Origin of the sequence: Levilactobacillus yonginensis (assembly GCF_003946265.1) — a bacterium.
Taxonomy (GTDB): domain Bacteria; phylum Bacillota; class Bacilli; order Lactobacillales; family Lactobacillaceae; genus Levilactobacillus; species Levilactobacillus yonginensis.
Genome location: NZ_RHNO01000008.1, coordinates 1 through 95,133, shown reverse-complemented (window position 1 = coordinate 95,133; position 95,133 = coordinate 1). Strand labels below are relative to the sequence as shown.

General features: G+C 48.4%; 98 protein-coding genes, 8 tRNA genes and 1 riboswitch. Of the genes, 95 read left to right on the top strand and 11 right to left on the bottom strand.

Annotated features, from left to right (window positions below; translation table 11 throughout):
- Positions 1 to 271: 271 nt before the first annotated feature.
- The gene (locus EKM87_RS06085) at positions 272 to 484 is read right to left on the bottom strand and encodes a hypothetical protein (protein WP_164506441.1); all 213 of its coding nucleotides are present in this window, start codon (positions 482 to 484) and stop codon (positions 272 to 274) included.
- Positions 485 to 644: 160 nt separating this feature from the next.
- Between EKM87_RS06085 and EKM87_RS06080 the strand changes: the two genes are divergently transcribed.
- From EKM87_RS06080 to EKM87_RS06040, 9 genes are all read left to right on the top strand, one after another.
- The gene (locus EKM87_RS06080; protein WP_125682888.1) at positions 645 to 962 is read left to right on the top strand and encodes a glycine cleavage system H protein (lipoate-binding); all 318 of its coding nucleotides are present in this window, start codon (positions 645 to 647) and stop codon (positions 960 to 962) included.
- A gap of 15 nt (positions 963 to 977) precedes the next feature.
- Positions 978 to 1,865: an RluA family pseudouridine synthase gene (locus EKM87_RS06075; RefSeq protein ID WP_125682886.1), complete on the top strand. Its 888-nt coding sequence runs from the start codon at positions 978 to 980 to the stop codon at positions 1,863 to 1,865.
- Between the two features lie 5 nt (positions 1,866 to 1,870).
- Positions 1,871 to 2,641: a DUF1003 domain-containing protein gene (locus tag EKM87_RS06070; protein WP_125682884.1), complete on the top strand. Its 771-nt coding sequence runs from the start codon at positions 1,871 to 1,873 to the stop codon at positions 2,639 to 2,641.
- A gap of 196 nt (positions 2,642 to 2,837) precedes the next feature.
- A complete protein-coding gene (locus tag EKM87_RS06065; protein WP_164506443.1) occupies positions 2,838 to 3,374 on the top strand; it encodes a GNAT family N-acetyltransferase in 537 nt (178 codons plus the stop codon).
- Between the two features lie 112 nt (positions 3,375 to 3,486).
- Entirely contained in the window at positions 3,487 to 3,939 is a 453-nt protein-coding gene (locus EKM87_RS06060) for a MarR family winged helix-turn-helix transcriptional regulator (protein WP_125682880.1), read from the top strand.
- A complete protein-coding gene (locus tag EKM87_RS06055) occupies positions 3,908 to 4,471 on the top strand; it encodes a GNAT family N-acetyltransferase (protein WP_225428404.1) in 564 nt (187 codons plus the stop codon). Before EKM87_RS06060 ends, EKM87_RS06055 begins: the two co-directional genes overlap by 32 nt.
- An 84-nt stretch (positions 4,472 to 4,555) precedes the next feature.
- On the top strand, positions 4,556 to 4,963 hold the full coding sequence (locus tag EKM87_RS06050) for a hypothetical protein (RefSeq protein ID WP_125682876.1): 408 nt from the start codon (positions 4,556 to 4,558) through the stop codon (positions 4,961 to 4,963).
- Positions 4,964 to 4,994: 31 nt separating this feature from the next.
- Complete coding sequence (locus EKM87_RS06045) at positions 4,995 to 6,191, top strand: MFS transporter (RefSeq protein ID WP_125682874.1); 1,197 nt, start codon at positions 4,995 to 4,997, stop codon at positions 6,189 to 6,191.
- Between the two features lie 203 nt (positions 6,192 to 6,394).
- Entirely contained in the window at positions 6,395 to 7,675 is a 1,281-nt protein-coding gene (locus tag EKM87_RS06040) for a uracil-xanthine permease family protein (RefSeq protein WP_125682872.1), read from the top strand.
- A gap of 657 nt (positions 7,676 to 8,332) precedes the next feature.
- Here EKM87_RS06040 and EKM87_RS06035 read toward each other — a convergent pair.
- Together EKM87_RS06035 and EKM87_RS06030 are read right to left on the bottom strand one after the other, a co-directional pair.
- Complete coding sequence (locus EKM87_RS06035; protein ID WP_125682870.1) at positions 8,333 to 8,668, bottom strand: AzlD domain-containing protein; 336 nt, start codon at positions 8,666 to 8,668, stop codon at positions 8,333 to 8,335.
- A complete protein-coding gene (locus EKM87_RS06030; RefSeq protein ID WP_125682868.1) occupies positions 8,659 to 9,363 on the bottom strand; it encodes an AzlC family ABC transporter permease in 705 nt (234 codons plus the stop codon). The genes EKM87_RS06035 and EKM87_RS06030 overlap by 10 nt, the downstream gene beginning before the upstream one ends.
- A gap of 187 nt (positions 9,364 to 9,550) precedes the next feature.
- Between EKM87_RS06030 and EKM87_RS06025 the strand changes: the two genes are divergently transcribed.
- On the top strand, positions 9,551 to 9,790 hold the full coding sequence (locus EKM87_RS06025; protein ID WP_125682865.1) for a MerR family transcriptional regulator: 240 nt from the start codon (positions 9,551 to 9,553) through the stop codon (positions 9,788 to 9,790).
- Positions 9,791 to 9,932: 142 nt separating this feature from the next.
- Here the strand turns inward: EKM87_RS06025 and EKM87_RS06020 are convergent, their stop codons facing one another.
- Positions 9,933 to 10,655 (bottom strand): DUF4811 domain-containing protein, encoded by a 723-nt coding sequence (locus tag EKM87_RS06020; RefSeq protein WP_125682863.1) that lies wholly within the window; start codon positions 10,653 to 10,655, stop codon positions 9,933 to 9,935.
- On the bottom strand, positions 10,655 to 12,166 hold the full coding sequence (locus EKM87_RS06015; protein ID WP_125682861.1) for an MDR family MFS transporter: 1,512 nt from the start codon (positions 12,164 to 12,166) through the stop codon (positions 10,655 to 10,657). Before EKM87_RS06015 ends, EKM87_RS06020 begins: the two co-directional genes overlap by 1 nt.
- 223 nt (positions 12,167 to 12,389) lie before the next feature.
- Between EKM87_RS06015 and EKM87_RS06010 the strand changes: the two genes are divergently transcribed.
- The 5 genes from EKM87_RS06010 to EKM87_RS05990 all read left to right on the top strand — a co-directional run bounded on the left by EKM87_RS06010 (position 12,390) and on the right by EKM87_RS05990 (position 16,989).
- A complete protein-coding gene (locus EKM87_RS06010) occupies positions 12,390 to 12,830 on the top strand; it encodes a MerR family transcriptional regulator (protein WP_125682859.1) in 441 nt (146 codons plus the stop codon).
- A 588-nt stretch (positions 12,831 to 13,418) separates the two neighbouring features.
- Positions 13,419 to 13,982, top strand: a complete 564-nt coding sequence (locus EKM87_RS06005; RefSeq protein ID WP_125682857.1) for a GNAT family N-acetyltransferase — start codon at positions 13,419 to 13,421, stop codon at positions 13,980 to 13,982.
- Between the two features lie 545 nt (positions 13,983 to 14,527).
- On the top strand, positions 14,528 to 15,427 hold the full coding sequence (locus EKM87_RS06000) for a cation diffusion facilitator family transporter (RefSeq protein WP_125682855.1): 900 nt from the start codon (positions 14,528 to 14,530) through the stop codon (positions 15,425 to 15,427).
- Positions 15,428 to 15,494: 67 nt separating this feature from the next.
- Positions 15,495 to 16,142 carry a metal-dependent transcriptional regulator gene (locus tag EKM87_RS05995; protein ID WP_125682853.1) on the top strand — a complete coding sequence of 216 codons (648 nt, stop codon included), beginning with the start codon at positions 15,495 to 15,497 and terminating at the stop codon, positions 16,140 to 16,142.
- Between the two features lie 178 nt (positions 16,143 to 16,320).
- Positions 16,321 to 16,989: a phosphatase PAP2 family protein gene (locus EKM87_RS05990; RefSeq protein WP_125682851.1), complete on the top strand. Its 669-nt coding sequence runs from the start codon at positions 16,321 to 16,323 to the stop codon at positions 16,987 to 16,989.
- 602 nt (positions 16,990 to 17,591) lie between these two features.
- On the opposite strand, the gene EKM87_RS05985 is transcribed toward EKM87_RS05990, so the two are convergent.
- Positions 17,592 to 18,386, bottom strand: coding sequence for an alpha/beta hydrolase (locus tag EKM87_RS05985; RefSeq protein ID WP_125682850.1), 795 nt, complete (start codon positions 18,384 to 18,386; stop codon positions 17,592 to 17,594).
- 112 nt (positions 18,387 to 18,498) lie between these two features.
- On the opposite strand from EKM87_RS05985, the gene EKM87_RS05980 reads away from it, so the two are divergent.
- The 17 genes from EKM87_RS05980 to rpoC all read left to right on the top strand — a co-directional run bounded on the left by EKM87_RS05980 (position 18,499) and on the right by rpoC (position 36,825).
- Positions 18,499 to 19,032: a GNAT family N-acetyltransferase gene (locus tag EKM87_RS05980; RefSeq protein ID WP_125682848.1), complete on the top strand. Its 534-nt coding sequence runs from the start codon at positions 18,499 to 18,501 to the stop codon at positions 19,030 to 19,032.
- A gap of 60 nt (positions 19,033 to 19,092) precedes the next feature.
- Positions 19,093 to 19,274, top strand: a riboswitch (Lysine riboswitch).
- Between the two features lie 119 nt (positions 19,275 to 19,393).
- Positions 19,394 to 20,905, top strand: a complete 1,512-nt coding sequence (locus EKM87_RS05975; protein WP_191988565.1) for an amino acid permease — start codon at positions 19,394 to 19,396, stop codon at positions 20,903 to 20,905.
- A 233-nt stretch (positions 20,906 to 21,138) separates the two neighbouring features.
- Positions 21,139 to 21,771 carry a deoxynucleoside kinase gene (locus EKM87_RS05970; RefSeq protein ID WP_125682846.1) on the top strand — a complete coding sequence of 211 codons (633 nt, stop codon included), beginning with the start codon at positions 21,139 to 21,141 and terminating at the stop codon, positions 21,769 to 21,771.
- 285 nt (positions 21,772 to 22,056) lie between these two features.
- Complete coding sequence (gene serS / locus EKM87_RS05965; protein WP_125682844.1) at positions 22,057 to 23,328, top strand: serine--tRNA ligase; 1,272 nt, start codon at positions 22,057 to 22,059, stop codon at positions 23,326 to 23,328.
- A 1,025-nt stretch (positions 23,329 to 24,353) separates the two neighbouring features.
- Positions 24,354 to 24,426: transfer RNA gene (locus EKM87_RS05960), tRNA-Val, on the top strand.
- 39 nt (positions 24,427 to 24,465) lie between these two features.
- Positions 24,466 to 24,547: transfer RNA gene (locus EKM87_RS05955), tRNA-Leu, on the top strand.
- Positions 24,548 to 24,584: 37 nt separating this feature from the next.
- Positions 24,585 to 24,657: transfer RNA gene (locus EKM87_RS05950), tRNA-Thr, on the top strand.
- Between the two features lie 25 nt (positions 24,658 to 24,682).
- A tRNA-Gly gene (locus tag EKM87_RS05945) sits at positions 24,683 to 24,754 on the top strand.
- Between the two features lie 11 nt (positions 24,755 to 24,765).
- Positions 24,766 to 24,851, top strand: a tRNA-Leu gene (locus EKM87_RS05940).
- Between the two features lie 20 nt (positions 24,852 to 24,871).
- Positions 24,872 to 24,945 (top strand) — tRNA-Arg (locus EKM87_RS05935).
- 38 nt (positions 24,946 to 24,983) lie between these two features.
- Positions 24,984 to 25,057 (top strand) — tRNA-Pro (locus tag EKM87_RS05930).
- Between the two features lie 29 nt (positions 25,058 to 25,086).
- Positions 25,087 to 25,160 (top strand) — tRNA-Pro (locus EKM87_RS05925).
- 201 nt (positions 25,161 to 25,361) lie between these two features.
- Positions 25,362 to 25,829: a CtsR family transcriptional regulator gene (locus tag EKM87_RS05920; RefSeq protein ID WP_125682842.1), complete on the top strand. Its 468-nt coding sequence runs from the start codon at positions 25,362 to 25,364 to the stop codon at positions 25,827 to 25,829.
- A 17-nt stretch (positions 25,830 to 25,846) separates the two neighbouring features.
- Positions 25,847 to 28,345 (top strand): ATP-dependent Clp protease ATP-binding subunit, encoded by a 2,499-nt coding sequence (locus EKM87_RS05915; RefSeq protein ID WP_125682841.1) that lies wholly within the window; start codon positions 25,847 to 25,849, stop codon positions 28,343 to 28,345.
- Positions 28,346 to 28,697: 352 nt separating this feature from the next.
- Complete coding sequence (locus tag EKM87_RS05910; RefSeq protein WP_125682839.1) at positions 28,698 to 29,303, top strand: TetR/AcrR family transcriptional regulator; 606 nt, start codon at positions 28,698 to 28,700, stop codon at positions 29,301 to 29,303.
- A gap of 238 nt (positions 29,304 to 29,541) precedes the next feature.
- Positions 29,542 to 33,156: a DNA-directed RNA polymerase subunit beta gene (gene rpoB / locus EKM87_RS05905; protein WP_125682837.1), complete on the top strand. Its 3,615-nt coding sequence runs from the start codon at positions 29,542 to 29,544 to the stop codon at positions 33,154 to 33,156.
- A 21-nt stretch (positions 33,157 to 33,177) separates the two neighbouring features.
- Complete coding sequence (gene rpoC, locus EKM87_RS05900; RefSeq protein WP_125682835.1) at positions 33,178 to 36,825, top strand: DNA-directed RNA polymerase subunit beta'; 3,648 nt, start codon at positions 33,178 to 33,180, stop codon at positions 36,823 to 36,825.
- 81 nt (positions 36,826 to 36,906) lie between these two features.
- Here rpoC and EKM87_RS05895 read toward each other — a convergent pair whose 3' ends face one another.
- Positions 36,907 to 37,551: a prepilin peptidase gene (locus tag EKM87_RS05895; protein WP_125682833.1), complete on the bottom strand. Its 645-nt coding sequence runs from the start codon at positions 37,549 to 37,551 to the stop codon at positions 36,907 to 36,909.
- 278 nt (positions 37,552 to 37,829) lie between these two features.
- On the opposite strand from EKM87_RS05895, the gene rpsL reads away from it, so the two are divergent.
- The 42 genes from rpsL to EKM87_RS05685 all read left to right on the top strand — a co-directional run bounded on the left by rpsL (position 37,830) and on the right by EKM87_RS05685 (position 65,191).
- On the top strand, positions 37,830 to 38,243 hold the full coding sequence (gene rpsL / locus EKM87_RS05890; RefSeq protein WP_125682831.1) for a 30S ribosomal protein S12: 414 nt from the start codon (positions 37,830 to 37,832) through the stop codon (positions 38,241 to 38,243).
- Positions 38,244 to 38,321: 78 nt separating this feature from the next.
- Positions 38,322 to 38,792: a 30S ribosomal protein S7 gene (gene rpsG / locus EKM87_RS05885; protein ID WP_125682830.1), complete on the top strand. Its 471-nt coding sequence runs from the start codon at positions 38,322 to 38,324 to the stop codon at positions 38,790 to 38,792.
- Between the two features lie 189 nt (positions 38,793 to 38,981).
- Complete coding sequence (fusA, locus tag EKM87_RS05880) at positions 38,982 to 41,081, top strand: elongation factor G (RefSeq protein WP_125682827.1); 2,100 nt, start codon at positions 38,982 to 38,984, stop codon at positions 41,079 to 41,081.
- 157 nt (positions 41,082 to 41,238) lie between these two features.
- A complete protein-coding gene (locus tag EKM87_RS05875; RefSeq protein ID WP_125682825.1) occupies positions 41,239 to 42,570 on the top strand; it encodes an MATE family efflux transporter in 1,332 nt (443 codons plus the stop codon).
- Between the two features lie 526 nt (positions 42,571 to 43,096).
- Complete coding sequence (gene rpsJ / locus EKM87_RS05870) at positions 43,097 to 43,405, top strand: 30S ribosomal protein S10 (RefSeq protein ID WP_057879268.1); 309 nt, start codon at positions 43,097 to 43,099, stop codon at positions 43,403 to 43,405.
- Positions 43,406 to 43,449: 44 nt separating this feature from the next.
- Positions 43,450 to 44,100 carry a 50S ribosomal protein L3 gene (gene rplC / locus EKM87_RS05865; RefSeq protein WP_125682823.1) on the top strand — a complete coding sequence of 217 codons (651 nt, stop codon included), beginning with the start codon at positions 43,450 to 43,452 and terminating at the stop codon, positions 44,098 to 44,100.
- A gap of 21 nt (positions 44,101 to 44,121) precedes the next feature.
- Complete coding sequence (gene rplD, locus EKM87_RS05860) at positions 44,122 to 44,745, top strand: 50S ribosomal protein L4 (protein WP_125682821.1); 624 nt, start codon at positions 44,122 to 44,124, stop codon at positions 44,743 to 44,745.
- The gene (gene rplW / locus EKM87_RS05855; protein ID WP_125682818.1) at positions 44,745 to 45,032 is read left to right on the top strand and encodes a 50S ribosomal protein L23; all 288 of its coding nucleotides are present in this window, start codon (positions 44,745 to 44,747) and stop codon (positions 45,030 to 45,032) included. The genes rplD and rplW overlap by 1 nt, the downstream gene beginning before the upstream one ends.
- A 26-nt stretch (positions 45,033 to 45,058) precedes the next feature.
- Positions 45,059 to 45,907 (top strand): 50S ribosomal protein L2, encoded by an 849-nt coding sequence (rplB, locus tag EKM87_RS05850; protein WP_125682816.1) that lies wholly within the window; start codon positions 45,059 to 45,061, stop codon positions 45,905 to 45,907.
- 78 nt (positions 45,908 to 45,985) lie between these two features.
- Positions 45,986 to 46,261 (top strand): 30S ribosomal protein S19, encoded by a 276-nt coding sequence (rpsS, locus tag EKM87_RS05845; protein ID WP_125682814.1) that lies wholly within the window; start codon positions 45,986 to 45,988, stop codon positions 46,259 to 46,261.
- A gap of 16 nt (positions 46,262 to 46,277) precedes the next feature.
- On the top strand, positions 46,278 to 46,634 hold the full coding sequence (gene rplV, locus EKM87_RS05840) for a 50S ribosomal protein L22 (protein WP_125682812.1): 357 nt from the start codon (positions 46,278 to 46,280) through the stop codon (positions 46,632 to 46,634).
- 3 nt (positions 46,635 to 46,637) lie between these two features.
- Entirely contained in the window at positions 46,638 to 47,297 is a 660-nt protein-coding gene (gene rpsC / locus EKM87_RS05835) for a 30S ribosomal protein S3 (RefSeq protein WP_125682810.1), read from the top strand.
- Positions 47,298 to 47,299: 2 nt separating this feature from the next.
- Complete coding sequence (gene rplP, locus EKM87_RS05830) at positions 47,300 to 47,734, top strand: 50S ribosomal protein L16 (RefSeq protein ID WP_125682808.1); 435 nt, start codon at positions 47,300 to 47,302, stop codon at positions 47,732 to 47,734.
- Positions 47,724 to 47,918, top strand: a complete 195-nt coding sequence (gene rpmC, locus EKM87_RS05825; protein WP_020090139.1) for a 50S ribosomal protein L29 — start codon at positions 47,724 to 47,726, stop codon at positions 47,916 to 47,918. Before rplP ends, rpmC begins: the two co-directional genes overlap by 11 nt.
- Before the next feature lie 28 nt (positions 47,919 to 47,946).
- Positions 47,947 to 48,213, top strand: coding sequence for a 30S ribosomal protein S17 (gene rpsQ, locus EKM87_RS05820; protein WP_048735510.1), 267 nt, complete (start codon positions 47,947 to 47,949; stop codon positions 48,211 to 48,213).
- A gap of 50 nt (positions 48,214 to 48,263) precedes the next feature.
- On the top strand, positions 48,264 to 48,632 hold the full coding sequence (rplN, locus tag EKM87_RS05815) for a 50S ribosomal protein L14 (RefSeq protein ID WP_125682806.1): 369 nt from the start codon (positions 48,264 to 48,266) through the stop codon (positions 48,630 to 48,632).
- Positions 48,633 to 48,668: 36 nt separating this feature from the next.
- Positions 48,669 to 48,980 (top strand): 50S ribosomal protein L24, encoded by a 312-nt coding sequence (gene rplX, locus EKM87_RS05810; protein ID WP_057734519.1) that lies wholly within the window; start codon positions 48,669 to 48,671, stop codon positions 48,978 to 48,980.
- A gap of 25 nt (positions 48,981 to 49,005) precedes the next feature.
- The gene (gene rplE, locus EKM87_RS05805) at positions 49,006 to 49,548 is read left to right on the top strand and encodes a 50S ribosomal protein L5 (protein ID WP_125682804.1); all 543 of its coding nucleotides are present in this window, start codon (positions 49,006 to 49,008) and stop codon (positions 49,546 to 49,548) included.
- Between the two features lie 20 nt (positions 49,549 to 49,568).
- A complete protein-coding gene (locus EKM87_RS05800) occupies positions 49,569 to 49,754 on the top strand; it encodes a type Z 30S ribosomal protein S14 (protein WP_082153261.1) in 186 nt (61 codons plus the stop codon).
- Between the two features lie 34 nt (positions 49,755 to 49,788).
- The gene (gene rpsH / locus EKM87_RS05795; RefSeq protein WP_011668485.1) at positions 49,789 to 50,187 is read left to right on the top strand and encodes a 30S ribosomal protein S8; all 399 of its coding nucleotides are present in this window, start codon (positions 49,789 to 49,791) and stop codon (positions 50,185 to 50,187) included.
- A gap of 30 nt (positions 50,188 to 50,217) precedes the next feature.
- Positions 50,218 to 50,754 carry a 50S ribosomal protein L6 gene (gene rplF / locus EKM87_RS05790; RefSeq protein ID WP_125682802.1) on the top strand — a complete coding sequence of 179 codons (537 nt, stop codon included), beginning with the start codon at positions 50,218 to 50,220 and terminating at the stop codon, positions 50,752 to 50,754.
- A 32-nt stretch (positions 50,755 to 50,786) separates the two neighbouring features.
- Positions 50,787 to 51,152: a 50S ribosomal protein L18 gene (rplR, locus tag EKM87_RS05785; RefSeq protein WP_318530966.1), complete on the top strand. Its 366-nt coding sequence runs from the start codon at positions 50,787 to 50,789 to the stop codon at positions 51,150 to 51,152.
- Between the two features lie 22 nt (positions 51,153 to 51,174).
- Positions 51,175 to 51,678: a 30S ribosomal protein S5 gene (rpsE, locus tag EKM87_RS05780; protein ID WP_125682798.1), complete on the top strand. Its 504-nt coding sequence runs from the start codon at positions 51,175 to 51,177 to the stop codon at positions 51,676 to 51,678.
- Between the two features lie 14 nt (positions 51,679 to 51,692).
- Entirely contained in the window at positions 51,693 to 51,875 is a 183-nt protein-coding gene (rpmD, locus tag EKM87_RS05775) for a 50S ribosomal protein L30 (protein ID WP_125682796.1), read from the top strand.
- A 35-nt stretch (positions 51,876 to 51,910) separates the two neighbouring features.
- Positions 51,911 to 52,345 carry a 50S ribosomal protein L15 gene (rplO, locus tag EKM87_RS05770; RefSeq protein ID WP_125682794.1) on the top strand — a complete coding sequence of 145 codons (435 nt, stop codon included), beginning with the start codon at positions 51,911 to 51,913 and terminating at the stop codon, positions 52,343 to 52,345.
- On the top strand, positions 52,345 to 53,655 hold the full coding sequence (gene secY / locus EKM87_RS05765; protein WP_125682792.1) for a preprotein translocase subunit SecY: 1,311 nt from the start codon (positions 52,345 to 52,347) through the stop codon (positions 53,653 to 53,655). Before rplO ends, secY begins: the two co-directional genes overlap by 1 nt.
- A gap of 90 nt (positions 53,656 to 53,745) precedes the next feature.
- A complete protein-coding gene (locus EKM87_RS05760; protein WP_318530967.1) occupies positions 53,746 to 54,396 on the top strand; it encodes an adenylate kinase in 651 nt (216 codons plus the stop codon).
- Positions 54,397 to 54,559: 163 nt separating this feature from the next.
- Complete coding sequence (gene infA, locus EKM87_RS05755; RefSeq protein ID WP_011668477.1) at positions 54,560 to 54,778, top strand: translation initiation factor IF-1; 219 nt, start codon at positions 54,560 to 54,562, stop codon at positions 54,776 to 54,778.
- Positions 54,779 to 54,806: 28 nt separating this feature from the next.
- Positions 54,807 to 54,926: a 50S ribosomal protein L36 gene (gene rpmJ, locus EKM87_RS05750; RefSeq protein ID WP_008855781.1), complete on the top strand. Its 120-nt coding sequence runs from the start codon at positions 54,807 to 54,809 to the stop codon at positions 54,924 to 54,926.
- A gap of 25 nt (positions 54,927 to 54,951) precedes the next feature.
- The gene (rpsM, locus tag EKM87_RS05745; RefSeq protein ID WP_125682788.1) at positions 54,952 to 55,317 is read left to right on the top strand and encodes a 30S ribosomal protein S13; all 366 of its coding nucleotides are present in this window, start codon (positions 54,952 to 54,954) and stop codon (positions 55,315 to 55,317) included.
- A gap of 17 nt (positions 55,318 to 55,334) precedes the next feature.
- Positions 55,335 to 55,724 carry a 30S ribosomal protein S11 gene (gene rpsK / locus EKM87_RS05740; protein ID WP_125682786.1) on the top strand — a complete coding sequence of 130 codons (390 nt, stop codon included), beginning with the start codon at positions 55,335 to 55,337 and terminating at the stop codon, positions 55,722 to 55,724.
- 87 nt (positions 55,725 to 55,811) lie between these two features.
- Positions 55,812 to 56,762, top strand: a complete 951-nt coding sequence (locus tag EKM87_RS05735) for a DNA-directed RNA polymerase subunit alpha (protein WP_125682784.1) — start codon at positions 55,812 to 55,814, stop codon at positions 56,760 to 56,762.
- Positions 56,763 to 56,792: 30 nt separating this feature from the next.
- Positions 56,793 to 57,176, top strand: coding sequence for a 50S ribosomal protein L17 (rplQ, locus tag EKM87_RS05730; protein ID WP_125682782.1), 384 nt, complete (start codon positions 56,793 to 56,795; stop codon positions 57,174 to 57,176).
- Between the two features lie 414 nt (positions 57,177 to 57,590).
- Positions 57,591 to 58,430 carry an energy-coupling factor ABC transporter ATP-binding protein gene (locus EKM87_RS05725; protein WP_125682894.1) on the top strand — a complete coding sequence of 280 codons (840 nt, stop codon included), beginning with the start codon at positions 57,591 to 57,593 and terminating at the stop codon, positions 58,428 to 58,430.
- Positions 58,406 to 59,278: an energy-coupling factor ABC transporter ATP-binding protein gene (locus EKM87_RS05720; RefSeq protein WP_125682780.1), complete on the top strand. Its 873-nt coding sequence runs from the start codon at positions 58,406 to 58,408 to the stop codon at positions 59,276 to 59,278. The genes EKM87_RS05725 and EKM87_RS05720 overlap by 25 nt, the downstream gene beginning before the upstream one ends.
- On the top strand, positions 59,271 to 60,071 hold the full coding sequence (locus EKM87_RS05715) for an energy-coupling factor transporter transmembrane component T family protein (RefSeq protein ID WP_125682778.1): 801 nt from the start codon (positions 59,271 to 59,273) through the stop codon (positions 60,069 to 60,071). Before EKM87_RS05720 ends, EKM87_RS05715 begins: the two co-directional genes overlap by 8 nt.
- A gap of 9 nt (positions 60,072 to 60,080) precedes the next feature.
- On the top strand, positions 60,081 to 60,878 hold the full coding sequence (truA, locus tag EKM87_RS05710; protein ID WP_125682776.1) for a tRNA pseudouridine(38-40) synthase TruA: 798 nt from the start codon (positions 60,081 to 60,083) through the stop codon (positions 60,876 to 60,878).
- 138 nt (positions 60,879 to 61,016) lie between these two features.
- Positions 61,017 to 61,460: a 50S ribosomal protein L13 gene (gene rplM, locus EKM87_RS05705; RefSeq protein WP_125682774.1), complete on the top strand. Its 444-nt coding sequence runs from the start codon at positions 61,017 to 61,019 to the stop codon at positions 61,458 to 61,460.
- Between the two features lie 13 nt (positions 61,461 to 61,473).
- Positions 61,474 to 61,866, top strand: coding sequence for a 30S ribosomal protein S9 (gene rpsI, locus EKM87_RS05700; protein WP_125682772.1), 393 nt, complete (start codon positions 61,474 to 61,476; stop codon positions 61,864 to 61,866).
- Positions 61,867 to 62,342: 476 nt separating this feature from the next.
- Entirely contained in the window at positions 62,343 to 62,984 is a 642-nt protein-coding gene (locus EKM87_RS05695; RefSeq protein ID WP_125682769.1) for a hypothetical protein, read from the top strand.
- A gap of 178 nt (positions 62,985 to 63,162) precedes the next feature.
- Entirely contained in the window at positions 63,163 to 64,515 is a 1,353-nt protein-coding gene (locus tag EKM87_RS05690; protein ID WP_125682767.1) for a TrkH family potassium uptake protein, read from the top strand.
- A gap of 13 nt (positions 64,516 to 64,528) precedes the next feature.
- Entirely contained in the window at positions 64,529 to 65,191 is a 663-nt protein-coding gene (locus tag EKM87_RS05685; protein WP_125682765.1) for a potassium channel family protein, read from the top strand.
- A gap of 195 nt (positions 65,192 to 65,386) precedes the next feature.
- Here the strand turns inward: EKM87_RS05685 and asnA are convergent, their stop codons facing one another.
- Together asnA and EKM87_RS05675 are read right to left on the bottom strand one after the other, a co-directional pair.
- Positions 65,387 to 66,394 (bottom strand): aspartate--ammonia ligase, encoded by a 1,008-nt coding sequence (asnA, locus tag EKM87_RS05680; RefSeq protein WP_125682763.1) that lies wholly within the window; start codon positions 66,392 to 66,394, stop codon positions 65,387 to 65,389.
- A gap of 444 nt (positions 66,395 to 66,838) precedes the next feature.
- On the bottom strand, positions 66,839 to 67,159 hold the full coding sequence (locus EKM87_RS05675; protein WP_125682761.1) for a DsrE family protein: 321 nt from the start codon (positions 67,157 to 67,159) through the stop codon (positions 66,839 to 66,841).
- A gap of 227 nt (positions 67,160 to 67,386) precedes the next feature.
- Here EKM87_RS05675 and EKM87_RS05670 point away from each other — a divergent pair, with 227 nt between their 5' ends.
- The 14 genes from EKM87_RS05670 (at position 67,387) to EKM87_RS05605 (ending at position 81,432) form a co-directional block, all read left to right on the top strand.
- Positions 67,387 to 68,799: an APC family permease gene (locus tag EKM87_RS05670; RefSeq protein WP_125682759.1), complete on the top strand. Its 1,413-nt coding sequence runs from the start codon at positions 67,387 to 67,389 to the stop codon at positions 68,797 to 68,799.
- Between the two features lie 51 nt (positions 68,800 to 68,850).
- Positions 68,851 to 69,873, top strand: a complete 1,023-nt coding sequence (locus EKM87_RS05665) for a lipoate--protein ligase (protein WP_125682757.1) — start codon at positions 68,851 to 68,853, stop codon at positions 69,871 to 69,873.
- Positions 69,874 to 70,077: 204 nt separating this feature from the next.
- Positions 70,078 to 71,145 carry an LCP family protein gene (locus EKM87_RS05660; RefSeq protein ID WP_164506440.1) on the top strand — a complete coding sequence of 356 codons (1,068 nt, stop codon included), beginning with the start codon at positions 70,078 to 70,080 and terminating at the stop codon, positions 71,143 to 71,145.
- A 360-nt stretch (positions 71,146 to 71,505) separates the two neighbouring features.
- The gene (gene rfbB / locus EKM87_RS05655) at positions 71,506 to 72,549 is read left to right on the top strand and encodes a dTDP-glucose 4,6-dehydratase (protein ID WP_125682753.1); all 1,044 of its coding nucleotides are present in this window, start codon (positions 71,506 to 71,508) and stop codon (positions 72,547 to 72,549) included.
- A 263-nt stretch (positions 72,550 to 72,812) separates the two neighbouring features.
- Positions 72,813 to 73,580, top strand: a complete 768-nt coding sequence (locus tag EKM87_RS05650) for a YveK family protein (protein ID WP_125682751.1) — start codon at positions 72,813 to 72,815, stop codon at positions 73,578 to 73,580.
- Positions 73,581 to 73,590: 10 nt separating this feature from the next.
- Positions 73,591 to 74,325, top strand: a complete 735-nt coding sequence (locus EKM87_RS05645; RefSeq protein WP_125682749.1) for a CpsD/CapB family tyrosine-protein kinase — start codon at positions 73,591 to 73,593, stop codon at positions 74,323 to 74,325.
- A complete protein-coding gene (locus EKM87_RS05640) occupies positions 74,326 to 75,060 on the top strand; it encodes a tyrosine-protein phosphatase (RefSeq protein WP_125682747.1) in 735 nt (244 codons plus the stop codon).
- A 39-nt stretch (positions 75,061 to 75,099) separates the two neighbouring features.
- A complete protein-coding gene (locus EKM87_RS05635; protein WP_125682745.1) occupies positions 75,100 to 75,768 on the top strand; it encodes a sugar transferase in 669 nt (222 codons plus the stop codon).
- A gap of 23 nt (positions 75,769 to 75,791) precedes the next feature.
- On the top strand, positions 75,792 to 76,241 hold the full coding sequence (gene pssD, locus EKM87_RS05630; protein ID WP_125682743.1) for a PssD/Cps14F family polysaccharide biosynthesis glycosyltransferase: 450 nt from the start codon (positions 75,792 to 75,794) through the stop codon (positions 76,239 to 76,241).
- A complete protein-coding gene (locus EKM87_RS05625; protein ID WP_125682741.1) occupies positions 76,241 to 76,732 on the top strand; it encodes a glycosyltransferase in 492 nt (163 codons plus the stop codon). Before pssD ends, EKM87_RS05625 begins: the two co-directional genes overlap by 1 nt.
- Entirely contained in the window at positions 76,729 to 77,481 is a 753-nt protein-coding gene (locus EKM87_RS05620) for a glycosyltransferase family 32 protein (RefSeq protein WP_125682739.1), read from the top strand. The genes EKM87_RS05625 and EKM87_RS05620 overlap by 4 nt, the downstream gene beginning before the upstream one ends.
- Positions 77,478 to 78,932, top strand: coding sequence for a hypothetical protein (locus tag EKM87_RS05615; RefSeq protein ID WP_125682737.1), 1,455 nt, complete (start codon positions 77,478 to 77,480; stop codon positions 78,930 to 78,932). The genes EKM87_RS05620 and EKM87_RS05615 overlap by 4 nt, the downstream gene beginning before the upstream one ends.
- On the top strand, positions 78,929 to 79,930 hold the full coding sequence (locus EKM87_RS05610; protein ID WP_164506439.1) for a glycosyltransferase family 2 protein: 1,002 nt from the start codon (positions 78,929 to 78,931) through the stop codon (positions 79,928 to 79,930). Before EKM87_RS05615 ends, EKM87_RS05610 begins: the two co-directional genes overlap by 4 nt.
- Positions 79,931 to 79,980: 50 nt before the next feature.
- Positions 79,981 to 81,432: a lipopolysaccharide biosynthesis protein gene (locus EKM87_RS05605; RefSeq protein WP_225428403.1), complete on the top strand. Its 1,452-nt coding sequence runs from the start codon at positions 79,981 to 79,983 to the stop codon at positions 81,430 to 81,432.
- Positions 81,433 to 82,062: 630 nt separating this feature from the next.
- On the opposite strand, the gene EKM87_RS05600 is transcribed toward EKM87_RS05605, so the two are convergent.
- The gene (locus tag EKM87_RS05600) at positions 82,063 to 83,013 is read right to left on the bottom strand and encodes an NAD(P)-dependent oxidoreductase (RefSeq protein WP_125682732.1); all 951 of its coding nucleotides are present in this window, start codon (positions 83,011 to 83,013) and stop codon (positions 82,063 to 82,065) included.
- Positions 83,014 to 83,300: 287 nt separating this feature from the next.
- Here EKM87_RS05600 and EKM87_RS05595 point away from each other — a divergent pair, with 287 nt between their 5' ends.
- The 4 genes from EKM87_RS05595 to cydC all read left to right on the top strand — a co-directional run bounded on the left by EKM87_RS05595 (position 83,301) and on the right by cydC (position 89,506).
- Positions 83,301 to 84,755 (top strand): cytochrome ubiquinol oxidase subunit I, encoded by a 1,455-nt coding sequence (locus EKM87_RS05595; protein ID WP_125682730.1) that lies wholly within the window; start codon positions 83,301 to 83,303, stop codon positions 84,753 to 84,755.
- The gene (cydB, locus tag EKM87_RS05590) at positions 84,748 to 85,758 is read left to right on the top strand and encodes a cytochrome d ubiquinol oxidase subunit II (protein ID WP_125682728.1); all 1,011 of its coding nucleotides are present in this window, start codon (positions 84,748 to 84,750) and stop codon (positions 85,756 to 85,758) included. Before EKM87_RS05595 ends, cydB begins: the two co-directional genes overlap by 8 nt.
- A 281-nt stretch (positions 85,759 to 86,039) precedes the next feature.
- A complete protein-coding gene (cydD, locus tag EKM87_RS05585; protein ID WP_125682726.1) occupies positions 86,040 to 87,773 on the top strand; it encodes a thiol reductant ABC exporter subunit CydD in 1,734 nt (577 codons plus the stop codon).
- On the top strand, positions 87,770 to 89,506 hold the full coding sequence (cydC, locus tag EKM87_RS05580) for a thiol reductant ABC exporter subunit CydC (RefSeq protein WP_125682723.1): 1,737 nt from the start codon (positions 87,770 to 87,772) through the stop codon (positions 89,504 to 89,506). Before cydD ends, cydC begins: the two co-directional genes overlap by 4 nt.
- 1,450 nt (positions 89,507 to 90,956) lie before the next feature.
- Here the strand turns inward: cydC and EKM87_RS05575 are convergent.
- A complete protein-coding gene (locus EKM87_RS05575; protein ID WP_125682721.1) occupies positions 90,957 to 91,934 on the bottom strand; it encodes a polyprenyl synthetase family protein in 978 nt (325 codons plus the stop codon).
- 105 nt (positions 91,935 to 92,039) lie between these two features.
- Between EKM87_RS05575 and EKM87_RS05570 the strand changes: the two genes are divergently transcribed.
- From EKM87_RS05570 to EKM87_RS05560, 3 genes are all read left to right on the top strand, one after another.
- Positions 92,040 to 92,948: a 1,4-dihydroxy-2-naphthoate polyprenyltransferase gene (locus tag EKM87_RS05570; RefSeq protein ID WP_125682719.1), complete on the top strand. Its 909-nt coding sequence runs from the start codon at positions 92,040 to 92,042 to the stop codon at positions 92,946 to 92,948.
- Between the two features lie 89 nt (positions 92,949 to 93,037).
- Positions 93,038 to 93,613, top strand: a complete 576-nt coding sequence (locus EKM87_RS05565) for a xanthine phosphoribosyltransferase (protein ID WP_125682717.1) — start codon at positions 93,038 to 93,040, stop codon at positions 93,611 to 93,613.
- A gap of 106 nt (positions 93,614 to 93,719) precedes the next feature.
- The gene (locus tag EKM87_RS05560) at positions 93,720 to 94,871 is read left to right on the top strand and encodes an ATP-grasp domain-containing protein (protein ID WP_191988564.1); all 1,152 of its coding nucleotides are present in this window, start codon (positions 93,720 to 93,722) and stop codon (positions 94,869 to 94,871) included.
- The last annotated feature ends 262 nt before the right edge of the window (positions 94,872 to 95,133 follow it).

Below are 95,133 nucleotides of genomic sequence, written 5' to 3'. Positions count from 1 at the left end.
GGGACATATTGTCATTCTCACTTTCAATTGGTTTTGGTCGACTATGTTGATGTGGGGCAGTGTGCCCCTTTTATTATACAAAAAAATGGTGTCGATAGATTTCTCTATCAACACCAAATATCATAGAACCATTTTTTAGGATAATTAACAATCCAATAGTAATGATATAGCCAAATTAATTTCAACTTACTGTGTGTAACCTGTAGGTTGTTAAGGACTTAGATAAGTGCACACCAGTTGGAGCCGTGAGGCCACAGTGGATGGGCTAAGGCTAGAGTAAACAGCCCATCGCACCCCAGTTAGCTATTCCCAGCCAGCCGCCCATCCCCAGTAGGCCAACGGCGATAAGCGCAAAGATACCCAGTAGGAATACTGTATCCTTGTCATGCCCCATTTTCGGAACTAATTTTGCCACAATAAAAATCAACAGTGCCAGACCACTAATAAAAATTAGTGTCCCAGTTAATAAACTGCCACCCATCATCATACATCTCCCCCTTTATAGGTTTCATTATACCGACTTTTCTCGAGAAAGGGTGAAATGGCTCCCGTGTTTTTGGGGCCTATGGTAAAATATAAGGTAATTGTAAGAGAATGTGCTAGATGTTGTAAGGACGACTAGACTGCCAGAAGGGGTGACAGAGATGATTGATCGGATTGAAGCAAGTGCGGATGCTTTGTGGGTGACACCACAGGACGAGGGTGTCTTACGGTTAGGGTTTGCGGACGATGGCCGCGAGATGTTAGGGCCCGTGACGAAAATTTCTTGGTTAGCAACGACTGGGCCCCTTAAGCTGGGGACGCCGTTCATGGTGGTGACTGGTGAGACGGATGAGCTCACATTACGGTCACCCTTTGCCGGTAAGATTTTACAGATCAACTCGGAGTTAGCCGACCATCCAGAACGGCTGAACAACCGCAACGATGATTTAGACTGGATGCTTGATTTAGCTGATGATTAGAGAGGGAGCGTCCGCATGGAATTGACGTGGCAGGTCACACAACCAGTGACAAGTTTGAAACGGTTTTTAAATGACCAGGGTGTGAGTCACCGGGTCTTTAGTGATCTCAAACAATCGGGGACGATTCGGGTCAACGGTCAAGTGGTAGACCCCACCGTGACGCTGAACGTTGGTGATACGGTGGCGGTTAGCTTGCCCGCAGAAGCGGCTGACGATGCCGTGGCGACGAGTCACGAGGCCATCAACGTGGTGTTTGAAAATCGTGATTGGCTAGTTGTGGACAAACCGGCCGGCCTCAACGTTGTTCCCGGACCCGCCAACCGGACAGATACCTTGGTCAATCGAATCAAGGGGTACTGGCTGGATGAACATGCGGAGAACCAGGTGCCACATATTGTGACGCGGTTAGACCGCTTTACCAGTGGTCTCGTATGGGTCGCTCGGCACCGACTAGCCAATAGTTTAGCCAGTCAGTTGCAGGCGGCTCATCAGGTAGACAAACGTTACCTGGCCGTTGTCACTGGTCAACTAGCTGATGACCATGGCCTGATCGATGCGCCGTTAGCCTCGGATCCTGCCGGCTACAACCAAATGGTTTCGCCCGACGGCAAGCCCGCACGGACGGAGTATTGGGTGCAGGAACGTTTTAAGAACGCTACTTTAGTCAAGGTTCAGCTCCACACGGGACGGACTCACCAGATTCGGGCGCATTTTACCCACTTAGGCCACCCGCTAGTGGGGGATGAGTTGTATGGTGGGCCCCAGTTAGGTCAAATGACCAGACAGGCCTTACACGCGCAGTCGTTGGCTTTTACAGATCCGTTCACGCATGAACCACGGTCGTTTGTGAGTGACCCACCAGCTGACTGGCAGCAATTGATGCAATCGTTAACCAAGGAGTGAGGGACATGGCCGAGAATCAACTTAAATGTTTGGTGGACGGTGCGCCCGTCTCACTGGAAACGAGTCTGCAACTCAGCGAGCTCGAGGTGGGCTTGCGGAACCGCATCAAGCGGGACTATCCGCAGGGGAAGGTCACGGATTATATCTGTGGGCATCACCTGTTGAAGTATCGGTTGGAACACGTTGATGCCATGATCAACGCCGACTTAAAGCAGACCAAAAAAATCAATCACAAACTGACCAAAGCGCTGCAGAGCGATGATTACGACATTATTGATGTCAATGACTCCTTGAAAGAGAGTCTGACCTTTGGCCAAAAGGTGTCGGACGACGTGGCCCGGTTTGGCGGGTCGTGGGGCTTTATTTTCGTCTTCATGTTCGTTCTGATTGGGTGGATGATCGTCAATGGGCTCCACTTATTTGGGGTCAACTTTGACAACTACCCCTTTATTCTGTTAAATTTAGTGCTGAGCTGTGTTGCGGCGATTCAGGCACCCATCATTATGATGAGCCAGAACCGTTCCGCCGACCGGGACCGGATGATGGCCGAAAACGACTACCATGTTAACTTGAAGTCCGAACACGAACTGCGGTTACTTCACGCTAAGGTCGATCACTTAGCGCAGAACCAGGTCCCCCATACGATGGAGATCGAACGGTTTCAGTTAGAAATTTTAGGTGAAATTCGTCAAGAACTAGCCGAATTGCGGGAGGCGAAGGCCGCCGCTTCGACAGAACGAAGGGAGTCTCACCATGAGAACGTGGATAACCGCTAGTGCTCTGTTTATTGTTGGCCTAGTCTTTGGCCAACGGGTAGCAGGACGCGTGACCCATTAATTAAATAGGTCAGTTAGCAAATCCTTTGACAAAAGTGCAATCCTCCGGTAGTCTAGTGAATGAACTAGAAATGGAGGATTTTTTTTGATAATTCGTGAAGCTCGACCGACGGATGCGCCTCAGATAGCACCGTTGATGAACTTGATTTACGACGAGATGGAACTGACCGACCTCGAGGATGTACCTGGCCCCGACTTATTGAAGGTCATCACGGCGGCTTACCGCACGCGGACTTACCTGTCCGGCGCGGCAACCACGGTGGTGGCCGAGGCCAATGGCCATGTCGTTGGGGTAGCATTTGGCTACCCTGGCGAAAATGAAGACATCGTGGAAGATGTGATTACGCAGTTGACGGCTGACAGTGCCGCGTTCGACGGTCCGCTGGAAGCGGACTCCGAGACGGCACCCGGTGAATGGTACCTGGATTCACTGGCTGTTTCTCCTGATCACCAGGGTATGGGGATTGGTCGCAAGTTATTGCGGGCCTTACCAATCTACGCCCAACGCGATCGCCAATCCGTCATCGGGTTGAACGTTGACTTTGAAAATCCTGGCGCCATGAAATTGTATGAGCGGATGGGGTATGAAGTGACCGGAACCCAGATGATCGGTGATCATGACTACTACCACATGCAACTTGAGATTGGGAAACCAATCAGCATCGCAAATTAAAGACTATTGAGGAGCCGACCCGTCAAGTGGGTCGGCTTTTTTGAACTTAATTTTATGTTGTAAATACAACAAAAGTACGTTAAAATAGTGGCTATCGAAAGGGGCGAGTCCAGTGCCAGAAATTTTAAGAACGGTGGGGAGCATTGCCCGCGCGTTAGATTCAATCGCCAATCGTGAGTTTCAACAAGTTTCCCTCACGAAGGGGCAGTACCTGTACTTGGCCCGGGTGGCCGAACATCCTGGTATCATTCAGGAACGGGTGGCGGAACTGCTAAAGGTTGACCGGACCACGGCAGCCCGGGCAATCGCCAAATTGACCAAGCTGGGCCTGTTAGAGAAACGGGCGGACCCACAGAATAAAAAAATCAGAAGGCTCTACGTGACGGCCAGTGGCGCCGATATTTATCCGCTAGTCAAACGGGAGAACGATTACTCTAATGCGCACGCGTTACGGGGATTCACGTCTGACGAAGCCAGTCAATTGGCTGACTTGTTGGCAAGAGTCGACGCTAACGTGGCGCAGGATTGGTACGATGTCAAAAGTGGTAAGCAACGGGAATATTAAGGAGAACAAGCAGATGACAGGGAAAATCAAACAATGTACAGTAGCCGACTTGAAGCAGCTTCAAGCCATTAGCCGAACGACGTTTACGGATACGTACGGCGCAGTGAATACGCCGGCCGACCTCGAGGAATACTTAGAAGAAGCGTACAACGATGACCAGCTGTTAGCCGAACTGCGGCAACCGACCACGCAATTCGATTTCATTTACGTCGAGAACGCGTTAGCGGGGTATCTGAAGCTGAACTGGGGACCAACCCAATCCGAGCATTACGGGGATGACCTGCTAGAGATCGAACGAATCTATATTCTACCAGCCTTCAAACGTCAGGGACTGGGTCAACAATTTTATCAACACGCCATTGCGACAGCTCAGAAGTTAGGAAAGCAGGCCGTCTGGTTGGGTGTGTGGGAACATAATCCGGCAGCTCAGAAGTTTTATCAGCAAATGGGATTTGAACAGATTGGCGATCATCGCTTTCAATTGGGATCAGATCCGCAACGTGATTTAATTCTGCGAAAAACGCTGGTATAATATTACCCATGCTGATTGTGTCTGGGTCCCAGCCGACCAAGGGCACACCGAATGATTCAAACAACTCAAGGAGGCGTTTAACCGATGAAAGATAATTTACAAATGGGCGACGATGAATTTGCGAAGATGATGTTGGTCCTCAAACAACCCATTACCCAGGCGAACCACAAGGACTACAAGTTCCTGGACGGCACCGAGACTGGTGAAATGCAGGAGATTGCGCCCAACATCTGGGCTATGCCCGCGTACATGCAGGAAGATGACGACTTCACCATGTTCTTCCTGACGACACAGATTGAATCAGGCGAGACCGTCATGGCATTCGCAACTGGCGAGACCGACGGCGGCAACTTCCGGTTGAGCCAACCGCTGGTGACGGGTGCTGGATTGAACGTATTGAACGAGCAACAACCTAACCGCGCCAAGCGCGTCTTAAAATTCCTGAATGACATTTCTAAAGCTGATGAAGGTAGCTGGCGAATGGTCGACTAACAGACAATGACGAAGGGATGGAGGTGGTCGGATGCAACGACCGACAAAAGCCTTTAATCTGCCACTGCTGCTGGCACCCTTCATTTCCCGTTTGGGTGATGCCCTATACTTATTTGGGCTAAATTGGTTCGTGGTCAAGGCCACGGGCAACGCCTCACTACTAGGAATCATTCAAGCCACCGGTGGAGTGGTCCTGTTCTTCGGGGATCTCCTGTGTGGGGTTGTCGTGGATAACTTTAACCGTAAGCACATTGTGGTCAGCGCGGAACTGTTGAGTGTGCTAGGTTGTCTGTTTTGTGCATGGTGGCTGAATCCCCAACACATCACGGCGGCGCCCCTGATCACGCTGACCATTTTGCTGGACATTGGGTTGGCATTTAGTCTCCCAGCAGCCAAGGCCATGATTCCGGAGCTGATTACCCTGGAGGGTCGGCAACGGTTCAATGCTGTCAGTAACACGCTGATCGACCTGGCGGATATTTGTTCGCCGCTGTTGGGTGGGCTCTTGTTGGCCCTCCATTGGTTAGACTTGCGGGGCTTTCTGTTGCTAAACGCGACGTCGTTTCTATTATCGTTTGGCTTGTACTTAAGTATTCACTATCGCAATCCGGCGGGGGAAGCCTCGCAACTGGGCGTTAAAGATAGTCTACTCACAGGGTGGCGCTACGTGTGGCAGCGGCCGGGGCTGGTCGAGACCATCGTGTTGGGTGGACTGATCAACGTGCTGTTTGCGGCCATGCGATTGGTGCTGCCATATAACGTTAACCACCTGTACGGCGGGGATTCTGCGCGGTACAGTTATTTGCTGGTGATTTTGGCGGTCGGTGGCATCTTAGGTGGTCTACGGCTGACGCTAAATCGTAATGAACCCCATCGCCGCCAAAACTATCACGATTTGATTTTGGCGGCCGTGGCCATCTTGGTGGCCGGACTCTGGGCTAATTACTGGGTCTTACTAGTGGTGAGCGGTATCTTTGGCTTTTGCTATTCGTGCTTTGAAATCCGGGCAATTACCATTACCCAGAATCTAACGGAACCTGATTTTTTGGGCCGGATGTTTGGTATTCTATTCCTGGCTATCGATGCGTTTCAGCCGGTCGGCAGCTTCGTCTTTGGGTTTGTCACAGACTGGTTGGCCAACCTAACGCTGGTCATTATCGGTGGCTGCTTACTGCTAGGTTTGTGGATTATCAATCAGTGGTATCAACGGCTTATCCGGCAGGACTGATTAGGGAAATAAGAGTTGACACTGCCGCTATGGACTCCGTATAATGAGTGAAATATGTTCCTTGAAAGTTGTCCCGTGAGGCAACTAAGGGTGCAACGCTTCCGGACTAGGGAACTAGACTAGGCTGGGCTAAGGGTGGACGCGCACGGTTCCTTACGGGGACTGGCGCGTTTTTTTCTATCTTAGAAGTGGAGGCCTGCTACATGAAAGAACCAGCACGTTACCGCAACCCGGATGCTTTAATTGACATCTGGGAGCGGCCCAGTTGGGGTCAATGGTTTGGATTGTCGCTTCAGCACTTATTTTCGATGTTTGGGTCCACGGTTTTAGTCCCCATTCTGGTGGGGTTAAATCCCGGCATTGCGCTGTTTAGTTCCGGGGTCGGGACGTTGATGTATATTTTGATTACCCGCGGCAAGATTCCCGCCTACATGGGCTCAAGTTTTTCATTTATCGTGCCAATGGTAGCTCTGATGAAGACGACCGGGTACCCGGGCATCGCGCAAGGAACACTGGCAGTGGGGGCGGTCTACCTCATCGTAGCCTTGATTGTGGCACTGGTGGGGTCGGATTGGATCAATAAGGCCTTGCCACCGATTGTAGTGGGGCCAATGGTGATGGTCATTGGGCTGTCACTGGCTGGCAGTGCCGCTCAGAAGGCGACGGTCGACAGTGCCGGAACCTATCACTGGCAGTTCTTTGCGGTAGCAATGGCAACGTTGCTCTTAACGGTCGGATTTAATCTCTATCTGCGGGGCTTCCTATCACTGATTCCCATTCTGCTGGGAATTGTAAGTGGTTATTTGATTGCGGCCATGACGGGATTGGTCAACTTTAAGCCAGTCATGGAGGCTGCTTGGTTTCAGCTCCCCAACTTTGAGGTGCCGATTCTGAGTTATCCGTTGCACTTTTACTGGGGCGCGGTGGTCAGCCTGGCACCAATCGCTTTCGTGACGATGACTGAACACATTGGCCACATCACCGTATTGAACGAGTTGACGCACCGGAACTTCTTTGAGGACCCGGGCTTGCATCACACGTTGGCCGGGGATGGTCTGGCTTCCATCATCGCTAGTTTTGTGGGTGGTCCACCGGTTACGTCCTACGGAGAAAACGTGGGAGTCTTGGCCATCACATGGGTCCATAGTGTCTACGTCTTGATTGGTGCAGCCGTCTTTGCCATTATCTTCAGTTTTGTGGGCAAACTAAGTGCCTTGATTGAGAGTATTCCTAACCCGGTCATTGGTGGTATTAGCTTCCTACTGTTTGGGGTGATTGCGTCCAGTGGGATGCGAATCTTAATTGAGAAGCACGTTGATTTCAACCAGAAACGCAACCTGATGATTGCCTCAGCAATTCTAGTAATTGGTATCGGAAACGCGTATCTCAAAGTGGGCCAGTATGAGTTTTCTGGGTTAGCAGTTGCGGCGGTGCTGGGCATCGTGTTGAACCTGGTTCTCCCGCACGATGATAAGGTGCAATAATTTTAGGCAAATTAATAGGGCTTCAGTGGTGTATGTTCCTTCCGCTGAAGCCCTATTTTATTTAGTCTGGTAATATCCGCCTCCGGTAGCCAGAGATGGCGCCTGCTGTGGGGAACGACTGCGGCCTGTGAAGCGGTCCGCAGTCTCGACTTGAAACCTCGGCAGGTCACCGAGTTTCCAAGCTCGTCCCACGCAGTAAGTTGGCACCATCCCTGGCTACCTACGGCTACATGGGTAAACTGACATGCAACTGAACGTTGGGAATAGGTTGCTAATCTGAGCTGGCTAAGCCGTGTTGCGGTGTCTAGCAACACAATCCAAGCAATACTAGATTTACAGCTAACCTTGTTGGTAGTAGTGTACCAGGCTATTTATCAGGTTGCCAATGTACCGCTACTAATAGATTATGTATTAGCCGACTAGCTTAGTGAGGGTGGTTCATCACCAAACCACCAACCTTAGCCGGAGGAGGCCAGGAGCTGCGCAGTGTCGATGTTCTTAGCGGTTTACCGCTTAGAACATGGGACGTGTTGAGAAACTTGCGGGGTAGGCAAGGTTCTCAACCGCCCTGAAGACTCGGGGTTATCGAGGCTTCAGGGTTGCCCCACAGCGCAGCTCCTGGCGGCCGCAGGCGGCCAATGTAAAACAATGTAAAACCTACCCCCCAATAGAGAAGTAGCGAAGCACAGCCATAGCCATGATCCCGATGACCACCACCATAAGCAGGCTTTTAGTCAGCACGCCAGCTAAGGTCGCTGGGATGGCCGCTAAGCAGTTGGCAACGTTGAGCGTGGCCCAGTGTCCCGGATTGGCGACGAACAGGCTCTGACAGCACAGGGCGGTCATAATCGTGATGGGGACGAAGGTGAGAAAGTCGATCAGCCAGGATGGCATCGTCATCTGTTTGACGAAGACGAAGGGCAGTGCCCGGGAGAGAACGGTAATCGCGCCACATCCTAAAATAACCCAAAGTTCTGTTAGACTTATCGCCATTTCTTCATCCCCATTCCAAATAGACAGCCAGCCACGGTAGCGGCCAGTAGTGCAAAGTTTTGACTCATAACGCCGATTGCCAGGTAGTAGACCAAGGCAACGAATGCCATGACGTAGAGTTGTAGCGAGATTCCCAGGTGCCGGTCACTGATCAATTGGAGATAGACCAGTCCAATAAACATGGCGGTGAGAGCAAAGTCGAATCCAAAGCGAGTTGGATCGGCAATCAGACCACCCAGCATCGCACCGATAACGGTTGCCACACCCCAGACCAGGTAAGCGACAAGGTTGGCGCCGGATTGCCAGGCGAAGCTGAGTTTGCCCTTGGTCTTATTTTGCTTGTTCATGGCGAGGGCGAACGTTTCGTCCGTGACTAGCGACCCAATCAAGAGGTTCTTGAACAGGGACTCGTGGCGGAAGTATTGGGCCAGACTGGTGCTCATCAGAATCATGCGTGAGTTGACCAAAAAAGTGGAAATGAAGATTCCAGAAAGGGGGTCGTGGAGCAGGAGCATGCTAGTAATGATAAATTGCGCTGAACCCGCGTAAACAATAAACGACATCCCCGCAACGACTAAGAGGCTTAAATGGCTGGTATGGGCAACGATACCGAAGGCCAGACCAACGCCAATATACCCGAAGACGGTGGGGAGGACGTCTCGAACGCCGGATTTAAAGGTAAGTGAAGGATTCACGGACGGACTTCCTTTCTGGTTGATAAAATTATTTTTAACTACCAGTTTAGCCCTGTGACGGCTTGCCGTAAACTAGTATTTTCCTTGTAATTTTGGTAAATGAAAATTCTGGGCAGAAAAGGTTGCAATTAGGTAAAGACGGTTGTATGATACTCTCATTGATAACGAAGAAAGCGAGGGTATGGCGATGAAGATGAACTTAACTGAACTGGCTGCATCAGCTGGTGTTGACGCAAGCCGCATTGAAGAATATGCGAAGAACGGGTTGTTAGGCGAGAATCATTCAACTACGGAATTCGACGATTCGGATTTGTACTGGATCGACATGATTCAATGTTTTCAGGACAACGGAACGTCTTTAGACGACTTATCCGGATTACTGCCACGTTGCCGTAAAGGGCAAACAGCGTTAACCCAGGTGAACTAGTTTAGGTAACGAAACGGTAAAATGCACCATCGAGCAGCTCGGCGAGAATCCTCGCTAGCTGCTTTTTTTGTACATTGTGCGCACACAAAAAGGCCCATAACACATCTCACTGGGTGTGTTATGGACCTTTAAATTTAGTCGGTTACTTTTTAACCTGGGCAATCAATTGCTTCATTGCTTGGGCTTGGTAAGCGGCCAAGGCTTGCTTGGTCACTTGTTTTTGTTGGGCAGCAGACATGGTTGGATTCTTCATCATCGCAGCCATGACTTGCTTCTTAACGTAAGCCGTTGCAGCAGTCTTTTGTTGGGCCTTGAAACTCTTAGAGCTGGCCAACTTTTGTAATTGCTTGGCTTGGGTGGTGCTCAACACCGTCCAGCTCTTGTTGAGGTAGATGGTGTTGGTTTCCTTCAAGTAAGTGTGACCGTTACCGGACAGACCGAACCAGAATTTAGCGGCAGTACTCTTGTATTCCCAGTAAACCTTCTTGGTCACGATGCGGTTGGCACCAGACGTCCGTTTAACCACATTTTTCGTGGTAATCTTAGCCTTGGTGTGACTGGTCTTCTTGGTGTTGGCACTGGTCTTGTAAACGTAGACCCGGTGCTTGTCGGCAGTCCCCACTGATTGGTAGATCATCATGGGCATCTGCTTGGAAGGGGAGGCGGAGTAGATCTTCTGCGTAGAAGTCTCCGTGACCTTTTGCATGCCAAGGTGGTCGTGGTCGTTTTTAACCATGAAGAAAATACTCGTCAACAGGGCAATTACAGCAATGGCCGTCAACGTATTGCTTACCACGCGGTTGTGGATATAAACGTAGAAGGCAAAGGACAAAATGGCGGCAATAATGACAGAAATGATAATCATTAGGCGGCACCTCCTTCAGCAGCGACTTTATTTTCCTTAGCCACTGGTGAATCAACGTCAGCCATGTGTGTTGAGCGGTTACGGCCCTTCAAGAAGAAGGCGATGACCAGGGCAACCACACAGAAACCAACGGCAATCCAGAAGGCAGCGTGATACCCAGACAGAGTGGCATTGATGGCACCATCAGCGTAGCTCAGTGGGTTACTCTTTAAGACGTGCTTAGCAGGCATTTGGCCCTTGGTCACGTTAGTCAAGACACTGATTAAGATGGCAGTCCCCACTGAACTGGCAACTTGCCGTTGGGTGTTGTTAACGGCAGTCCCATGAGAAATCATGTTCAATGGTAAAGCGTTCATTCCGGCAGTGGTTGCTGGCATCATGACCATGGCAATCCCAAACATCCGGATAGCGTAAAGTAAGACAATGTAGATGGTAGCAGTATCTTTAGTGATCCAGACGAATGGTAAGGTCCCGATGGTCAGTAAGAACATCCCCATCGTGGCCAGACGCTTGGCACCAAACCGGTCAAATGCACGACCGGTAATTGGACTCATGATCCCCATCATTAGGGCACCGGCCAACAGTGTTAATCCGGAGTGGAAAGCGGACATGCCCTTGACCATTTGTAGGTAAAGGGGGATGACCATTTCAACCCCAACCATGGCCATGTTGACCACGGAACTCAGGATAGCAGAGACGGTGAACTCGCGTGATTTGTAAACCCGGAAGTTCAAGAATGGATCCTTCATGGTTAATTGACGCCAGATGAACAGGCCCACGAAGATAAAGCCAATAGCTAATGTAGAGAGGACAATCGCACTGCCCCAACCGTCGTCACCAACGGAAGAGAAACCGTAGAGCATGCTTCCGAAACCAATGGTTGAAAGAACGACGGATAACAGGTCCAAAGGTTCCTTGTGAGTTTCCAGCACACTGTGCATCACCCAGAAACTAGCCAGAATGACGACAGCGACAACGGGAATGATCATTCCGAAGAGGTCACGCCAAGTCCAGTTGTCAATGACCCACCCAGACAGGGTCGGCCCAATCGCTGGGGCCAGACCGATAACGATTCCGGCTAGTCCCATGGCAGTTCCCCGTTTGTTAGCAGGGAAGATGGTCAGCATCATGGTTTGCAGTAAAGGCATGGAAACACCCACACCTAAGGCCTGAATCAACCGCCCAGCTAAGAGCATTGGGAAGTTAACGGCGGACCAGCAAAGAATGGTCCCGATTAAGAAAGTCGACATGGCACTGATGTACAGCCACTTCGTACTGATGGTCGTCAGTAACCAAGCACTGATTGGGATCATGATCCCGTTAACCAGTAAGAATCCAGTAGTCAACCATTGTACGGTGGAGGTCGAAACATCAAAGGCCTTCATCAAGGTAGGGTAAGCGGTACTTAAAATCGTTTGGTTCAGTACCGTACAGAACGTCCCCACTAATAGGAGAACAACGAGCAAGGTCCGGTTGTAGGCCTTCCCGTTGGTATCAACAGCAGTTCCCAATTTATATTCCTTCTTTATCCATAAAATTAATTCTGGAATAACTATACGCAGATTAAACGTTTTTGTCAACTAGCTTGACAAAGTTTTGAGAATATCTATACTGAATAGAGAAAATGATACAACTGACTGAGAAGTACTCATAAAATTCACAAGCGCTTTCATGGTGATTAAACGGGAATTGTTCCTAAATTAAAATCCGTGAGAAAGGGTGGGAAATCTTAACATGATGGAAGATTCAAAAAATTTATTGAAAAAAGTGACCGTTGAAAAATTAAGCTTTGGCATTGGGGACGTGGCGGCAGCGACTGGCGTCTCACAGAGCCAGCTCCGGTATTGGGAGAGTAAAGGCTATATTCAAAGTGAAGTCATCAACGGCAGCAAGAATCGTAAGTTTACCTATAAGACGCTGATCAACGTCCAACAAATCAAAACGTCGTTAGATGACGGGTTTACACTGGCCGGTGCTGCAAAGCAGATGCAAAAACGGGCAGATTACTTTGACACGTTACGGTCATTCTTTGAATCCCGGTTTGAGGGGATGACGGTCACGGACGAGCTCACTGAAATCAACTTGGGCTTGTTTGATCCGGAACCCGGCAAGGACCTCGTTGCTCGGCGGGTGGAAAATAAATGGCAATTTAAGCTGATAGATCACACGAAATAGGCCGCTTCCATTGTTTATCCCGCTTAACAATGGTAGTCTGAAGTAGCGGGAGGACTTTTCGTGCCCGGCAGAAAAAACTTTCGATACCAATCGATCTTCTGGCTGGATTGGTGGTCAATCATGTTGTTGACGTGTTGTGAAACCAGGCGAATAACCATTAGTAATAGCGCGTTTATCTTGCGCATGGACTACGTTGGCACATGCTAACGTAAGCAATCGTGAAACTAAAACGACGTGTTTTTTTGGAAAATTGAACACTTTTTGATTTTTCTCTCGCCCGGCACCGCTCCCGTGGCACCTACCAAGTTTAGAAAGTTCTTGGTGGGTGCTTTTTTTGTCCAAAAATTTGCTGGTGAACGAGCAATAAATATCTTAATTTTTGTGAAAATTGAGATGAAAGCGCTCGAAAAATGAATAATTCATTAGAAGTTAAAAGGTGCACAATCCTTGATATTACTTGCTTTCATGGCAATCGAGAAAAAATGTTAGCAAATTTGGTAGTCTTTGGTTGTATTCTTGCGTCAGCGTGTTAAGATTACAAAATCGTCAAAAACAAAAAACACGAAAATTAAAAGGATGGTGTTATACATGCTGTTACGACAAGCTACTATGGCCGACTTACCACAAATTGAATCTATTATCCGTGATGGGCGAGAGTTACTCGCTGCCCAATCCGTAGACCAATGGCAAGGGACGTACCCAAGTACTTCGATCATCGTCGACGACATTCACCAAGGGTGGACCGTCGTCTTAGAGGAAGACAACGAAATTTTGGGGACTGCTGCCGTCATTCCGGGGGAAGATGCTAACTATGAACGGATCGAGGGTCAATGGTTAACTGACCAAGCGCCTTACTTAGCGATCCACCGCGTAGCAGTATCAAGCCACCATCGCGGTCGCGGTTTGGCCGGCGAACTGTTCCAACGGATCTTCGCTCAGATCGACAAGGCTGAAAATGTTGAAAGCATTCGGATCGACACGCACCCAGACAACAAGGGGATGCAACACGTGATCAAGAAGAATGGGTTCACTGAAACTGGCATGATCGACCTGATCAACCAAGACCTTGACGGTGTGAAGGACTATGCCTACGAACGGGTAACTGCCCACATCAACCCAGCTCATTTGGTTGAAATCAAGGCTACTAAATAATTTAAATCTACTATATATAAGGGTTGGTTTCGCTTTCATGCGATCCAGCCCTTTTTCTTTTGGGTCGATGGGTAAATGGTGAGTTGGCGCCCAAGCGGTCAGACAACTACGCCTGTGGGGACCGGGCCAAGCCATAGGGCGGTCTTGGCCCTCGTCGTCAAGCCTTGAAACCCACAAGTCTTGACGGCGTCCTAGTCTAGTAAATCCGAATAGGTCACTCGGACTTACTAGACCTTCACAGGCTTCGTTGTCTGATCACTTGGGCTGGATTTACCGTTAAAGACAATGGGGAGGCAGCATGTCACTTGTAATATGGGGAAAGTGGTCGTATCTCTGACCAATCGCAGATAATGTGAATCACAGATAGAAATGTGGGCTGGATTACTGATAGATAACTGAACGTTTTACCAGTTACTAATTGATCTTTTGCAATTTCTTTGCAGAAATCCCCACAACATTTTTTCTGGATGCCCCTAACCGGCTTTTCATTCATGCCAAACTCTGCGATAATGGAGGCTAGTTAAGCTAATGGGGGGGCGTTTACGTTGGAGAAGAGTGGGCTCACGGGGAGCCGGTTTCTGTTGGTAACAATTTTGAACGTTGTGATCACCGTGTTCGAGCTATTAGGGGGAATCCTGTCGGGCAGCCTTTCACTGTTGTCTGACGCGTTTCATAATCTTGGAGACGCTCTGTCGGTGGTCTTGAGTTACATTGCCCATCGGATTGGCGGTCGGCAACAGACACGTAGCAATACATTTGGGTATCGGCGAGCCGAAATTTTGGCGGCCTTATTGAACGCGGGTATCCTCATCGTAATTTCGGTCGTGTTGGCGATTGAAGCGGTCCGCCGGTTGATGCACCCCGAACCAGTCAAAGGTGACATCATGTTGGTGGTAGCGGTCGTTAGTTTCTTAGCCAACTTGCTTTCGACGGTTTTATTGAACCACGGGGCCAAGCACAATCTAAATATTCGGGCGACCTACCTACACTTGCTCAGTGACGCGTTGGCGTCCGTCGGTGTGATCATCGGGGCCGTGCTGATTACCGTTTGGCAGATTTACTGGGTTGACCCGGTGATTACGATTCTGGTGGCTGGCTATATCAGTTATGAGTCGTGGCCCATCATTAAGCAGACATTTGATATTCTGATGGAGGCGTCACCGGCGCTGGACTACGAGGGGATTTCACAAGATCTCACGGCGTTGCCTGAGGTTGAGGGCGTGCACCACTTGCACGCTTGGCAGATTGACGAGAATAACGTAGTGGTCTCCGTGCACGTGAACATGGACGACTTACCATTGAGTCAGGTCGAGCCCATTTATCGGCAGATTGAAGCCGTTCTGTGTCGGAAATATGGGGTGAACCACGTGACGATTCAAGCTGAATGCCACCGGGGTGAGAACGAGTCGCTGTTTTATCAGCAAAATGATTGGCGGCATGACTAATTAAGCTTGCACTTTGCTGAGTTTCGCGGTATAAAGGAATCACAATTCTAGATGAGGTGAACAATAAATGACTCCTATGAAGGAGGATTATTTAAAAATTATTTTTGAGCTGGGTGGGAAACAGAAAAAGGTTTCCAACAAGCAGATTGCTATCAGCTTAAATATTGCAGCGGGCTCAGTAACCGAAATGGTCAATAAGATGGCCGCTGAGGGGCTGGCAGAACACACGCCGTATGCCGGTATTTCTCTGACTAATCGTGGAATTCGGTTGGCTGAAGACTTGGTTCGCAAGCACCGGATTTGGGAAGACTTCTTAGTTGAAAAACTAGATTACGAACTACCCGATGTACACGATGAAGCCGAAGTCTTGGAGCATGTGACGAGTCCCAAGTTGGTCAATGCACTGGATGATATGCTCGGCCATCCTACTCACTGTCCCCATGGTGGCGTGATTCCTGACCGTTTTGGCCACTATCACGAGGATAGCCACACGGTGTTGAACGACGCCGAAGATGGGTCTGTGGTAACGGTCGATCGGTTTATTGACAACCATGATCTGTTAACCTACCTAGGTGATTTGAAGCTCGATATCGGGGATCAACTACGGATTTTGAAGCACGATCCGTTTGAGGGGCCAGTGACCGTTCAGAATTTAACGGACGATGCACAACTGATTGTGAGTTACAAAGCCTCACACTATATCTTTGTTAAGTAATTGATCTGGCGAATCATTTCCGGGTGCTATGCGCGGAGTGGTTCGCTTTTATTGTGCCCCCCGACCTTTTAGGAAAACCTTAATGTCTTGAGATTTCCTAGAAATTTATTGGTGGGGTGGTATACTCATTTCTAGGGGATTTTCCCAGAATCGGGTATGACGAAAGGAAACTATTATCATGATGCTATTTAATCGTGATCGGGACCGACCATGGAAGTTTACGCTTGCCACGCTATTGTTCCTGATTATTGCTTTCTACATAAAAACGCAAAATGCTTACGTTGATTTCTTGGATTCGTCAATCGTTGACGTTATTCAAAAAAATCAGCCGGGCTGGAAGACACTCCTGTACCGAGGGGTGACCAGTTTGGCGGAACCCAAGTTAGCCATCATCTGGGTATTGATTTTGGCCTTCTTCCTGTGGGGCTTTAAGTTCAAGGTACCAGCGCTGTGGTGTTTAGCCACCTTAGCGGGTGGGGATGTCCTGGCGACCATCGTCAAGGACGTTGTCAAACGAGCTCGTCCTAGCGCCCATCTGGCCATTGATGACGGGTTCAGTTTCCCCAGTGGTCACGTCTTCGGGACCTTCCTAATCGTTGCCATGATTTGGATCATCTTGATTCCAATGATTATGACAGTTTGGAAGGCTTGGCTGGTCCGCATCATCCTGATTATCTGGCTGGCACTGGTGATGATTTCACGGGTCTATCTCAACGCGCATTTCCCAACTGATACGTTTGGTGCCCTGTTACTGGGTTACCTGTGGCTGCAGTGTGCTGAAGGGTTATATATTCGTTTCGCGCCGGTCATGCAGAAATGGCCGTTCTTGAAGCGCTCCGAAATTTAATTTAGGCAAAATTAAAACGTCGGTACCGGCTCCGTTGAGGAGTGGTACCGACGTTTTTGTAATTTAACTAGAGGTTGAAAGCACTGACACACTCACTGTGCCTGATACAACAAGGATTAAGTATTGGAGTTTAGTCAGATATAGTGGGAAGTTACCGCCTTACCGTTCGCCAAATCTGGACTGGAACGCTGTGGGCAGGACGGGGCAAGCCCAAGGGCGGTCTTGCCCCTCGCTTGAAGCCGCAAAGCACGTCTTCAAGTCGCCATTTTCAAGAAAAACACTTGAAAATCCCACGGCTGAGTCCAAATTTGGCTCACTCTCGGCTACCTAGTGGCGCACCAATAATATTGCGTAAGTACTGTCATTCAGGCGTTTAAACTAGTTTAGTTTCCAAGAACCTGTTTAACCGGAGGGGGTCAGAGGTGGAGCCAGCTGTGTCGACGGTGTTAGCCGATTCTCGGCTTACAGCGTGGGACGTGTTTGGAGACTGGTGATTTTTCCAGGCTTCAAACCGAGCCGAAGGACCGCTTTTCAGGCCGGAGGCGTTCCCCACAGCGGGCGGAATCTCTGACCGCCGCAGGTGGAGAAAGAAACGCCAAAGCTTAAGGAAGTTCAGTCAGCCATTCGGTGGCTAAATCCAGCCAATGGGCTACGTGTGGCAGGTCCGTTCCCGGTTTCCAAGCCGTGACTGAATTAGCCAAGGCCAAGCCGTGAGGTCCCTGATGGAAGACGTGTAATTCAGTATCTACACCTGCGGCAATTGCCGCCTGGACGTAGGCGAGGGCGTTTTGAACGGGGACTAGTGGGTCGGCGGCCGTCACCCAGACGAAGGTCGGAACATTGTTGGCAGTTACGTGTTGGTCGGCTGCAATACTTTGGGGATCGTCCGTCCAGTTAGCCAAAGTAGCGTCATCAGTTGGAAAACCAGCGGCCGGGGTGATTACGGGGTAGCCTAAAATAACGGCCCGTGGTTTGATCTGTTCTGGCGTCGTTCCCGCCAACTGGTTGAAAGTCGCGTCGTGCCATAAATTATTAAATAATGCGGTGATGTGGCCACCGACTGAAAAGCCAGCTATAATCAAATTGTTCGCTTGGATTTGCCAAGCAGTTGAATTTTGCCGAATCAGTGCTAAACTCTGGGCTAACTCAACCACAGGTGCTGGTAGCAGGGGCCGCTTTTCACCGACGAATGAATAGCGGAGGAAGAAGGCCTGATAGCCGCGAGCAAACCACGCCATGGCTAAGTCTTCTGCCTGTTGCTCTGGAATATGGGTGTATGAGCCACCGGGGACGATGATGACAGCGGGGTAGGTTAATGCGGTGTCTTCGGGCTGCCGCAAGTAACCCTGCAGGTAAGCGGCGGAATCGCTAGCAAGTGACTGGGTAATGATTTTCAAATGTGAACCCTCCCAAAATAAAATCGTACGAGTCGGACAACAGTGCCTGACTCGTGAAACTATAGGGACATTGTACCGCAATTAAGAAATCCATTGAAGGAAGTGGTCTGTTATGACAGCAGTGTTTAGAACAACCAGATTGATTCTGCGGCCGTTAGTCGAGAGTGACCTGGCAGCGTACCAACGGCTGGTTACCCAACCAGAAATTGCCAAGCCAGCCGGGGCAGCGGCTCATCCTAGTACGATGGAGGTGGCGCAGTGGTTACAGGCCGACCGGCGCAACCCCTATTCACGGGCCATTGTGGCGAAAGAAAGTAACCAGTTGATTGGTGTGATTGTGTTCTATGACCGGGTCACGGCGGAAGGCCACCCAGACCCCTTGGCAGTTGATCTCGGCTATTTACTTGATCCAGCTTACTGGGGAACTGGGCTAATGACGGAGGCGCTACAGGCGTTACTATCAGGCCTGCCAGGTGGTATTCAGGTTTGGGCAACTAGTCTGGTGGAGAATCAACGGTCCCGCCGAGTATTAGAAAAAGTAGGTTTCCAAACTTTGGACGAACATTTCATGGCCATTTCTGGCATGAGCCTAACACCGGTACCACAGGCTTTGTACCGGTTGGTGACCACGGAATCAACAAATTAATTGACTCTAATCGCAATTTAATCTTGCAATGTTCAGGGTGGATGAGTATACTACAAAGTATCGAATAGAAGAGGCGCGACCAACAAGAGTCGCTTTCCTGAGATGGGTCACATCGCAGAGGGAAAGTTAAAGGGGCGGTCGCCGAAACTTGTAAGTGAGGACATAGCTTGCAGGTTGGGTCCTGGTTTAACAGATCAGGGACTGTCGCAGCCAAATATGGGTTGCGGGGCGCTTTCAACGATATTGACTTGGAATAATGAACTTTCCAATCTCTTTCGCTAAGCTTTTATGCGGAAGGGATTTTTTCGTTCACTGGGTCGTTTCGAGGAAGTCCTTCTATAAAAAGAAGGAGGAAACATTTATGGAACAAAGCATGACAAACGCAACAACTAGTGAGGCCTCAGATCAGGTTAAGCGGGGCCTCAAGACGCGTCACGTTTCAATGATTGCGTTAGGTGGTTGTATCGGTACAGGATTATTCGTCGCAAGTGGGTCGGCAATTTCGACTGCCGGGCCTGGTGGTGCGTTAGTTGCGTACGTTGCCATGGGATTGATGGTGTACTTCTTGATGACTAGTTTAGGGGAAATGGCCACGAACATGCCAATTTCAGGTTCGTTCGCCGCATACTCCGCTAAGTATGTTGATCCAGCCTTAGGGTTCGCCATGGGGTGGAACTACTGGTTCAACTGGGCCATCACCGTTGCCGTTGATATTTCGACCGCCGCTCTGGTTATGAAGTTCTGGTTACCAGGCGTACCAGGCTGGATCTGGAGTGCGATTGCGTTAGTTCTGGTCTTTACGATCAATGCCTTTTCCGTTCAAGCCTTTGGTGAAACGGAATTCTGGATGTCATTGATCAAGGTTATCACCATCTTCATCTTCTTAGCCGTTGGGATCTTAACCATCTTTGGTATCATGGGTGGTCACGCCACTGGCTTGGAAAACTTCACCTACAAGAAGGCGCCATTCGTTGGTGGCTTCCCAGCAATTCTGAGTGTGTTCGTGGTTGCCGGATTCTCATTCCAAGGTACTGAATTAGTTGGTATCACGGCCGGTGAATCTGAAGACCCTGCACACAGTGTTCCTAAGGCAATCAATTCTGTTTTCTGGCGGATCATTTTATTCTATATTCTAGCTATCTTTGTTATCGCCGCTGTCTTACCATACACGAGTCATGATTTGTTAGGTTCTTCCGCAACGGATATCGCCATCAGTCCATTCACGTTGGTCTTCAAGCGTGCCGGTTTAGCCGCCGCTGCCAGTGTCATGAACGCGGTTATCTTGACCGCCGTTATCTCTGCTGCCAACTCAGGGATGTATGCTTCCACTCGGATGTTATACTCTCTGTCTAAGGAAGGTTACGCCCCAAGTTTCTTCGAACGGACGGGTCACAACGGGATTCCTTACCCTGCATTGTTTGCAACCACGTTCATCGCTGCTTTGACGTTTATCAGCAGTATTGCCGGTCCTCAAATCTACATGTGGTTAGTTGCTGCTAGTGGGTTGACCGGGTTCATCGCTTGGTTCGGGATTGCTTTGTCACACTACCGGTTCCGTCGGGCCTTCATCAAGCAAGGTCACCAATTGAACGAATTGGGCTACCATGCAAAGTGGTTCCCAGTGGGTCCTATCTTAGCGTTGGTACTCTGTGTCGCCGTTATCGTGGGACAAGATCCACAATCCTTCTTCACTGGTAACTGGGAACAAGTTCTGGTTACTTACATCAGTGTGCCATTAGTCTTAGTTCTCTACATTGGGTACAAGATCAAGAAGCACACGAAGTTGATTCCATTGAGTGAAGTTGACGTTTCCCCAGTTCACAAGGACGGAACGTTGAAGGAAGTTAAGACTGAAGCTGCAGCCAACGATTAATTTGAAATTGTGTGGGCAATTGAAATTAAATAAATAATGAAACGGCGACTAGTCCGGGCAAAACCTAACTAGTCGCCGTTTCTTGTCGGTAAATTAGCCACTTTGGTGAAATCGACACGGGTAAATTTACCACGACATATTGTCTTTTATACTTGAGGTTGGTACAATATGTGGTGTTGAAATTTTGGCCGGGAAAAAAGCCCGGTGCGCCAGTCATTAAAGGAGAGAATTGCATGCTTGTACTATCGGGAACTATCGGAGCCGGCAAAACGAGTTTGACCACGTTGCTAGCCGAACATTTAAACAAACCAGCATTTTATGAATCAGTGGATGACAACAAGATCTTGCCGTTGTTCTACCAGAACCCCCAAAAGTATGCATTCTTATTGCAAATCTACTTTTTAAACAAGCGTTTGGACAGTATTAAGGCTGCCAACGCTGATGATGAGAGTGTCTTGGATCGCTCAATCTTTGAGGATTCCTTACTCTTTCATTTGAACGCTGATTTAGGTCGGGCCACCTCGACAGAAGTTGATATTTACGACTCCTTACTGGCCAACATGATGCAAGAATTACCAGACGCAACACACAAGAAGAACCCGGACCTCTTGATCCACATCAACATCTCGTTTGAAACGATGTTGGAACGGATCGAGAAACGGGGTCGTTCTTACGAACAAGTTGCCAATGATCCTAGTTTGTACGAATACTATCAACAACTTGATCAGCGTTACGTGAACTGGTACAACAGTTATGACAAGTCACCAAAGATGCAAATTGACGGTGACCAACTGGACTTCGTCGAAGACGCTGCGGCCCGTAAAGAGGTTCTTCGTTTGATCGACGAAAAGATTGCGTCGCTTTAATCATTGCTTCTGAGATTAAAATACGTTATGATGTGATTAATCAAAAACACGTGGTGCCTATCAAGTAGACGGCCAGAGAAGCGGGGAAAGCTGCAAACCGCAACGTCGAAAATTCCAGCACTAACTAAAGTGGGCGGGTAATTCCGCACGGTGCAGACCGTTATCATGTTCAAGGGTATGACTGGGAGACCAGCCATGAACTTGGGTGGTACCGCGAAGGTCTTCGTCCCATGTGACGGAGGCCTTTTTTGTGTACTATCCGCGAAATTGAGAGGAGCTAATCAAATGTTAGATTTAAAGTTGATTCGTACGGAACCAGATTTTATTAAGGAAAAGTTAGCCACCCGTGGCGTTGATCCTGCTGAGATCGACGACTTACTGGCCTTAGACGAAAAGCGTCGTTCGCTCATTGTTAAGAGTGAAACCATGAAGGCCCAACGGAACACGGTTTCTGATGAGATTTCTCAATTGAAGCGTAACAAGCAAGACGCTGATGACAAGATTACTGAAATGCGCCAGGTTAGTGCCGACATTAAGGAAATCGACAACGACTTGGATGACTTAAAGACGCAAGTTCACGATGCCGCAGCTCACTTGCCAAACATTCCTGACGACAACGTTCCCGTTGGCTTGACGGAAGACGGTAGTGTTGAACTCCGTCAATGGGGCGAAAAGCCTAACATGGACTTCACTGCTAAGGCCCACTATGAAATCGGGGAAGACCTCGGTATCTTGGACTTTGAAGCTGGGGCTAAGGTTTCTGGTAGCCGTTACCTGTACTACTTGGGCTTAGGTGCTCGCCTGGAACGGGCCGTCTACAACTTCTTCCTGGATCAAAACACGGAAGCCGGCTTCAAAGAAGTCTTACCACCATACATCGTGAATGATGACTCCATGTATGGGACTGGTCAATTCCCTAAGTTCAAGGAAGACGTTTACCAGTTACGTGACGAAGAAATGACGCTGATTCCAACGGCCGAAGTACCATTGGTCAACTACTACCGTGATGAAGTCATTCCAGAAGAGGACTTACCAGTCTGGTTCACTGCCTTAACCCCTGCCTTCCGTTCTGAAGCTGGGAGTGCTGGTCGTGATACTCGGGGATTGATCCGGTTACACCAATTCAACAAGGTTGAAATGGTGAAGTTCTGCAAGCCAGAAAATTCTTGGGATGAACTGGAACACTTGACGAAGCACGCCGAAGACCTGTTACAGAAGTTAGGCTTGGCCTACCACGTGATTACGTTGACAACCAGCGATATGAGTTTCACGGCTGCTAAGACCAATGACCTGGAAGTCTGGTTCCCAGAACAAAACACGTACCGGGAAATTTCTAGCTGTTCTAACACGACGGACTTCCAAGCACGGCGGGCACACATCCAATACCGTGATGACAATGGTAAGTTACAATACGTCCACGCCTTGAATGGTTCCGGATTGGCCGTTGGCCGGACGGTCGCTGCTATCTTGGAAAATTACCAAAACGCTGATGGTTCCGTAACGGTGCCAGAAGTACTGGTTCCTTACATGGGCGGCGTTACTAAGATTACGAAGTAGCTGATCCAGTATTAACTAATATAAGTCCGATGACGGGGCTGATGACCACTTTGTGGGTCATTGGCCTCGTTTTTGTGTACGGGAGCTTATATGGGCAGTTAAGGCCGGCTGTTTATCAATGTGATGGCGCCGCCCGCCGCCCAAGTGGTCAGATACTGCGCCCGTGAGGCCCGGACCAAGCCAAAGAGTGGTCTTGGTCCTCGCCTTTAAGCCTTGAAACCCACAAGTCTTAAAGGTCGGCCTAGTCCTGTATGCCCGAGAATACCGCTCGGACTAACAGGACTTTCACGGGCTTCGTGTCTGACCACTTGGAGTGGAGTTGGTGCGAACCGTGTATCTTGCGAGTGAGTAGCAGATTAGTAGACAATATTTAGGCTGACAGTGTGGCTGGATACTCTTACTAACGAAAACCGGTGAAATTTTGTCACCCATGTTTTGCGGAAAGGCGAGAGATTGTCCATGGAAGTGAAAACATGGTTGTATCGTCAGCGTAGGTCAGTGGCTCAACCTAACGTGGTGAGCGACATAAAACGACTCCCACTGCGGTCATTGACCAACCGTACAAGTAAACATTTAAACATTGGGCTAATTCAAAGCCTGAGTAACAGATTATTGATAACTATGCAGTTGCGTGAGAAAAATTCATTCCTTCATCGGGGATGGGGAGCAGTTCAACAGGTGAGCTGACAGGTTGGGGCGAATCATAAAGAGACGCGTCTAAAGTTAAGGATTAGGGCTGTTAATGGCGGTCAGTCAGTCTTGCAGCGAGACTTTTTTCGGTTGAGAACCGCCTATTACAGAGGATTTCTATGCTTTAGGCAAACTTTTTTCAAAAAAATGTAAAAAGGGGGTAGCTTTTTTTTCGTGGGTAGGATACAATATTATTTGTTGTTACGAGAGTAGTTATTCAGTTCGCGAATATTTATTCAAAATATTTCAAAAATCTGGTTGACAACTTATCGCTGGCATGGTAAATTATAATAGTTGTTTCGAACGAGCGTATCAACGTTCGCTTAAGACATTATGGAGGATTAGCTCAGTTGGGAGAGCGTCTGCCTTACAAGCAGAGGGTCACAGGTTCGAGCCCTGTATCCTCCATTGGGACCCATCGTCCCTGGCGTTAGTTCGTCAACCATTGCAGGTGTGGCGGAACTGGCAGACGCGCTAGATTTAGGTTCTAGTGTCTTATGACGTGGGGGTTCGAGTCCCTTCACCTGCATAACCGAATATTGCAAAATATATTCACCATATATTTTGCCGACTTAGCTCAGTTGGCAGAGCATCTCACTAGTAATGAGGAGGTCGGAGGTTCGAATCCTCTAGTCGGCATGGCACCAAATTTAATAGCCAATTTGCGGAAGTAGTTCAGTGGTAGAACATCACCTTGCCATGGTGGGGGTCGCGGGTTCGAATCCCGTCTTCCGCTTTTGCCCTTTTGCCGGGGTGGCGGAATTGGCAGACGCACAGGACTTAAAATCCTGCGGTCAGTGATGACCGTACCGGTTCGATCCCGGTCCTCGGCATTTAATTTAATAATAATTATGCACCCATAGCGCAACTGGATAGAGTGTCTGACTACGAATCAGAAGGTTGTAGGTTCGACTCCTACTGGGTGCATTTTTGTCGCTTATGAATAACCCCATAAGCATTTTTTTCGGGAAGTAGCTCAGCTTGGTAGAGCACCTGGTTTGGGACCAGGGGGTCGCAGGTTCGAATCCTGTCTTCCCGATTTACTGACTCATTGTCAGCGGGCTATTTCGGGAAGTAGCTCAGCTTGGTAGAGCACCACGTTCGGGACGTGGGGGTCGCAAGTTCAAATCTTGTCTTCCCGATTTTTTTATCCCGATGAACTTAAATTAAACCGTAGGCAGTCGCCTTCCTTACTAATCGTTTGGAAGTCGGCTGTCTTTTTGGTATGATAGTTTACCAGGACTTATTCAGAAAGGACGGTCTAATCCGTTGCAATTTATCTGAAAGTTCGTATAATATTAGTCAACATTAGTCAAGACGACTGCACTGAAGGGGGGACGATAATGGAGAATCAAAATATTTCAGATATTATTGAGTCTTACCTTAAGCAGATTTTGGCTGAGTCCCAGCAGGTAGAGATCCGCAGAGCAGAAATCGCTGATCAGTTCAACGTTGTTCCGTCACAGATCAACTACGTGATTAAGACCCGTTTTACAATTCAGGACGGCTATGTCGTTCAAAGTAAGCGTGGTGGCGGTGGTTATATTCGAATCGAAAAGGTTAAATTACTAGATAATTTAGACTTCATCGATTCGTTGGTGTCCGCAGTTGGCGATCACATCACCCGTCACGATGGGTTAGCGGTCGTTCGTAGCCTGTTTGAGGCCGGCGCAATCAACCGGCGGGAAACGAATATTATTCTGGCAGCCATCGATAAGGATGCCGTCAGTACCGGAGACCGCGAGTTGGATCAACGCGTGCGGGCCCAGATTCTGATTTCGATTTTGAATCATTTGCGCTATGAGAGCTAAGAAAGTGAGGAGTTGCAATGGACAACCTATTTACACCGAGTGCTAAAAGCGTCTTAGTCTTAGCACAGGAACAAGCCAAGTATTTTAAGCATCAAGCGGTGGGGACGGAACATTTACTGCTTGCCCTCACGATTGAGAAGAACGGAATCGCGAACAAAGTCTTGCAACAATTTTCAGTGACTGACGATGACGTCAGAGAAGAAATTGAACGGTTCACGGGTTATGGCACGCTGGCTAACATGGATAAGGACAGTTACTTACCATATTCACCAAAGGCCAAAGCAATGCTTGCCCTGGCTGGTGATGAGGCCAAACGTTTGGGTGCGACCAAGATTGGGACGGAACATCTCCTATTGGCACTCTTGAGCGATGAAACCATCTTATCATCCCGAATCTTAAAGAACTTAAATGTTGAACTCGCCGATGCCCGGAAGGTCGTTCTACGTAAGCTGGGTATTTCTGATACGCCTAAGCGGCGGAGCGAAGCCCGTGCGCGTAGAGGGGCTCCACAAGGTGGTACACCAACGTTGGACTCCTTGGCGCGTAATTTAACCGACTCAGCTAAAGAAGGCCGTATGGACCCTACAGTGGGCCGCGACAAGGAAGTCAAACGGGTTATTCAGATTCTCAGCCGCCGGACCAAGAACAACCCTGTTTTAATTGGGGAACCTGGTGTTGGTAAAACGGCGATTGCGGAAGGCTTAGCCCAACGGATTGTCGCTGGTGATGTGCCGGAAGATATGCAGAACAAACGATTGATGATGCTTGATATGGGCTCATTAGTTGCCGGCACTAAGTATCGTGGCGAATTTGAAGACCGGCTGAAGAAGGTTATCGAAGAAATTTACAACGATGGCCAAGTTATTCTCTTTATTGATGAATTACACACGTTGATTGGCGCCGGTGGTGCTGAAGGGGCGATTGATGCCTCCAACATCTTGAAGCCTGCATTAGCTCGAGGCGAACTCCAAACCATTGGGGCAACGACGTTGGATGAGTACCAAAAGTACATTGAATCCGATGCCGCACTGGAACGCCGGTTTGCGACAGTTCAAGTCAATGAACCAACCGCACCAGAAGCCTTACAGATCTTGAAAGGCTTACGGTCCCGTTACGAAGATCACCATCACGTTAACATCACTGATGAAGCGGTAGAACAAGCTGTTAAGTTGTCTAGCCGTTACATCAGCGACCGGTTCTTACCTGATAAGGCCATTGACTTGATGGATGAGGCTTCTGCCAAGGTCCGCATCGACCAGATGGACAAGCCAACTGCTGCTTCAAAGCAGAACCAAGAAATCAAGGATTTAGCTGACGAAAAGGAAAAGGCGATTGAAAGCCAAGACTTCGAACGAGCAGCCAACTTACGGACGGAAGAAATGAAGCTACGTGAGAAGATTCAAGCCCGTGAAGCTAAGGAAGCTGCTTCTAAGAAAGAAGACGACCGCCATTACACGCTGAACGTGACCGGTGAAGATATCGCTGACGTGGTTGCTGAGTGGACTGGTGTTCCCGTTACGCAGCTGAAGCAGACTGATGCTGATCGCTTAGTCAACTTGGAAAAGATTTTACACCAACGGGTCATTGGTCAAAAGGAAGCCGTTTCAGCGGTTTCTCGAGCAATTCGGCGGGCCCGTTCCGGGTTGAAAGATCCGAACCGGCCAATTGGGTCGTTCATGTTCCTGGGACCAACTGGTGTTGGGAAGACTGAATTAGCTAAGGCGTTGGCTGAAGCTATGTTTGGTTCTGAAAACAACATGATTCGGGTCGACATGAGTGAATACATGGAGAAGTACTCAACCAGTCGTTTGATTGGGTCAGCTCCAGGCTACGTCGGCTACGATGAAGGTGGGCAGTTGACCGAAAAAGTTCGGCAAAAGCCATACTCCGTTGTTCTGTTTGATGAAGTGGAAAAAGCCCATCCGGATGTCTTCAACATTTTATTGCAGGTGTTGGATGATGGTTACCTGACCGACTCCAAGGGTCGTAAGGTCGACTTCCGGAACACGATTCTTATCATGACGTCTAACTTAGGAGCGACTAAGTTACGTGATGAAAAGACCGTTGGGTTTGGTAAAGAAGACATGGCCAACAATTACAGTGCGATGGCTTCAACCATTAAGGAAACGCTGAAGCAATCCTTCCGGCCAGAATTCTTAAACCGAATCGATGAAACAGTTATCTTCCACTCGTTACAACGTCCAGAATTACACGAAATTGTGAAGCTCATGGCCAAGCACATTGTTGACCGGGTTGCTGATCAAAACATTAAGCTGAAGATCACGCCAGCAGCCATTGATGTGGTTGCTAAGGCTGGGTTCGATCCTGAGTACGGGGCACGGCCAATTCGTCGGGCACTGCAGACACAGGTCGAAGACAAGTTGAGTGAATCTCTACTAAATGGTGAAGTTAAGACTGGCGACCAAGTCACCGTCGGGGCAACTCGTGGTGAAATTACCATTAACGTCAAGACTGCAACGGAAAAGGCTAAGCCCGATGCCGTAGCAAATCACTAATTAAGATTACATGAGAATGGGGGATGCCTGCGGGTGTCGCCCATTTTTTGTGGGGTAAAATGCCTACATTGGCAATACTTTTAAAAGGGAATTGTGTAATGACTCGACTGCTCAGATGATTAGCGGAGTGCTGAATCAACTTAAAGGGGAGATGTTCAGTTGAATCAAGGACTTCTAATATAATGAAACAATTGACTAGTTTTTAAACGCATTGTCATTAGGGATTTACTGAGAGCAGACGCCCTAAAGTTACAGGCCGTCATTTACCACAAGGGACTGACACTTGGCCTAGCTGGTGATAAGCGAATTGTGGTACACTGACAGCATAAGAGAACAGGAAAGGATGGGGGTCATGAAGAGAGAGGAGCAACTAACGCACACGCATGCGGCCATTTTAAAAGCTGCACGTGGCCAATTCTTATCTCAAGGATATTCTGCCACTTCAACACGGGATATTGCCCATGAGGTTGGCATTACGCAACCAGCACTTTACCATCATTTCAGTGATAAGGAAGTTATTTTCCTTGAGGTCATTAAAAGTGTGGGGCAGGAAGTTCAAACGGGCCTTAACCAGGCTAACGATCAATTAGCTGCGGAGACGTCTCCTGACCCAGTTGAATCGTTAGCCACTATTACAGAGGTCCTGACGGAGGTTCATCCGCGTGACGTCTTTACTGTGATCCACAGTAGTTTCCACTATTTGAAGCCAGAAAATCAACGTCAGTTGGGCATGATTTTCATGCAGGACTATTTAGCACCATTGGAACGGTTCTTTAGTTTAGGCGTTATCAACCTACAGCCACACCTGTCGGCTAAAGACGCGGCATCGTTCTATTTAACTAGTCTGAGTCCCTTATTTAATTCGTTTCACCACGTGGGGCCGGCCGACGCTTCACAGCATGAGCAGACCGTTGCCCTGATTCGACTGATTCTATTTGGCGTTGCCGTCAAAAAGTGAGTCGTCCATATTGACATTGGACAGTAAATTTAGTACTATATCATTTGTATGCAACTGTGAACTGAAATTGGATGCGCCGATATATTGTCCGGTAGCGTCCGTTATAAGAAGCCAAAAGCAAACTTTGGGTTTGTTTTTGGATTTTTTTTGCCAAAAAACCGGAGAAAAACGCATTTGTAATCAAAATGTAATATTCCGGTTTGGCCAGTTTACAGAATAAATAGGAGAGGTGAACAACTTGGCAGGACACTTAGTGAAATACGGGAAACACCGTACGCGCCGTAGCTATTCGCGAATCAAGGAAGTTCTTGATTTACCTAACTTGATTGAAATTCAAACCAATTCCTACAACTGGTTCCTCGACGAAGGTTTACGCGATATGTTCGACGACATCATGCCAATCGAAGATTTTCAAGGAAACCTTTCGTTAGAGTTTGTTGATTATCAATTACTGGAACCCAAATATACCGTGGATGAAGCGCGGGAACACGATGCCAACTTTTCGGCACCATTACACGTTACTTTACGCTTAACCAACCACGAAACGGGTGAAATTAAGTCGCAGGATGTCTTCTTTGGTGACTTCCCTCTGATGACGGCCCAAGGGACCTTCATTATCAACGGGGCAGAACGGGTTATTGTTTCCCAATTAGTCCGCTCACCAGGAGTTTACTTCAATGAAGATACTGATAAAAACGGTCGGACCGTCTTCGGTGCTACTGTAATCCCTAACCGGGGTGCTTGGCTCGAATTTGAAACCGACGCTAAAAACGTTTCTTACGTTCGGATTGACCGGACACGGAAGATTCCAATGACCGAATTAGTTCGGGCATTAGGTTTCGGTTCCGACGATGAAATCTTGGATATCTTAGGTGACAACGAAAGCTTAATGCAGACGTTGGAAAAGGATATTCACAAGAACACCGACGATTCCCGTGTCGAAGAGTCCTTAAAGGACATCTACGAACGCCTACGTCCAGGTGAACCTAAGACGGCTGACTCTTCACGGAGCTTGCTGACTGCACGGTTCTTTGACCCTAAGCGTTACGACATGGCTCCCGTTGGTCGTTACAAGACCAACAAGAAGCTGAGCTTAAAGACCCGTTTACTGGGCCTGACCTTGGCTGAAACGTTGGCTGACCCTGATACCGGTGAAATCATCGCGCAAAAGGGAACGGTCGTTGACAAGGACGTTATGAAGACCTTGGCACCATACTTGGATCAAGACGATTTCAAGATGGTAACTTTCCAACCTTCAGACGAAGCCGTTGTCACTGAACCACTTAAATTACAAATCATCAAGGTGGAATCACCAGATGACCCAGAACAAGAAGTGCCCGTTATTGGGAATGGTAACATCGATATCAAGCTGAAGCACATTCGTCCAGCTGATATCATTGCTTCCATGAACTACTTCTTTGACCTACAAATTGGGATTGGGAACACCGATGATATTGACCACTTGGGTAACCGGCGGATTCGTTCCGTGGGTGAACTCCTGCAAAACCAATTCCGGATCGGGTTATCTCGGATGGAACGGGTTGTACGTGAACGGATGTCAATTCAGGATGCTGCGACGGTAACGCCACAACAACTGATCAACATTCGGCCAGTGGTTGCTTCCATTAAGGAATTCTTCGGTTCTTCACAACTTTCTCAATTCATGGACCAGACTAACCCATTGGGTGAATTAACTCATAAGCGTCGTCTGTCTGCCCTTGGACCTGGTGGTTTAACGCGTGACCGTGCCGGATATGAAGTCCGGGATGTTCACTACACCCACTACGGTCGGATGTGCCCAATTGAAACGCCTGAAGGTCCTAACATTGGTTTGATCAACAGTCTTTCCAGTTATGCCCGGGTTAACAGATATGGGTTCATCGAAACACCATATCGTCGTGTTTCATGGGATACGCATAAGGTTACCGATAAGATCGATTACCTGACTGCCGATGAAGAAGATAACTACGTTGTGGCACAAGCCAACACGCCGTTAAACGATGACGGTTCATTCGCTACGGAGACCATCATGGCCCGTGACGAAGATAACAACATCGAAACTTCTGCCGACAAGATTGACTACATGGACGTTTCGCCTAAGCAAGTTGTTGCCGTGGCCACTGCATGTATTCCTTTCTTGGAAAACGATGACTCCAACCGTGCCTTGATGGGTGCCAACATGCAACGGCAAGCTGTGCCATTGCTTGACCCTCATGCACCACTGGTTGGGACTGGTATTGAATATAAAGCTGCGCATGACTCCGGGGTTGCTTTAATTAGTCAACACGAAGGAACTGTTGAATACGTCGATGCACGTGAAATTCGTGTTCGTCGTGCCGACGATGCGCTTGACACTTACAAGTTAATGAAGTTCCGCCGTTCTAACGGTGGTAAGAACTACAACCAACGTCCAATCGTTAAGGTTGGCGACCACGTCGACAACGACGAAGTCTTGGCTGATGGTCCTTCAATGGAAAATGGTGAATTAGCCTTAGGGCAAAACCCATTAGTTGCCTTCATGACTTGGCAAGGGTACAACTTCGAAGATGCCATCGGGATCAATGAACGATTGGTTCGCGATGACGTTTACACGTCGATTCATATTGAAGAATACGAATCAGAAGCACGTGACACGAAGCTTGGACCTGAGGAAATGACTCGTGAAATCCCTAACGTTGGGGAAGATGCCCTGAAGAACTTGGACGAAGACGGAATTATCCGGATTGGTGCCGAAGTTCAAGACGGTGACATCTTAGTTGGTAAGGTTACGCCTAAGGGTGTTACTGAATTATCAGCTGAAGAACGTTTACTCCATGCTATCTTTGGTGAAAAGGCCCGTGAAGTACGGGATACTTCTCTGAAGGTTCCACATGGTGGTGGCGGGATCATCCAGGATGTTAAGATCTTCACGCGTGAAAACGGTGATGAACTTTCTCCAGGTGTGAACATGATGGTTCGGGTCTACATCGCGCAAAAGCGGAAGATCCAAGTTGGTGACAAGATGTCCGGTCGTCATGGTAACAAAGGGACTGTGTCCGTTGTTATCCCTGAAGAGGACATGCCATACATGCCAGATGGTACCCCAATCGACATTATGTTGAGTCCAATGGGTGTGCCTTCCCGGATGAACATCGGGCAAGTGCTCGAATTGCATTTAGGGATGGCTGCTCGTAAATTAGGTATTCACGTTGCTACGCCTGTCTTTGATGGTGCCCAAGATACTGATATCGCGGACGTTGTTAAGGAAGCTGGGATGGCTGCTGATGCTAAGACTGTCTTATACGATGGTCGGACTGGTGAACCGTTCGATAAGCGGGTTGCCGTCGGTGTCATGAACTACCTGAAATTGGCCCACATGGTCGATGACAAGATGCACGCCCGTTCTATCGGACCTTACTCACTGGTTACGCAACAACCACTTGGTGGTAAAGCGCAATTTGGTGGCCAACGGTTTGGTGAAATGGAAGTCTGGGCTTTGGAAGCTTACGGTGCCGCTTATACGTTACAAGAAATCTTAACGTACAAGTCTGATGACGTGGTTGGACGGGTTAAGACCTACGAAGCCATTGTTAAGGGCGACCCAATTCCAAAACCAGGTGTGCCTGAATCCTTCCGGGTTTTAGTTAAGGAATTACAATCCTTAGGTCTGGATATGAAGGTCTTAAACGGGAACAACGAAGAAATCGAACTCCGTGATATGGATGACGATGACGATGATGTTGTGAACGTCGATGCCTTAAGCAAGTACGCGCAACAACAGGAAGAACAACGCAAAGCCGCTGCTCAGACTGATGACGCTAAAGCTACGCCAGCCGCACCAAAAAATGAAAGTCAACCGAACACACAAGACTAATTAATAAGGGAGGTCGCTTCTTTGGTCGATGTCAATAAGTTCGAAAGCATGCAGATCGGGCTGGCTTCACCTGATAAGATCCGTAGCTGGTCTTACGGGGAAGTTAAAAAGCCTGAAACCATCAACTACCGGACGTTAAAGCCTGAAAAAGACGGGCTGTTCGACGAGCGGATTTTCGGTCCTACTAAGGACTGGGAATGTGCCTGTGGGAAATACAAACGGATTCGCTACAAGGGTGTCGTTTGTGACCGTTGTGGGGTTGAAGTTACCCGTTCTAAGGTACGTCGGGAACGGATGGGCCATATCGAATTGGCTGCTCCAGTAACTCACATCTGGTACTTCAAGGGTATCCCAAGTCGGATGGGCTTAGTCCTCGATATGAGTCCCCGGGCGTTGGAAGAAATTATCTACTTTGCTTCCTACGTTGTTTTAGACCCAGGCGACACTGCGCTCGAAAAGAAGCAATTACTTTCCGAACGTGACTACCGTGACAAGCTGATTGAATACGGTAGTGGCGCCTTCAAGGCTGAAATGGGTGCCGAAGCCATTAAGAAATTGTTGATGGCAGTAGACCTGGATAAAGAAGTTAAGGAATTAAAGGAAGAATTGAAGGAAGCTACTGGCCAAAAGCGGACGCGTGCCGTTCGTCGTTTGGACATCTTGGAAGCCTTCGTGACATCTGGTAACCGTCCTGAATGGATGGTAATGGATGCTATTCCGGTAATCCCACCTGATTTACGGCCAATGGTACAACTTGAAGGTGGACGTTTTGCAACGTCTGACCTGAACGACTTGTACCGGCGGGTTATCAACCGGAACAGCCGGTTGAAGCGTTTATTGGACTTGAACGCACCTGGTATCATCGTTCAAAACGAAAAGCGGATGCTTCAAGAAGCCGTTGACGCCTTGATCGATAACGGTCGTCGTGGCCGTCCAGTTGCTGGTCCTGGTAACCGTCCACTGAAGTCTCTTTCACACATGTTGAAAGGGAAGCAAGGACGGTTCCGTCAAAACTTGTTAGGGAAGCGGGTTGACTACTCTGGTCGTTCCGTTATTGACGTTGGTCCTTCCCTCAAGTTCAACCAAATGGGCTTACCAGTTCCAATGGCTTTGGAATTATTCCGGCCATTCATCATGAAGGAACTGGTTGCGCGTGGCTTGGCTTCTAACATTAAGAACGCCAAGCGCCAAATTGATCGTGAAGATGACGATGTCTTTAACGTTTTGGAAGACGTCATCAAGGAACACCCTGTTCTGTTGAACCGGGCCCCTACGCTTCACCGTTTGGGTATTCAAGCGTTTGAACCCGTTCTGGTTAGTGGTAAAGCTATGCGTCTTCACCCATTGGCCTGTGAAGCTTACAACGCCGATTTCGATGGGGACCAAATGGCCATCCACGTTCCGTTATCTGACGAAGCACAAGCTGAAGCACGTTTGCTGATGCTGGCTGCTCACCATATTTTGGCACCTGCCAGTGGTAAGCCAGTTGTTGCGCCTTCTCAAGATATGGTTATCGGGAACTACTACCTGACGATGGAAGAAGCTGCTCGTGAAGGTGAAGGCATGATCTTTACCGACTTAGACGAAGCAGTTCTGGCTTACCGGAATGGTTTAGTTCACTGGCACACTCGGGTCGGGGTTCAAGTCTCCGGCATGACAGACAAGCCATTTACCGATGAACAACGGAGCAAAATCATGATGACGACCGTTGGGAAGCTGATTTTTAACAACATCCTGCCTAAGTCATTCCCATACCTGAACGAACCAACTAGTACGAACTTGAACGGTTACGTTCCAGACAAGTACTTCTTGGAACCAGGTGAGGACATTCATGATTACCTGCAAAATGCTGAATTAGTTGGCCCATTCAAGAAGGGCTTCTTGTCCGACATTATCGCGGCCGTTTACCAACAATACAAGGTTACTGAAACCTCTAAGTTGTTGGACCGGATCAAGGATTTGGGTTACGACGAATCCACGAAGTCTGGGTTAACGGTTGGGATGGTCGATGTTACCGACTTGAAGGAAAAGCCTGAAATTATCGATGCTGCCCACAAACAGGTTGCAACGGTAACGAAGCAATTCCGTCGTGGGTTGATTACCGACCACGAACGTTACGAACGGGTCATTGGTATCTGGAACGATGCCAAGGATGACATTCAAAACGCTTTGATTCACAGTTTCGAGCAACAGAACCCTATCTTTATGATGAGTGATTCTGGTGCCCGGGGGAACATTTCTAACTTTACGCAACTTGCTGGTATGCGTGGACTGATGGCCGCTCCTAGTGGTGACATCATGGAGCTGCCTATCACGTCTAACTTCCGTGAAGGCCTGTCAGTGATGGAAATGTTCATTTCGACCCATGGGGCTCGTAAAGGGATGACCGATACGGCCTTGAAGACTGCCAACTCAGGTTACCTGACTCGGCGGTTGGTCGATGTTGCGCAAGACGTTATCATTCGGGAAAAGGATTGTGGGACTGACCGTGGTTTGAAGATTCGTGCCATCACTGATGGTAACGAAATGATCGAACCATTGTACGACCGGATCTTAGGGCGTTATACCCAAAAGACCGTCACTGACCCAGAAACTGGCGATGTGATCGTTCCTAAGAACCAAATGATCGTTGAAGACACCGCTCAAAAGATCGTTGATGCTGGTGTTGAAGAAGTTACCATTCGTTCTGCCTTTACTTGCAACACTGAACATGGGGTTTGTGAGCATTGTTACGGCCGTAACATGGCTACTGGTGACGAAGTTGAAGTTGGTGAAGCTGTCGGGACTGTTGCCGCACAATCAATCGGTGAACCGGGTACCCAGCTGACCATGCGTAACTTCCATACCGGTGGTGTTGCCGGGAACGAAGATATTACCCAAGGGCTTCCTCGTGTTCAAGAATTATTTGAATCTCGGAACCCTAAAGGTAAAGCTGAAATTACTGAAGTTACTGGGTCGGTTGAATCAATCGAAGAAAACCCAGCTGAACGGACGAAGGAAATCACGATTAAGGGTGAGGCCGATACGCGGACTTACACGTTACCAATCACTGCCCGTATGCGGGTCAGCGAAGGTGACTTCATCCACCGTGGTTCTGCATTGAACTATGGGTCTGTTGATCCTAAGGAAATGCTCCGGGTTCGTGATGTCTTATCAACTGAAACTTACATCTTAGGTGAAGTACAACGGGTTTACCGGATGCAAGGTGTTGCTATCAGTGATAAGCACGTTGAAATCATGGTTCGTCAGATGTTGCGTAAAGTTCGGATCATGGATCCGGGTGATACCGACGTTCTGCCTGGTACCTTGATGGATATTCAAGACTTCCGTCGTGCTAACTACCAGACTCTGATCGATGGTGGCATTGCCGCTACCGCACGCCCAGTTATCTTGGGGATTACCAAGGCTGCCTTGGAAACGAACAGTTTCTTGTCAGCCGCATCCTTCCAGGAAACGACGCGTGTCTTGACCGATGCTGCTATTCGGGGCAAGAACGATCCACTGGTTGGTTTGAAGGAAAACGTTATTATTGGGAAGATTATTCCTGCCGGGACTGGGATGCCAGATTACCGTCAGATCAAGCCCAAGGAAGTTGGCGGTACGTCAACCGAAGGCGTCTACTCTATCAGCGACTTAGAAAAACAAATGCAAGAAGACTCACAGGCTTAGTGACAGCTAGGTTGTCTGAGTTACGGGATCTGCCAGAGATGGTGGATCCTTTTTTTGTGTTATTTTAGAGCTGAGAGGTAGCTAAGGCCATAGCCAGCAGGCAAGCGCACTCATCGTGAGATAGGGTAAGAAAGCTAAGCTGGTATGAGTACGAACAAGCAGTAGCGCTAATCCACAGGCTATTAGTAACCAGTGAGCCGTTGATAAGCTCCCGAAGATTACCCAGTAGCCAAGCATCATTTCCAAGTCGCCATCACCGATCCAGGGGTGAGACCAGTGGGGCCACAACCAACGAATCAGGCCAAATAGGCTAGTGGCCAATAAGATGATCGACCAAGGCTGACTAATTAAGCTAATCCCAAGGGCGGCCCAACTCAGCCAGCCGGGAAAGGTTTGAGTTTGTGCGTCACATAGAGCGGCAAATGCCCAAAGACCCAACCATAGAAGGGGGAGGGTCAATGTAGGTGTCCAGGTCGTTAGTGAAATTGCCGCAGTTCCTTCTATGAGTAGGGTGGTTGGTGAGATGGCCGCTTGGCAGTACCCACAACGACCGCGTAACAGCAGGTAGCTCAAAATGGGCACCATTTGCCAAGGGACTAAGCGAGTAGAACAAGTTGCACAGTGTGATGGCGGGAAGAGTGGGGATTCACCAGTCACGTATCGGTCGGCCATGGCCCCGAGAAAAGACCCCAGACAGGCACCATAAATAAACAGGATAAACGTCATTTTCAATCACCTCATAGACTAACTACGTCAAGAAACCCTAAATGTTTGTGGGAAATTGCCGTTGGGCTTGTTGACATGCTATTTGTGGCATGGTATTCTATTAAAGGTGCTTTTCGCAGACAGGTCTCGGGTATTCACTACCAGACATGCTGACTGACGGCGGGGAGGACACTTCAATTGAACCCCCGTCTGGGTGGCTTTTTTCTTTCAAGAAAAATGAACCACCTGGATGTGTGGACTTAAACTCTAGATGACTATAGGAAAGGAGGACTATTTAGATGCCTACTATCAACCAATTGGTGCGTAAAGGTCGTAAATCTAAAAGTTCTAAATCAGATGCCCCAGCTTTAAACTACGGGTATAACAGTTTCAAAAAAGCTCAAGTTAAGAATCCAGCTCCACAAAAGCGTGGGGTTGCTACTCGTGTCGGTACCATGACACCAAAGAAGCCTAACTCAGCTTTACGGAAATATGCACGTGTGCGGTTGTCAAACTTAATTGAAGTGACTGCTTACATCCCTGGTATTGGCCACAACCTTCAAGAACATAGTGTTGTGCTTATCCGGGGCGGCCGGGTTAAGGATTTACCTGGGGTTCGTTACCATGTTATCCGTGGTGCGCTCGATACTGCCGGGGTTACTGACCGTCGTCAAGGTCGTTCCAAGTACGGGACTAAGAAGCCTAAGGGCTAGACCGAGACTAAAAAGTAGGGGCGTTTGCACGGATTCCGTCAAACACCCCGTAACAGCATTTCAAGGAGGATATTAACAATGCCTAGAAAAGGAAACGTACAAAAGCGTGAAGTCCTTCCTGATCCAATTTACAATTCAAAGTTGGTCACTCGTCTGATCAACCACACGATGATGGATGGGAAACGTGGTACTTCAACTAAAATCATTTATGGTGCATTTGACATCATTAAGAACGAAACTGGTAACGATCCAGTGGAAGTCTTCGAAGAAGCAATGAAGAACGTAATGCCAGTCTTGGAAGTTAAGGCTCGGCGTGTTGGTGGGTCAAACTACCAAGTTCCAATCGAAGTTCGTCCTGACCGTCGGACTACTTTAGGTTTGCGTTGGATCGTGCAGTACTCTCGCCTTCGTGGCGAACACACTATGGTTGACCGGCTTGCCCGCGAAATCATGGATGCTGCCAACAACACAGGTGCTGCTGTTAAGAAGCGTGAAGATACGCACCGGATGGCTGATGCTAACCGTGCCTTCGCTCATTACCGCTGGTAAAAGCAGTTATCATGCTGCATTGCCAGCAGCGTGATACAATGTTAGAGCAGAGTGTCTTTGGATGCTCCCGTCTCTGACTTAAGGGAGCAATCCTTTAATTGAGAGGTGGCGACTAAAATCAATTTTTGATGTTAGTGGCCACCTTTTGGCACAATCTACGATCAAGTTGAGAGGAGTTACACATTAATCATGGCTAATACTCGTGAATTTCCGCTTGAAAAGACGCGTAACATCGGTATCATGGCTCACATCGATGCCGGTAAGACGACGACTACTGAGCGTATCCTGTATTATACTGGTAAAATCCATAAGATTGGTGAAACCCATGATGGGGCTTCACAAATGGACTGGATGGAACAAGAACAAGAACGGGGTATTACGATCACTTCTGCCGCTACCACGGCCGAATGGAAGCAACACCGGATCAACATCATCGACACCCCAGGACACGTTGACTTCACTGTTGAAGTTGAACGTTCCCTGCGTGTGCTTGATGGTGCCGTTACCGTCTTAGACGGTCAAGCCGGTGTTGAACCTCAAACCGAAACTGTTTGGCGTCAAGCCTCAGACTTCGATGTTCCCCGTATCGTTTTCGTTAACAAAATGGATAAGCTGGGTGCCGACTTCGACTTCTCAGTAAACTCCATCCACGAACGTCTCCAAGCTAATGCTGTTGCATTGCAAATGGCTATTGGTGCCGAAGATGATTTCGCCGGTGTTGTTGACTTAATCGAAATGAAGGCATACGTCTACGACAAGGATGAACTGGGTTCCTCATGGGACACTGTTGATATTCCTGCAGACATGCTGGAAGAAGCTAAGAAGCGTCATGAAGGCATCATCGAAAGCGTCGCTGACGTTGATGATGAAATCATGGAAAAGTACCTTGAAGGGGAAGAAATCTCCAAAGAGGAACTGAAGGCTGCTATCCGTCGTGCCACTTTACGTTTGGACATGTTCCCTGTCTTTGCTGGTTCTGCCTTCAAAGATAAGGGTGTTCAAATGTTGATGGACGCCGTTGTTGACTACTTACCATCCCCATTGGATGTTAAGCCATACAACGCCACTGTTCCTGACACTGACGAAGCCGTTACTTTACGTGCTAACGATGATGATCCATTTGCTGCCTTGGCTTTCAAGGTTGCTACCGACCCATTCGTTGGTCGTTTAACTTACATCCGGGTTTACTCCGGTACTCTGGAATCTGGTTCTTACGTACTTAACGCTACGAAGGACAAGCGTGAACGTGTTGGTCGTTTGCTGCAAATGCATTCAAATCACCGTCAAGAAATTCCAGAAGTCTTCTCCGGTGATATCGCCGGGGCCATTGGTTTGAAGAACACCACTACTGGTGACTCTTTGACTGATCCTGATCACCCATTACATTTGGAATCAATGAACTTCCCAGATCCAGTTATCCAGGTTGCCGTTGAACCAAAGACGAAGGCTGACCAAGATAAGATGAACAACGCCTTACAAAAGCTTTCTGAAGAAGACCCAACTTTCAAGGCTGAAACTAACCCTGAAACTGGTGAAACTCTGATTGCCGGAATGGGTGAACTTCACTTGGACATCATCATTGACCGGATGAAGCGTGAATTTAAGGTTGAAGCAAACATTGGTGCTCCTCAAGTTGCCTACCGTGAAGCATTCACGAAGCCAACTAAGGTCCAAGGTAAGTTTGTTCGTCAATCTGGTGGTAAAGGTCAATATGGTGACGTTTGGATTGAATTTACCCCTAACGAACGTGGTAAGGGCTACGAATTCGAAGACGCTATCGTTGGTGGGGTTGTTCCTCGTGAATTTATCCCTTCAGTTGACCAAGGTCTGCAAGAAGCCATGGCAAACGGTGTATTAGCCGGTTACCCATTGGTCGATGTTAAGGCTAAGTTATACGATGGTAGCTACCATGAAGTCGATTCTAGTGAAGCAGCCTTCAAGGTTGCCGCATCATTGGCTTTACGTAAGGCTGTCCACTCTGCTGGTCCCGTTATTCTTGAACCAATCATGAAGGTTGATATCTTGGTTCCTGAAGAATACATGGGTGATATCATGGGCCAAGTTACCGCACGTCGTGGTAAGGTCGATGGTATGGAAGCACGTGGTAACGCACAAATGATTCACTCTTACGTTCCGTTATCCGAAATGTTCGGTTACGCTACGACGTTACGTTCTGCATCACAAGGTCGTGGTACCTTCACCATGACGTTTGATCACTACGAACCAACGCCTAAGAGTGTTCAAGCTGACATTATCAAGAAGAACGGCGGTACTCCAGTCGAAGACTAGAGTTGTCATTCTTTAAAAATTGAAACGTCTCGCTACTTCGGTAGTGGGGCGTTTTTTTTTGACCATTTTAGCTGAATTTCTTCTGACTAAGCTTGAGAGGAACGCGTATAATGATTCATGCAGTTATTTTTACGAGTTGAAAGTTGGATGATAAGTGATGGAAGAGTTATTTGAACGGACCTCAATTCCCCATGCATATTTCAAGCTGGCGCTGCCAGTCGTCTTGAGCATGGTGGCAAGTATGATTTATAATCTGGCAGACACGTATTTTGTGTCACAAACCCAGAATACAAGTTTGGTTGCTGGGGTGGCACTGTGTACGCCGTTATTTTCGTTCTTGATTGCCATTGGTGATATCTTTGGTTTAGGCGGAAGCTCTCTGATTTCCCGGTTGTTGGGGGAGAAAGCTTATCAAGTCGGGAGTCGTGTCAGCAGTTTTTGTCTGTATGGAGCCGTTGTGGTGGGATTAGGCACAACAGTTGTGTTATTGGCAGCAACCCGTCCAGTGTTAAACCTGTTAGGGGCGACGCCGGCAACGTACGCGTATGCGAAACAGTTTTATCAGATTATGGCAGTTGGCGCAATGCCCATCATCGTGTCGATCGTGCCGGGAAATCTGATTCGGACTGAGGGGTTTGCGACACAATCAATGGTCGGCACCATGGTGGGGACGGTGCTCACCATTATCTTAGACCCAATTCTTATCTTTCCAATGGGTATGGGGGCCGCCGGTGCAGCGCTAGCCACCGTGATTGGGTATAGCTTATCAGCTGGACTCCTCGTTTTCCTGACAAAGCATTACTGTCATGTTATCTCGGTAGATGTTCGTCTCAGCCGACTTAATCGTGATCTGGTTAAGCAGGTGTTGTTTATCGGCATACCCGGATCGATTACGAACTTGATGCAGGCCTTTGGGACAGCAGTGCTGAATCGTTATCTGATAGCTTATGGACCGACTCGAGTTGCCGCAATGGGAATTGTGCTAAAGGTGTACATGATTGTTATGTTAGTCATGGTTGGCTTTGCTTTTGGCGCACAACCCCTGATTGGGTATACGTTTGGTGCAAAGAATATGCAGCGGTTTAGGAAGATTTTGCGCTTCGACCTGTTGGTAGAGGTGGGCTACGCACTGATCCTCGCAGCAGTGTTGATGATCTTTGCCCCGCAAATCATTGGGCTTTTCCTCCATGACGCCGCCGTTATCACTGCAGGTACGTATATGCTGCGGGCTTTCCTGGCGACCACACCATTTGTGGGGGCCGTGTTAGTCTATACGACGGTCTTCCAGAGTACAGGGAAGGCAGGGGGCGCTTTAATCATGTCGATTGCTCGGCAAGGCGTGGTCTTTTACGTGATGATTGTCGCTGGTGCGGCATTGTTAGGGTATCACGGGATTATCTGGGCACAACCAGCTGCAGACGTCTTGACCTGTGGCTTAGGGTGGTTATTAGCTCGAGGAATTTTTAAGCAAGCTAAATCAGCCCGATAAGCTTGATATAACAGGGATTGAGAGTGAAAATGTTGTGATTAGATAGAGAGAATCTACCATTATATTGATGATTCTCTCTATTTTCTTTTGTATCTGGCGGCTAGACGTGCTAAGATAGACAACGGCTTGCGAGAGCTAATCGTCATGGGTGGTTAATTTGGGAATAGTTGTCCAGTAGGGCAGAACACTTCCATTTTGATCTAAATACGGGATTAGCTTAGCATTATCAGACAATTTAAAATAATTTTCACTGAATTTCATGTCTTGATCGAGGTCAATTCGGTCAGCGATTTCACAAAAAGATTCGAGAAATTCAGCGAAAACCCTTGCCAGACGGCGTTTTATTTAGTATGATAGTCAAGTGCTGTATTTCCCCGGGACATTTTTGTGCCCTGGGGGTAGCGGTTCAAAAGCTTAAGCGATGATGTGGGAGATTGCGACACACCCGGCCGCTTTGCCATGAGGGTGTGGCGGGAATTTCCACGGAGTTAGTCTTATTTTTAAAATAGACGAAGGAGGGAACACAATGGCAAAACAAAAAATTCGGATTCGGTTGAAGGCATACGAACATCGCATCCTTGACCAATCAGCGGAAAAGATTGTTGAAACAGCAAAGAGAACTGGTGCCGGCATCTCAGGTCCAATCCCATTGCCAACTGAACGGACAATCTACACCGTATTACGTTCACCACATAAGTTTAAGGACTCACGTGAACAATTCGAAATGCGGACGCATAAGCGTTTGATTGATATCGTTAACCCAACGCCAAAGACGGTCGACTCATTAATGAAGCTTGACCTGCCTAGCGGTGTTGACATCGAAATCAAGTTATAATTTTCAAGGTACTAAACTAATACAATATAATCGGAGGTGTACTCATGACCACTAAAGGAATCTTAGGGAAAAAGGTCGGGATGACGCAAGTCTTCACTGATGCTGGCGAATTAATCCCCGTTACTGTTGTCGAAGCAACGCCAAACGTTGTGTTACAAGTTAAGACGATGGAAAACGACGGTTACGAAGCCATTCAACTTGGTTACCAAGACAAGCGTGAAGTACTCAGCAACAAGCCCGAACAAGGTCATGTAGCAAAAGCAAACACGACTCCTAAGCGCTTCATTCGTGAATTCAGAGATGTTGAGCTGGGAGATTACAAGGTAGCAGACGAAGTTAAAGTTGATACCTTCCAAGCAGGAGACATCGTGGATGTCACAGGTGTCACTAAAGGTCATGGATACCAAGGTAACATTCATAAAGATGGTCAAAGCCGTGGCCCTATGGCCCATGGTTCTCGTTACCACCGTCGTCCAGGTTCTCTGGGTGCTATCATTAACCGGGTATTCCCTGGTATGAAGCTTCCAGGCCGGATGGGTAACAAGACTGTTACTATCCAAAACCTCGTGATCGTTAAGGCTGACGTTGATAACAACGTTCTGTTGATCAAGGGTAACGTGCCTGGTGCTAACAAGTCACTCGTTTCCGTTAAGAGTGCTGTTCGCCCACCACGTCCTAAGCAATCTGAAAAATAAATAGGAAGGGAGGATAATTAAATGACAAGCGTAGCATTATACAAGCAAGATGGTAGCCAAAACGGCAACGTTGATTTGAACGCTGATATCTTCGGTATCGAACCTAACGAAAACGTCGTATTTGACACAATCCTGATGCAACGAGCTTCCTTACGCCAAGGAACCCACGCCGTTAAAAACCGGAGTGCCGTTCGTGGTGGTGGTAAGAAGCCATGGCGTCAAAAGGGTACTGGTCGTGCCCGTCAAGGTTCCATCCGTTCACCACAATGGGTCGGTGGTGGTGTGGTCTTTGGACCAACCCCTCGCTCATACAGTTACCGCCTTCCTAAGAAGGTTGGCCGTTTAGCACTTAAGTCAGTTCTTTCTCAAAAGGTTCTTGACGAAAGCTTATACGTTCTTGACGCATTAGCATTCGACGCACCTAAGACGAAAGAATTCGCCGCAGTGCTGGCTGGTTTGAACGTCACGACTAAGACGTTGGTTGTCCTTGAAGACGACAACGTTACTGCTGCTTTAGCAGCCCGCAACTTATCCAATGTTAAGGTAATTCCAGCCAAGAGCTTGAATGTCCTCGACATTGCCGGTGCGGACAAGTTAGTGATTACCCAACCAGCTCTTTCTCAAGTAGAGGAGGTGCTCGCATAATGGAATCACGTGACATTATTTTACGCCCAGTTGTTACCGAAGCAACGATGGCAACTATGGACGACAAGCGTTACACCTTTGACGTTGACGTACGAGCAACCAAGACACAAGTCAAGCATGCTATTGAAGACATCTTTGACGTTAAAGTTGTTAAGGTCAACATCATGAACTTAAAAGGTAAGTTAAAGCGTCAAGGTCGTTACGAAGGCTACACTAAGAAACGTCGTAAGGCTATTGTCAGCTTATCTGCCGACTCAAAAGAAATTAAATTATTCAACGAAGAATAAAATTTCAAATATAGGAGGGAAATAACGTGGCGATTAAGAAATACAAACCAACAAGCAATGGTCGTCGTAACATGACGAGCTTGGTTTACAAAGACGTCATCACTAAGACGACTCCTGAAAAGTCATTGCTTGATTCACAAAGCCATTCTGCTGGGCGTAACAACGCTGGTAAAATGACTGTCCGTCATCGTGGCGGTGGTAACAAGCGCCAATACCGGATCATCGACTTCAAGCGGATTAAGGATGATGTTACAGCTACTGTTAAGGCTATTGAATATGACCCTAACCGTACTGCCAACATTGCATTGTTAGTTTACGCTGATGGTGTTAAGTCATACATCATTGCACCTAAGGGCTTAAAGGTTGGTATGCAAGTACAATCTGGTCCAGATGCTGATATCAAAGTCGGTAACGCATTACCATTGAAGGACATTCCTTTCGGGACTGTTATTCACAACATCGAATTGAAGCCTGGTAAGGGTGGCCAATTGGTCCGTTCTGCTGGTACTTCAGCTCAATTGTTAGGTAAAGCTAACGACGACAAGTACGTGTTAGTTCGTCTTTCATCTGGTGAAGTTCGGATGATCTTGAACGTTAACCGTGCAACTATCGGTGCCGTAGGTAACGAAGAACATGAACTGATCAACGTTGGTAAAGCCGGCCGTAACCGTTGGGCTGGTCAACGTCCTCACGTTCGTGGTTCAGTTATGAACCCTAACGATCACCCACATGGTGGTGGTGAAGGTAAGGCTCCTGTTGGTTTACCATCTCCTCTTTCTCCATGGGGTAAGAAGACCGTTGGTAAGAAGACGCGTTCGAAGAAGAACAAGACTGAGAAGTTCATTGTTCGTCATCGTAAAGGTTCTAAGATGTAATAATCCGGTTTACCGGATGTCAAGAGACCTGGTTGTCATCGGCTTAACCGATGCGCCACAAGTAGAGGAGGTTTCATAATGGGTCGTAGTTTGAAAAAAGGACCTTTCGCCGATGCGCACTTATTAAAGAAGATTGATGCGCAAAAGGATTCACAAAAGAAGGCCGTCATCAAGACCTGGTCCCGTCGGTCTACTATTTTCCCAAGCTTTGTAGGTTACACTATCGCTGTTTATGATGGACGGAAGCATGTACCAGTTTACGTTCAAGAAGACATGGTAGGCCACAAACTTGGCGAATTCGTACCAACCCGGACATTCCGTGGTCATGGTGGCGACGACAAGAAAACTCGTTGATAAGGAGGATTAACTAATGGCTGAACAAGTTACATCAGCGCAAGCGACTGCTAAGACGGTTCGGATTGCTGCTCGCAAAGTCCGCCTTGTCATCGATCTTATCCGCGGCAAGAGCGTCGCTGAAGCAATCGCTATTTTAAAGTTCACACCGCGTGGAGCATCACCCGTTGTGGAAAAAGTTTTAAACTCAGCAATTGCTAACGCAGAAAACAATTTTGACTTAGATCGTCAAGATCTAATCGTTAGCGAAGCCTTTGTGAACGAAGGACCAACCCTTAAGCGGTTCCGTCCTCGTGCCAAAGGTTCTGCTTCACCAATTAACAAGCGTACGAGTCACATTACGGTTGTTGTATCTGAAAAAAAGGAGGGATAACGCGTGGGTCAAAAAGTAAATCCAACTGGATTACGGGTCGGTATCATTCGCGACTGGGAAGCAAAGTGGTATGCTGAAAAGGATTTCGCTGCTTACCTGAAGGAAGACCTTCAAATCCGTAAGTTTATTGAAAAGCGTCTTGTAGACGCATCTGTATCAACTGTTGAGATTGAACGGGCTGCAAACCGCGTCAACATCTCAATTCACACTGCCAAGCCAGGTATGGTTATTGGTAAGGGTGGTTCCGAAGTCGAAAATCTCCGTAAGGAATTGAACGACTTAACTGGCAAACGTGTCCACATCAACATCGTGGAAATCAAGAAGCCAGATTTGGACGCCAAGTTGGTCGGCGAAAACATTGCTCGTCAATTGGAAGGCCGTGTTGCTTTCCGTCGGGCTATGCGTGGTACGATGCAACGGACTATGCGTTCTGGCGCCAAGGGTGTTAAGACGCAAGTCGCTGGTCGTTTAAACGGTGCTGATATGTCCCGTGTCGAAAGCTATGCTGAAGGTACGGTTCCTCTGCACACGTTACGTGCTGACATTGATTATGCATGGGTTGAAGCTCACACGACTTACGGTTCTTTAGGTGTTAAGACCTGGATCTACCGTGGTGAGATTTTGCCAGAAAAAAAGCAAACTAACGGACAAGGAGGGAAATAAACATGCTGGTACCTAAGCGAGTAAAGTTCCGTCGTGTCCACCGTGGTAAGCTTCGTGGCGAAGCCAAGGGTGGCAAGAGCGTTGCTTTTGGTGACTACGGTTTGCAATCGTTGGATTCCAAGTGGATCTCCAACCGTCAAATCGAAGCTGCGCGTGTTGCAATTACACGTTACATGAAGCGTGGTGGGAAAGTTTGGATCAAGATTTTCCCTCACAAATCCTACACCGCTAAAGGTGTTGGGGTCCGGATGGGTAATGGTAAAGGTACGCCTGATGGCTGGGTAGCCCCAGTTAAGCGCGGTAAGGTATTGTTTGAAGTGGGTGGCGTCTCTGAAGAAGTCGCTCGCGAAGCCTTACGTTTGGCTGCCATGAAGCTTCCCGTTCGTACCAAGGTTTTATCACGAGAGGAAGTAGGTGGCGAATCTAATGAAGACTAAAGAAATCAACGAATTAACCACTGCTGAAATGCTCGATAAAGAAAAGAGCTACAAGGACGAATTATTCAACCTGCGTTTCCAATTAGCTACTGGTCAATTGGAAAACACCGCACGGTTGAAGCAGGTTCGTAAGAACATTGCGCGGATTAAAACCGCTCTTCGCCAACAAGAACTGAACAAGTAGAATACGATAAGAAGGAGGTCACTAATACATGAGTGATGCACGTAATAACCGCAAGGTTTACCGTGGTCGTGTCGTTTCCGACAAAATGGAAAAGACGATCACTGTCGTTGTTGAAACGACAAAGACGGATGCAAGATATGGCAAGCGCGTCAAGTACTCTAAGAAGTACAAGGCACATGATGAAAACAACGAAGCCCACACAGGCGACATCGTTGAAATCATGGAAACTCGTCCATTGTCTGCTACCAAGCGGTTCCGCTTAGTCGACATTGTTGAAAAAGCAGTAATCATTTAGGTGTCGTTTTTATCGTATTCTGAACTAGAACTGAAGGGAGGACACTAGCTGTGATCCAACAAGAAAGCCGTTTAAAGGTTGCCGACAATTCTGGCGCCCGGGAAATTCTGACCATTAAGGTTCTGGGTGGCTCCAAGCGTCGCTACGCCGGAATTGGTGATGTTATTGTCGCTACTATCAAACAAGCAACACCAGGTGGCGTTGTCAAAAAGGGTGATGTTGTTAAGGCTGTTGTCGTACGTACGAAGTCTCGTGTACGTCGTAACGACGGTTCATACATCAGCTTTGATGAAAATGCCGCAGTGCTGATCAAAGACGACAAGAGTCCACAAGGAACTCGTATCTTCGGGCCAGTTGCACGTGAATTACGTGACAATGACTTCATGAAGATTGTCTCATTAGCACCTGAAGTACTGTAATTAAGAATTGTGTTAAACAAGGAGGTGCCCACAGGAATGCTTATTAAAACTGGTGACAAGGTCCGCGTGATCGCTGGCAAAGACAAAGGCAAAGAAGGAACTGTTTCTAAAGTCCTGAACGCCAAGAACCGCGTGATCGTCAAAGGCGTCAATATGATTAAGAAGCACCAAAAAGCTTCTCAAACTAATCCCCAAGGCGGAATTATTGATATTGAAGCACCAATTCACGCATCCAACGTAATGCTCATCGATCCTTCGAACAACGAACCAACCCGGCTTGGCGTTCGAGTAGAAGATGGTCACAAAGTCCGGTTCGCTAAGAAGTCCGGCGAAACCATCGACAAATAATCACTGAAAGGAGGAACATAATTTCATGTCAGCTCGTTTAAAAGAAAAGTACGTAAATGAAATTACCCCATCATTGGTGGAAAAGTTCAGCTACAGTTCTGTTATGCAAACGCCGAAGATCGACAAGATCGTTTTGAACATGGGTGTTGGTGATGCTGTTTCCAACGCTAAGAACCTGGACGAAGCCGTTGAAGAATTGGGTTTGATTTCTGGTCAAAAGCCATTGGTTACTAAGGCCAAGAAGTCAATCGCCACCTTCCGTCTTCGTGAAGGTATGTCAATCGGTGCAAAGGTTACCCTCCGCGGTGACCGGATGTACGAATTCCTGGACAAATTGATCAACGTGTCATTGCCACGTGTTCGTGACTTCCATGGTGTTAGCTCTCGTGCCTTTGATGGCCGTGGGAACTACACTCTGGGTGTTAAGGAACAATTGATTTTCCCAGAAATTAACTTTGATAACGTTAACCGTGTTCGTGGTTTGGACATCGTTATCGTTACGACGGCAAACACTGATGAAGAGTCACGTGAATTACTGACTCAATTCGGCATGCCGTTTGCACACTAATAAAAGGAGGTTCACACAAATTGGCTAAGAAATCTCAAATTGCTAAGAACAAGCGTCCTGCGAAGTTCTCTACTCAGAATTATACTCGTTGCGAACGTTGTGGACGTCCACACTCTGTTTATCAAAAGTTCCATCTTTGCCGTATTTGCATGCGGGAATTGGCTCACAAGGGTCAAATTCCTGGCATGAAGAAGGCTAGTTGGTAAAACGGAATTTTAAACAAAGGGAGGGTAAACGTTAATGTCCATGACTGATCCTATTGCAGACTTCTTGACGCGTATTCGTAACGCCAACATGGTTCGTCACGAATCACTCGAAGTACCTGCATCTAAAATTAAACGCGACATCGCTGAAATCCTGAAGCGCGAAGGTTTCATCCGCAATGTTGAATACATCGATGATGACAAGCAAGGCATCATCCGCGTATTCCTCAAGTACGGTAAAGACAACCAACGTGTCATCAGTGGTTTAAAGCGTATTTCCAAGCCAGGTTTACGTTCATACGTTAAAGCTGACGCTGTGCCAAAGGTATTAAACGGTTTAGGTATCGCTATTATCTCCACCTCAGAAGGGGTCGTTACAGATAAAGAAGCGCGTGCTAAGAAAATCGGTGGCGAAGTTCTCGCCTACGTTTGGTAAAACTTTTAAAAAGATAGGAGGTGCCTTTCAGTGAGTCGTATTGGTTATAAAACTGTCAACGTCCCAGCCGGCGTTGAAGTAAAACGCGATGGTGATCAAGTGACTGTCAAGGGTCCAAAGGGTGAATTAACTCGGACTTTCTCAGACATCATCACCATGAAAATTAGTGACGGTGCGGTTGATTTCGACCGTCCAGATGATAACAACAAGACGCGTGCCCTTCATGGTACTCAGCGTGCTAACTTAAACAACATGGTTGAAGGTGTTGTTAGTGGTTTCGCTAAGACTTTGAAGCTGGTCGGTGTTGGTTACCGTGTTCAAGCTAAGGGTAAGACTTTAGTATTGAGCGTTGGTTACTCCAACCCTGTTGAGATGGCTATTCCTGAATCCTTGGACATCAAGGTTCCAGATAACACCACCATCAACATCGCCGGCATTAGCAAGCAAGAAGTCGGTGACTTCGCTGCTGAAGTTCGTGCCGTTCGTTCACCAGAACCTTACAAAGGTAAGGGTATCCGTTACGAAAACGAATACGTTCGGATTCGTGAAGGTAAGACTGGTAAGTAAAGCAGCTTAAACGCTGATAATTCTACAAAGAGGTGACTATTTTGATTACGAAACCAGATAAGAACAAGACACGTCAAAAGCGTCATATGCGTGTCCGCAACAAAATTTCTGGAACTGCAGAACGCCCACGCTTAAACGTTTTCCGCTCTAACAAAAACATCTACGCTCAAGTCATTGATGACGTAGCGGGTGTCACGCTTGTTAGTGCCTCGACGTTAGATAGTGATGCAAATGGCGACAACAAGACCGACCAAGCTAAGGCTGTTGGTGAATTAGTTGCTAAGCGCGCTGTCGAAAAGAAAATTAGCAATGTTGTGTTTGATCGTGGCGGTTACTTATACCACGGCCGTGTTCAAGCATTGGCAGAAGCTGCTCGCGAAAACGGGCTTAAATTTTAACAGTAAGGAGGAATAACCACACATGGCAAAATTTATTGATCCCGACAAGTTAGAACTTGAAGATAACGTTGTTGCTATCAACCGGATCACCAAAGTTGTTAAAGGTGGCCGTCGTCTTCGGTTCGCTGCACTTGTAATTGTCGGCGACAAGAAGGGTCACGTTGGCTTCGGTACTGGTAAAGCTCAAGAAGTTCCAGAAGCTATCCGTAAGGCCGTTGAAGCTGCTCGTAAGAACTTGATCGAAGTACCTATCGTGGGAACTACCATTCCTCACGAAGTCCTTGGTTCATTTGGTGGGGGTAAGATCATGCTCAAGCCCGCTGCTGAAGGTTCTGGGGTTACTGCTGGTGGCTCAGTTCGTTCCGTCATGGAATTAGCTGGTGTTGCTGACGTTACTTCAAAGCGTTTAGGTTCTAACACGCCAGTCAACGCAGTTCGGGCCACATTTGATGGCTTGGCTCAGTTGAAGCGTGCTGAAGAAGTTGCCGCTCTCCGTGGTGTCTCTCTTCAACACTTAGCTGAATAAGGAGGGGTATTAAAATGGCTCAATTAAAAGTTACTTTAATTCATAGTGTTGCTCACCGCCTCCCTAAACAGCGTAAGATTGTGGAAGCTATGGGCTTACACCGAGTAAACAGCACCGTTATCCAACCAGATAACGAAGCTACTCGTGGTGCGCTTTTCCAAATCGCACATTTAATTAAGGTTGAAGAAGTTAAATAGTTTTCATATCATTAAATAAGGAGGTGCGCAATAGCATGAAGTTGAATGAATTAAAACCTGCTGAAGGCTCACGGAAGGTTCGTAACCGGGTTGGCCGTGGTGATTCATCTGGTAATGGTAAGACTGCCGGTCGTGGCCAAAAAGGTCAAAAGGCTCGTAGCAAGACTCGTTTGGGTTTTGAAGGTGGCCAAATGCCATTGTACCGTCGAATCCCAAAGCGTGGGTTTACCAACATTAACCGCAAGGAATTTGCTGTCGTAAACTTATCTGCTTTGAACGTCTTCGACGATGGTGCTGAAGTTACTCCAGCTGCCTTGGTTGAAGCTGGCATCGTTAAAAACGAAAAAGCCGGTGTCAAAGTTTTGGGTAACGGCGAGTTGTCAAAGAAGTTGACGGTTAAAGCCGCTAAGTTCTCTAAGTCAGCTGCCGAAGCTATCGAAGCTGCTGGTGGTAAAACTGAGGTGATTTAATGCTATCAAGCTTGAAAAACGCCTTTAAGATTAAAGACATTCGTAAAAAGATATTCTTTACTCTATTGGTTTTGATTGTCTTTCGGTTGGGTACTTATATTACCGTCCCCGGCATTAACGCAAAGGCACTTCAAAGCGTTGCGTCTTCTGGATTGGTTAGTATTTTAGATACCTTCAGTGGTGGTGGGTTGCAAAACTATTCCATCTTCGCGATGGGGGTTTCACCTTACATCACTGCACAAATCGTTATTCAATTGTTACAAATGGACATCGTTCCGCGCTTCGTTGAATGGAGCAAGCAAGGGGACGTTGGTCGGCGGAAGTTAAACCAAGCGACTCGGTACTTAGCGATTGCCTTGGCATTCGTTCAGTCTATCGGTATCACCGCTGGTTTTAGTGCCTTAAGTTCACTGAAATTAGTTGAAAATCCAAGCGTTACGACTTATCTGGCCATCGGGTTAATCCTGACTGGTGGGACCATGTTGACGACTTGGATGGGTGATATGATTACCGATCGTGGTTTAGGAAACGGGATTTCAATGATTATCTTCGCGGGTATCATTGCTCGGACGCCTAATTCTGTCTATCAACTTTTCCAAACTTACTTCATTGACGCTGACAAAGGGACCTTATGGAAGAGTGTCTTGTTCATTATTGGGTTGATCGTCTTAGTTCTGATTATTGTGACCTTTACTACTTGGGTTCAACAAGCGGAACGGCGGGTACCTATTCAATACACTCGGCGGGTATCCGGTTCGCCAGATAGCAGCTACCTCCCATTAAAGGTCAACGTTGCCGGGGTTATCCCCGTCATCTTCGCGAGTTCGTTTATTGCGACACCACAGACTATTCTGATGGCGTTCCAAAACACGCACTCTCAAGATGCTTGGTACCAAACTTTAACAGACGTCTTTAATATGCAAACGCCGGATGGTGCCGTATTGTACACTGTTCTGATCGTTGTGTTCACGTTCTTCTATGCGTTCGTTCAAGTCAACCCAGAAAAGTTAGCTGAGAACCTGCAAAAGCAGGGGAGCTACATTCCTGGTGTTTGGCCTGGTCACGAAACACAATCTTATGTTTCCAGTCTGTTGATGCGTCTTAGCACTGTTGGGGCGCTCTTCCTTGGATTCATTTCTTTGATTCCGTTAGTTGCCCAGAACCTGTGGAACTTAGATGAGTCAATTGGTTTAGGTGGTACCAGCCTCTTAATCGTGGTTGGGGTTGCTATTGAAACCATGCGGCAAATCGACGGATTAATGATGAAGCGCGAATACGTTGGCTTTATCCAAGGTCCAGAACCAGCTTAATGAGTTTCCAGCGGGTGTGTTGATCTTTTAGCACACCTGCTTGTGTTTTTCGGGTAAATTTCGAGTTAAAGGAGAACGAACATGACAGCAATGAATTTGATCCTCATGGGTTTACCAGGTGCCGGTAAAGGTACGCAAGCCGAAAAGATTATCAAGGAGTTCAATTTGCCGCATATTTCCACGGGAGACATCTTCCGTGATGCGATGAAGAACGAAACTGAAATGGGATTGGCAGCGAAGAAGTTCATCGACAAGGGTGAACTTGTGCCGGACGAAGTCACGAACGGCATCGTTCGCGACCGGTTAGCTCAGGATGATACCAAAAACGGGTTCATGTTGGATGGGTTTCCCCGTTCTATTGTTCAAGCCGAAGCGTTAAACACGTTTGGTCCTGAACTTGATCGGACCATCAACGCCGTGATTAATATTCACGTTGAACCAGATGTTTTGGTTGAACGCCTTTCCGGTCGTTACATTTGCCGCAACTGTGGCGCAACTTACCACAAGCTGTACAAGCAGCCTAAGGTTGAGGGTACGTGTGACGTCTGTGGTAGTCATGACTTCTATCAACGCGAAGACGACAAGCCTGAAACGGTGAAGAATCGTTTGGCAGTGAATTTGAAAGCAAATACACCGCTGGTTGATTACTACACCAAGAAGAACTTGTTGTTTACCGTTGATGGTGACCGTGACATCGATGATGTTTACGTCGACATCGAAAAGATCCTGAAGAACCTCTAGGAAGTAGCTTAGTTCTTGCTTAACTGGAAGAATTATGGTAAGCTTATTCAGGTTTAGCCTGTAAATGGCGCGCTGACGCGATTCACAGGTGCTAGGTAGGGGCAACTCGTTGTCCTTGCCGCTTTTACGTGTATTTACACGCAATTAAAAGGGAGGTACTTTCGTGGCGAAAAGCGATGTCATCGAAGTCGAAGGTAAAGTTACCGAAACATTACCAAATGCGATGTTTCGGGTCGAATTAGAAAACGGTCATGAGATTCTCGCTCACGTTTCCGGTAAGATTCGGATGCATTACATCCGGATTCTGCCTGGTGACCGAGTAACTGTTGAAATGTCACCGTATGACTTGTCTAAAGGCCGGATTACTTATCGCTTTAAGTAACGGTTAGACAGATGTAGGAGGGATATTCATGAAAGTAAGACCATCAGTTAAGCCAATGTGCGAACACTGCAAGGTTATCAAGCGTAAAGGCCGAGTAATGATCATTTGCTCAGCTAACCCTAAGCACAAACAACGCCAGGGTAAGTAATTCAATTTATAGGAGGTGCACTTAAATGCCACGTATTGCTGGAGTGGATTTACCACGTGATAAGCGAATCGCTTACGGTTTGACTTACATTTTTGGAATCGGGATCAACACCGCACACAAGATTGTTGCGGATGCTGGTGTCGCAGAAGACGTTCGGGTTCGCGATATGACGCCTGATCAAGAAGACAAGATTCGTGCCGAAGTAGACAAGTACAAAGTTGAAGGTGACTTACGTCGTGAAGTTAGCTTGAACATCAAGAACTTGCAAGAAATGGGTTCTTACCGCGGTATGCGTCACCGTCGTGGACTGCCTGTTCGCGGCCAACACACCAAAAACAATGCCCGCACTCGGAAGGGTAAAGCCGTTTCCGTTGCCGGTAAGAAGAAGTAAGGGAGGTTTATCACTTTATGGCTACTAGAAGAACTAGTCGCAAGCGTCGGGTCAAGAAGAATATTGAAGCCGGTGTTGCACACATTCACGCTACGTTTAACAACACATTAGTTATGATCACAGACGTTCAAGGGAACGCTATTGCTTGGTCATCAGCTGGTGCCTTAGGTTTCAAGGGTAGTCGGAAGTCAACGCCATTTGCTGCACAAATGGCCGCTGAAGCCGCTGCTAAAGCATCACAAGAACATGGTGTTAAGTCCGTTGAAGTTGCTGTCAAGGGTCCTGGTTCAGGACGTGAAGCTGCTATTCGGGCAATTCAAGCTGCTGGTATCGAAGTTACGGCTATTCGTGACGTTACGCCAGTGCCTCATAATGGTACTCGTCCTCCAAAGCGCCGTCGGGTTTAACGTGAGCGTTTCATTAATGAGGGCAACCTTCATGATGGGATTGACTTATAGGAGCTCAACGCGGTTTGAAAGGGGTAAACGATAAGAATGATTGAATTTGAAAAGCCTAACATTCATAAAATTGACGAAAGCAGTAACTACGGCAAGTTTGTTGTCGAACCGTTGGAACGTGGTTACGGAACAACGCTTGGTAACTCTCTGCGTCGGATTCTGCTTTCATCATTACCTGGTGCAGCTGTTACCAGCATTCAAATCGACGGGGTTCTGCATGAATTCTCTACTGTCGAAGGGGTCGTTGAAGACGTCACGCAAATCATCTTAAATGTTAAGAAGATTGCATTGAAGTTGAACGGTTCTGATGATCAGGAAGAAACCATGGAGATCAACGTTAAGGGACCTGCCCAAATCACCGCTGGTGATATTGTGGCTGGTGCCGACGTTGACGTTTTGAACCCAGATCTGTACATTGCAACGGTTGCCGATGGTGCAACGTTCCATATGCGGATGACGGCTGACAAGGGCCGGGGTTATGTTTCTGCTGACGAGAACAAGACTCGCAACACGGACATGCCTATCGGTGTCTTAGCTGTGGATTCTATTTACACCCCAATCGAACGGGTTAACTACCAAGTAGAGAATGCACGGGTTGGCCAACGGGCTGACTATGATAAATTGACCCTGGATGTTTGGACAAACGGTTCAATTAATCCAAGCGAAGCCATTGCTCTGGCTGCAAAGATCTTGACCGAACATCTGGCTATGTTTGTCGACCTGACTGACGAAGCTAAGAATGCGGAAATCATGGTTGAAAAGGAAGAAACTCACAAGGAAAAGATGCTTGAGATGACCATCGAAGAGCTCGACTTGTCCGTTCGTTCTTACAACTGCTTGAAGCGTGCTGGTATCAACACGGTCCAAGAATTGAACAACAAGACTGAAGCAGACATGATGAAGGTTCGTAACTTGGGTCGCAAGTCCCTTGAAGAAGTTAAGGCTAAGTTAGCTGACTTAGGTTTGTCACTTCGGAAGGAAGACTAATTTTAGACACTCAAAGGAGGGTTTCTGGTTATGAGTTACCGTAAATTACAACGGACTAGTTCTCAACGTCGTGCCTTGTTACGCGATTTGACCACTAGTTTAATCTTGAACGGCCGCATCGAAACGACTGAAGCACGTGCTAAGGAAGTTCGCAAGACGGCTGACCAAATGATTACCTTGGGTAAGCAAGGCGACTTACACGCACGTCGCCAAGCCGCTGCTTTCATCCGCAACGTGGTTGCTGATGTTAAGGAAGATGGCGACGATGTCGTTGTTACCAGCGCATTGCAAAAGGTATTTAGCGATTTAGCACCTAAGTATGCTGATCGTAAGGGTGGTTACACGCGTATCATGAAGACGATGCCTCGTCGTGGTGATGGCGCTGCTATGGCTATCTTGGAATTCGTTGACTAATTAGTTTTGAATTCAGGGAGTTTGTCACTTCCCTAAACGTGGCAATTAGGTTTCAAATTAATCACTAGGACCATGTGGTATAGAGCGTTATGATGATGGGTTTTCCCCGAGTCTAGCTTGAATGGGGGCAAACGCCTCAGCGCCGCTGGTTTGTTAGTGATTTTTTTTGTACATATTTTTATATAAGCGTCGTTTGCAATGGCTAGTAGCGATGGGACCGCACATTTGCCGGGTGCTGGGCACAATTGGATTGGTTGGCAGTTGTGGGTAGTTCGGTGACCGCATAACAACTAGTAGTCGGAAGTCGTTGGCCAGAAATGCGGGGGATTCCGGTGAATATTGGTGAACCACTACGTTATCTCATCAACATTTGGTATAATTACTGGTGACTTTTACATGGGAGAATTAAAAACGCTGATGGAAAATATCATTGAAGTTAAACATCTTTCATACCGTTACGGCAAGGAGCAACGACCGGCATTAAACGATGTCAGTTTTGACGTTCACCGTGGCGAGTGGTTGGCCATTGTTGGCCATAACGGGAGTGGAAAATCCACGCTAGCTAAGTCTTTGGATGGGCTATTGCCATTTACCGAGGGAACAGTTACCGTTGATGGCCTGGAACTCTCGCCAGAGACCGTCTGGCAGGTTCGCGAAAAAATTGGCATGATCTTTCAGAACCCCGACAACCAGTTTGTTGGGGCAACTGTGGAGGATGATGTTGCTTTTGGTTTGGAGAATCGGCAGGTTACTCGTGAGGACATGATTCCACGGGTCAAAGCGGCTATCGAAGAAGTCGGCATGCATGATTTTGCGCAGCGTGAACCAAGTTCGTTATCTGGTGGTCAGAAACAGCGGGTGGCGTTGGCCGGCATTGTGGCGATTACCCCCAGCATCTTAATTTTGGATGAAGCCACCAGTATGTTGGACCCCTTAGGACGGCATGAAATGCTTGAGTTGGTCAGTAAGCTGCGGCGAGATCAGAAGCTAACCGTTATCTCAATCACGCACGACATTGATGAGGCAGCAAATGCTGACCGAATTTTGGTGATTGATGATGGGCAGTTGGTTCAAGAAGCCTCACCAGCAGAAATATTTGCGTTGGGTGAAAAGCTGGTGGACTTAGGACTGGATTTACCTTTCACTGCCAAGCTCAAGGCGGCACTGAAAAAACGGGGCATTGAGCCTCCCACAAATTATCAAACGATGGCGGAAATGGAGGAATGGTTGTGGCAATCTCTTTCGAACACGTAACCTTTACGTACCAAGCTGGTACGCCCATGGCGCAGACGGCTTTGGAAGACGTTTCCTTCAATCTGCCTGACCACGGCTATTTAGCCATCATCGGTCACACGGGGAGTGGTAAATCAACGCTCGTTCAACAAATCAACGCGTTGTTGAAACCGACATCCGGCACAATTAAGATTGATGATTTTACCATCACGCCGGATACGACCAATGCGGACTTGAAACCGCTGCGGCAACACGTGGGTATGGTTTTCCAGTTTCCAGAGAGCCAATTGTTTGAGGAAACGATTCGCAAGGACATTGCGTTTGGGCCACAAAACTTTGGTATGTCCCCTGAGGATGCCAACGAACTGGCTGATCAAATGCTGACTACGGTTGGCTTAGATACCAGTTATGCTGAACGATCACCGTTCGAATTATCCGGCGGTCAGATGCGGCGAGTCGCCATTGCAGGTGTGCTTGCTATGCGGCCAAAAGTTTTGATTCTGGACGAACCCACGGCGGGTCTGGATCCGCAGGGGCGTCAGGAAATGATGGACTTATTTGAACAACTCCATAGGGAACAGGGATTGACGATTGTTTTGGTCACCCATCAAATGGAGGATGTGGCTGAGTATGCTGAACAAGTTGCGATTATGCGTGAGGGGCGGTTGGTCAAGTTTGGCGATGTTCAGGAGGCCTTTGGTGACCCTGACTGGCTGTTAGCCAACCAACTAGACGTTCCTCGGGCAGCACAGTTTGCGCAGCAATTAGCAAAACGGGGATTCCAGTGGCAGCCTTTACCGTTGACCGCTGATCAGCTAGCAGAGCAGATTGCAGAGCAGTGGCGGAAACGGGGGACGGACCATGTCTAATTTTATTTTTGGTCGGTACTTACCGTTGAATTCTGTGGTGCACCGGTTAGATCCGCGGGCCAAGCTCATGTTGAGCTTCTTCTACATCGTGCTGGTATTTATGGCCAACAATCTGGTAACCTACGGGATTTTGATTGTGTTCACGCTAGCTGCAATTTTTGCCTCGAAGATTAGCCTGGGCTTCTTCTTAAAGGGGATTCGCCCCTTACTTTGGTTGATTGTCTTCACGGTGGTCTTACAGCTGCTCTTTAGTCCAGCTGGTGGGCACGTGTACTTTCACTGGGCGTTCATCAACATTACCCAGTACGGCGTCGTGAACTCCGGATACATCTTTATTCGGTTCTTACTGATCATCATGATGTCGACCCTGTTGACGCTGTCGACCCAACCGTTAGACATTGCCACCGGACTGTCATCGCTGATGAAACCACTGCGGTGGGTCCACGTTCCCGTGGATACGTTGGCCATGATGCTGTCGATTGCGTTACGGTTCGTGCCAACCTTGATGGATGAAGCCACCAAGATCATGAACGCGCAACGCGCTCGTGGGGTCGACTTCGGTGAAGGGGGTCTGTTCAAACAGGCCAAATCACTGATTCCTCTGATGGTACCGCTATTCATGAGTGCCTTTAACCGAGCTGAGGACCTCTCAACGGCCATGGAAGCGCGGGGGTACCAGGACAGTGAGCACCGGAGTCAGTACCGGATTCTCACCTGGCAAAAACGAGATACGGTGACCTGGATCATATTTATAATTGGATTTGCGGCGATTCTTGCTTTTCGTCGTTGGTAGGAGGACCTGATGCAACGTTACAAAGTGACTTTAATGTATGACGGCACGAACTTTGCCGGCTTTCAACGGCAACCGAATAAACGGACCGTGGAAAGCACCCTGACAGCTGTCGTTAATAAGATGGCTAAGCAGCCGCAACCTGCGATTGTGGTCTACGGTTCTGGCCGGACCGACGCAGGCGTCCATGCGCTGGCCCAGGTGGTCCATTTTGACTTTCCCTTCCTGATTCCCGCGGAGAACATGCGCAAGGGCTTAAACAGCATGTTACCGATGGATATGGAGGTCCTGAAGGTCGAGGAGGTCGCCGATACGTTCCACGCGCGGTATGATGTCTCCGGCAAGCGCTATCAGTACCGAATGGATATGGGCGAATTTCGAAATCCGTTTAAACGCAATTATACGGGCCACTGGAAGTTTCCAGTTGATTTGAATAAGATTAATCAGGCCTGTGCCGACTTGGTCGGAGAACACGATTTTACCAGCTTTGTGGCGTCTGGCGCGCAGACACGGACCTTCGTCCGAACGATCTACGAAGCCAGCTGTCATGTTGATGAAGCCAATCATGAATTGGTTTTTGATTTTTATGGAAACGGGTTTATGTATAATCAAGTGCGAATTATGGTGGGGGTCTTGGTAGAAATCGGTTCTGGGACTCGACCAGTGCATGACATTCCCAGACTGTACGAAGTCAAGGACCGTAAGCAGGCGCGGCGAACAGTGCCGGCGGCTGGCTTATATCTGAAACACGTGTATTATATGGGTGAGGATCCGGAACACCCGACAAAATTACCGCAACATCAGCGTTAATTTTCGTTAGGGGGACAAACAATCATTGACTTTATGAGTAAAACTTTGTATCATGGTTGTTGGTATTGTTTGCCCCACGATAAGCCCCGGAAAGTTTACTTGGTGTCAGACAAACACAGATTTATGGAGGAATTTAACGTGCGTACAACTTATATGGCAAAACCTAACGACGTGGACCGCAAATGGTACATCGTCGACGCAACCGATGTTAGTTTAGGTCGGCTTGCTTCAGTCGTTGCTTCTGTATTACGTGGTAAGAACAAGCCAACTTTCACGCCTAACGTGGATACTGGTGATAACGTAATCGTCATCAACGCTGCAAATGTCGCCTTAACTGGCCGTAAAGCAACCGGTAAGATTTACTACCACCATACTGGTTTCGCTGGTGGTTTGAAGTCACGGACTGCTGGTAACTTCCGGGATGAAAACCCAGAAAAATTGATCGAAACTTCTGTTCAAGGTATGCTTCCTAAGAACTCCTTAGGTCACCAAATGGCATTGAAGCTTCATGTGTATGCTGGTGCAGACCACAAGCACGAAGCACAAAAGCCAGAAGTATTAGACATTACTAACCTAATCTAAGGAGGAAACCAAATTGGCACAAGTTCAATATCGCGGCACTGGCCGTCGTAAAAACTCCTCTGCTCGTGTACGTTTAGTACCCGGCTCAGGTAAGATCGTTATGAACAAAAAGGCAATCGAAGACTACATTCCATTTGCAAGTATTCGTGAAGTTGTCTTACAACCATTCAACGTTACGGAAACGCTTGGTAACTATGATGCATTAGTTACTGTGCGCGGTGGCGGTTTCTCCGGTCAAGCCGGTGCAACTCGTCATGGGATCGCTCGGGCATTGCTCGAAGTTGACCCAGACTTCCGTGGTCCGCTGAAGCGTGCGGGTCTCTTGACTCGTGACGCCCGGATGAAGGAACGTAAGAAGCCAGGTCTGAAGAAGGCACGTAAGGCTTCACAATTCTCCAAGCGTTAATATTTCGATATTATCAATTGGGAAAGCTCTCGCCGTTTACGGTGGGGGCTTTTTTGTTGTGGTGTTTCGATTGGTCACACAGCGTTAGTAATGAACGACTTTAGAAAAGTGGCCACTTTCCGATTAATTAAATGAAAATGAATTGACTCATAACGAGATTGTGTTAATATTTTATTAGAGATTGATTAAATATTAATGAGGCGTCGAAGGGAAGAGTAGTGATTACCGCCAGTCAAGTGAGCCGTGTTTAGTGTAAAACGGCCTGGTGAGCGTCATGAAGATGAGCCTGGAGTCTTTCTAGTGGTTCGTGTCAGGGGCTATTAGAACGGTTGTAACCGATATATTACTAGTGTTATTAAATGACATGAAACGAAGGGTAGTCTTTTTGATTACCAAAATTGGGTGGTACCACGATACGTCGTCCCAGAATCTACAGTTTGTAGGTTCTGGGACTTTTTTTGTTGGGAGGAAATAGAATGAATTTATTTATTGTTGGTGCAGGTAATACAGGATTAGCGTTAGCGGGACTGGCACAAGCACAGGGTGACTGCGTCCGGGTATTGACGAATGACGCCGGGCAGTCAATTTTTTATCGGCAACACGCGTTGATCATCACGGGGATTTTTGAGAGTCATTTCAAAATTCAGATTGGCACCGACTATCAGGTTTTAAGTGACTGGGCGGACTTGATTGTGGTGACAGCCGATGCTCAGCCGGATGTCCTAGAGCAGCTACGGGTAACGGTGACGCCAGGGCAGTCCATTTTGTTGCTGAACTGGGCCGGTGTTGATGGCTTGGATTTAAAAGCATTAGGAACGGGCCTCATTAGGGAACATCTCTTGACGGTTGGCCAGGTGCCATCACTACCGCTGAGTGTTGCCGTGTTGGCCCCAGGACAATTGGCCATTGGTTTGAAGCAGACAACGGTTCGTTACCGGCGCGTGGGGGTGAGTCCGACCAGTTACGTGTTTCTAACCACCATGTTCAAGGAAGTTCACGAACGGGTCGCCACACTGACGGTTTCAGCGACTCAGAATTCTAGCTGGCTAACGCGGTGGCGTGGGTGGTGTCATCGAAAGGCCAAATCGAATTTCAGCAGCATTCTAACGCGAAAGTGAGTGACTTTGGCCGCTAACCGCAAAATTTCCGGGCCGGTTTCGGGTCACTCGGACTTGTACGTCGGTCACCCATTATCAAAAAAATCGTGTTTTCCAGTTTTTCCCGCAACCAGGTGTTGTTTTCCCGCAACCAATGTCTTAAGCTGAATGAGAAGTACATAATGGGACTGGGAATTATATGGATAAAATTAAGAACTCAAAGCTATTTGATACACTTTCTAAAAAAATGGTCTGGGGATTCATTCTCCTGATTACGGTGGGGACGATTCTCCTGAGCCTGCCAATCGCAACTCGGGGAATGCACGGCTCCACCTTCATTGATACCGTCTTCACGGCGACCAGCGCAACTTGCATTACAGGGCTCACGGTAGTCAACACGGCCACGCATTGGTCGTTTTTTGGTCAAGTCGTTATTTTGGCGTTGTCCGAAGTCGGGGCGTTAGGCTACATGACCTTTGCGGTGTTGCTATTCAACATCATTCGGCGCCATCTCAACCTTTCAACGCAACTAATGGTTAAGGAATCATTGAACCTGGAAAACCTAAGTGATACCAAGAGCGTTATGCGCTATGTAATTGGCCTCTCAGCGCTCTTTCAGATTGGGGGCGCCATTCTATTAGGCGCCGACTTTATCCCCCGTTTTGGTTGGAAACGGGGCTTGTACGTGTCCGTCTATCATTCAGTCATGTCGTTTTGTAACGCAGGCTTTGATGTGTTTGGTAACAGCCTTCGAGGATTTCAGGATGATTCGTACTTGTTGATTGTGACGATTATTTTGATTATTGCCGGGGGCTTGGGTTTTCTGGTTTGGCGGGACCTCTTACTGTTCCATGAACGGAAACGCCTGACCTTGAATTCTAAATTGACGTTGGTGACGACCAGCACGTTGTTTGTGGTCGGTTTCTTACTCCTCTTGATTACAGAGCGAGACCTATCACTGATGCCGGCCCATACCTCCTGGTTTAATCGCACCGTCAATACGCTCTTCCTGAGTGTTACGCCACGGACTGCTGGGTTGATCACATTGCCAACGCATCAACTTCAATCTGGGAGTGTGTTTATCTTAATGATTCTGATGTTTGTCGGTGGGACGCCTGGTTCGACCGCTGGGGGGATCAAGACCACCACGTTTGGGGTCTTAATGCTACAAAGTATTGCTCAAATCCGGGGTAAAAAAGATGTTGAATTCAGTCACCGCCGCTTTAGTCAAACCAACATCAGTCGCGCGCTATTACTGGTCTTTCTGGCCAGTATCGTGATTGTTGTGGCGACGTTGATTCTGACCCAGACGGAACGAATTCCCAAGGGGTTCGGCCTGGAATACATTGTCTTTGAAGTGTTGTCGGCATTTGGCACGGTGGGGCTGAGTCTTGGCTTGACGCCGCACTTAACGGTTATCGGCAAGCTAGTCATCATGCTGCTGATGTTCATCGGGCGGGTCGGTATTTTCACGTCGCTGTACTCACTTTCAAAACGGCAGACTAAGGTCAACCAGATTCGTTATCCAGAAGAAAATGTCTTAATAGGTTAAGGAGTTTTTATAAATGAAGAAGAATTTTGCTGTTCTGGGACTTGGCCGCTTTGGTCAAAGCGTGGTTGAAACGCTGGCTGAGACTCACCAGGACGTTCTCGCGGTCGACGTTCAAGAGACACCCGTCAATCAGATGATGGACGTGGCTACGCAAACGTTGATTGCGGATACCCGGGATGAGGAAGTCCTGCGGGGACTCAACATCGATACTTTTGACTACGTCATTGTTGGTATCGGGAATAACATGGAAGCCAGCATCTTGACGACCATGCTGGCCAAAGAGTTGGGTGCCAAGAAGGTCATTGCGAAGGCCGAGACGGCTGATCAGGGCCGGGTCCTGCAACGGGTCGGGGCGGACCAGGTCGTCTTTCCTGAGCGGGACATGGGGCACAGCATCGTCCGTAAACTGTTGTCCAACCACATTCTGAACTTCATTGATCTCAGCGACGAGTATACGCTAGCCGAAATCGTGATTACTGATCCCAATTTTGTGAACCAGAATTTGATTCAGCTAAATCTGCGGGAACGGTTTGATCTGACGGTCATTGCCATTCAACACGGCCGTAAAATCAACATCTCACCCAACCCGACGGATGCTGTTCAGTTGCATGACGTGCTGACGGTAGTCGGGCCAATTGAAAACGTTGAGAAGTTGGACGAGACTCTGAAGAAGTGATTGTTAGTTGGTGATTTTCTCAGTCCAAAGCGTCCCCACAGCAGGCAGAATCTCTAGCCTTCGGAGCGTGTCGCTCGCATATTTAGTCGTAAAAAAGCAGGTTCTCCACCTGATGGGGGTGAGAACCTGCTTTTGGCTATTCGAAAATTTGAAATGAGTTATTTTATTTATTTAGTAAAGAGCCCCGCAAGAGCTTTACAGTAAATGAATGTTGGCAGCTTCACACTTGTCGATCATTTCTTGTGGCCAGATAGCTGCTTGGACTTCGCCAACGTGCGCCTTACCCAGTAACAGCATGCACAACCGTGATTGACCGATCCCACCACCAATGGTGAATGGAATGTCTTCGCTCATGACCATCTTGTGGTAAGGGTAGATCAAACGGTCTTCGGCGTGGGCAATCTTTAATTGCTTCATCATCCGGTCAGCGTCGACCCGGACACCCATGCTGGAGATTTCAATGGCCTTGTTCAGGGGTTCGTACCAGAACAAGATATCACCGTTTAATTCCCAGTCGTCGTAGTCAGGGGCCCGGCCATCGTGGCGCTTGCCACTCTTAAGGGCGCCACCGATCTTCATCAGAAAGACACAGCCCAGTTTCTTGGTAATGGCGTCTTCACGTTCCTTAGGCGTCATGTCAGGGTACGTGTCTTCGAGTTCTTGCGTCGTGACGAAGTGGATTTCATCTGGCAAGTGGTGAACGGCTTGAGGGAACTTGTACCAAACTTCGTGTTCCATATGCTTGATGACCTTGAAGATAGTCCGAACGGTGGACTTCAAAGTTTCTTCGTTCCGTTCATCTTTGGCAATGACTTTTTCCCAGTCCCATTGGTCCACGTAAGCGGAGTGGTAGTTATCCAGGTCTTCGTCCTTACGAATGGCGTTCATGTTGGTGTAGAGGCCTTCGTGCATCCCGAAACCGTAACGTTTCAGGGCCAATCGTTTCCATTTAGCCAAGGAGTGAACGATTTCAATCGTATCGTCACCCATGTCCTTCATCGTGAAGGAGACGGGCTTTTCGACCCCACTCAGGTTGTCATTCAAGCCGGAAGCCTTGTTGACGAACATTGGTGCAGAGAGCCGGGAAAGGTTCAATTGGGCACCAAATTCATCTTGGAACGTTTCACGGATGTAGCGAATGGCGGCCTGGGTTTCCTTAACGGATAGCTTAGGATCATAATCCTTAGGTACGATTAATTGCATAGTGATTTCTCCTTCGTGGTTTAAATTTAGATAAAAGAAAAAGTCCTTCCATCCCTTATATCAAGGGACGAAAAGACTTTTCGCGGTACCACCCAAGTTGTTTATCATCAAAAATAAACCAGCTCAATTAGAGTACAAACATACTCTACCGATGGTAACGTACCGGTTAACGGCTAGACCTACTATGCCCCGGGGCAGTTCAGGTAGCAACTAAGAAAGTGTTTTTCAGAAAACGCGAACGCTGATTGGGTTTGCACTAATTCCCAACTCACTGGCAGGCTGCGTTAACTTACTCCTCTTTCCTCCGTTATTTATCTTATGGCATTAATCCTAGCACGATTTTAGCGTTTGTAAACAAAAAATTAAAATCTGACTAGAATTAAATGGCGAAAATCCTTAGAAAAGTGCGGACCCGTCACGGTTTTCACGAGGTCAAAAATTTTTTTAAAAAGTGACAACTTTATCCGCCCACTCGATTAAATCGACACTGCCGGGCATGCTAACGAGGGGGTAGGGGGCTTGGTTGGCGAATCGATGAATTCGGGGGCCTGTTTCACAAATAAATAGGGCACCACCGGCAGTGTCAAATGCCGACAACTCGCCGCTAACGTCGTAGCGGGCGTTGCCAATGGTTGCAATCTCGACTGCCGCTCCCATCAATAATAGGTGGGTGGCGTGGCCCTTTCTTAGGGCCGCTACACTGAATTTTAGGGCATTCCAGACTTGTTCGGGATCATTTGTTTCCACAATCACACCCAATTGCATGCAGCTTCCTCCTCGGAACGTTTCGTTCATCGTAGCATAAACCTGTCAGATTCAGGTTGGAAATGCTTACGTCAAGATGTCAGGTTCATTGACCCAACTTTTTGCTTGATAAGCCTGTTATTATACGTTTTCATAACAATTTTCTATTGACATTTGGGCCAGAAAAAATTAAACTATTATAATTGGTTTAATCAAATTCTCATTTAAAAATAAAAGGAGGAGTCGGCTTGGCACGACCTCATCAACTCTTTATTAAGAAACAGGTGCAAACGGATCTCTATAAGAAAACTGGGTTGGAAAAGACGTTAACGGCGTTTTCTCTAACAACTATGGGTATCGGCGCAATTGTCGGTGCCGGAATTTTCATCACTCCGGGCTTAATTGCCGCTAACTACGCCGGCCCTGGCGTGATGTTGTCGTATCTAATTGCTGTGGTCGTCTGCGCGATGGCTGCCCTGTGTTATTCAGAGTTTTCGTCAACGATTCCGCTGGCGGGGAGTGCTTACACTTACGTCTATGCCGTCTTTGGTGAATTTACCGCCTGGATTTTGGGGTGGGCGTTGATTTCCGAATATCTCTTCGCTGTTTCATCAGTAGCGGTGAGTTGGTCCTCGTACTTTCAAAACTTACTAGCGGGCTTTGGGTTCAAGCTGCCCGCCTTCTTCCGTGCAGCGGCTGGCACTGCTGGCGTGAAGGGTGGGGGCATCGACCTGGTTGCCTTAGTGATCACTATGTTGGTTGCCTGGCTCCTGTCTAAAGGGATTCGCGAGTCCGCTAAAATCAACAACATCATGGTTATCGTCAAAATTTTAGTCATCTTGCTATTTATTGGGATTGCCGTCTTCTACGTTAAGCCAGCGAACTATAACCCGTTTCTGCCATTTGGTACGGCGGGTATCTTTAAGGGGGCCGCGGTGGCCTTCTACGCTTACATTGGGTTTGATGCTGTTTCGACGGCCAGCGAAGAGGTCAAGAATCCCAAACGGAATATGCCAATTGGGATTATCTCATCCCTGTTAGTGGCCGCTGTTCTGTATATCGGCTTGTCAGCCGTTCTGGTCGGTGTGGTCCATTACACCAAGCTGAGTGTGGCAGATCCTGTGGCCCTAGCATTGAGTCTCATTCACCAAAACTGGGCGTCCGGGGTGGTTTCATTTGGGGCCATCGTGGGGATGACGACCGTATTGATCGTCATGTCTTACGGAGGAACCCGGTTGTTATTTGCAATTAGTCGGGATGGCTTGTTGCCGGCAAGACTGAAGAAGTTGAATCCAAAGACCCACGTGCCTGTGGCGAACACCTGGATCTTTGGGGTCTTGGCCAGCTTATTTGCAGCGGTCATTCCCATTGATAAGATTGCTGAGCTAGTGAACATTGGGACGCTATCAGCCTTTGCCATGGTGTCACTCGGAATCGTCTTCCTACGTCATGACGAACGCTTTAAGAATTTAGATACCTCGTTTAAAGTGCCGTGGTATCCCTTCTTACCAATTGCCTCGTTTTTAGCTTGTCTCTACCTCATGACACAGTTACAGGCCTTTACCTGGCTCGCATTTGCCGTCTGGGTCGTCCTGGGACTAATCGTCTACATGAGCTACGGTTACCATCACAGCGTGGTGCGCCAGCAAGTTAAGGGATAACGCTTTCATTTCGTGCTAAAATGGTCCTAGATTACCGAGAGGGATGACTGGATGCGTTACCTAGCAAGTTCAAGCTTAGATATTCGCCAAAATTTAGCAATTGAAACATATTTGATGGAGCACGCCGATCTGTCGGAGCCTATCCTGTACTTTTACATTAACTCACCGTGCATCATCGTCGGCCGCTACCAAAACGTATTGGCTGAAATCAATCAGCAGTACGTCCAAGACCACAACATTATCTTGACGCGGCGGACGTCTGGTGGGGGTGCCGTGTACGATGACCTCGGTAACGTGAGTTTCAGCTTTATTACCAAGGACGACGGGGATGCTGTGGGCAATTTCAAACGCTTCACGGACCCGGTGATCAAAGCACTCCATCAGATGGGGGCGACCGGTGCTGCCATGACGGGACGTAACGATCTGACCATCGCTGGCAAGAAGTTCTCTGGTAACGCCATGCACGTCGAAAACGGGCGGATGTTCTCACACGGGACGTTGATGTATGATGTGGATCAGACGCAGATTGCCAAATCCTTGCAGGTACCAGCCGACAAGTTAGCTTCTAAAGGCGTCAAATCAGTTAAGAGTCGGGTGACGAACCTGAAACCGTATTTCGATGAAGCTTATCAGCATCTGACGATTGAAGAATTTCGGGATACCTTGGCCAAAGAGATCTTATCGGTCTCGGATCTTAAGGACGCCAAGACTTACCAGTTAACAGCGGCTGATCAGGCGGGTATCAAGCAACAGGCTGACCAGTATTTCAACAATTGGGATTGGATCTACTGCAATGATCCGGCCTATTCTCTAACGCGTCGTCAGCATTTTACCGCGGGAACGGTTGAATTTGACCTGGATGTGGCTGGTGGTAAGATTCAAGCCATTCAGATTCACGGCGACTTCTTTGGCCAATTACCAATTGACGAGGTCACTACTAAGTTGACTGGGGTGACCTACACACCAGCGGCCGTTGCAGCTGTCTTTGAGACATTAGATGTGCCAAGTTACTTTGGTAAAATTACGAAAAATGAATTGGTTGACCTGCTGACTAAGCAGCCGACCACTGAATAGGGCGAGACTGGCCCATAGAACTTGATTAGTCGAAGCGTTGCTGCAGAGACGGCAACGCTTTGTTTTTTATTAAGGTTGCCTGGCAATCAGGAAACGTTAAGGAATTACCCCTATAATGGACAAGTTGATTCATATGATTAATTTTTAGAACGACCACCTGGCAGTCTGCGGGTGGGTGAAAGGGTGGCTAACCAAACCATGGAAATGGAAAAACGACAACGACCAAGAAGAAAGCGACATCCAGTCCGGAACACAATTCTGGTGCTGATTCTGGCACTACTAGTGGGAGGCGTGGCGTACGGTTATCAGAAGTATCAAAGTATTAAGAAGTCCGTTGATACCACGTACCAAGCATCCGGTGCTAAGAAGCTCCGGAATGTGAACGCTGTGCTGAAACAGAAGAAACCAATTTCGATTCTGCTAATGGGAACCGACACGGGGGCCCTTGGTCGGACTTTCCAGGGACGAACCGACAGTATGATGGTCGTGACGATCAATCCGGAAACGGAGAAGACGACCATCACCAGTATTCCGCGGGATACGGCGGTTTCAATCCCTGGATATGAGGATTACGGCACGGTTAAAATCAATGCAGCGTACGCCTATGGCAAGTCTAAGACGGCCATCACGACCGTCCAAGATATGTTAAACATCCCGATTGACTTCTACGCCATCATCAACATGGGGGGGATGGAAAAGATCATCGACGAGGTCGGCGGTGTGGACCTGACGCCAACGTTGAGCTTTAGTTATGGCGGGTACACCTTTAAGAAGGGTGTGAAGACGCACATGAATGGGAAACGGGCGTTGGCCTACTCCCGGATGCGAGATGACGATCCGAAAGGCGACTATGGTCGGCAGACGCGGCAACGAAAGGTCATCATGGCCCTGTTGAACAAGTCTGGTTCGGTCACGTCGCTATTGAACGAAAGCTTTATCAGCTCACTGACCAAGCAGACCCAGACTGACCTGACGTTTAACGACTTGACGGCGCTGGCTACGAACTATCGCAGCGCCACGAAGAGCATCAAGACGACCCACTTGCAGGGGACTAGTGAGACGCTTAATAGTCAGAGCATGGAAGTGGCCTCAAAGACCGAGCTGCAACGGGTCACAAACTATATTCGAACCGGCTTGGGCTTGGCTCACAAGTCAACGGGGACTATTGCTCAGGTTGATGCCTCGACCGGCGAAGCTGGTACGAGTGACGCGACGAGCAGTACGGGAACCACTGATAACGGCAACAATGGTGGCCCTGGTGGTGGCTATTAATAGTCGTCGCACTGCGGCGGTCAGAGATTCCGCCTGCTGTGGGGAACGCCTCCGTTTAAACGGGTGCTTGGAAGCTAAGCTAGTTTAAATACCTGGATGATAGCACTTACGCGATTTCCCACTATGTCTGACTAAACATCAATACCCAATCCTGGTTGTATCAGGCATAGTGGGTGTTTCAGTACTTTCAACCTTTGGGAATGAATTGATTGTGATAAGTAAGAGCGCTGCAGACTGAGGTCTGGGCGCTTTTTCTATAGGTATCATATTGGGTGGGTGATCCCTGATGAGTTGATTCCACCTGCTAATTCGTTGTAGTGTAAGGTATCAGTAGTGAGCATTGAAGGGAGTTATTGCCAAATGAAAAACATCTTAGTTACGGGGGGCGCTGGCTTTATTGGCGCCAACTTTGTCCGTTACGTGGTGGCCAATCACCCGACAGTTCACGTAACGGTGTTGGATAAATTAACGTACGCCGGGAATCGGGCCAATCTGGCTGGGTTGCCGGCTGACCGGGTGCGATTGGTAGTCGGCGATATTGCCGACGCGCGGTTGGTCAATGACCTGGTTCAGCAGGTCAACGCCGTTGTTCACTACGCGGCCGAGAGTCATAACGATCGTTCGTTACGTGATCCAGCGCCGTTTATTCAAACCAATATCGTTGGCACCTATACATTACTACAGGCCTGTGTTCGCTACGGCGTCCGGTTTCATCACATCTCCAGCGATGAGGTTTACGGTGACCTGCCACTCAGAGATGCTGGGACGAACGACTCAGCGGCGAAGTTTACCCCCGAGTCGCGGTACAATCCCAGCAGTCCCTATTCCGCTAGCAAGGCGAGTTCCGACATGCTGGTGCACGCTTGGGTCCGCTCGTTTGGGCTACGGGCGACTATTTCGAATTGTTCTAACAACTATGGGCCTTACCAACACATTGAAAAATTCATTCCCCGCCAGATTACGAATATTCTCAGTGGGCGGCGGCCCAAGTTATATGGGACGGGGCAAAACGTACGCGACTGGATTCACGTGGATGATCACTCGCGAGCGGTCTGGCTAATTTTGACACAGGGAAAGATTGGAGAAACTTACTTGATTGGGGCTAACGGTGAGCGCTCTAATTTAGGCGTTTTGCAGGCAATCTTAACGGCGATGGGCCAACCAGACAATGCGTTCGATTACGTGCAGGACCGTCCGGGACATGACCGGCGGTACGCCATTGATGCCACTAAACTCCAGACTGAATTGGGGTGGCAGTCGCAGATGACAGACTTTTCAGTGGGCCTGCAGCAGACCATTGCTTGGTATCGCACACATGAAAGTTGGTGGCAGGGAGAAAAAGCGAAAGTTGAGGCCGCTTATCAGGCTGCCCAACTGACTGAATCGGCTATTGATAACGAATAAAGCGAGAGCGAGGCGGTGGTCTCGCTTTTTTTTGTTATTAATTTGATAGTCAATTATAACCATCTGTTAGTAGCGTTATACGTAAATGGATTGGCTCAAATTCCTTTTAATAGTTAAAACGAAAAAACGCAATAGGATTGACTTGATTGTGAAAAATGGTTTATAGTGTGGTAACAAATATAAAAGTTGTTGTAAAAGCTAGCGCGCGTTTGAACAAGTGGTGGTCGCTCACGTCAGTCACAAGGACCTACACGGAGGAGAGTATGGAGTCAGAACAAACAATTAACTTGGCACAAGTTGCCAACATTCTACGGAAGCACGTCAGATTGATCAGTCTAACCACACTATTAGTCACAATCCTAGCCGTGGTGGCGACCTTTTGGCTCATGACACCCAAGTACCAAGCCACGACCAATATTCTCGTAAATCGTCGAGCAACAGCGACGGAACAGGGCGGTCAATTACAACAGGTGCAGGCCGATGTCCAAATGATCAGCACGTACAAGGACATCATCACCAGCCCAACGGTTTTGGAACCAGTCAGCCGGGAGATTCGTGACTTACCTGGCCATCCAAAGGGTTTGAAGCAGGCGTTGCAGATTGAAAATGAACCTAATTCACAAGTGTTTTCGGTAACAGCAACGGCGACCAATCCGCAAACCGCCTCGGTAATTGCCAACAAAACAGCCCAGTCATTCAAGGATAAAATCGGTAAAATTATGCGCATTGATAATGTGTCCATTGTTTCACCAGCAACCGCTAGTGGTGGGGCCGTCAGTCCTAAGAAGGCGATTAACATTCTACTAGGCGTGGTGGCGGGTCTCTTGATGGGGATGAGTTTAGCTTTCATTCGAGAAGCAACGGATAGAACGGTGACATCGGAAAAATTCTTGACCGAGGACCTGGGCATAACCAGTCTTGGAATTCTTAGCGAGATTCCGCAGGAACAAGCACAGAGGCGCCGGACAACTGAGTCAACAGTGACTGGTCAGACTAACACTCAGGCACAACGCATTCAAAGAAGGGTTTAGGTGGAAGAGTATGCGACGGTTCAGGCACAAGACATTAAGTGATGCCAGTCATAAAAATGGCGTTGGGTTGATTACCGCTACAGCACCGGGACATCAGATTGCTGAGCAGTTTCGCACGGTGCGAACGAACATTCAATTTTCCTCAGTGAACCACCCAGTTAAGTCGATTCTGTTTACTTCCTCCGCGCCCTCAGAAGGCAAGTCGACCGTGAGTAATAATTTGGCCGTTACGTGGGCTAGTCAGGGGGCACGGGTGGTCCTGGTGGACGCAGATTTACGACGGCCCACGGTTCATCAGACTTTTGACGTAGCCAATCGTTTGGGCATGACGAATTTCTTATCCGGTGTGGCAACCCTGGCAGAGGTGGTGCAGGCAACGACAATCACCAATTTGTCGGTGGTGACCAGTGGACCTATGCCGCCCAATCCAGCGGAATTGCTGGGAAGTTCGCGGTTAAAGCAACTGTTACAAGAGTTACAGGCCAGTTATGACTTGATAATTGTGGATGCGCCCCCAGTCAATACAGTGACGGATAGTCAGCTATTGGCGGCAGAGGTGGACGGGACCATCTTGGTGGTGCCGCAAGGAATTGCAACCAAGACTGGTGTACGACGGGCTCAACAATTGTTGCAGGCCGTGCACGCCAATGTTTTGGGGGCAGTGATGAATCGGGTCACGGATTTGAAATCGGATGGGTATTACGGCCAAGTGTACCAGGGTTATTATGGCCGAACGGATAATTAGATGGGATTAATTGATGTGCATATCCACCTTTTACCAGCAATAGATGATGGGCCGCAAAACCACGAACTAGCGTTGCAACTAGCTGAAATGGTCGTTGCTCAAGGCATCACTCACGCCGTGTTGACACCGCATCATTTACAGGCTGATTACGACAATCCTAAATGGAGAGTCCAGGAGCACGTGGTTGCCTTTCAGTCGGCGTTGCAGTTGGCGGGGATTCCACTGACGGTGTTCCCGGGGCAGGAGGTTCACATGACCGGGGACCTGTTAAACCATTTGGCCGCCGATGACCTGTTATTTTTAGACGCGGTGGGGACTTACTTGCTGCTGGAACTGCCAGCCACGCACGTGCCCCTGTATACGGAAGACCTGTTATTTCAGCTGACATTGCGGGGAATCATCCCCGTCTTAGCTCACCCAGAACGACATCCGGTGCTGCAACGGGAACCGGAGCGCTTAGAGAGATTGATGCGATTAGGATGTCTACTCCAGGTGACGGCGGGAAGTTATCTGGGGATGTTCGGTCGAGCTGCCCAGAAATTAGCCAGTCACTTGTTGGTGAGTGTACCGGGAGTTCTGCTAGCTTCCGATGCCCATGACGACTTACGGCGCCCCTGCGTCATGGCGGCGGCCTTTCAGCAATTAGAAGTTGCAGTAGGGTCAGACCGTTGTCGAGAAATTAATGATAATGCCGTCGCCGTAGTCAACGGGGAATCCCTACTAACGGGCGGCTAAACACTTTTGCCACTCAGAAGAAAGGGTTAGGGACATTTAATGGATTATCGTGACACAAACTATCAGAGTAGCTTGCTTGACCAGGCCAGACAACGTCGCCGGTATTTATACCGAACGAGTAAACGGGTATTTGATATGATGATGAGTCTCTTGGGATTGTTGCTATTGATGCCGGTATTCATCGTGGTTGCCCTCTTGATCAAGTTGGAAGACCCACGGGGACCCGTGTTTTATTCACAAACTAGGGTGGGCGTGAATCAACGGCCCTTTCGGATGTTTAAGTTCCGCTCAATGGTGGCCGATGCTGATCATCAGCTCAATCAGTTGCTACAACGAAGTGACGTGGCCGGGGCCATGTTCAAAATGAAGCAAGATCCCCGAATCACCAAAATCGGTCGGATTATTCGTAAATACAGCGTGGATGAATTGCCGCAACTGTTGAACGTTTTGTTGGGTCAGATGAGTCTAGTTGGTCCGCGGCCGCCATTGCCACGGGAGGTGGCTACCTACACGTCTCACGATTTACAGCGGTTGACGGTAAAGCCTGGGTGTACGGGATTGTGGCAAGCAACGGTTCGTAATGAGGTGAGCTTTGCCGAAATGGTGTTGTTGGATCTGCAGTATATTGCGCGCCGGAGCTTTCTGCTGGACCTGTATGTGTTGCTTTTAACAATTCGTGTCTTTGTGAAGCCAAACGGGGCGTACTAGTCGTTAAGAAAGGGGATGACCGAATGAAGGTATGCTTGGTTGGGTCAAGTGGTGGTCACTTGGCTCATTTGCGGTTACTCCGAGAATTCTGGGCGGACGAGCAGCGGTTCTGGGTCACCTTTGACAAGCCGGATGTACGGAGTCTGCTCAAGGGTGAGCGTCGAATCAATTGTTTTTTTCCGACGAATCGCAACTTGAAAAACCTAGTTAAGAATACGTGGTTAGCGTTCAAGGTCTTACGGCGGGAACGTCCCGACGTGGTTATCTCGTCGGGCGCCGCAGTGGCCGTGCCATTTTTCTACGTCAGCAAGCTCTTGCGTATCAAGACGGTCTACATTGAAGTCTTTGACCGAATCGATGCGCCCACTCTGACGGGCAAGCTCGTTTACCCAGTCACGGACCTCTTCGTGGTTCAGTGGCCAGAAATGCGGAAGGTGTACCCCAAGGCAGTGAATCTCGGGAGGATTTTCTAATGATCTTTGTGACAGTAGGCACCCATGAACAGCCCTTTAACCGTCTGTTAGTGGCTATGGAGGATCTGGTTGTGCGGGGCATCATTAAAGACCGGGTCGTGATTCAGTCGGGGTATGCGACCGCGGTAGCGCCCCACTGTGAGGTGACCAATTTTTTGAGTAATCAGGGCATGCAGCAAGCGATGCAGTCGGCAGATACCATTGTTTGTCACGGGGGACCGGCCACCTTTATGCAGTCCCTGGCGTTGGGCAAACGAACTATTGTGGTGCCCCGTCAAGCGGTATTTCGGGAGCATGTGAACGATCACCAGTTGACGTTTGCCCGGCAGGTGGCGCAACAGGGGTATCCGTTGACCGTAGTTGACGACGTGGCCGAGTTGGCGACAATCTTTACGACTGCCCGTGACGTGCCGCACCAGTTGCCTTCGCACACGCACCAATTTAACCAGCAGTTGACGGTGGCAATTCGGCAGATGGGAGTGTCGTCATGATTCCTAAAGTAATCCATTACTGCTGGTTTGGTGGTCAATCCCTTCCCGACAGTGTGACCCGTTGCTTAGCGTCCTGGCAGCGTGTCTGTCCGGATTATCACCTTAAACGCTGGGATGAATCAAACTGGGATGTGACGCAAATCCCTTACGTGCGGCAGGCGTACGCACAAAAGAAGTTTGCCTTTGTCGCCGACGTTGCCCGCCTAGACGTGATTGCCCGGCACGGTGGTATTTATTTAGACACGGACGTGGAACTTCTCCAGCCGTTGGATACGTTTTTAACATACGATGCTTTCTTTGGCATGGAGGAGGCGGGCCGGGTGAATACTGGAGTCGGGTTTGGGGCAATCAGTCAGCAAGCCACGGTACGGGACCTATTGGCCCAGTATCAACAGCGTAATTTCATGTGTAACGATCGGCCGGATCTAACCACCTGCGTCACGATTGCGGCGCCGTTATTCAAGGGATGGGGTGTGCAACGAAATCGGCAAATTCAACTTTTACAGGATAAGCGCGTCGTCATCTTACCGCCAACTTATTTTTGTCCGGAGGATCTCGCCTCTGGTAAGTTACGACTTACGGCGCAAAGCGTCGCCATTCACCATTACGCGGCCACCTGGAAGCCTGCCACCTCGCTAACCGTTACTCGGTGGAAAATCAGGAGCCGTCGTATCATTGATGCCGTTGGCGGGGAAGGGAGTTATGCACGACTGAAGAGCTGGTACAGCGCGGTAAGGAGCAAGATTTGAAGACAACTATTTCCCAATCGCCGGGGCTACCGGTTAAATATATCGTGGCGTTGTTGACGACTTTTACGGCAACTTTTTTGGCGGCCACAACCGGTGGCTTTCCGGTCGCTTGGTTAGTTGCCGTCGTTGCTGGGTGGTCCCTCAATCAGCTACGGCAACAGCGCGAGCTGATTTTGCTGGCCATCGTAGTGTTACTGGTTTTTCAAAATTTCTTGATTGGCGTGGGTGCCCACCTAGCGGGAAATGATCAGGGGTTAACATTTTTGACACAGGTACCACTGCTTTTCACGGCGGGGCTCTTCGTTGGTGGTCCACTCAAAACCATCCGTTGGGATTGGGTGACGCGACTTTTTCTTGGACTACTAGGGATTGCGCTGGGTTCACTGGCATTCGGCCACGGGTCGCTGGGGGCGATTATTGCCAATCTTAGAAATTTAACGTTTTTTTTCATGGTCTACCAGATAGCTTGGCAAAATAGTCGACTGGCGTCTTTTGATGTCGCGGCGCTATGCCGACGATTGAGTCACCTGGCCTTTCTGATTATTGGGGTCGGGGTGGTTCTCCTGTTGGGGGGATATCGGGCGTACGCTGCCATTGGCATCGATGAAGTTTATCGTGCCAAGGGGGCCACTGCTCTCGCGCAGGCGGGGCTGGACGGTCGGTTTTACTCAGATGCCTTTGGCCACGCTGTGACGCGGATGGGGTCGTTGTACTACGAACCCGTCAACCTCGGTTACTTGTTGGTAGGGATGTTGCTATTTCTGGTGATGTTTCGCTGGACTCAGAGTTGGGTGGTCCGGGTGCTCAGTGAGGCTATCGTCCTGGTAGGGGTGTTCTTAACCTTCGGGAAGGGTGCGCTCATGGTACTGGGCCTGGCGTTGCTGGCTCCAGGAATTCACCGGAGCCTGAAATGGTGTCTTCATTTTCTAAATGATCGGGCTATCTATCTGGGTGTGATGCTACTCGTTGCCGGTCTAGTTTACCTATACAGTAATTTTTACTACCAAACGTTCGGTGGGGCAGTGGGCAACCACTTTACTGCTATTACGGAAACGTGGCAAAATATCTTAGCCCGACCACTAGGACATGGCCTAGGCACTGGGGGCAACGCTGCCGCAGCGCTGAACGTTGGGGAGAGTGATGATGCCACTTGGTTGAGCACGGGTGGTGAAACTGCTCTCCTGTCGTTTGGGTATCAAATTGGTTTAGTGGGAATTGGCATCTTGAGCCTGATTTTTGTTCAGCTAGGGCGTCAACATCTGGTTCGTTTAAATTCTTTGACGCGACGAGCCCAGGCTAGTTGTCTGCAGTTGGCATATCTACCAGTAATTTTGATTATCATGAGTATTTTTCAGGACAATACATTTACCCCACAATGTATTGCAATCTATATGATGTTACTTGCGATGGGACCAGTTCTTCGTCGCCCAGCAGGAGAGGAGTCCCCATGAAGTCCCCATACTTTTCAATCATTATTCCGGTGTACAATGCTGCCCATTTCCTGGAGCGCTGCCTGACATCTGTGCTAGACCAGGCATTTACAGATTTTGAAATCTTGGCGGTGGACGACGGCTCAACGGATGCTTCACTGGCGGTACTTCAACAGTTGGCGGGGAACGTATCGGCACTGCAGGTGTTTTCTCAGGCCAACGCGGGCGTCTCAGCCGCGAGAAATACGGGGTTAAAAGTAGCACGGGGACAGTACGTGTTATTCCTAGACCCGGATGACTATCTAGCGGCAGATGCACTGACGATTTTGAAAAAGCAGCTGGTGAGTCGACCAGATATTGCTTGTTTCAACGTCTTGTTGGCAAGTTATAATCGGACGTACGCTATGGCACTGAACGAGAGATTTGCTCGGCCACAGCTTTTGGCAGCCCCCAGTTTTCTAGAAGTAATTTTCACCCAGGGTGGTTTTCGCGGCTATGCTTGTAACAAGGCTTATCGTAGGGCTGCCATTCAGGGGATGTATTTTGATGAGCACGTAGCGTATTTGGAGGATGAATTGTTTAATGTCCAATTAATCCAACGGGTGACGACGATTCTGTGCCTGCCAGAGCCGCTGTACGTGTATTGGCAACACGCCGAGTCGTTAGTGAATTCAGGCTTTAATCCTAAAAAGGTCACGGCAGTTCAAGCGGTCGATCACATGTTGACCAGTGTTCCGGCGGTATTTCAAACGGATCTCAAGATTCGTCGGAATCGGTTGATTATAGAGTTGGCTAGTGGTGCTTTAAGAAGTCATCGGCGGGAGTTTAAACAACTGCGCGCTATGTATTGTCGGTTATCACCACGCTGCCAGCATTGGATGTATGGACCAGCTAATCAGACGATTCTTAGGGTGGCCAACTGGCATTTTGAGGGAGCAGCACGACTCTTTCAGGTGAAAGAGTCGCTAGTGAAGAGTCGCCTGTTCTACTGGTTACGTTACCGGTTGGCTAGGCCGTAGCCAGTTGCTCGCATGAATGTAGAGGTTCGGAAAATTATATGAGAAAGTTGATGACAAAATATAAGCAGCTACCAGTCCAGGTGCGGGCCTCCTTTTGGTTTCTGATTTGTGCGTTTGTTCAGCGGGGGTTGTCAGTCCTGACGACCCCCATCTTTACGCGCCTGCTGACCCCGCAGGAGTACGGGCAATTTAGTGTCTTCAATTCCTGGCTAAACGTGGTGACTATTCTGGTGTCGCTGAATCTTTACGCCGGTGTGTACATGCAGGGGTTGGTAAAATTTGACCGGGAACAAGCGACTTTTTCCTCTTCCATGCAGGGACTGACGGTCGTTTTGGCTGGCGGGTGGACCGCCGGCTATCTGCTATTCAGGACGCAGGTGAATCAACTGCTCGGTCTGCCAACGGTGCAGGTGTTGGCCATGTTGGTGATTATTTGGGCCGGTGCGGCGTTTAACTTTTGGTCGGTAGCGCAACGCGTGGCCTACCGCTACCGACGATTGGTGGCGATGACGTTGCTGGTGACCGTTAGTCAGCCAGTGGTGGGTATCTGGTTAGTGGTCCACGCTCAGGACAAGGTGACAGCGCGAATCGTGGGGTTGGCGTTGGTCCAACTGATTGCGTACGTGGGCTTCTTCTTTATTCAAATGAGACGAGGACGGCGGTTCTTCTCCACTAGATTTTGGAAGTACGCCATCTGCTTCAATGTACCGTTACTACCACATTTTCTCTCACAGGCAGTGTTGTTTAGTTCGGACCGCATCATGATCGATAAGATGTTGGGTGCCGGGGTAGCGGGGATTTACACACTGGCCAGTGCAATCTCGATGTTAACGACCCTTTTTAACGATGTGCTGCTACAGACGTTGGAGCCCTGGATGTATCAGAAGATAAAAGCGGGACGAGCGGGGGATATTTCACGAGTTGCTTTGCCTGCGTTAGGGATGATTGCGGCAATTAACATTGGGTTCATTGCTTTTGCGCCGGAACTAGTGGCTATCTTTGCGCCAGCCGCTTATTTACAGGCAATCTGGGTCATGCCACCAATTACGATGAGTGTGTTTTTCGCTTTTCTCTATAATTTTTTCGTGGTATTTGAACTTTACTATGAGAAAACGTTATTCGTGACGGTAGCTACCATTGCTGGTGCCGGGTTGAACCTGGGCCTGAACTTTTGGTTGATCCCACGGCTGGGGTTCTATGCGGCGGGGTACACGACTTTAATCTGCTACGTCGCGTACGCGCTAGGCCACTATCTACTAATGCGGCGTATCTGTCGTGATCGACTGGCAGGCGTGCGGGTCTATCAGCCGCGGCCGCTATTACTGATCATTGGCATTTTTATGAGCGTGGGGCTGTTATTTCTAGCTAGCTATCACTGGCCGTTGGTTCGGTACGGGTTGATTGGCATTGGCATGCTGGCGCTCTGCTTAACTCGGCGTCGATTGATGGCGACGGTTCGTGACCTGATTGCGGTGAGACAAGGGGATAAAGCGGCGGAGTGAAGAATTCAGTAAATTTAAAAAGATTAGTGGTTTGTGTCCGTCAGCCACCTGCGGCTGTCAGAGATTTCACCTGCTGTGGGGAACGCCTCCGGCCTGAAAAACGGTCCTTTGGCTCGGCTTGAAGCCTGGAAAACCACCAGTCTCCAAACACGTCCCACACTGTAAGCCGAGAATCGGCTAACACCGTCGACACAGCTGGCTCCATCTTTGACCGCCTGCGGTTAAACGGGTTCATGGAACTAAGCTAGCTTAACTGCCTGAATGACAGCACTTACGCAATATTATTAGCACGCCACTAGCTAGCCGAGAGTGAGCCAAATTTGGACTCAGCCGTGGGATTTTCAAGTGCTTTTCTTGAAAATGGCGACTTGAAGACGTGCCTTTACGGCTTCAAGCGAGGGGCAAGACCGCCTTTTGGCTTGTCCCGTCCTTCCCACCGCGTTCCAGTCCAAATTTGGCGAACGGTAAGGCAGCAATTTCCCACTATGTTTGAGTAAATCCCAACCCTCGTTGTATCAGGCATAGTGGGTGTTTTAGTGTTTTCAACCTTTAGCAGAGATAACGAAACCCCCACGCGACCAAATTATCGCGTGGGGGTTTTTCATTTAATTACATTAAGTTGCTGACCAATTAGTAGCCACGGCTAGGGTCGGTCAGGTTGACGGTGAGTTTGCCATCTTGCGTCCAACTGGCCAAGTTATCTTTGAAGTAACCAAAGATAGCCCGGATGTTTTCAGCACCAGCAAAGCTGGTTTGATGAGGCGTAATCAAAACGTTTGGGTAGTCCCACAGTTTAGAATCCTTTGGCAGCGGTTCAGTTTCGAAGACGTCGAGGCCAGCGTTCAACACCTTTTGGTAGAGCAAGGCGTGCATCAGTGCCTGTTCGTCGACAGATTTGCCACGACCAACGTTGACAAAGACCCGGGTGCCATTTAGCTTATCAAAGAAGTCCGTATTGAAGTAGTGGACCGTGCTAGGCGTAGCTGGCATCGCATTGATGATGATGTCAGCGTCTTTAACGAGGTCTGCGTCATCCTTCATCGCCACAGTCCCTTGGAAACCAGAAACGCCATGGCCTGACCGGTTAACGCCAAATGGGTAATTCCCGAAGCCATTTAGTAGTTCAGCGATGTGTTGACCAATGCTGCCAGTCCCGTAGATAACCACTTTTTGGGAGGCCAGCGTCGCCATTTCACTACGTAGTGGCCGTTGCCAGAAGTGACCGGCTTGGTTCTTGACGGCTTCGTTGAAGTCCCGCAGAAAGTAGAGCAGGTAGCCAATCGTTGATTCCGCGATCGCCGCTGAGAAAGCACCACTGGCATTCGTCAGTTGGATGTTGTGCGCGGTGATCCAGTCCAAGGGAAGGTAGTCTACCCCGGCACTGACGGTTTGAATCCAGTGCACGTTGTTGTGCGGATCTTGTAAGACGGCGAGGCCGTGTTCCGTGCTCCAGCCAAAGACGATGCTGATGTCCGTAGCAGTGTCCCACTGGTCGGCGGGCACGACATCAACCCCCATGCTAGTCAGCTGTTCCGTTTGTTCTGGTGATAAATGTTGAAAGGCAAGTATCCGTTCTTTCATGATCAAAAACCTCCTTAGACGTTCTGCGTCTCCTTTATTTTAGCACGAGTTTGTGCATTTTTTCCTAAAAACCTTATCAGAACGGCAGAAATCGCTTACTTGAGTAGCACACATTGGCAAATGTGTTACCAGTGTCAACAACCAAGTTGCACACAAATTACTAATATATTCTATTAACTTTACGGAGATTGGCGCCTAACCATTGATAATTGACTTATCACTCGATATAATAGGTTCAGGATAGCAATTATTTATTTATACTAATAACGTTTGGGGGGGTTAGAAAAATGTTAAATCTTGGTCTGGATATCTTAGGCCTAGCACGATTTCAATTTGGAATGACGACTGTCTTTCACTTCTTCTTCGTTCCATTTTCAATTGGGTTAGCCTTCGTCGTTGCCGTCATGGAAACCATGTACGCCATCAAGGGTGATGAGGATTACAAGAAGATGGCCCAGTTCTGGGGCAAAATGTTCCTGTATAGCTTCGCCGTTGGGGTGGTTACCGGGATTATTCAAGAATTCCAATTCGGGATGAACTGGTCGGAATACTCACGGTTTATGGGGGACATCTTCGGTGCACCATTAGCCATTGAAGCCCTGGCAGCCTTCTTCATGGAATCCACCTTCATTGGGATGTGGATGTTTACCTGGGACCGGTTCAACAAATGGGTCCACACACTCTTTATTTGGTTGGTAATGTTCGGGTCTTCACTTTCTGCACTGTGGATTCTGGCAGCTAACAGTTTTATGCAAAACCCATTGGGTTACATCATCAATCAACAAACGGGTCACGTTCAAATGGTCAGCTTTGGGGCTGTCCTGAGTAACCCTCAGTTGTGGAGTGAATTCCCACATGTTATTTTCGGTGCATTTGTTACCGCTTCCTTCGTCATCGCTGGCTGTGCTGCTTGGCGTTTATTGAAGAAGGATCACGTGACGTTCTACCGGAAGTCATTAAACGTAGCCTTAGTCATTGGCTTGATTTTCTCACTGGGTTCAATTGCCAGTGGGGATATCCAAAGTCGTTACTTAATTAACAACCAACCAATGAAATTTGCCGCAATGGAAGGGCTCTACAAGGACTCGACCAACAAAGGTGAATGGGCGGCTGTTTCTGGATTTGATACGAAGAACCATAAGACGACGTGGTCAGTCGACGTACCTTACGTCCTCAACCTGTTGAGCTACCATAAGACAACTGGGACGGTCAAAGGTATGAATACCATTAACAAAGAAATGCACGCAAAGTACGATAAGAAGTACGGCAGCGATATTAATTATTACGTTCCAACGAACACGTTGTTCTGGAGCTTCCGGATTATGTCTGGTGCCGGTGCACTGTTTGCCTTGCTAGCAATTGTCGGGTTGATTTTCAACCGTAAGAAGTCGCAAGCAATTATGAAGCAACGTTGGTTCCTTTACATTATGGGACTGTGCCTGTGGCTGCCATTTATTGTCAACACGGCTGGTTGGTTCATCACTGAATTTGGCCGTTACCCATGGGTTGTTTACGGTCTGTTAACGATTGCCGATGCGGTATCGCCAAATGTCTCCGTTGCTTCGCTGTTAACGTCAAACATCATCTACTTCCTGATGTTTGCTGGGATGGGGGTCGTTATGATTGTCCTCTGCCACCGGACTTTGAAGGCCGGTCCTGACAACGATGAGAATACTGATGGGTACGCAGCCAGTGATACTGACCTGGATCCTTACTCAAAGGGGGCGTTCAACCATGACTAGTCTGCAATTCATCTGGTTTATCTTAATTGGGGTCTTGTTCAGCGGGTTCTTCTTCCTTGATGGATTCGACTTCGGGGTGGGGATGCTCGTCAAGAGTTTCGCCAAAACCGATGCCGAACGTGACGTTGTGATTCGTTCGATTGGACCACACTGGGATGGTAACGAAGTCTGGTTGATCACCGCTGGTGGTGCCATGTTTGCCTCATTCCCAATGTGGTATGCAACCCTCTTCTCAGGGTTCTACTTGATTCTATTCCTGATTTTAGCAGCCTTGATTTTCCGGGGTGTTTCCTTTGAGTTCCGGGCCAACATGCGGACGGAAACTTGGCGGAGCTTCTGGGAATGGGCTTCAACGATTGGGAGTTTCTGTGCGGCCTTCCTGTTTGGGATGCTGTTCACTGCGATGATCGCTGGGATGCCAATTGATAAGAACGGGGACATGAGTGCCCACTTCTTCGACTACGTGAACTTGTTCTCCTTAGTCGGTGGGGTTGCCGTAACCGTTCTGTGCCTGGTCCACGGGTTGAACTACATTCGTTTAAAAACGGAAGGTAGCTTACGTGATCGGGCCTTGGCTTGGAACAAGGTCGTTTACCCAATTCTCTTTGCGGGTGAAGTTTTGTTCGCTGTATTGCTCTATTTCTCAACCGATTTCTTCGACAAGAAGCCATTGAGCACGACGGCAATCGTCGTTGCTCTGGTAATCTTCACTTGCCTGGCTTACTGGGGGGTATTAGGTAACCACGAGTGGCTTTCATTCATTGGAAGCGGGTTATCGCTAATCAGTGTGGTCGTCTTGATTTTCAATGGCTTGTTCCCACGGGTCATGATTGCCAACAATCCGGCCAACTCGTTACTGATCAAGAATTCATCAAGTTCACCGTACACACTGCATCTGATGACGATTCTCACGTTTAGCATCTTGCCAATCGTGTTGATCTACTTCGTTTGGAGCTACTGGGTCTTCTACAAGCGCTTGTCTTCACCAAAGCAGAACGCCTAGGTACGACAACTTAAAATTTAAGTTAACGAATCCTCACCGCTTTTCGGAGTGGTGGGGATTTTTATAATTGTCGGCGGGGCCGATCCTCTGGTCTGTCGTGAGCCATGAAATTGGCAAAAACATTTTCGTAAATCAGCAGTTTGGTAGCGCTTAGAAACGGTAAAAATGCTATCATTGCAGTATGAGTTATGGGTTATTTTAAGTTAGCAAGGGCCGGTGCTCAGCCGGTTGCGTTAACTAAGGTAACTTCGTTTTATCACTTGTTACGAGGGGGCTTCTTTGTGATTGATCAACGGGTTTTTAAATTTCCAGGTGTAAAGCCGGCCGCCCTGATGGTGGGTATCCTAACGCTGATTCAAGCAATTATGATTATTATTCAAGCGCAGTACCTAGCAACAGCCATTGTCCAGCTCTGGAAGCAACAGCCACTGGGAACGATTGTTTTCCCATTGGCAGTGTTTGCTGTGGCCTTTTTAGCCCGGCATTTATTGACGCTATTGAAGGATTGGCTGTTCTATCCATTCGTGGAAAAGACGACCAAAAAATTACGTAAGCAGTTTATGGCAAAACTGTTCGACCTAGGACCGAGTGTGGTTGCCCAGGAAGGAACGGGGAACGTTGTGACCATGGGTCTTGAAGGAATCGACAAGATTCAAACCTATCTCATGATGATTATTGGCAAGGTCTTGGATCTGTCGATCACACCGTGGCTAGTGTTGATTTACATAGCTTTCATCCAGTGGAAGGAAGCACTTTTCCTGCTAGCCATTTATCCATTGATTATTCTATTTATGATTATTCTAGGGTTTGCGGCGCAGGCTAAGGCCGACCGGCAGTACGCTGGTTACCAACGCCTTTCTAATCACTTCGTGGATACGTTACGGGGTCTACCAACCTTGAAACAGTTGGGCTTAAATGAACAGTATGCGGATAACGTTTATCAGGTGAGTGAAGACTACCGTAAGAAGACGATGGCAACGTTGACGATTGCCATGACGTCGACCTTTGCGCTCGACTTCTTCACGACGCTATCGATTGCGATTATTGCCGTCTTCCTAGGTTTTGGCCTGATGAATAATACCATTCAATTATTGCCAGCGTTGGTTATTTTGACGTTGGCGCCGGATTACTTTGCACCAATTCGGAACTTTGCTAACGACTATCACGCCACGTTGAACGGGAAGAATGCGTTGACAGCCGTGCTAGACATCTTGCAGCGGGAAACGCCAGCCGACCGTGACCTGTTACCGGTTCGCGAACCTGTTTGGCAACCAGACGATGCCGTTAGCTTCAGTCACGTGAACGTAGCCTACGGGGACGACGCGGCAACCCTGAAGGATATTAACTTTGACGTGCACGGTTATAAAAAGGTCGGCATCATTGGGGCATCGGGCTCCGGTAAGTCGACGTTAATCAATACCCTAGGCGGCTTTCTCAGCCCCGCAGAGGGCCAAATCAGTGTGCGGGGGACTGCGGTGCCTCATTTGGATCAAAAGGCCTGGCAGCGAAGTTTTGTCTATATTCCACAGGCACCGTATTTGTTCCACGCGAGCTTGCGGGACAACCTGACCTTTTATACGCCGGATGCGAGTGACGAGGCCGTTAGTGCGGCAGTTGCGCGGGCAGGCTTGACGGATTGGGTTGCCACGTTGCCAGCAGGTCTGGCCACCCAAATTGGTGAAGGTGCTCGGGGCGTTAGTGGGGGACAGGCACAACGAATCGCGTTGGCCCGGGCCTTCTTGGATGATTCACGACGGGTCTTGTTATTTGATGAACCGACGGCGCACCTGGATATTGAGACAGAAGTTGACTTAAAAAAGACGATGATGCCAGTCTTTAACGACCACTTGGTTTTCTTTGCGACCCACCGGTTACATTGGATGAACGAAATGGATTACATTTTGGTCATGGATCATGGTCAAATCGTTGAACAAGGAACGCCAGCTGAACTGCAACAGTTAAATGGCGCGTACGTACGGTTGCGGTCAGAAATGGAAGGGGCGACGACACGATGAAGGGATTCTTTGAAACGTTTAAAAATGATCACTGGGTCATGCCGTACCTTCGCCGCTACCGAAAGTTATTGGCGCTGGTCCTATTTCTGGGATTCATGACGTTCTTCTGTGGGGGCGCGTTGATGTTTAACTCAGGCTACCTGATTTCACGGGCGGCGACGCACCCTTACAACATTTTGATGATTTATGTACCCATTGTTTTGGCCCGGGCTTTCGGGATTGGACGGCCAGCCTTTCGATACGCTGAACGGCTAACTAGTCACAACTGGGTCTTGCGAATTGTTTCTGACTTTCGAAAGCGGCTGTATCAGGCGGTTGAAAAGCAAGCCGTTGCAATTCGGCAAACGCACCAAACGGGGGATGTCCTGAGTATTTTAGCTGAAGACATCGATCACATTGAAAATCTCTATCTGCGGACCGTATTCCCACTCGTAATTGGGTGGTTGTTGTATCTGTTCGTGGTCATTGGTATTGGTTACTTCAACTGGGCCTTTGGACTACTCATGCTGGTATTGCTTGGCGTAATCGTTTTGGTAATGCCGTTGCTTTCCGTTGCGGTCAATGGTCGGCGGGAGTTCCAAGCGCGGCAGGTTCAACGGACCTTTTATACGCAATTGACTGACGCAGTTTTGGGCTTAGGCGACTGGCTGATTTCTGGTCGGCGGGGAGACTTTCTGGCACAGCAGGATCAACCCATCGATGAAATCGCTACGTTGCGGCGGGCGGACCATCATTTTCAGTGGTGGCGTAACTTTGCCATTCAGTTCATTTTTGGCGCCGCAGTTATTCTGATTGTTTGGTGGGCGGGCGTCATGTTTACCCATAATCAGTCAGAAGCCAACTGGGTCGCTGCGTTTGGGTTAGCTCTATTTCCGACGGTGGAACCCTTCTCTAGCATGAGTCAGGGGGTCAGCGAATGGCCCGTCTACCAAGACTCCATCAAACGAGTCAACAGCTTGGATGAAAATGTTCCGGAACAGGTTGCTCAGACGAAGATTGGGGCGTTAACGGATCTGACGCTGGACCACGTGAAGTTTACCTATCCCGGGGCTGAGCGACAAGTGATCGATGATTTGTCATTGACGCTCCATCCCGGAGAAAAATTAGCACTCCTAGGCCCCAGTGGGACCGGTAAGAGTACGCTGTTAAAGTTGATGCTAGGCGATGAGCAACCCACCAGTGGCGTAATCACCTTGAATGGCGAGCCGATTGAAAAACTGCAGGAACAGCGTGCGCAACTGTTTGGTGTTCTCGACCAGCAACCCTACTTGTTTAACACGACGGTGATGAATAACGTGCGGTTGGGGAATCTGAATGCCACGGACGAAGACGTGCGACAGGCGGTCAAAGCCGTGGAACTGGATGACTTGATTGCACGGTTGCCATTGGGTTATCAGACCCAGGTGCAGGAGGCCGGCAGTCGGTTCTCCGGCGGGGAACGCCAACGGTTGTCGTTGGCTCGCATTCTATTACAGGATGCGCCCATTATTATCTTGGATGAACCCACGGTCAGTTTGGACCCGATCACTGAACAACACTTGCTGGATACGGTGTTCAGCGTTTTGAAAGATAAGACGATTATTTGGGTGACGCATCATCTGGCGGGTATCAACCATGTTGATCAAGTGCGGTTCATTGAAGATGGCCACTTTGATATGCAGGGAACGCCTGCGGAACTCTACAAGAAGAATGCACGGTTCAGAGCTCTGTACGATTTGGACCGTGGTCGTTAAACAGATTAAGTATCATACTTGTGTGAATTGGCCGCCTCCGGCTCAGATTGCAAATGACTGCGGTTAGACGTCCTGGGGTTTTCACAGTATATTTGGATTTTATGGCGGTTATTCAAAGGTGTATCCCACGTAGTTGCAGTCAAGCTGATAAGCTCAACTCAATTAAACACATAATTCTAAAAAAACAGCGAGGCTCGCCGGCGTTTCCAAACCGACGATACTCGCTGTTTCTTTTGCTGTCCCGCACAGGACAGCGGATTGGTTAGTATGAATGAATCACCTCAAACTCATCCATACTTTTATGTTACTGAAGCACTGTCGAAAAAACAATCAAATTGCTTGAAAATCGCTTTACACCGCGATTAGTGCTAGCTAGCAGCCAATATCTGGCCGACTGTTTTTTAAGGTGATTTAGTCGATTGGTCGATTAGTTGTCGGCTAATTTTTTTCGAAAAAATAGCTCCCAACGGCGATGACCATCAGGAGCAACATGCCAAAGTGAAATGATACTGAACATCGTACCAATGGGTTTTGAAACATGAAGAGTTTGGATACATTAATGAATGGAAGCCTGATGCCGATTGTGGCATAGGAAGATGTGTTTGTGTTTAGTCGTCTATCACTTGAAGAATGAGGTGTCGATCATACTGAAAGGTCAGTGTTGGGAGTTGGAATGTTCAGTATCCTTTCACCGTTATAATAGCGGATAGGGCCCAGAAACACTACTAAATGCCTCAACAACAAGATTGGTGATTTATTGATTTAGTAACTATTTTATTTAAATGCGAATGTTTTTGTCGCACGTTCCGACCAGATAACTGGGTATACCAAAATAAGCCTAGGGTTTTGTCTAGACATCTAAAAGAAAATGCTACCAAAAAATCCCCTAGTGGCCGTGGCCGTGGCCGTGGCCGCTAGGGGATTGCTATCGCTAAATAAGTTGTTTGACTAAAGGTTGCATGCACTGAAATACTCACTGTGACTGATATAACAAGGGGCTGGGGTTAGTCAGACATTTGCCGCCTTACCATTCGCAAAATTTAGACTGGAATGCGGGGGGAAGGACGGTCTTGCCCCTCACTTGAAGAGCCCACGGCTGAGTCCAAATTTGGCTCACTCTCAGCTACCTAGTGGAACGACAATACTATTGAGTAAGTACTGTCATTCAGGCATGTAAGCTAGCTTAGTTTCCAAGAACCCGTTTAACCGGAGGCGGTCAGAGGTGGAGCCAGCTGTGTCGACGGTGTTAGCCGATTTTCGGCTTACAGCGTGGGACGCGTTTGAAGTCTGGTGGTTCTTCCAGGCTTCAAACCGAGCCGAAGGACCGCTTTTCAGGCCGCAGGCGTTCCCCACAGCAGGCGGAATCTCTGACCGCCGCAGGTGGCTGGGTGAGGCTAATTTTAAGTTGATAACGCCCTTCAAACTTCTAACTTTTGGGTTGTTTGGCTGATTAGTGATCTCGCTGTAATAACATGGTCGTGAGCTTTTCTAAGTTTGCTTGGGAATCGCCCGCTGGCAGTTGCTGGATCAGCGCCAACGCCTGTGCCGTGTGATCACTGGCTAAGGCTCGGGCAGCGTCGACCCCACCATGTTGGGCGACTAACGTTTGAACCATGGTGATGTCCGCTGCGGTCATGTCGTGTTTCTTCTTGAGCAAACGATGAAAATCGCGTGGCGCCTGGGGAATTGCCAAAATCAAAGGTAATGAATAGACACCCGAACGGAGATCTTCTAGGATGGGTTTTCGGGTTTTATTGGGGTCACCAGCGTAATCGAGAATGTCGTCGAGCATTTGGTAAGCACAGCCGATCTTAATGCCGATTTCCCGGGCGACTCCAGTGACTGAACTGGGGGCTCCGGTGAGTTTAGCCCCTTGGTAACAGCTCAACGCAAAGAGTTCTGCCGTTTTACCGGCGACCTCTTCCAGATATTTGGCCACCGTAATATCCTCACGGTAGTTTAGATCCATCTGGTGGAGCTCACCCTGCAGGATGCGGTGCATTGAGTCGATATGACTCTGCACTAAGGTCCGGTCAGCGGTTGATTTGAGGACTTGATTAAAGTAGACGGTAAACATAAAATCGCCCGCGTAGATGGCGTTACGTTGACCATACTTCATCTGGATCGTCCGGACTCCACGGCGAGTCGGGGACTCGTCAATAACGTCGTCGTGGATCAAAGTTCCGACGTGTAAAATTTCGAGGGCTGCCGCACCCGCCTGTAACTCAGCAGGGGTAGCAGCGTCACCAAACTGTGAAAATAGGTAAAAATACCCGGGACGCAACAACTTGCCACCGGATTGTAGCAACGAAAGTATCTTGCTGTGAATCGGTTGGTTATCCAGTTGTACGGCTTTTAATAAGTAATCTTGTAGCGCATTCAATTGCGGTTCCACTTGTGGGAATTGCCGCCAAAGTTGTCGATCCATACTGCACCTCACTATGTACGCGTTAAATTTTATCTTACCGACTAGTGGAAACGTTGTCAAATAAAGGTTATCATCAATTTAGAAATCGACAACGGGGGGAACGGTATGACACTGGGAATCTTTTTAGAACTAGTTGAAATCAAGGCGAAAATTGCGTCAATTTGGCCCTTTTTATTGGGCATGATCTTTGTTCAGGCGAATTACCAACATGTTAATTGGGGAGTGACCGCGCTGTTCTTTATTGCCATGTTACTCTTCAATATGGCTGTAGATATCAATGATAATTATCAAGACTATACCAAGGCGGGTAATCAGGCAGCTGAGTGGAAAAAACACACGAATATCATTGGGGTGCATCAGTTGTCTGTACGGCGGATATTCATGCTGATGGCCGGCTTAGCGGTGGTCGCGGGCGTGATTGGGCTATACTTGGTGTGGAAAACTGGCTGGCCCTTATTACTGATGGGCGTTTTCTGCTTTTTGGTAGGGTACGCCTACGCTGGGGGACCCCGGCCACTTTCTGGGACACCAACCGGTGAGTTTTTTGCTGGGTTTACCATGGGTTACATGATTATGTTAATCACTGTTTACTTAAACCTCTATAATACCCCGTATTTTTCCTGGATGCTCATGGGACGGGTGCTCCTAGCTTCAGGTATCGCCATTATGGCGATTGCGGCGTTATTGTTGGCTAATAACATTTGTGACGCTCAGGAAGACTTGGCCCTGAATCGGAAGACCATCGTTTACTACCTTGGCGTACGGGGCGCACTATGGCTGTTTGCTGGCTTCTACGTTGTTGGCTATCTGAGCTTGATTGCGAGCGTCTGGGTGGGCGACCTACCAGCTTGGTCCCTGTTAGCGTTAATCAGCGTGCCACTTGTTGTGAAGAATATCCGCGGCTTATTTCGGGTCCAAGTTAAGAAGGAAACGTTCATTCTAGCCGTCCGTAGCCTGGCAATTTTAGCATTGACGACGACCTTGGCCGAGGGGTTAGGTCTGTGGCTGGGTTAAGCATTTCTAAATGTCGGGCTGTCGCGTTGTAATTTTAAGGTCGGTTCAGGTAGAATGAAAGAAACACTTTATGGAGGTCGGGCTACACTATGAAAATCTTAGAAGATCGCATTCGCCGAGATGGCACGGTTTTGGCAGGAAACGTGTTAAAAGTCGATAACTTCCTGAATCATCAAATTGATCCACAACTGATGGACCAGTTAGGTGCGGAATTTGCGCACCGGTTTAAGGACGCTGGCATCACCAAAATCTTGACGGTTGAGTCTTCCGGAATTGCGCCCGCCGTTATGGCCGGGCTGCACATGGGCGTTCCGGTAATCTTTGCGCGTAAGCATAAGAGCCTGACACTGACCGATAACTTGTACACGGCAAAGGTGTATTCATACACTAAGCGGGTCAACAATGACATCTCAATTGATCGGCGTTTCCTAGATAAGGAAGATCGCGTGTTGATCGTGGATGACTTCTTAGCTAATGGCCAAGCCGTTCAGGGGCTTTTGGACATTGCCCAGACGGCGCAGATCAAGGTTGCTGGTGTGGGAGTCGTCATTGAGAAACGTTTTCAGAAGGGGCACCAACTGGTTGAAGACGCTGGCATTCAATTGGAAGCTCTGGCCAGCATCGCGTCATTTGAAGATGGTCAGGTGGTCTTTGCCCAGGATTAGTAACGGGTGGCTTGTTTAATTGTTTCGGAGCCATTAAACTAATAGTGAACTGACTCAGTATTTAACGACTAAAAATGAAATCATAGGTAAGAAAGTAGGGAGTAAATTGACGAACACGGTCTTATATCCTGGAGATACGATTGGGGTGATTGGCGACAGTGCCAACGCCGCCATGTTAGTAACAACGGCTCGTAAAATGGGACTGCGCGTAGGCGCATACGGTGCTGATGAAACGAGTGAAGCCTTGCAGCTGGCTGATTTTAAGGCTGTTGGGACTACCAAGGACCAGGATAAGTTACAACACTTTGCGGAGAGTTGTGCAGCCATTGTCTACGACTCTGATCGGGTCAGCACGAATGTCATTAAGTTTTTGGCACAGTACACGCGGATCCCACAGGGGAGTGACATGCTGGAAATGATGCAAGACCGGTTACTAGAACGGGCCTTTTTCGAACAGCTCAACGTCAATATTGCCCCGTACGCCACCATTATTAACTTGGATGACGTTTATCAATCAATCAACTCCATTGGGTATCCGTGTGTGTTGAAACCCATTCAAAAGGAATGGTCACGTGGCCGCGAACTCGTCATTAAAACGCAAACAGATATTGCCAAGGCGGCGGGATTGTTGGATTGGGGAACCTATATTTTGGAATCCCAAATTGCATACGACCGTGAGTATTCCATCATGGTGGCTCGTGATCAAGCTGGTAACCAGCAGGCATTCCCAATCACGGAGGTCCAATCCGATGGTGACCGGACGTCCAAAACGTGGATGCCGGCACAAGTGGATCAGGCAGTTGCGAGTGAAATTCATCGCATTGCCGGTGAGGTCGCTAAGAACGTGAACTACGTGGGGGTCTTTGAAGTCTCCTTCTACCTGACCAACAGTGGGGCTATTTACGTGAAAAAGATTGTGCCGGCACCAAGTGATGCAGGGTACGTCTTTGAAGTTTCGGCCACGGTCAATGAGTTCAGTCAACACTTGCGGGCAATCGCTGGTTTACCATTGGCAGAACCACAGGTCTTGACGCCGGCAGTGACGGTTGCCTTTACGGCTGCCCAGTTATCCGCAGTTCGGACGCAATGGCAGTTGAAACCTAACTGGCACTTTACGTTCTACCACTTGCGTCACCAAGAAGACGATGACGTGATGGGGCACATTGCCGTTCAGGGCAGTGCCGTTAAATTAATTTTAGATCAACTCGATGATACGGGAATTTGGTCGGCGGCCAATGATGCGCCGACGCAAGCATAGTTTCCCACGACAGAGTGGGATAAAAGGTGGTTAGTCAATGAGCATTAACGTCGCTAGACGAATAATCCCGGTCTTGGATTATTTCTCTAGCGGGGTTAAGCGGAGTTGACTGTCTTTGGTCGCACGTTTCGGCTATTGACGTTCGGAGCACTAAAAGGATTTGAGACTTTTGTCTCAAATCCTTTTTCCTACGTTTAGTCAAGCTCTGTAAATAAAAATGTTTCGAAATTTTGTGTACACTAAACAGTATCTCACTGAGGAA

Excerpts from the sequence above, each read along its gene's own strand:
- EKM87_RS05975 (WP_191988565.1), top strand. The coding sequence starts at position 19,394 with ATGGAACAAAGCATGACAAACGCAACAACTAGTGAGGCCTCAGATCAG.
- rpsJ (WP_057879268.1), top strand. The coding sequence starts at position 43,097 with ATGGCAAAACAAAAAATTCGGATTCGGTTGAAGGCATACGAACATCGC.
- rpsQ (WP_048735510.1), top strand. The coding sequence starts at position 47,947 with ATGAGTGATGCACGTAATAACCGCAAGGTTTACCGTGGTCGTGTCGTT.
- EKM87_RS05735 (WP_125682784.1), top strand. The coding sequence starts at position 55,812 with ATGATTGAATTTGAAAAGCCTAACATTCATAAAATTGACGAAAGCAGT.
- rplE (WP_125682804.1), top strand. The coding sequence starts at position 49,006 with ATGTCAGCTCGTTTAAAAGAAAAGTACGTAAATGAAATTACCCCATCA.
- EKM87_RS06080 (WP_125682888.1), top strand. The coding sequence starts at position 645 with ATGATTGATCGGATTGAAGCAAGTGCGGATGCTTTGTGGGTGACACCA.
- EKM87_RS05665 (WP_125682757.1), top strand. The coding sequence starts at position 68,851 with ATGCGTTACCTAGCAAGTTCAAGCTTAGATATTCGCCAAAATTTAGCA.
- EKM87_RS05715 (WP_125682778.1), top strand. The coding sequence starts at position 59,271 with ATGTCTAATTTTATTTTTGGTCGGTACTTACCGTTGAATTCTGTGGTG.
- rpmJ (WP_008855781.1), top strand. The coding sequence starts at position 54,807 with ATGAAAGTAAGACCATCAGTTAAGCCAATGTGCGAACACTGCAAGGTT.
- EKM87_RS05995 (WP_125682853.1), top strand. The coding sequence starts at position 15,495 with ATGACTCCTATGAAGGAGGATTATTTAAAAATTATTTTTGAGCTGGGT.
- EKM87_RS06075 (WP_125682886.1), top strand. The coding sequence starts at position 978 with ATGGAATTGACGTGGCAGGTCACACAACCAGTGACAAGTTTGAAACGG.
- EKM87_RS05625 (WP_125682741.1), top strand. The coding sequence starts at position 76,241 with ATGATCTTTGTGACAGTAGGCACCCATGAACAGCCCTTTAACCGTCTG.
- EKM87_RS06085 (WP_164506441.1), bottom strand. The coding sequence starts at position 484 with ATGATGGGTGGCAGTTTATTAACTGGGACACTAATTTTTATTAGTGGT.
- EKM87_RS05915 (WP_125682841.1), top strand. The coding sequence starts at position 25,847 with ATGGACAACCTATTTACACCGAGTGCTAAAAGCGTCTTAGTCTTAGCA.
- EKM87_RS05600 (WP_125682732.1), bottom strand. The coding sequence starts at position 83,013 with ATGAAAGAACGGATACTTGCCTTTCAACATTTATCACCAGAACAAACG.
- EKM87_RS05565 (WP_125682717.1), top strand. The coding sequence starts at position 93,038 with ATGAAAATCTTAGAAGATCGCATTCGCCGAGATGGCACGGTTTTGGCA.
- EKM87_RS05620 (WP_125682739.1), top strand. The coding sequence starts at position 76,729 with ATGATTCCTAAAGTAATCCATTACTGCTGGTTTGGTGGTCAATCCCTT.
- rpsE (WP_125682798.1), top strand. The coding sequence starts at position 51,175 with ATGGCAAAATTTATTGATCCCGACAAGTTAGAACTTGAAGATAACGTT.
- pssD (WP_125682743.1), top strand. The coding sequence starts at position 75,792 with ATGAAGGTATGCTTGGTTGGGTCAAGTGGTGGTCACTTGGCTCATTTG.
- rpsL (WP_125682831.1), top strand. The coding sequence starts at position 37,830 with ATGCCTACTATCAACCAATTGGTGCGTAAAGGTCGTAAATCTAAAAGT.
- EKM87_RS05635 (WP_125682745.1), top strand. The coding sequence starts at position 75,100 with ATGGATTATCGTGACACAAACTATCAGAGTAGCTTGCTTGACCAGGCC.
- secY (WP_125682792.1), top strand. The coding sequence starts at position 52,345 with ATGCTATCAAGCTTGAAAAACGCCTTTAAGATTAAAGACATTCGTAAA.
- EKM87_RS06020 (WP_125682863.1), bottom strand. The coding sequence starts at position 10,655 with ATGATTATCATTTCTGTCATTATTGCCGCCATTTTGTCCTTTGCCTTC.
- EKM87_RS05695 (WP_125682769.1), top strand. The coding sequence starts at position 62,343 with ATGAATTTATTTATTGTTGGTGCAGGTAATACAGGATTAGCGTTAGCG.
- EKM87_RS06045 (WP_125682874.1), top strand. The coding sequence starts at position 4,995 with ATGCAACGACCGACAAAAGCCTTTAATCTGCCACTGCTGCTGGCACCC.
- rpsS (WP_125682814.1), top strand. The coding sequence starts at position 45,986 with ATGGGTCGTAGTTTGAAAAAAGGACCTTTCGCCGATGCGCACTTATTA.
- EKM87_RS05570 (WP_125682719.1), top strand. The coding sequence starts at position 92,040 with ATGACACTGGGAATCTTTTTAGAACTAGTTGAAATCAAGGCGAAAATT.
- EKM87_RS05980 (WP_125682848.1), top strand. The coding sequence starts at position 18,499 with ATGACAGCAGTGTTTAGAACAACCAGATTGATTCTGCGGCCGTTAGTC.
- serS (WP_125682844.1), top strand. The coding sequence starts at position 22,057 with ATGTTAGATTTAAAGTTGATTCGTACGGAACCAGATTTTATTAAGGAA.
- EKM87_RS05990 (WP_125682851.1), top strand. The coding sequence starts at position 16,321 with ATGATGCTATTTAATCGTGATCGGGACCGACCATGGAAGTTTACGCTT.
- cydB (WP_125682728.1), top strand. The coding sequence starts at position 84,748 with ATGACTAGTCTGCAATTCATCTGGTTTATCTTAATTGGGGTCTTGTTC.
- rpmC (WP_020090139.1), top strand. The coding sequence starts at position 47,724 with ATGAAGACTAAAGAAATCAACGAATTAACCACTGCTGAAATGCTCGAT.
- rfbB (WP_125682753.1), top strand. The coding sequence starts at position 71,506 with ATGAAAAACATCTTAGTTACGGGGGGCGCTGGCTTTATTGGCGCCAAC.
- rpsM (WP_125682788.1), top strand. The coding sequence starts at position 54,952 with ATGCCACGTATTGCTGGAGTGGATTTACCACGTGATAAGCGAATCGCT.
- rplV (WP_125682812.1), top strand. The coding sequence starts at position 46,278 with ATGGCTGAACAAGTTACATCAGCGCAAGCGACTGCTAAGACGGTTCGG.
- rplO (WP_125682794.1), top strand. The coding sequence starts at position 51,911 with ATGAAGTTGAATGAATTAAAACCTGCTGAAGGCTCACGGAAGGTTCGT.
- EKM87_RS05690 (WP_125682767.1), top strand. The coding sequence starts at position 63,163 with ATGGATAAAATTAAGAACTCAAAGCTATTTGATACACTTTCTAAAAAA.
- EKM87_RS05595 (WP_125682730.1), top strand. The coding sequence starts at position 83,301 with ATGTTAAATCTTGGTCTGGATATCTTAGGCCTAGCACGATTTCAATTT.
- EKM87_RS06005 (WP_125682857.1), top strand. The coding sequence starts at position 13,419 with ATGCTGTTACGACAAGCTACTATGGCCGACTTACCACAAATTGAATCT.
- rplC (WP_125682823.1), top strand. The coding sequence starts at position 43,450 with ATGACCACTAAAGGAATCTTAGGGAAAAAGGTCGGGATGACGCAAGTC.
- EKM87_RS05970 (WP_125682846.1), top strand. The coding sequence starts at position 21,139 with ATGCTTGTACTATCGGGAACTATCGGAGCCGGCAAAACGAGTTTGACC.
- EKM87_RS06055 (WP_225428404.1), top strand. The coding sequence starts at position 3,908 with ATGTCAAAAGTGGTAAGCAACGGGAATATTAAGGAGAACAAGCAGATG.
- EKM87_RS05640 (WP_125682747.1), top strand. The coding sequence starts at position 74,326 with ATGGGATTAATTGATGTGCATATCCACCTTTTACCAGCAATAGATGAT.
- EKM87_RS05910 (WP_125682839.1), top strand. The coding sequence starts at position 28,698 with ATGAAGAGAGAGGAGCAACTAACGCACACGCATGCGGCCATTTTAAAA.
- rplP (WP_125682808.1), top strand. The coding sequence starts at position 47,300 with ATGCTGGTACCTAAGCGAGTAAAGTTCCGTCGTGTCCACCGTGGTAAG.
- rpmD (WP_125682796.1), top strand. The coding sequence starts at position 51,693 with ATGGCTCAATTAAAAGTTACTTTAATTCATAGTGTTGCTCACCGCCTC.
- EKM87_RS05650 (WP_125682751.1), top strand. The coding sequence starts at position 72,813 with ATGGAGTCAGAACAAACAATTAACTTGGCACAAGTTGCCAACATTCTA.
- EKM87_RS06040 (WP_125682872.1), top strand. The coding sequence starts at position 6,395 with ATGAAAGAACCAGCACGTTACCGCAACCCGGATGCTTTAATTGACATC.
- EKM87_RS05660 (WP_164506440.1), top strand. The coding sequence starts at position 70,078 with ATGGAAAAACGACAACGACCAAGAAGAAAGCGACATCCAGTCCGGAAC.
- EKM87_RS05610 (WP_164506439.1), top strand. The coding sequence starts at position 78,929 with ATGAAGTCCCCATACTTTTCAATCATTATTCCGGTGTACAATGCTGCC.
- EKM87_RS06035 (WP_125682870.1), bottom strand. The coding sequence starts at position 8,668 with ATGGCGATAAGTCTAACAGAACTTTGGGTTATTTTAGGATGTGGCGCG.
- rpsK (WP_125682786.1), top strand. The coding sequence starts at position 55,335 with ATGGCTACTAGAAGAACTAGTCGCAAGCGTCGGGTCAAGAAGAATATT.
- EKM87_RS05920 (WP_125682842.1), top strand. The coding sequence starts at position 25,362 with ATGGAGAATCAAAATATTTCAGATATTATTGAGTCTTACCTTAAGCAG.
- asnA (WP_125682763.1), bottom strand. The coding sequence starts at position 66,394 with ATGCAATTAATCGTACCTAAGGATTATGATCCTAAGCTATCCGTTAAG.
- rpsG (WP_125682830.1), top strand. The coding sequence starts at position 38,322 with ATGCCTAGAAAAGGAAACGTACAAAAGCGTGAAGTCCTTCCTGATCCA.
- cydC (WP_125682723.1), top strand. The coding sequence starts at position 87,770 with ATGAAGGGATTCTTTGAAACGTTTAAAAATGATCACTGGGTCATGCCG.
- EKM87_RS05760 (WP_318530967.1), top strand. The coding sequence starts at position 53,746 with ATGAATTTGATCCTCATGGGTTTACCAGGTGCCGGTAAAGGTACGCAA.
- rpsH (WP_011668485.1), top strand. The coding sequence starts at position 49,789 with ATGTCCATGACTGATCCTATTGCAGACTTCTTGACGCGTATTCGTAAC.
- rplQ (WP_125682782.1), top strand. The coding sequence starts at position 56,793 with ATGAGTTACCGTAAATTACAACGGACTAGTTCTCAACGTCGTGCCTTG.
- truA (WP_125682776.1), top strand. The coding sequence starts at position 60,081 with ATGCAACGTTACAAAGTGACTTTAATGTATGACGGCACGAACTTTGCC.
- EKM87_RS05875 (WP_125682825.1), top strand. The coding sequence starts at position 41,239 with ATGGAAGAGTTATTTGAACGGACCTCAATTCCCCATGCATATTTCAAG.
- EKM87_RS06050 (WP_125682876.1), top strand. The coding sequence starts at position 4,556 with ATGAAAGATAATTTACAAATGGGCGACGATGAATTTGCGAAGATGATG.
- rplD (WP_125682821.1), top strand. The coding sequence starts at position 44,122 with ATGACAAGCGTAGCATTATACAAGCAAGATGGTAGCCAAAACGGCAAC.
- fusA (WP_125682827.1), top strand. The coding sequence starts at position 38,982 with ATGGCTAATACTCGTGAATTTCCGCTTGAAAAGACGCGTAACATCGGT.
- EKM87_RS06010 (WP_125682859.1), top strand. The coding sequence starts at position 12,390 with ATGATGGAAGATTCAAAAAATTTATTGAAAAAAGTGACCGTTGAAAAA.
- EKM87_RS05645 (WP_125682749.1), top strand. The coding sequence starts at position 73,591 with ATGCGACGGTTCAGGCACAAGACATTAAGTGATGCCAGTCATAAAAAT.
- EKM87_RS06025 (WP_125682865.1), top strand. The coding sequence starts at position 9,551 with ATGAAGATGAACTTAACTGAACTGGCTGCATCAGCTGGTGTTGACGCA.
- rplX (WP_057734519.1), top strand. The coding sequence starts at position 48,669 with ATGCTTATTAAAACTGGTGACAAGGTCCGCGTGATCGCTGGCAAAGAC.
- EKM87_RS05575 (WP_125682721.1), bottom strand. The coding sequence starts at position 91,934 with ATGGATCGACAACTTTGGCGGCAATTCCCACAAGTGGAACCGCAATTG.
- rplW (WP_125682818.1), top strand. The coding sequence starts at position 44,745 with ATGGAATCACGTGACATTATTTTACGCCCAGTTGTTACCGAAGCAACG.
- EKM87_RS06065 (WP_164506443.1), top strand. The coding sequence starts at position 2,838 with ATGAACTTGATTTACGACGAGATGGAACTGACCGACCTCGAGGATGTA.
- EKM87_RS05605 (WP_225428403.1), top strand. The coding sequence starts at position 79,981 with ATGACAAAATATAAGCAGCTACCAGTCCAGGTGCGGGCCTCCTTTTGG.
- EKM87_RS05895 (WP_125682833.1), bottom strand. The coding sequence starts at position 37,551 with ATGACGTTTATCCTGTTTATTTATGGTGCCTGTCTGGGGTCTTTTCTC.
- EKM87_RS05675 (WP_125682761.1), bottom strand. The coding sequence starts at position 67,159 with ATGCAATTGGGTGTGATTGTGGAAACAAATGATCCCGAACAAGTCTGG.
- EKM87_RS06070 (WP_125682884.1), top strand. The coding sequence starts at position 1,871 with ATGGCCGAGAATCAACTTAAATGTTTGGTGGACGGTGCGCCCGTCTCA.
- EKM87_RS05685 (WP_125682765.1), top strand. The coding sequence starts at position 64,529 with ATGAAGAAGAATTTTGCTGTTCTGGGACTTGGCCGCTTTGGTCAAAGC.